At 61.0% G+C, this 115,343-nt stretch carries 102 protein-coding genes and 4 tRNA genes (2 of these 106 running past the window's edge); 57 read left to right on the forward strand and 49 right to left on the reverse strand.

All coding sequences use genetic code 11. The annotated features are described in order from the left end of the window. Positions 1 to 831, forward strand: partial view of an IlvD/Edd family dehydratase gene (locus V8J81_RS05640; RefSeq protein ID WP_368474772.1) — the final stretch only. Its footprint begins 939 nt before the window's first position; only the last 831 of its 1,770 coding nucleotides appear in the window; the start codon falls outside the window, past its left edge; its stop codon occupies positions 829 to 831. A gap of 42 nt (positions 832 to 873) precedes the next feature. Here V8J81_RS05640 and V8J81_RS05645 read toward each other — a convergent pair whose 3' ends face one another. Then, positions 874 to 1,500, reverse strand: coding sequence for a DUF1638 domain-containing protein (locus V8J81_RS05645; protein ID WP_368474773.1), 627 nt, complete (start codon positions 1,498 to 1,500; stop codon positions 874 to 876). Between the two features lie 133 nt (positions 1,501 to 1,633). Between V8J81_RS05645 and V8J81_RS05650 the strand changes: the two genes are divergently transcribed. After that, a complete protein-coding gene (locus tag V8J81_RS05650) occupies positions 1,634 to 2,140 on the forward strand; it encodes a hypothetical protein (protein ID WP_368474774.1) in 507 nt (168 codons plus the stop codon). Between the two features lie 55 nt (positions 2,141 to 2,195). Here the strand turns inward: V8J81_RS05650 and V8J81_RS05655 are convergent, their stop codons facing one another. From V8J81_RS05655 to V8J81_RS05670, 4 genes are all read right to left on the reverse strand, one after another. Next, positions 2,196 to 2,369: a hypothetical protein gene (locus V8J81_RS05655; protein WP_368474775.1), complete on the reverse strand. Its 174-nt coding sequence runs from the start codon at positions 2,367 to 2,369 to the stop codon at positions 2,196 to 2,198. Between the two features lie 70 nt (positions 2,370 to 2,439). Then, on the reverse strand, positions 2,440 to 3,300 hold the full coding sequence (locus V8J81_RS05660; protein WP_368474776.1) for an EamA family transporter: 861 nt from the start codon (positions 3,298 to 3,300) through the stop codon (positions 2,440 to 2,442). Next, positions 3,300 to 3,776 (reverse strand): GNAT family N-acetyltransferase, encoded by a 477-nt coding sequence (locus V8J81_RS05665; protein ID WP_368474777.1) that lies wholly within the window; start codon positions 3,774 to 3,776, stop codon positions 3,300 to 3,302. The genes V8J81_RS05660 and V8J81_RS05665 overlap by 1 nt, the downstream gene beginning before the upstream one ends. 17 nt (positions 3,777 to 3,793) lie before the next feature. Further along, positions 3,794 to 4,501 (reverse strand): corrinoid protein, encoded by a 708-nt coding sequence (locus tag V8J81_RS05670; RefSeq protein WP_368474778.1) that lies wholly within the window; start codon positions 4,499 to 4,501, stop codon positions 3,794 to 3,796. Between the two features lie 154 nt (positions 4,502 to 4,655). On the opposite strand from V8J81_RS05670, the gene V8J81_RS05675 reads away from it, so the two are divergent. Continuing rightward, positions 4,656 to 5,729: a PA0069 family radical SAM protein gene (locus V8J81_RS05675; protein ID WP_368474779.1), complete on the forward strand. Its 1,074-nt coding sequence runs from the start codon at positions 4,656 to 4,658 to the stop codon at positions 5,727 to 5,729. A 4-nt stretch (positions 5,730 to 5,733) separates the two neighbouring features. Here the strand turns inward: V8J81_RS05675 and V8J81_RS05680 are convergent, their stop codons facing one another. The 3 genes from V8J81_RS05680 to V8J81_RS05690 form a co-directional block, all read right to left on the reverse strand. Then, a complete protein-coding gene (locus V8J81_RS05680) occupies positions 5,734 to 5,973 on the reverse strand; it encodes a methionine synthase (protein ID WP_368474780.1) in 240 nt (79 codons plus the stop codon). Positions 5,974 to 5,989: 16 nt separating this feature from the next. Next, a complete protein-coding gene (gene bmt / locus V8J81_RS05685) occupies positions 5,990 to 7,009 on the reverse strand; it encodes a betaine--homocysteine S-methyltransferase (protein ID WP_368474781.1) in 1,020 nt (339 codons plus the stop codon). Between the two features lie 163 nt (positions 7,010 to 7,172). Next, positions 7,173 to 7,487, reverse strand: coding sequence for a DUF1476 domain-containing protein (locus V8J81_RS05690; RefSeq protein ID WP_368474782.1), 315 nt, complete (start codon positions 7,485 to 7,487; stop codon positions 7,173 to 7,175). A gap of 171 nt (positions 7,488 to 7,658) precedes the next feature. On the opposite strand from V8J81_RS05690, the gene purC reads away from it, so the two are divergent. The 7 genes from purC to V8J81_RS05725 all read left to right on the forward strand — a co-directional run bounded on the left by purC (position 7,659) and on the right by V8J81_RS05725 (position 16,538). Continuing rightward, a complete protein-coding gene (purC, locus tag V8J81_RS05695) occupies positions 7,659 to 8,420 on the forward strand; it encodes a phosphoribosylaminoimidazolesuccinocarboxamide synthase (protein WP_368474783.1) in 762 nt (253 codons plus the stop codon). Between the two features lie 61 nt (positions 8,421 to 8,481). Beyond that, entirely contained in the window at positions 8,482 to 8,715 is a 234-nt protein-coding gene (purS, locus tag V8J81_RS05700) for a phosphoribosylformylglycinamidine synthase subunit PurS (RefSeq protein WP_368474784.1), read from the forward strand. Then, the gene (purQ, locus tag V8J81_RS05705) at positions 8,712 to 9,380 is read left to right on the forward strand and encodes a phosphoribosylformylglycinamidine synthase subunit PurQ (protein WP_368474785.1); all 669 of its coding nucleotides are present in this window, start codon (positions 8,712 to 8,714) and stop codon (positions 9,378 to 9,380) included. Before purS ends, purQ begins: the two co-directional genes overlap by 4 nt. Before the next feature lie 46 nt (positions 9,381 to 9,426). Beyond that, positions 9,427 to 11,199 (forward strand): sensor histidine kinase, encoded by a 1,773-nt coding sequence (locus V8J81_RS05710; protein ID WP_368474786.1) that lies wholly within the window; start codon positions 9,427 to 9,429, stop codon positions 11,197 to 11,199. Positions 11,200 to 11,293: 94 nt separating this feature from the next. Beyond that, a complete protein-coding gene (locus V8J81_RS05715; RefSeq protein ID WP_368474787.1) occupies positions 11,294 to 12,610 on the forward strand; it encodes a sigma-54-dependent transcriptional regulator in 1,317 nt (438 codons plus the stop codon). 150 nt (positions 12,611 to 12,760) lie between these two features. Continuing rightward, complete coding sequence (locus V8J81_RS05720; protein WP_368474788.1) at positions 12,761 to 13,540, forward strand: alpha/beta fold hydrolase; 780 nt, start codon at positions 12,761 to 12,763, stop codon at positions 13,538 to 13,540. Positions 13,541 to 13,982: 442 nt separating this feature from the next. After that, a complete protein-coding gene (locus tag V8J81_RS05725) occupies positions 13,983 to 16,538 on the forward strand; it encodes an Rne/Rng family ribonuclease (RefSeq protein WP_368474789.1) in 2,556 nt (851 codons plus the stop codon). A gap of 65 nt (positions 16,539 to 16,603) precedes the next feature. On the opposite strand, the gene V8J81_RS05730 is transcribed toward V8J81_RS05725, so the two are convergent. Further along, a complete protein-coding gene (locus V8J81_RS05730) occupies positions 16,604 to 17,356 on the reverse strand; it encodes a DsbA family protein (protein WP_368474790.1) in 753 nt (250 codons plus the stop codon). Positions 17,357 to 17,470: 114 nt separating this feature from the next. On the opposite strand from V8J81_RS05730, the gene V8J81_RS05735 reads away from it, so the two are divergent. Then, positions 17,471 to 18,622 carry an aminotransferase class I/II-fold pyridoxal phosphate-dependent enzyme gene (locus tag V8J81_RS05735; RefSeq protein ID WP_368474791.1) on the forward strand — a complete coding sequence of 384 codons (1,152 nt, stop codon included), beginning with the start codon at positions 17,471 to 17,473 and terminating at the stop codon, positions 18,620 to 18,622. A 124-nt stretch (positions 18,623 to 18,746) separates the two neighbouring features. Further along, complete coding sequence (locus tag V8J81_RS05740) at positions 18,747 to 19,883, forward strand: N-acetylmuramoyl-L-alanine amidase (protein WP_368474792.1); 1,137 nt, start codon at positions 18,747 to 18,749, stop codon at positions 19,881 to 19,883. On the opposite strand, the gene V8J81_RS05745 is transcribed toward V8J81_RS05740, so the two are convergent. Continuing rightward, the gene (locus V8J81_RS05745; RefSeq protein WP_368474793.1) at positions 19,870 to 20,478 is read right to left on the reverse strand and encodes a class I SAM-dependent methyltransferase; all 609 of its coding nucleotides are present in this window, start codon (positions 20,476 to 20,478) and stop codon (positions 19,870 to 19,872) included. The two genes, V8J81_RS05740 and V8J81_RS05745, sit on opposite strands and share 14 nt — an antisense overlap. A gap of 97 nt (positions 20,479 to 20,575) precedes the next feature. Between V8J81_RS05745 and V8J81_RS05750 the strand changes: the two genes are divergently transcribed. From V8J81_RS05750 to V8J81_RS05765, 4 genes are all read left to right on the forward strand, one after another. Then, positions 20,576 to 23,146, forward strand: coding sequence for a penicillin-binding protein 1A (locus V8J81_RS05750; RefSeq protein ID WP_368474794.1), 2,571 nt, complete (start codon positions 20,576 to 20,578; stop codon positions 23,144 to 23,146). Between the two features lie 118 nt (positions 23,147 to 23,264). After that, on the forward strand, positions 23,265 to 24,392 hold the full coding sequence (prfB, locus tag V8J81_RS05755) for a peptide chain release factor 2 (protein WP_368474795.1): 1,128 nt from the start codon (positions 23,265 to 23,267) through the stop codon (positions 24,390 to 24,392). Positions 24,393 to 24,470: 78 nt separating this feature from the next. Continuing rightward, positions 24,471 to 25,868, forward strand: coding sequence for an amidase (locus tag V8J81_RS05760; RefSeq protein WP_368474796.1), 1,398 nt, complete (start codon positions 24,471 to 24,473; stop codon positions 25,866 to 25,868). A gap of 34 nt (positions 25,869 to 25,902) precedes the next feature. Next, a complete protein-coding gene (locus V8J81_RS05765) occupies positions 25,903 to 26,706 on the forward strand; it encodes a DUF2189 domain-containing protein (RefSeq protein WP_368474797.1) in 804 nt (267 codons plus the stop codon). Here the strand turns inward: V8J81_RS05765 and V8J81_RS05770 are convergent. The 5 genes from V8J81_RS05770 to bcp all read right to left on the reverse strand — a co-directional run bounded on the left by V8J81_RS05770 (position 26,664) and on the right by bcp (position 31,641). Next, entirely contained in the window at positions 26,664 to 28,085 is a 1,422-nt protein-coding gene (locus V8J81_RS05770) for an MFS transporter (protein ID WP_368474798.1), read from the reverse strand. The two genes, V8J81_RS05765 and V8J81_RS05770, sit on opposite strands and share 43 nt — an antisense overlap. Before the next feature lie 61 nt (positions 28,086 to 28,146). After that, the gene (locus V8J81_RS05775; protein WP_368474799.1) at positions 28,147 to 28,761 is read right to left on the reverse strand and encodes a bactofilin family protein; all 615 of its coding nucleotides are present in this window, start codon (positions 28,759 to 28,761) and stop codon (positions 28,147 to 28,149) included. Then, positions 28,751 to 30,088 (reverse strand): DUF5930 domain-containing protein, encoded by a 1,338-nt coding sequence (locus V8J81_RS05780; RefSeq protein WP_368474800.1) that lies wholly within the window; start codon positions 30,086 to 30,088, stop codon positions 28,751 to 28,753. Before V8J81_RS05780 ends, V8J81_RS05775 begins: the two co-directional genes overlap by 11 nt. A gap of 201 nt (positions 30,089 to 30,289) precedes the next feature. After that, positions 30,290 to 31,105 (reverse strand): ferritin-like domain-containing protein, encoded by an 816-nt coding sequence (locus V8J81_RS05785; RefSeq protein ID WP_368474801.1) that lies wholly within the window; start codon positions 31,103 to 31,105, stop codon positions 30,290 to 30,292. A 74-nt stretch (positions 31,106 to 31,179) separates the two neighbouring features. Then, the gene (bcp, locus tag V8J81_RS05790) at positions 31,180 to 31,641 is read right to left on the reverse strand and encodes a thioredoxin-dependent thiol peroxidase (protein ID WP_368474802.1); all 462 of its coding nucleotides are present in this window, start codon (positions 31,639 to 31,641) and stop codon (positions 31,180 to 31,182) included. Positions 31,642 to 31,753: 112 nt separating this feature from the next. Between bcp and V8J81_RS05795 the strand changes: the two genes are divergently transcribed. The 5 genes from V8J81_RS05795 to lpdA all read left to right on the forward strand — a co-directional run bounded on the left by V8J81_RS05795 (position 31,754) and on the right by lpdA (position 39,599). Beyond that, positions 31,754 to 35,053, forward strand: coding sequence for a YhdP family protein (locus tag V8J81_RS05795; protein ID WP_368474803.1), 3,300 nt, complete (start codon positions 31,754 to 31,756; stop codon positions 35,051 to 35,053). Positions 35,054 to 35,059: 6 nt separating this feature from the next. Then, positions 35,060 to 36,115 (forward strand): tRNA preQ1(34) S-adenosylmethionine ribosyltransferase-isomerase QueA, encoded by a 1,056-nt coding sequence (queA, locus tag V8J81_RS05800; RefSeq protein ID WP_368474804.1) that lies wholly within the window; start codon positions 35,060 to 35,062, stop codon positions 36,113 to 36,115. A gap of 63 nt (positions 36,116 to 36,178) precedes the next feature. Next, positions 36,179 to 37,480 (forward strand): MFS transporter, encoded by a 1,302-nt coding sequence (locus V8J81_RS05805; protein WP_368474805.1) that lies wholly within the window; start codon positions 36,179 to 36,181, stop codon positions 37,478 to 37,480. Further along, entirely contained in the window at positions 37,477 to 38,049 is a 573-nt protein-coding gene (locus V8J81_RS05810) for a DUF924 family protein (protein WP_368474806.1), read from the forward strand. The genes V8J81_RS05805 and V8J81_RS05810 overlap by 4 nt, the downstream gene beginning before the upstream one ends. Before the next feature lie 152 nt (positions 38,050 to 38,201). Further along, positions 38,202 to 39,599, forward strand: coding sequence for a dihydrolipoyl dehydrogenase (gene lpdA, locus V8J81_RS05815; RefSeq protein ID WP_368474807.1), 1,398 nt, complete (start codon positions 38,202 to 38,204; stop codon positions 39,597 to 39,599). 136 nt (positions 39,600 to 39,735) lie between these two features. Here lpdA and V8J81_RS05820 read toward each other — a convergent pair whose 3' ends face one another. Further along, positions 39,736 to 44,127, reverse strand: coding sequence for a VWA domain-containing protein (locus V8J81_RS05820; RefSeq protein WP_368474808.1), 4,392 nt, complete (start codon positions 44,125 to 44,127; stop codon positions 39,736 to 39,738). 154 nt (positions 44,128 to 44,281) lie between these two features. Here V8J81_RS05820 and V8J81_RS05825 point away from each other — a divergent pair, with 154 nt between their 5' ends. The 3 genes from V8J81_RS05825 to V8J81_RS05835 all read left to right on the forward strand — a co-directional run bounded on the left by V8J81_RS05825 (position 44,282) and on the right by V8J81_RS05835 (position 49,143). After that, complete coding sequence (locus V8J81_RS05825; protein ID WP_368474809.1) at positions 44,282 to 45,391, forward strand: MFS transporter; 1,110 nt, start codon at positions 44,282 to 44,284, stop codon at positions 45,389 to 45,391. A 73-nt stretch (positions 45,392 to 45,464) separates the two neighbouring features. Then, on the forward strand, positions 45,465 to 48,335 hold the full coding sequence (gene uvrA, locus V8J81_RS05830; protein ID WP_368474810.1) for an excinuclease ABC subunit UvrA: 2,871 nt from the start codon (positions 45,465 to 45,467) through the stop codon (positions 48,333 to 48,335). 4 nt (positions 48,336 to 48,339) lie between these two features. Beyond that, entirely contained in the window at positions 48,340 to 49,143 is an 804-nt protein-coding gene (locus V8J81_RS05835; RefSeq protein WP_368474811.1) for a hypothetical protein, read from the forward strand. Here V8J81_RS05835 and V8J81_RS05840 read toward each other — a convergent pair. The 7 genes from V8J81_RS05840 to V8J81_RS05870 form a co-directional block, all read right to left on the reverse strand. Then, positions 49,103 to 49,810 (reverse strand): M50 family metallopeptidase, encoded by a 708-nt coding sequence (locus V8J81_RS05840; RefSeq protein WP_368474812.1) that lies wholly within the window; start codon positions 49,808 to 49,810, stop codon positions 49,103 to 49,105. The genes V8J81_RS05835 and V8J81_RS05840 overlap by 41 nt on opposite strands. 18 nt (positions 49,811 to 49,828) lie before the next feature. Continuing rightward, the gene (locus V8J81_RS05845) at positions 49,829 to 50,458 is read right to left on the reverse strand and encodes a tellurite resistance TerB family protein (RefSeq protein WP_368474813.1); all 630 of its coding nucleotides are present in this window, start codon (positions 50,456 to 50,458) and stop codon (positions 49,829 to 49,831) included. A gap of 73 nt (positions 50,459 to 50,531) precedes the next feature. Next, positions 50,532 to 51,698 (reverse strand): cytochrome P450, encoded by a 1,167-nt coding sequence (locus V8J81_RS05850; RefSeq protein ID WP_368474814.1) that lies wholly within the window; start codon positions 51,696 to 51,698, stop codon positions 50,532 to 50,534. Between the two features lie 129 nt (positions 51,699 to 51,827). Further along, positions 51,828 to 54,158, reverse strand: coding sequence for a TRAP transporter permease (locus V8J81_RS05855; protein ID WP_368474815.1), 2,331 nt, complete (start codon positions 54,156 to 54,158; stop codon positions 51,828 to 51,830). A gap of 103 nt (positions 54,159 to 54,261) precedes the next feature. Beyond that, the gene (locus tag V8J81_RS05860; RefSeq protein WP_368474816.1) at positions 54,262 to 55,257 is read right to left on the reverse strand and encodes a TAXI family TRAP transporter solute-binding subunit; all 996 of its coding nucleotides are present in this window, start codon (positions 55,255 to 55,257) and stop codon (positions 54,262 to 54,264) included. Between the two features lie 208 nt (positions 55,258 to 55,465). Beyond that, on the reverse strand, positions 55,466 to 56,806 hold the full coding sequence (locus tag V8J81_RS05865) for a sigma-54-dependent transcriptional regulator (RefSeq protein ID WP_368474817.1): 1,341 nt from the start codon (positions 56,804 to 56,806) through the stop codon (positions 55,466 to 55,468). Continuing rightward, a complete protein-coding gene (locus V8J81_RS05870; protein WP_368474818.1) occupies positions 56,803 to 58,659 on the reverse strand; it encodes a sensor histidine kinase in 1,857 nt (618 codons plus the stop codon). Before V8J81_RS05870 ends, V8J81_RS05865 begins: the two co-directional genes overlap by 4 nt. 157 nt (positions 58,660 to 58,816) lie before the next feature. Here V8J81_RS05870 and V8J81_RS05875 point away from each other — a divergent pair, with 157 nt between their 5' ends. Further along, entirely contained in the window at positions 58,817 to 60,094 is a 1,278-nt protein-coding gene (locus tag V8J81_RS05875; protein ID WP_368474819.1) for a PPC domain-containing protein, read from the forward strand. 55 nt (positions 60,095 to 60,149) lie between these two features. Here V8J81_RS05875 and tpiA read toward each other — a convergent pair whose 3' ends face one another. Beyond that, a complete protein-coding gene (tpiA, locus tag V8J81_RS05880) occupies positions 60,150 to 60,896 on the reverse strand; it encodes a triose-phosphate isomerase (protein WP_368474820.1) in 747 nt (248 codons plus the stop codon). Between the two features lie 77 nt (positions 60,897 to 60,973). Here tpiA and V8J81_RS05885 point away from each other — a divergent pair, with 77 nt between their 5' ends. Then, a complete protein-coding gene (locus tag V8J81_RS05885) occupies positions 60,974 to 61,879 on the forward strand; it encodes an isopenicillin N synthase family dioxygenase (RefSeq protein ID WP_368474821.1) in 906 nt (301 codons plus the stop codon). Positions 61,880 to 61,922: 43 nt separating this feature from the next. On the opposite strand, the gene V8J81_RS05890 is transcribed toward V8J81_RS05885, so the two are convergent. From V8J81_RS05890 to V8J81_RS05920, 7 genes are all read right to left on the reverse strand, one after another. After that, positions 61,923 to 62,924, reverse strand: coding sequence for a hypothetical protein (locus V8J81_RS05890; protein ID WP_368474822.1), 1,002 nt, complete (start codon positions 62,922 to 62,924; stop codon positions 61,923 to 61,925). A gap of 12 nt (positions 62,925 to 62,936) precedes the next feature. Further along, positions 62,937 to 63,263 carry a TfoX/Sxy family protein gene (locus V8J81_RS05895; RefSeq protein WP_368474823.1) on the reverse strand — a complete coding sequence of 109 codons (327 nt, stop codon included), beginning with the start codon at positions 63,261 to 63,263 and terminating at the stop codon, positions 62,937 to 62,939. Then, positions 63,260 to 63,631 (reverse strand): HesB/IscA family protein, encoded by a 372-nt coding sequence (locus V8J81_RS05900; RefSeq protein ID WP_368474824.1) that lies wholly within the window; start codon positions 63,629 to 63,631, stop codon positions 63,260 to 63,262. Before V8J81_RS05900 ends, V8J81_RS05895 begins: the two co-directional genes overlap by 4 nt. A gap of 70 nt (positions 63,632 to 63,701) precedes the next feature. After that, positions 63,702 to 64,379, reverse strand: coding sequence for a DUF3307 domain-containing protein (locus V8J81_RS05905; protein ID WP_368474825.1), 678 nt, complete (start codon positions 64,377 to 64,379; stop codon positions 63,702 to 63,704). A 156-nt stretch (positions 64,380 to 64,535) separates the two neighbouring features. Continuing rightward, a complete protein-coding gene (locus tag V8J81_RS05910; protein ID WP_368474826.1) occupies positions 64,536 to 64,898 on the reverse strand; it encodes an SUF system Fe-S cluster assembly protein in 363 nt (120 codons plus the stop codon). A gap of 69 nt (positions 64,899 to 64,967) precedes the next feature. Beyond that, positions 64,968 to 65,798, reverse strand: coding sequence for a LysR family transcriptional regulator (locus V8J81_RS05915; RefSeq protein ID WP_368474827.1), 831 nt, complete (start codon positions 65,796 to 65,798; stop codon positions 64,968 to 64,970). 273 nt (positions 65,799 to 66,071) lie between these two features. Further along, entirely contained in the window at positions 66,072 to 66,728 is a 657-nt protein-coding gene (locus tag V8J81_RS05920; protein ID WP_368474828.1) for a hypothetical protein, read from the reverse strand. 87 nt (positions 66,729 to 66,815) lie between these two features. Here V8J81_RS05920 and tgt point away from each other — a divergent pair, with 87 nt between their 5' ends. The 5 genes from tgt to lon all read left to right on the forward strand — a co-directional run bounded on the left by tgt (position 66,816) and on the right by lon (position 73,007). Further along, a complete protein-coding gene (tgt, locus tag V8J81_RS05925) occupies positions 66,816 to 67,946 on the forward strand; it encodes a tRNA guanosine(34) transglycosylase Tgt (RefSeq protein ID WP_368474829.1) in 1,131 nt (376 codons plus the stop codon). Positions 67,947 to 68,077: 131 nt separating this feature from the next. Continuing rightward, positions 68,078 to 68,602, forward strand: coding sequence for a hypothetical protein (locus V8J81_RS05930; RefSeq protein WP_368474830.1), 525 nt, complete (start codon positions 68,078 to 68,080; stop codon positions 68,600 to 68,602). A gap of 88 nt (positions 68,603 to 68,690) precedes the next feature. Beyond that, positions 68,691 to 69,590 (forward strand): hypothetical protein, encoded by a 900-nt coding sequence (locus V8J81_RS05935; RefSeq protein ID WP_368474831.1) that lies wholly within the window; start codon positions 68,691 to 68,693, stop codon positions 69,588 to 69,590. A gap of 141 nt (positions 69,591 to 69,731) precedes the next feature. After that, on the forward strand, positions 69,732 to 70,325 hold the full coding sequence (locus V8J81_RS05940) for a hypothetical protein (protein WP_368474832.1): 594 nt from the start codon (positions 69,732 to 69,734) through the stop codon (positions 70,323 to 70,325). 282 nt (positions 70,326 to 70,607) lie between these two features. Then, positions 70,608 to 73,007 (forward strand): endopeptidase La, encoded by a 2,400-nt coding sequence (lon, locus tag V8J81_RS05945; protein WP_368474833.1) that lies wholly within the window; start codon positions 70,608 to 70,610, stop codon positions 73,005 to 73,007. Positions 73,008 to 73,073: 66 nt separating this feature from the next. Here the strand turns inward: lon and V8J81_RS05950 are convergent, their stop codons facing one another. Both V8J81_RS05950 and V8J81_RS05955 read right to left on the reverse strand, forming a co-directional pair. Further along, positions 73,074 to 73,511, reverse strand: a complete 438-nt coding sequence (locus tag V8J81_RS05950; RefSeq protein ID WP_368474834.1) for a tail fiber domain-containing protein — start codon at positions 73,509 to 73,511, stop codon at positions 73,074 to 73,076. A gap of 113 nt (positions 73,512 to 73,624) precedes the next feature. Continuing rightward, positions 73,625 to 73,804 carry a hypothetical protein gene (locus V8J81_RS05955; RefSeq protein ID WP_368474835.1) on the reverse strand — a complete coding sequence of 60 codons (180 nt, stop codon included), beginning with the start codon at positions 73,802 to 73,804 and terminating at the stop codon, positions 73,625 to 73,627. Between the two features lie 317 nt (positions 73,805 to 74,121). Here V8J81_RS05955 and V8J81_RS05960 point away from each other — a divergent pair, with 317 nt between their 5' ends. The 3 genes from V8J81_RS05960 (at position 74,122) to V8J81_RS05970 (ending at position 75,570) form a co-directional block, all read left to right on the forward strand. Beyond that, positions 74,122 to 74,898, forward strand: a complete 777-nt coding sequence (locus V8J81_RS05960; protein WP_368474836.1) for a polysaccharide deacetylase family protein — start codon at positions 74,122 to 74,124, stop codon at positions 74,896 to 74,898. A 57-nt stretch (positions 74,899 to 74,955) separates the two neighbouring features. Next, the gene (locus tag V8J81_RS05965; protein WP_368474837.1) at positions 74,956 to 75,480 is read left to right on the forward strand and encodes an HU family DNA-binding protein; all 525 of its coding nucleotides are present in this window, start codon (positions 74,956 to 74,958) and stop codon (positions 75,478 to 75,480) included. Between the two features lie 15 nt (positions 75,481 to 75,495). Then, positions 75,496 to 75,570: transfer RNA gene (locus tag V8J81_RS05970), tRNA-Val, on the forward strand. A gap of 56 nt (positions 75,571 to 75,626) precedes the next feature. Here the strand turns inward: V8J81_RS05970 and V8J81_RS05975 are convergent. Then, positions 75,627 to 75,830, reverse strand: a complete 204-nt coding sequence (locus tag V8J81_RS05975; protein WP_368474838.1) for a hypothetical protein — start codon at positions 75,828 to 75,830, stop codon at positions 75,627 to 75,629. Between the two features lie 73 nt (positions 75,831 to 75,903). Between V8J81_RS05975 and soxR the strand changes: the two genes are divergently transcribed. The 13 genes from soxR (at position 75,904) to V8J81_RS06040 (ending at position 85,497) form a co-directional block, all read left to right on the forward strand. Continuing rightward, positions 75,904 to 76,398 (forward strand): redox-sensitive transcriptional activator SoxR, encoded by a 495-nt coding sequence (soxR, locus tag V8J81_RS05980; protein WP_368474839.1) that lies wholly within the window; start codon positions 75,904 to 75,906, stop codon positions 76,396 to 76,398. Continuing rightward, positions 76,385 to 76,969, forward strand: coding sequence for a histidine phosphatase family protein (locus V8J81_RS05985; protein ID WP_368474840.1), 585 nt, complete (start codon positions 76,385 to 76,387; stop codon positions 76,967 to 76,969). The genes soxR and V8J81_RS05985 overlap by 14 nt, the downstream gene beginning before the upstream one ends. Positions 76,970 to 77,015: 46 nt before the next feature. Continuing rightward, positions 77,016 to 77,091 (forward strand) — tRNA-Val (locus tag V8J81_RS05990). Positions 77,092 to 77,256: 165 nt separating this feature from the next. Continuing rightward, complete coding sequence (locus V8J81_RS05995) at positions 77,257 to 77,631, forward strand: DUF4870 family protein (protein WP_368474841.1); 375 nt, start codon at positions 77,257 to 77,259, stop codon at positions 77,629 to 77,631. Between the two features lie 92 nt (positions 77,632 to 77,723). Beyond that, entirely contained in the window at positions 77,724 to 78,662 is a 939-nt protein-coding gene (locus V8J81_RS06000; protein WP_368474842.1) for a pirin family protein, read from the forward strand. Between the two features lie 60 nt (positions 78,663 to 78,722). After that, positions 78,723 to 79,550: a hypothetical protein gene (locus tag V8J81_RS06005; protein WP_368474843.1), complete on the forward strand. Its 828-nt coding sequence runs from the start codon at positions 78,723 to 78,725 to the stop codon at positions 79,548 to 79,550. 44 nt (positions 79,551 to 79,594) lie between these two features. After that, a complete protein-coding gene (locus V8J81_RS06010) occupies positions 79,595 to 80,131 on the forward strand; it encodes a GNAT family N-acetyltransferase (RefSeq protein ID WP_368474844.1) in 537 nt (178 codons plus the stop codon). Then, positions 80,128 to 81,096 carry a DMT family transporter gene (locus V8J81_RS06015; protein WP_368474845.1) on the forward strand — a complete coding sequence of 323 codons (969 nt, stop codon included), beginning with the start codon at positions 80,128 to 80,130 and terminating at the stop codon, positions 81,094 to 81,096. The genes V8J81_RS06010 and V8J81_RS06015 overlap by 4 nt, the downstream gene beginning before the upstream one ends. A gap of 120 nt (positions 81,097 to 81,216) precedes the next feature. Further along, positions 81,217 to 81,293 (forward strand) — tRNA-Asp (locus tag V8J81_RS06020). 361 nt (positions 81,294 to 81,654) lie between these two features. Beyond that, positions 81,655 to 83,160, forward strand: a complete 1,506-nt coding sequence (locus V8J81_RS06025) for an RNA-directed DNA polymerase (protein ID WP_368474846.1) — start codon at positions 81,655 to 81,657, stop codon at positions 83,158 to 83,160. 245 nt (positions 83,161 to 83,405) lie between these two features. Then, positions 83,406 to 84,083: a hypothetical protein gene (locus V8J81_RS06030; RefSeq protein ID WP_368474847.1), complete on the forward strand. Its 678-nt coding sequence runs from the start codon at positions 83,406 to 83,408 to the stop codon at positions 84,081 to 84,083. Between the two features lie 41 nt (positions 84,084 to 84,124). Continuing rightward, positions 84,125 to 84,808 (forward strand): hypothetical protein, encoded by a 684-nt coding sequence (locus tag V8J81_RS06035; RefSeq protein ID WP_368474848.1) that lies wholly within the window; start codon positions 84,125 to 84,127, stop codon positions 84,806 to 84,808. Beyond that, positions 84,808 to 85,497 (forward strand): hypothetical protein, encoded by a 690-nt coding sequence (locus tag V8J81_RS06040; protein ID WP_368474849.1) that lies wholly within the window; start codon positions 84,808 to 84,810, stop codon positions 85,495 to 85,497. Before V8J81_RS06035 ends, V8J81_RS06040 begins: the two co-directional genes overlap by 1 nt. A 7-nt stretch (positions 85,498 to 85,504) precedes the next feature. Here V8J81_RS06040 and mnmA read toward each other — a convergent pair whose 3' ends face one another. Next, on the reverse strand, positions 85,505 to 86,647 hold the full coding sequence (gene mnmA, locus V8J81_RS06045) for a tRNA 2-thiouridine(34) synthase MnmA (protein ID WP_368474850.1): 1,143 nt from the start codon (positions 86,645 to 86,647) through the stop codon (positions 85,505 to 85,507). A gap of 133 nt (positions 86,648 to 86,780) precedes the next feature. Between mnmA and sciP the strand changes: the two genes are divergently transcribed. From sciP to V8J81_RS06070, 5 genes are all read left to right on the forward strand, one after another. Continuing rightward, positions 86,781 to 87,056, forward strand: coding sequence for a CtrA inhibitor SciP (gene sciP, locus V8J81_RS06050; RefSeq protein ID WP_368474851.1), 276 nt, complete (start codon positions 86,781 to 86,783; stop codon positions 87,054 to 87,056). Between the two features lie 110 nt (positions 87,057 to 87,166). Beyond that, positions 87,167 to 87,880, forward strand: coding sequence for a response regulator transcription factor CtrA (gene ctrA / locus V8J81_RS06055; protein WP_368474852.1), 714 nt, complete (start codon positions 87,167 to 87,169; stop codon positions 87,878 to 87,880). A gap of 156 nt (positions 87,881 to 88,036) precedes the next feature. Beyond that, positions 88,037 to 90,292, forward strand: a complete 2,256-nt coding sequence (ligA, locus tag V8J81_RS06060) for an NAD-dependent DNA ligase LigA (RefSeq protein WP_368474853.1) — start codon at positions 88,037 to 88,039, stop codon at positions 90,290 to 90,292. Further along, a complete protein-coding gene (gene recG, locus V8J81_RS06065; RefSeq protein WP_368474854.1) occupies positions 90,285 to 92,387 on the forward strand; it encodes an ATP-dependent DNA helicase RecG in 2,103 nt (700 codons plus the stop codon). The genes ligA and recG overlap by 8 nt, the downstream gene beginning before the upstream one ends. A gap of 123 nt (positions 92,388 to 92,510) precedes the next feature. Continuing rightward, the gene (locus V8J81_RS06070; protein WP_368474855.1) at positions 92,511 to 92,633 is read left to right on the forward strand and encodes a hypothetical protein; all 123 of its coding nucleotides are present in this window, start codon (positions 92,511 to 92,513) and stop codon (positions 92,631 to 92,633) included. Between the two features lie 171 nt (positions 92,634 to 92,804). Here V8J81_RS06070 and V8J81_RS06075 read toward each other — a convergent pair whose 3' ends face one another. Beyond that, positions 92,805 to 93,257 (reverse strand): iron-sulfur cluster assembly scaffold protein, encoded by a 453-nt coding sequence (locus tag V8J81_RS06075; RefSeq protein ID WP_368474856.1) that lies wholly within the window; start codon positions 93,255 to 93,257, stop codon positions 92,805 to 92,807. Positions 93,258 to 93,323: 66 nt separating this feature from the next. Between V8J81_RS06075 and hisI the strand changes: the two genes are divergently transcribed. Further along, positions 93,324 to 93,683: a phosphoribosyl-AMP cyclohydrolase gene (hisI, locus tag V8J81_RS06080; RefSeq protein WP_368474857.1), complete on the forward strand. Its 360-nt coding sequence runs from the start codon at positions 93,324 to 93,326 to the stop codon at positions 93,681 to 93,683. Positions 93,684 to 93,759: 76 nt separating this feature from the next. Here the strand turns inward: hisI and gluQRS are convergent, their stop codons facing one another. From gluQRS to gyrA, 6 genes are read right to left on the reverse strand one after another with little or no spacing between them, the layout of a single operon-like run. Beyond that, positions 93,760 to 94,650, reverse strand: coding sequence for a tRNA glutamyl-Q(34) synthetase GluQRS (gluQRS, locus tag V8J81_RS06085; protein WP_368474858.1), 891 nt, complete (start codon positions 94,648 to 94,650; stop codon positions 93,760 to 93,762). Continuing rightward, complete coding sequence (locus tag V8J81_RS06090; protein WP_368474859.1) at positions 94,647 to 95,243, reverse strand: class I SAM-dependent DNA methyltransferase; 597 nt, start codon at positions 95,241 to 95,243, stop codon at positions 94,647 to 94,649. The genes gluQRS and V8J81_RS06090 overlap by 4 nt, the downstream gene beginning before the upstream one ends. Positions 95,244 to 95,282: 39 nt before the next feature. Continuing rightward, positions 95,283 to 96,635, reverse strand: a complete 1,353-nt coding sequence (gene trmFO, locus V8J81_RS06095; RefSeq protein WP_368474860.1) for a methylenetetrahydrofolate--tRNA-(uracil(54)-C(5))-methyltransferase (FADH(2)-oxidizing) TrmFO — start codon at positions 96,633 to 96,635, stop codon at positions 95,283 to 95,285. A gap of 9 nt (positions 96,636 to 96,644) precedes the next feature. Continuing rightward, a complete protein-coding gene (locus V8J81_RS06100) occupies positions 96,645 to 97,022 on the reverse strand; it encodes a DoxX family protein (protein ID WP_368474861.1) in 378 nt (125 codons plus the stop codon). Further along, positions 97,015 to 97,218, reverse strand: coding sequence for a hypothetical protein (locus V8J81_RS06105; RefSeq protein WP_368474862.1), 204 nt, complete (start codon positions 97,216 to 97,218; stop codon positions 97,015 to 97,017). Before V8J81_RS06105 ends, V8J81_RS06100 begins: the two co-directional genes overlap by 8 nt. Beyond that, on the reverse strand, positions 97,215 to 99,989 hold the full coding sequence (gene gyrA, locus V8J81_RS06110; RefSeq protein WP_368474863.1) for a DNA gyrase subunit A: 2,775 nt from the start codon (positions 99,987 to 99,989) through the stop codon (positions 97,215 to 97,217). The genes V8J81_RS06105 and gyrA overlap by 4 nt, the downstream gene beginning before the upstream one ends. A 199-nt stretch (positions 99,990 to 100,188) precedes the next feature. Between gyrA and V8J81_RS06115 the strand changes: the two genes are divergently transcribed. Continuing rightward, a complete protein-coding gene (locus V8J81_RS06115; RefSeq protein WP_368474864.1) occupies positions 100,189 to 100,452 on the forward strand; it encodes an usg protein in 264 nt (87 codons plus the stop codon). Between the two features lie 9 nt (positions 100,453 to 100,461). Here V8J81_RS06115 and ocd read toward each other — a convergent pair whose 3' ends face one another. Together ocd and rocF are read right to left on the reverse strand one after the other, a co-directional pair. Further along, entirely contained in the window at positions 100,462 to 101,514 is a 1,053-nt protein-coding gene (ocd, locus tag V8J81_RS06120; RefSeq protein WP_368474865.1) for an ornithine cyclodeaminase, read from the reverse strand. After that, positions 101,511 to 102,446, reverse strand: coding sequence for an arginase (rocF, locus tag V8J81_RS06125; protein WP_439649875.1), 936 nt, complete (start codon positions 102,444 to 102,446; stop codon positions 101,511 to 101,513). Before rocF ends, ocd begins: the two co-directional genes overlap by 4 nt. Positions 102,447 to 102,557: 111 nt before the next feature. Here rocF and V8J81_RS06130 point away from each other — a divergent pair, with 111 nt between their 5' ends. Next, positions 102,558 to 102,992 (forward strand): Lrp/AsnC family transcriptional regulator, encoded by a 435-nt coding sequence (locus V8J81_RS06130; protein ID WP_368477604.1) that lies wholly within the window; start codon positions 102,558 to 102,560, stop codon positions 102,990 to 102,992. Here the strand turns inward: V8J81_RS06130 and V8J81_RS06135 are convergent. Together V8J81_RS06135 and V8J81_RS06140 are read right to left on the reverse strand one after the other, a co-directional pair. Further along, positions 102,989 to 103,465, reverse strand: coding sequence for a disulfide bond formation protein B (locus tag V8J81_RS06135; protein WP_368474867.1), 477 nt, complete (start codon positions 103,463 to 103,465; stop codon positions 102,989 to 102,991). The genes V8J81_RS06130 and V8J81_RS06135 overlap by 4 nt on opposite strands. Next, positions 103,462 to 104,040: a YqaA family protein gene (locus V8J81_RS06140; RefSeq protein WP_368474868.1), complete on the reverse strand. Its 579-nt coding sequence runs from the start codon at positions 104,038 to 104,040 to the stop codon at positions 103,462 to 103,464. The genes V8J81_RS06135 and V8J81_RS06140 overlap by 4 nt, the downstream gene beginning before the upstream one ends. A gap of 130 nt (positions 104,041 to 104,170) precedes the next feature. Here V8J81_RS06140 and V8J81_RS06145 point away from each other — a divergent pair. Then, positions 104,171 to 104,255, forward strand: a tRNA-Leu gene (locus V8J81_RS06145). Between the two features lie 254 nt (positions 104,256 to 104,509). On the opposite strand, the gene V8J81_RS06150 is transcribed toward V8J81_RS06145, so the two are convergent. Further along, on the reverse strand, positions 104,510 to 104,716 hold the full coding sequence (locus V8J81_RS06150) for a hypothetical protein (protein WP_368474869.1): 207 nt from the start codon (positions 104,714 to 104,716) through the stop codon (positions 104,510 to 104,512). 323 nt (positions 104,717 to 105,039) lie between these two features. On the opposite strand from V8J81_RS06150, the gene V8J81_RS06155 reads away from it, so the two are divergent. Beyond that, positions 105,040 to 112,797: a cadherin-like domain-containing protein gene (locus tag V8J81_RS06155; protein WP_368474870.1), complete on the forward strand. Its 7,758-nt coding sequence runs from the start codon at positions 105,040 to 105,042 to the stop codon at positions 112,795 to 112,797. Positions 112,798 to 112,937: 140 nt separating this feature from the next. Here V8J81_RS06155 and V8J81_RS06160 read toward each other — a convergent pair whose 3' ends face one another. Further along, positions 112,938 to 113,528, reverse strand: a complete 591-nt coding sequence (locus tag V8J81_RS06160) for a nucleotidyltransferase family protein (RefSeq protein ID WP_368474871.1) — start codon at positions 113,526 to 113,528, stop codon at positions 112,938 to 112,940. Further along, positions 113,525 to 115,343, reverse strand: the 3' portion of a protein-coding gene (locus V8J81_RS06165) for a GcvT family protein (RefSeq protein WP_368474872.1). It continues 590 nt past the right edge of the window; only the last 1,819 of its 2,409 coding nucleotides appear in the window; its start codon lies off the right edge, out of view — the gene reads right to left on this strand; it ends in the stop codon at positions 113,525 to 113,527. Before V8J81_RS06165 ends, V8J81_RS06160 begins: the two co-directional genes overlap by 4 nt.

Genomic DNA, 115,343 nt, shown 5'->3' on the forward strand with positions numbered 1-115,343 from the left:
ATGCAGCCCGCCGGCGAATACCTCGGCGAAAGCTTTTTCCGTGCTGGCGGTGTGCCGGCTGTGATGGGCGAATTGATGGCCGAAGGGCTTCTGGACACCACCGTCATGACCGCATCCGGCAAGCCGCTCAAAGATGCGCTCGGTGCAATTCGCTCTCAAGATCAGGATGTTATCCGTCCCGTCGCCAACCCGATGCGCGAAGAGGCGGGCTTCGCTGTCCTCTCTGGCAACCTCTTCGACAGCGCCCTTATGAAGACCTCCGTGATCTCCGAGGATTTCCGCACGCGCTTCCTGAAGGACAACCAGTTCGAAGGCCGCGCCATCGTGTTTGAAGGCCCCGAAGACTACCACGACCGCGTCAATGACCCCGACCTCGCCATTGACGATCGCTCGATCCTCTTCATCCGCGGCGTGGGCTGCGTGGGGTATCCCGGTTCAGCCGAGGTAGTGAACATGCAACCCCCTGATATGCTTATCAAAGAAGGGATCAAGCATCTGCCCACCGTGGGCGACGGGCGCCAATCCGGCACATCGGAATCGCCGTCGATCCTCAACGCTTCACCGGAATCCGTTGTTGGCGGCGGCTTGGCCTATCTGCAGACCGGCGACACGGTCCGCCTTGACCTGAACGAAGGCACGCTGAACGCGATGGTTCCCGAAGAGGAATGGGCGACCCGCAAAGCGGCCTGGACCCCGCCGGAGATCACACACCAGACGCCCTGGCAAGAACTCTACCGCAAACATGTGGGCCAGCTTGCAGATGGCGGCTGCCTTGAACTGGCGACAGCATATCAACGGATCGCGAAGGACCTACCGCGCGACAACCACTAAGGTCTCCGCGCCCCGGCGATTTGCAAAGCAAGGCGCAACACCTCAAAGGCGGGACAGGGCGACCTTAAGATCGCCGTAGCCTGTGAAGCGACGTTCAAACGCCAATCCCAGCGCTTCGGCATGTCCGCGGGCCTTTTCGGTCAAGACCGGGTCGTCCACCTGCGCCTGATAGACGAGCTTTTCATAGTTTCCGAAATACATCTCACGCAATTCCGGGAAGCGGTCCAAACCGAGCGGCTTCGTCACAAACGCATCGAACTGCTTCACCAGAAAGTCGGTCAGGTAGAAGGCGGTCATTTCATCACGGGCCTCAAACGCCGCATTTCCTTCGAAAAAGCTGTAACAATGCGGGCCCTCCAGCATCTCGACGCCCAATTCGGCGCATTTGGCTTGTAACAATCCGCCCGTGCCGCAATCGGCGTAGAGGACATAGACCTGCGCATATGCACCGGAGCGTGCGCGGACTGCAGACTCGACGGCGTCGGGGATCTGGTCGGGCGTGTTATGCAACTTGGCCGGTAAACAGTGCAGATCAAGATGATCCCACCCATTTAACCGTTTCAAAGCAAGGACTTCGTGGGCAAGTGCGCCACAAGCAAGCAGCAGGATTTGACCCTTTATTGGTGCATCCATGCCGAATTCGACCAGCTTTTTATCATCCACGTGCATTGAAACACCTTCTCACGGGCCCGTGCGCTCACAGAGCCGTCAATTGAGCGGAGCCTGTGATGCAGCGATGTTCAAGCCAGAAATCACTCACGGCGACACCGCCACCGACATCATACCAAAAGGGACCGACACAATGGCAACCGCAACTACAAACCCGACATCCGCCGCGCTGCCGCGCATCACCCTCGACACGCTCGTTCTGATCGCTCTGGCCGGAGCGGCAGGGACGATGGCCTTTGATCTCTGGGGCAAAACGATTGCGCCGCTTCTCGGCCTTGGCGGCCTGTCCCCAGTTGGTCTGGCGCGGGGCTTCCTCGGTGCGCTCGGTCTGCCGAATGGGGCGCCGTACGGCAACCTTATGCACCTGTTTCTGGTAGGTGTGATTGCTTACCCGGTCGGCTGGCTCTTCATTGCTCGTCCGCTTTTCAACAAAGCTGTGCCGGGGCTGCATTGGACCATTGCTTCGGCACTTTATGGTGCAGCGCTTTGGGTCTTCGCCATCGGCTTCATCGCATGGTTTGCAGGCAACCCGGCCTTCCTAGGTTTTGCACGGATCACTTGGGTCGCGCTGGCGGGTCATGTCCTTTACGGCGTCGTGGCTGCGGCCACAGTTGTCTATCTGGAAAAGCGCACGGCCTGAGATTTGTCGCGTAACGAGTTGTGGCGGGTCGCTTGGAAGCGGCCCGCCTTTTTTGTCAGAGCTTGCGGACGAAGCTCCACGAGACAAGGCTCAGCATGGCCCCCACGCCAAGCGGTGCGGCCATCGCCCAAAAGCCGTTGCCCCAAGCCAGCGCCAGCCAAAGCAGCAGGCCGGAGCCTGCGAGAGCCACGAAGAAAAGTCCGAAGAGAATGCGGAATTGGATGCTCATATCTGGTCGTCCTCAAGTTGTTGTCGAGGCGCGAGATGGAGTGATTTGAGGGGCCGCCAAGCGCGGCGGATTAACGCGGGCGTTGCAAGCGCGGGGCAAGGATGGCCACGGCTATTCCGATCAGGATGACAAGGCCGAAAATCGCCTCTGGCAGGGTGATGCGTTCGCCCAAAATGATGGCCGCCGTGACGATGCCCACAACCGGGATCCCAAGGGCAAAGGGCGTGACCTGAGCTGCGGGATGGCGAGAAAGAAGGGCCCCCCAGATCGAGTAGCCGATAATGGTTGATGCGATGGCGACGTAAAGGACAGCGCCCCAGCCCGCGGGGTTGAGAGCGGTTAGTGTGGCGAATGGAGTTGCGCCTTCGATCAGGGCGGAGAGGCCGAGCATGGGCAAAGGCGGGATGAGGCTGGCCCAGATGAACAGGGCCAGCATGTTAACACCGGGCAAGCGTCGCAGGATCAGGTTGCCACAGGCCCAGGACAGGGCACCACACATGACCAGCGTGAGGCCCCAAAGCGTGATGTTTCCCCCGCCGTTGAGCGCGAAACCGGCAACGCCCGCACAGGCCAATGCAATGCCTGCCGCCTGAAGCCATGTGATCCGCTCTCCATAAACCAGGGCGGCTAGAAGGATCGTCAGCGGGGCCTGGCTCTGGAGAAGGAGCGAGGCGAGGCCCGCCGACGCATCGGCCCGCATGGCCGAGAACAGGAAGGCGAATTGGCCCATGTTCAAAAGCGCGCCCACGCCGATGATGGCGAGCCACGGGGCAGGGCGTTTGAAGAAGAAGAGCAATGGGACAAGGATTGCAAACCGCAGCCCCACGAAGAGGAGGGGCGGGAGTTCTTCCAGCGCCAGCTTCATCGCCGTGAAGTTCGTGCCCCAGACGAAAATCACGATTATCGCCAGCAGGATGTCGCGCGGGGGCATCATGGGGAGGCAAGGCCCGCCGAAAACATGGCCAGCCGCTGCCCGGTCCGTTCCCAGCCGAGGCTCGTGTAGAACCCTTCGGCCATGTCGGTCGGGTCGGCGACAACCCAGATTTCGGTACAGGCGAGGGTGAGCGCGTGCTCAGAGAGGCGCTGGATAAGGTCCGTTGCAATACCGCGTCTGCGGAACGGCTCGGCCACGCCAAGCTCGTTGATCCACATCTGCGGCGGTTTGTCGGGGTGGTGGTAGTGCATGCCGGTGATCATGCCGACCACCTGACCATCAAAAACCGCGACGGCCATGTGAAGGCGTGGATCCGCCAAATAGCTGTGCAGAAGGTCGGGTTGCGGAGGGGCGTCAAAAACGTCCTCGTGCAAATTTTCAAACAGGGGCGCATCGTTTGGCCCGGTCAGGATAATCTGCATGTCCGCCCCAATGAAAAAGCCCGCGCCGGGACATTCCCGCGCGGACTTCATGTTAGGCTTGGTCTGGCTCAGGCGCCAGCGGCCAGCTGGTTGTGCTTGCGGGCTACGAACTGCTTCGCGGTTTCAACGGCGACTGCGGCGTCCCGGCAATAGGCGTCTGCGCCGATGGCTTTACCGAATTCCTCGTTCAGGGGCGCACCGCCTACCAGGACGATGTAATCGTCGCGGATGCCCTGCTCGACCATCGTATCGATCACGACCTTCATGTAGGGCATGGTCGTGGTCAAAAGTGCGGACATGCCGAGGATGTCTGGGCCTTCAGCCTCAAGCGCCTCCAGATAGGCTTCGACCGCGTTGTTGATGCCGAGGTCCACAACCTCAAAGCCTGCGCCTTCCATCATCATCGACACAAGGTTCTTGCCGATGTCGTGAATGTCGCCTTTGACGGTGCCGATCACCATCTTGCCCACACGGGGCGCTCCCGTTTCGGCCAGCAGGGGCTTCAGGATGGCCATGCCGCCTTTCATGGCGTTGGCGGCCATCAAAACCTCTGGCACGAACAGGATTCCGTCGCGGAAATCATTACCAACGATGGTCATGCCGCCCACCAGCGCTTCGGTGAGAACGCGGTAGGGTTCCCAGCCGCGCTCCAGCAGGATGTTCACGCCTTCTTCGATCTCCTCCTTGAGGCCATCGTAGAGGTCGTCGAACATCTGGGCGACGAGGTCTTCGTCGTTGAGTTCGGACAGGACGATATCGTCTTCTTCGTCAGACATGGGGCTTCTCCATGACAGGTCCGGGACGCACGCGGACCGGGGGCTTTTGAGAATTGGTAATCTTTTCCGGGCGCTGGACATGGCGAATTGCGACATGGGGCGTCTGCGCCGCGACCTGCCTTGCGAATGTTCTATTTTTGTTCCATGTTTGGGCATGGCATTCCCGAACCCATCCAGACCTGCCGGGCGCGCGGCGCTGAGCAATGATGTCGGCCGGTTTGAGCGGCACGTACGGGAGGAGGTGGATGACGGGTGGGATATTGTAGAAGAAGCCAGCCCCCTGCGGACCGAAGTGACGGAGGAGGTGCCGCGGTCGGTGATCACCAAGAACACCTCGCCCGACATTTCGTTCGACCGCTCCATCAACCCGTATCGCGGGTGTGAACATGGCTGCATCTACTGCTTTGCGCGCCCAACCCACGCCTATCTGGGCCTGTCGCCAGGATTGGATTTCGAGACGCAGCTGATCGCGCGGCCCGAAGCCCCGCGTGTGCTGGAGGCCGAGTTGCGGCGCAAAAACTATCGGTGCGATGTGATCGCCATCGGCACGAACACCGATGCCTACCAGCCGATTGAGAAAGAGCGCCGCGTGATGCGGGGGATTCTTGAGGTTTTGCAACGGTTTCGCCACCCGGTCGGGATCGCCACCAAAGGCACCTTGGTTGAGCGGGACGCCGACATTTTGGGCGAGATGGGGCAGGCGGGGCTGGCGCGTGTCGGAATGTCCGTCACGACATTGCAACCCGATCTGGCCCGCAAGATGGAGCCGCGCGTGCCGTCGCCCGCGCGTAGGTTGCAGGCGATTGGGCGGCTCAGCAAGGCAGGTATTCCGGTGAGCGTGATGGTCTCGCCTATCATTCCGGGGCTGACCGATCATGAGATCGAAGGAATTGTCACCGCCGCGCGCGATGCGGGAGCGGTTGCAGCGAGCATGATCCCCCTGCGCCTGCCGCTTGAAGTCTCGCAGCTGTGGCAGGATTGGCTTGCCGAGTATTACCCTGAGCGGGTCGGTCGTGTGATGTCGAAGCTGCGCGATATGCATGGCGGAAAAGACTACGACGCCGAGTTCGGGAAGCGGATGCGGGGAGAAGGGATCTGGGCCGATCTTCTGCAACAACGTTTTTCGCGCGCTGTGCGGGCGGCTGGAATGGCTGAAAAGCTTCCGCCGCTGCGCACCGATCTGTTTGAGGTGCCGCTGGCGAACGGCGATCAATTGGCGCTGTTCTGATAGTTTATCGGTCATTCTTCTTAGACGATTTCGCAAAGAACGCGATGACGAAGAACGCGAGCGTGATGGCGCCCGGGATCAAAACCATGAATTGAAGGTCTTCGGAATTAAGCTCCCATGGTGCCGGTGTCGTGCAGTTGCCCGAAACGCTCCCAAAGGCACATGCCATGGAGGCGATGAACTGATACCATAGGAACCAAGCCACGAGAGACAGGCAGCCAAGAATGATGAAGAGTGATCGCATGAGAGGCGTGCTTAAATCATGCACGGGCGCGGCGGCGACCCCGGCGTTCCCGTACCGGCCCGGCATTGGCTTCCGTGCCATCCACGTCTGATGAAAAGCCACCAAGCGCTGCTGCTATCACCTCAAGGCTCGGGCGGTCGCCGCGTGGTGTCGTCTCCAACGCGCGGCGCATCTGGGTCAGATGTTCAGGGGTCGTGCCGCAGCATCCGCCGATGATCGTGGCGCCCGCATCCCGGGCCAGGCAGGCATAGTGTGCCATCAATTCGGGCGTGCCGTCGTAGTGGATATGACCATCGACGTATTTCGGGATGCCCGCATTGCCTTTGGCGATGATCGGACGCTCCGTCCCGCTTGCGGCAAAGCCAAGGACGGTACGCAGCAGATCGGACGCGCCGACACCACAATTTGCACCGAATGCCACAGGCTTATGGTCCAGCCGCTCAACCATCGTGGCCATCGCGGCGGAGGTCAGGCCCATCATGGTGCGGCCTGCCGTGTCAAAGCTCATCGTGCCGCAGAAAGGCATTCCGGCCAGCTTGGCAGCCTCGGCAGCGGCCTTGTATTCCTCAGGTGCGCTGATCGTCTCGACCCACAGGACATCTGCGCCGCCTGCTTTCAGGCCCTCAGCCTGTTCGTGGAACATCTCAACGGCCAATTCATGGGTGAGCGCGCCCATCGGGGCCATGATCTCTCCGGTCGGCCCAACCGAGCCTGCAACGATGACCGGGCGGCCCACTGTATCAGCAACCTCGCGGCCAATCTCGGCCCCGGCCTTGTTCAACTCAAACACGCGGTTCTGCGCGTCGTGCAGCTTGAGGCGGGCTGCCGTGCCGCCGAAAGTGTTGGTCAGGAAGAGGTCAGAGCCCGCATCAACTGCGCCCTGATAGAGTTTGGCGATGCGATCCGGATGGTCGATGTTCCAAAGCTCAGGCGCGTCGCCGGATTGCAGTCCCATGTTGAACAACGTCGTACCTGTTGCGCCATCGGCAAGCAGCCAATCGCGGGATTGCAAAAGGCGGGAAAGGGGGTCGGACATGAGAAGGCCTTGTTTTACGCGCGTGTGGGGGCGGTGTGCCTGCGGGCCGCATTATGAGCAAGGCGGAAAATCTGCATGATTTTCATGAGGCAGATTCAACAAAGGCGGGCGCCGAACCGGGCCCGCCTCGTAATGAGGTCTGTGTGTTCAGGAAAAGAAGTGCTTAGACTTCGTCCATCAACTGCGCTTTGGCCACCGGCATCAGCGCCTCGTATTTCGCGCGAACGTCCGCCTCGGGCAGCTTGCCGTCCAGATCTCCAAGGACCTTGCGCATCACGTCCTCATGGCCAGCCTCCTCGAAATCGGCTTTCACGACTTCGGCGGCGTAGGCGTTTGCATCATCGCCGGATTTGCCAAGTGCTTCGGCGACCCAAAGGCCCATCAGTTTGTTGCGGCGTGCTTCGGCCTTGAACTGCATCTCGGCGTCATGGGCGAACTTGTTTTCAAAGGCATCTGCGCGGTCGTCAAAGCCGGACATGGACTGTCTCCACTATGGGGTTGTTGCGTTTCGCCCGACCTTATCCCCCCGCGCCAGAGGGCCGCAAGCCGAACCCTGCGCGCGTGCTTGCGACACAAAGCGCGATGACCTATAGCCAGCCCATAATTGCGTGGGCGCAGATAGCTCGCGCCACCTGATGGGACAGCATCCATGGCACGCCGCAAAAAGGTCTACGAGGGTAAGGCCAAGGTCCTTTACGAAGGCCCTGAACCCGGAACTCTGGTGCAGTATTTCAAGGACGACGCGACTGCCTTCAACGCCGAGAAACGCGATGTGATTGACGGCAAGGGCGTGTTGAACAACCGCCTGAGTGAGTTTTTCATGAACGGGCTGACCGCGATCGGGGTGCCGAACCACTTCATCAAACGCATCAACATGCGTGAGCAGTTGATCCGCGCGGTTGAGATTATTCCTCTGGAAGTTGTGGTGCGGAACACTGCTGCAGGCTCAATCTGCCCACGGCTGGGGATCGAGGAAGGCACGCCGATGCCGCGCCCGATCGTCGAGTTTTACTTGAAGAACGATGATCTTGGCGATCCGATTGTCAGCGAAGAGCATATCATCGCGTTCCAGTGGGCCAGCCAGCAGGACATGGACGATATGGTTAGCCTCGCTCTGCGCGTGAATGATTTCATGAGTGGTCTGATGCTGGGTGTCGGGATCAAGCTGGTCGATTTCAAAATCGAGATCGGCCGGATCTGGGACGGCGACTTCATGCGCCTGATCGTGGCCGATGAGATCAGCCCCGATAGCTGTCGTCTTTGGGATATCGAGACGGGCCGCAAGCTCGACAAGGATGTGTTCCGCCGCGATCTGGGTGATCTGGCGGATGCCTATACGGAAGTGGCGCGGCGCCTTGGCGTGATGCCGCAAGGCCCGTCTGGCGTGTCGAAGCCGACGCTTATCAACTGAAACGCCGCGTCCGGGGCGGGCGTGGGATGTGCATATTTTTGGAACAAAGAGGGCAGGGGCGATGAAAGCTGTCGTGACCGTGATGCTGAAACAGGGCGTTCTGGACCCGCAGGGTGAGGCCGTGAAATCGGCCCTTGGCTCCATGGGGTTTGACGGTGTTGGCGGCGTGCGTCAGGGAAAGGTGATCGAACTGGACCTGGCTGATGGCACGACCGAAGCGCAGGTGACAGAGATGTGCGAAAAGCTGCTCGCGAACACCGTCATCGAAAGCTACCGGGTGGAGATGGGCGCGTGAAGGCGGCGGTTCTTCAATTCCCCGGCTCCAATTGCGACCGCGATATGGTCGAAGGCTTCCGAAAGGCGGGGTTCGCGGCCAGCCAGGTCTGGCACAAGGAAACCACGTTGCCGGACGGGATTGACGTGGTCGGCGTGCCGGGCGGTTTTTCCTACGGCGACTACCTGCGCTGTGGTGCCATTGCCGCGCAATCGCCGATCATGCGCGCCGTGGCAGACTTCGCGGCCAAGGGCGGGCACGTTCTGGGGGTCTGCAATGGCTTTCAGGTTCTGTGTGAGACGCGCCTTTTGCCGGGTGTTCTGATGCGCAATGCAGGGCTGAAATTCGTTTGCCGGGCGGAGCCGCTTGCTGTGGCCACAACCGACAGCCCGTTCACGAACGGTTATGGCGCAGATCAGACGGTTTCTGTGCCGATTGCCCACCATGACGGCAATTATCAGATCGATGATGAAGGTCTGGCCGCGTTGAAGGCCGAAGATCGCATTGCCTTCACGTATCAGGATAATCCCAACGGCTCCCGCGCGGACATCGCCGGTGTCCTGAGTGAAAATCGCCGTGTGCTTGGCATGATGCCGCATCCGGAACGTGCCGTGGAAGAAACGCAAGGCGGTACAGACGGCGCGCCGCTCTTCGCCGCGTTAGCGGGTGCGCTGGTCGCAGCATAACCCCATCGGCCTTGAGCGTTAGCGCTGTGCAGCCTACGCTCTGCCAATGAGTGTGACGGAGCGTACCCCCGGGCCTCGGGGCCTTTCTCGCTGGCGGCCGTGGTATTTGCGCGGATTGCTGGTCGTTTTTCTAGTCGCTGCCGTCAGTGTCATTTGGATCTCAAACATCTGGCTGACGGAACGCTTCACGGAAACAACCCGCAACCGAGCCGAGCTTCGATTGGCGATCTATTCCGGATCTGTCCTGTCGGAGATTCAACGCCACCAGGTCGTGCCTTTGCTGCTAAGCCGCGACCCCTCGCTGATCCGGTCGCTGGAGGCGAATGACTACACGAACACGTCGCAATACCTGATCTCCTACGTGGAGGATATCGGCGCGGCCTCGATCCTGTTGCTGGACCGCGAAGGCCGTGTTGTGGCGGCCACGGACCGCGCCCGAATTGCTGAACGCCGCGACGCAGATCCTTTTTTCGTTGAGGCGACGCGCAGCTCAGACACTGTATTTACTTCGAATGAACCGGAAACGGGCCGGTTCGATTTCACATTCTCCCGGTCCATCGAAAACGGCGATGGGTTGTTGGGCGTCATTCTGGTCGAAATCGACCTCGCCCGTCTTGTCGACCGCTGGCGCGGCACCTCGGAGGCCGTGTTCCTCGCCAACAGCACGGGCGAGATCATTTTGTCGACCGAGGCCCGTTGGCGCGGCCGGACCGAGGCAGAGGCAATGTCGCTGCGGACCCCGCCGAACGCCATTCAACGGGCGCTTGAGGCGACGGGGGATTGGGCCTTTGGCGATCCGGGCCCCAATTTCTTCGGCTCGGCCACCATCCGGCTGGAAAGCCGTATCCCGTTCCGCGGTTGGCGGATCGTGAGCTACACCGCCTATACGAGCGTGCGGGAGCGGGTGAATGGCGTCCTCGCGCTGGAGATCATGGGATTCGCACTGCTTCTGGCGGGCGGCTTCTATGTTTTGAGCCGCCGCGCCCGGATGCAAAGTGCTGTTCTGGCACGGGAATCGGCGGAACTGCGCCGCCTCAATGCAAGGCTACAGCGGGAAATTGCCGAGCGTCAGAAGGTCGAACGGACCCTTGAGGAGGCGGAACAGAGCCTTCAGCAGAGCCAGAAGCTTGCGGCCCTGGGTGAGATGTCTGCCGCGGTCTCCCACGAGCTGAACCAACCCCTTGCTGCCATGAAAACCTACCTCGCCGGCGCGCGGCTGTTGTTGCAGCGCAAACGGACGGAAGAGGCGGCCTCCAGCTTCCAGCGGATCGACGACCTGATCGAACGGATGGGCGCGATCACCAGGCAGCTGAAAAGCTATGCCAGAAAGGGCGGAGACGCCCTTGAGCCCGTGGATATGCGTGAGGCGCTGAAGGGCGCGCTGACCATGATGGAGCCGCAATTGCGGACCGATACAGTGGAGATCACCCAAAGCCTTCCGCGTAAGCCAGCGATGGTCATGGCGGACCGGCTGCGGCTGGAGCAGGTCATCATCAACCTCCTGCGCAATGCATTGGATGCGATGAAGGGGACTGAGCGACGGGAGTTGGACCTCATGATCGTGGAGGGAGACGAGGTCATGCTGTCGGTGCGTGACAGCGGAGACGGTATTGACGATCTGGAGGCTTTGTTCGAGCCATTCTACACAACGAAGAAACCCGGAGAGGGGGTTGGCCTCGGCCTCGCCATCTCATCTGGAATTGTAAAGGACCTCGGCGGACGTCTTTCTGCGCGCAACTCAGATCGCGCGGGCGCCGTGTTCGAGGTCAGGCTTCCGGCTTTGGCCGAGGGGCAGGGTGGTCAGACGGCTGCCGAGTGATTGAGAGATGCCTGCGCCCCGGCACGCAAGGGGGCGCAGATTACCATTCCCCATTTTCGCATGGCGAGCGGGGCACTGAAAAAGGATCTGCGACATGAAGATCGCGATTGTAGATGATGAGCAGGATATGCGGCAGTCGATCAGCCAATGGCTGGCGCTGTCGGGATTTGACACGGAAACCTATGCCAGCGCGGAAGACGCGCTAAAGGGGATCGGGGCGGACTTTCCGGGCGTCGTGGTCACGGATGTGAAGATGCCCGGCATGGATGGCATGGCTTTTCTCAAACGCCTGATGGGCGTGGATAGCGGAATTCCGGTGATCCTGATCACCGGCCATGGCGATGTGCCCATGGCGGTGGAGGCGATGCGGATCGGAGCTTACGACTTCCTCGAGAAGCCGTTCAACCCTGACCGAATGACGGATTTGGCCAAACGTGCGGGCCAGCAGCGGCGTCTGACGCTCGACAACCGGGCGCTCCGCAAGGAGTTGAGCGACGGCACCGTCTTGATGCGAAAGTTGATCGGGTCGTCCCCGGTTATGGAACGGTTGCGCGAGGACATCCTCGACCTCGGTCAGGCCGATGGTCATGTGCTGATCACCGGGGAGACTGGGACAGGCAAGACATTGGTGGCCCATGCGTTGCACGCAGTCGGCCCTCGTGCCGGCAAGCAATTTGTCGTGCTGTCTTGTGCGGCCCACGAGGAGGAGGAACTGACGGCGAAGCTCTTTGGCCCTGTTGGGGAAGATCAGGACAAGCCGTTGGTGGAGCAAGCCCGGGGCGGCACGCTAGTGCTGGAAGATATTGAGAGCCTCAGCCAAAGCCTTCAAGCGCGCCTGCTGACGTTCATCAACGATCAGGGCACGCCGGCCGAGACGCGCATTGTAGCCATCTGTAATGCGCCCGAGCCTGACCAGTGCGAAGGGTCGCTGCGCCCGGATCTGTTCTACCGCCTGGCGGCCATGCGGATTGATCTGCCACCGCTGCGCCAGCGCGGCGAGGATATTCTGACGCTGTTCACCCGGTTTGGAGAGCAGTTCAGCGAGGAATACGGGACCGAAGCGCCGCAGGTGACAGCGCAAGAGGCCGCGCAGCTGTTGCAGGCTCCATGGCCAGGCAATGTGCGCCAGCTGATCAACATTGCTGAGCGCGCGATCCTTCAACAACGGCGCGGGTCGGGCACGATTGCCTCGCTTCTGATGTCTGACAACACGCAGATTGCCCCGCAAGCGATTGGCGAGGGCAAGCCGCTCAAGGAGTACGTCGAAGCGTTCGAGCGGATGCTGATCGACAACACGATGCGGCGGCATCGCGGGTCCATCGCCAGTGTGATGGAAGAGCTCTGCCTGCCGCGCCGGACGTTGAACGAGAAGATGGCGAAATACGGGCTGAGCAGGTCGGATTACCTCTGAGCAGCTGTTGAAGCAGGCCATCGGCGCATGTCTGCCGATGGCCTGAACCCGCTTGTACCAGCCGCGAAATACCTCTGCTAACATCTGTTCGCGAACGTCCAAAGCGGGCAAATCCGTGCGCTCTCCGGCTTGTGTCTGGCCCGCTCTACCATGGAGATGGAAGTGGAGATGCTGAGTGTGCACACGCTTGGCGACCCTGACGGTCGCCCGGTCCTTTTTTTGCACCCCGGGAACACGGTGGGAACCGCATGGAAGGATGTCGTGGACCAGCTTCCGGGCATCAACGGCATATGCCCGGATCTTCCGGGCTTTGGCGCCAGTGCCCATCTGCCGTTGAAGGATTTTGAGGACAGCGCCGATCACCTTGCACGCTTTCTGGAGGCCGAGGGACTCGGCCCGCTGCCCGTGATCGGATATTCGCTTGGGGCCTATACAGGCATGATGTTGACCCTTCGCCACCCTCATCTTGTTGAAAAGGCGCTGCTGACGAGCTTCCAAGTCATGCCACTCAAGGGGCGGTGGTATCTGGTCCCGTTTCTGAATGTGATTTCGCCGCTGATGACCACGTTCCGCGCACGGAAATCCGCATTCAAAGGTCTCGGTGTGGAAAATGCGGGATCGTGGTCTGTGACGCCCACGTCGCCATGCGATGCACGAACACTTCGTAGCATCGGTCGACTGGCTTGCGATTTCGACATTCGCGATCAGATCCACTCGATCGCGCGTCCCGTGCTTGTGATGTCCGGAGATCAAGAGATGGAGAGCATACAGGAAAGCGTGCACCTTGTCGCGGAAGCCTCGCCCAACGCCAACGGGGCTTTCGCATCCGGCGGACACGGGTGGCCGGTGGTATCAAGTGCCATCTTCTTGCGAACCTTGAAAGCCTGGCTGGTGGATGCGCCGTTGCCAGACGCGTTGAAGATTGTGTAACCCGTGATGACGACGGAATAGTTTGGCCGATCGCCGTTTCCCCATTGTCATTCCGCCGCACCCTCCCTTAATGTGAAGGAACTGGCCATAAGCCAGCGATCAGTTTCTCTGCACCTTTGTCCCGGTGCCGCGCACATGACGCGACGGGGGAGGGCGGCAGGTCACTTGGTCTGATGCACGCACCCATTTTCTCGCGTCCGTCAGAACCGCACGTAACCGCGCCACATGGCGCATGAATGGATGGCGAAGCACCCATGTTTCAGCCATCGGAGACAGACGCGATGCCCTGCCTAGGTGCACAAACGGATAAGCTATCAGGGCCACAGGCTTTGATCGTCCGGCCCGGGTCCATCGCGCTATCAGTACAACGCCCAATGAAATTCGCAGCGCCACCGGGGTCCGCCCCGCCAACGCGCGTGTTCGGTGGGCGAGCAAGGATATCATGGCAAAAAAGATGCTCATCGATGCCACCCACGCGGAAGAAACCCGCGTCGTGGTGGCAGACGGCAACCGGGTTGAGGAATTCGACTTTGAGTCGCTGAACAAACGGCAACTCGCAGGCAATATTTATCTGGCAAAAGTGACGCGGGTCGAACCCTCGCTTCAGGCTGCTTTTGTGGATTACGGCGGGAACCGGCATGGCTTTCTCGCGTTTTCCGAAATTCACCCCGATTACTACCAAATCCCCGTAGCGGATCGTGAAGCGCTTTTGGCGGAAGAACGCGCCTATGCTGAACAGCAGGCACGCGAAGACGAGGAAGAAGCCCCAAAGCCCAAGCGGCGTCGTCGGCGGCGCAAACCGGCTGAGACAAAGGCCGAAGAGACTGGCGTTGATGCCGTAACCTCTGAGGCGCCATCGGGCATGGACGTCGTAGACCTCGAAGAGGGCGACGCCGATGACAGTGTAGCTGAGGCGGATGATGCCTCGGTTGAGGGCCTTTCCCCGATGGAGCTTGTCGCTGAAACGCCGGTTGAAGAGCCAAACGACGACTCTGATGCACCGGAAGCTGAAGCCGAGCAGGCAGCTGACGAAGACAGCGCTGACGGCGATGATGATGGCGACGACAGCGATGCGGAAACCGTCGCGGATGACGACGACGAAGAGGAAATCCGCCCGGTGCGCAAACCGCGCCCGCGCAAGTACAAGATCCAGGAAGTCGTCAAGGTTCGCCAGATCCTGCTGGTGCAGGTCGTCAAGGAAGAACGTGGCAATAAGGGCGCTGCGCTGACCACCTATCTTTCGCTGGCAGGGCGCTACTGCGTATTGATGCCCAACACTGCGCGCGGTGGCGGGATCAGCCGCAAAATCACCAATGCGTCTGACCGCAAGAAGCTCAAGGAAATCGCCACCGCGCTGGACGTGCCGCAAGGTGCGGGCCTGATCGTGCGGACGGCGGGCGCACAGCGCACGAAAACCGAGATCAAGCGTGACTACGAATACCTGCAACGGCAATGGGAACAGATCCGCGAGCTGACGCTGAAATCCATCGCGCCTGCGCCGATTTATCAGGAAGGCGATCTGATCCACCGCACGATCCGCGACCTCTACAATCGCGATATCGGTGAAGTTCTGGTCGAAGGCGAGGCCGGCTACCGGCACGCCAAGAACTTCATGAAAATGATCATGCCGAGCCACGCGAAGAACGTGAAGCACTACACCGACCCGATGCCGCTGTTCGCGAAGCACAAGGTCGAAGGCTATCTGGCCGACATGTTCAACCCGACGGTCCAGTTGAAGTCAGGCGGATACATCGTGATCGGCGTGACCGAAGCGCTGGTGGCGATCGACGTGAACTCAGGCCGGGCCACGAAAGAAGGCTCGATCGAGGAGACGGCGCTCAAGACAAACCTTGAGGCCGCCGAGGAAGTTGCGCGCCAGTTGCGTCTGCGTGACCTTGCGGGCCTGATCGTGATCGATTTCATCGATATGGACGAGCGCCGCAACAACAATGCCGTTGAAAAACGCATCAAAGACAAGCTGAAGACCGACCGCGCCCGCATTCAGGTGGGGCGGATCTCCAGCTTCGGCTTGATGGAAATGTCGCGCCAGCGTCTGCGCCCCGGCATGTTGGAGGCCACAACGCAGGCCTGCCATCACTGCCACGGCACCGGCCTCGTGCGGTCGGATGACAGCCTTGCGCTGTCAATCCTGCGTCAGCTGGAAGAGGAGGGCACCCGTGGCCGCTCCAAGGAAGTGTTGCTGACCGCACCGGTTGGCATCGTGAACTTCCTGTTCAATTTCAAGCGTGAGACGCTTGATGCGATCGAAGCCCGCTCTGGCATGGCGATCCGGATTGAAGCGGATGCCGCGCTGGTGGTGCCGGATTTCAAGATCGAGAAGTTCAAGACAGCCACCCGGAAGATCACAGCGACTGCGCCCGTGATCTCCATGGATGCTGCGTTGATGGATGATATCGACGAGGACGCGGAAACGCAGGCCGAAGTCGAGACGCCGGAAGACGATGATCAGCCCAAGAAGAAGCGTCGCCGTCGTCGCGGTGGACGTGGCCGTCGTCGCGGGGGCGAAGGCAACGAGGACGTGCAAAACACGGAAGACGGGGCTGAGGGCCAGTCTGAAGAGGCACAAAGCGCGGATGAAGGCGCGCAGTCGGATGCGGCACCTGAAGCTGCTGACGGTGACGAGGATCAACCTAAGAAGCGTCGCCGCTCGCGTCGTGGTGGGCGTGGCCGGAAATCGGTTGAGGCTGAGGCCGAAACAGAGGCGTCGCAAGAGCAGCCTGAAGCTGAGGCTGACGCATCATCGCCCGCAGAAGAAACCGCATCCGAAGAAGTTGCGGCTGAACCCACGCCGGAACCGGAACCGGAGGCCGAGCCTGTTGCTGAAGCTGCAACGCCGGAACCGGAGCCTGAAGCGGCACCCGAGCCTGTTGCCGCACCGGAACCTGCGCCCGAACCGGTTGCTGCAGAGGCGGCCCCGGAACCCGCGCCAGAAGAACCGGCCAAGCCCAAGCGGCGCGGCTGGTGGTCACGCGGCTGATCCGAGACACGAAAAAGGGCGCCACAACGGCGCCCTTTCTTTTGGGTGGCACAGTTAGTGGAGCTCTACTCCGCCGTCTCGCGCAGGATCGCGACAATCTCCTGCATGTTCGGAAGCGGCACATAGCCCTGCACCAGTTGGTCGCCAAACACGAAGGACGGCGTGCCGGTGATGCCCATGCGACTGGCCAGATCGCGGTTGTAGTTGATCGTGGCCTCAACCAGCGGATCATCAATCGCGGCGAAAATGGCCTCACTATCAAGGCCAAGATCCGTCGCAAGGCGCGCCAGCGACAGTTCGGTCACATCCGACCGCATACTGATCAGACCTTCATTCACCAGTTCATAAGCTTGCCCGCCAAGCGCAATGCGAGTGGCGATCGCGAAGCGACTGGCTAGCTCGGACTGCTCGCCCAAGATCGGGAATTCCTTGGTGATGATGCGGATATTGCCGTCTGCCTCGACCAATTCGGTCACCTCCGGATGCGCACGGCGGCAGAAGGAACAGCGATAATCGAGGAATTCGACGATCACGATATCGCCGTCCGGGTTGCCGCCGACATGGTCGAAGGCGGAATTGAACAGGGCGTCTTCGTTTTCGATGACGGCAAGCGCCTGCGCTTCGGCCTCAAGCTCGGCCTGACGTTGTTCCAAGACAGCGAAGGCTTCCATCAGAACCTCAGGGTTCTCAAGGAGATAAGCGCGGACTTCCTCGCGGAAGAGGTCGCGCTCAGCGTCGGTTAAGTCATTCAAATCAGTGGCTGCCGCCTGGCCCGCCAGCAGGGCTGCAAAGGCTGCACCCAACAAATACTTGCTCATCAGAAAACTCCGTCCTTCGGATTTGCCAAGTCCTACCATATCCAAACCTGCCCGCCACCATTGACGACACCTGCCTAGCCTGTTTTCTCCCTGCACAAAGCTGTGAGGTGAAAAATGCGCCATTCTTCGCGAGCCATCGTGGACCCGTTCATTGTGATGGACGTGATGGAAGCCGCCCGCGCGGCGGAGGAGGCCGGACGCCACATCATCCATATGGAAGTGGGCCAGCCCGGCTCCGGCGCGCCCGAGGCCGCGCGCGCAAAGCTGGCAGCCGAGATGGAAGCCGGGCCATTGGGCTATACGGTTGCGCTTGGTCGGCCCGACCTGCGCGAAGGCATCGCGGCGCTTTATCAGGAATGGTACGGCATCGAGCTTGATCCGTCCCGCGTGGTCCTGACGGCCGGGGCGTCGGGGGCGTTCATTCTAGCCTTCACGGCACTTTTCGATGCGGGTGCGAAGGTTGCCTTGGGGGAGCCCTGCTATCCGTCCTACCGCCAGATTCTGTCCTCGCTTTCGCTCGAGCCTGTGGGGCTGCAAACCCACGCCGAGACGCGGTACCAACCGACGCCAGACCATCTGACGGTTAATCTTGACGGGTTGATCGTTGCCAGCCCCGCTAACCCGACCGGAACAATGCTGTTTGAGGCTGAGTTGCGTGCCTTGGCGGACGCGTGCACGTCGCGCGGTATCTCACTGATTTCCGACGAGATTTACCACGGCTTGCAGTATGAAGGGCGCGCCGTATCTGCGTTGGAAGTGACGGACGATGCCTACGTCATCAATTCCTTCTCGAAGTACTTTTCGATGACCGGTTGGCGGCTGGGTTGGATGGTGGTTCCGCTCGACCATGTCCGGATCATCGAACGTTTGGCGCAGAACATGTTCATCTGCCCCTCCCATGCCGCGCAAGTGGCGGCCCTTGGCGCGTTGTCACCGGATGGACGGGCCGAATTGGACCAGCATCGTGAGACTTATGCCAAGAACCGCACGATCCTTTTGAACGGCCTTGCGGAGGCCGGGTTGACGAAAACCGCGCCAGCCGATGGGGCGTTTTACGTCTACGCGGATGTGTCGAACTTCACGGACGATGCGCGGGCATTCGCGGCAGATATTCTCGACAAGGCGGGCGTTGCCGTGACGCCGGGGCTGGACTTTGACAAGGCGCGGGGTGCGGGTACGCTGCGCTTTTCCTATGCGCGCTCGACCGCGGACATCGAAGCAGGTGTGACGCGCCTGATCTCATTCATGGATGCCCAAAAGGGGTAGGAGGGGCGCGCCGGATCAGCTATGCAGGGATCAAGCAAGAGGGAACATCCCCGTGATCCGAGCAGTCCTGATAATCGCCTTAGTCTGGCTTCCGCTTCCTGCGCATTCGCAGGGATTCGGAGCCTTGGCGCGTGCCCTTCCTGAAGACAGCCACCTGACCGGCAATCGCCGTGGGGCCGAGTTGGAATTGGCGCTCAGCCAGGCCGTGCCGTTCCGGGTGTTCACTCTGTCCGATCCGATGCGCGTGGTCCTTGATTTCCGCGAGGTCGATTTCGACGCCCTACCGGAAGGGTTCAACCGCGCCCGAACGGTAGAGAGCATCGCCTATGGCGGGGCGGCGACGCCCGGCTGGTCCCGAATGGTCTTGACGCTCAATGCGCCCATGCTGCCCGAGATCGCAGCGATGGAAACAGACGATGCGACGGGTGAGGCCGTGGTCAGACTTTCGCTACAACCGGTTGAGGAAGAAGCTTTTTCGGCAGCCGCTGGCGCGCCGCCGGGGTTAAGCGGCGTGCTACTGCCGGTTGTGACTGCCGCCGCCGCTCCGGCAGATGATGATACTTTGTTGATTGTCCTGGACCCAGGCCATGGCGGCGTCGATCCGGGTGCCGTGCGAAACGGTTATACCGAGGCCGATCTGATGCTTTCGTTTGCCCGCGAACTGCGCGAGATCATGCGCCGGACCGGCGATATTGAGGTTGTGATGACCCGCGATGCGGACGTTTTCGTTCCGTTGCCGACCCGCGTGACCATCGCGCGAGCCGCGGGCGCGGACCTATTCATCTCACTGCACGCTGACGCGATTGCCGAGGGGCGGGCGCAAGGGGCGACCGTCTATACGCTCGCCGAGGAAGCCACCGATGCCGCCACCGCTGCGCTGGCCGAACAACATGATCGGGCGGACCTGCTCCAAGGAATTGATCTTTCGGGCAGCGATGACGAAGTGGTCAGTGTCCTTTTGGACCTCGCGCGCATCGAAAACGCACCTCGCAGTCGCGCCTTTGCCGACATTCTGGTGCAAGCCATTGATACGACAGGGTTAGACCTTCATGCCCGCCCACGGGGCGAGGGGGCCTTTTCGGTTCTAAAGGCCGCAGATTTCCCAGCCGCATTGTTGGAGGTTGGGTTCCTGAGCGATGGCGGCGATTTGCAAAACATCCTCGACCCCAGCTGGCGCGCGCGAATGCAGGCTGCCATCACAGGCGCCGTTGTCGCTTGGGCTCAGGCAGATGCAGCGGCAGACGCGCTTAGACGCCAGTAAACTCAGCCAACCAAACGGAATGGCCGTTGAGGTCCGGATCGTCCGGGCGGAACCATATTTCGGTAAAACCATGATCCGCCAGCAATGCGCGGTAGGCGTCGGGCGCGAGGCTCATATGGTAAACCTCGGATGATCCGACCCGCCCCCAAACCTCGCCATGACTTGGACCAGAGGTGAAAACCAGTCGCGCCCCGGCAGCGGCATGGGTGGCGAAGATCGGAAACATCGCCTGCTGATCCTTCTCACTCAGATGAAAAAAGCTGTTGAAGGCCAAGATGATATCGTAGGTCTGCCCCAGATCCAGGGTGCGCATATCGGCGCAAATGGCGCGCGCCGCCGGCACCCGGTCGCGAAGTTCTGCGACCATGGCTGCCGCCCCATCGACGCCGGTGACGGAATCGCCCCGTTCCACGAACCATTGCGCAATCGGTTGCCCTGACCCGCAACCAAGGTCCAAAACGTCCAATCTCGGCTCCCGCCCGGCCACGCAGGCCTCAAGAATTGGCTTCTCCCACAAGGATTTGTCACGGCGATTTGCCCAAACGCGGGCTTCGCGTTCGTATGTAGGCAAAATCTGATCAGGTTTGCTTCGCATTTCCCCGTAATAACACGGCAAATTCTCGCCGTCGTGTTTTGACCGCCCTCGCGCGCGCGCGTATACAGGAGCACGACTTGGGGACGACGAGCACAACATGCGATTCATTATCGGTATTTTCGGCGCGATTTTCAGCGCCATCACTTTGGGTTTGGTCTTTGCCGCGCTTGGCGTTGGCGGGCTGATCTTCATGTACTCGCGTGGCTTGCCGGACCATGAAACACTGGCGAACTACACGCCGCCGACCATCAGCCGGATTTATTCGCGCCAAGGCATGATTGTGGACGAATTCGCCTCGGAACGGCGCTTGTTCACACCCGCCGACGAAATCCCCGATCTTGTCGCCTATGCCTTCGTTTCTGCCGAAGACCGCAATTTCTATAACCACGCCGGCTACGACCCGCGCGCCATTGCCGCCGCTTTTGTTGAAGCGATCCGGTCACGTGGTCGGGACGTGCGCGGTGCATCGACGATCACGCAGCAGGTGATGAAGAACTTCCTCTTGGACGGGTCGCGTACGGTTGAGCGGAAGGTGCGAGAGATCATTCTTGCCGCCCGGATCGAGCGGACGCTGTCCAAGGATCGCATCCTTGAGCTTTATCTGAACGAGATTTTCCTCGGTCAGAATTCCTATGGTGTGACGGCTGCCGCGCAGACCTACTTCAACGCAACGTTGGAAGATCTGACACTTGAGCAGGTGGCCTACCTTGCTGCGCTGCCACAGGCGCCGTCGCGCTTTCACCCCGTCAACGACTATGAACGCGCCATCAACCGCCGCAACTACGTGCTGCGTGAGATGTATGAGAATGGCTACATCTCCGAGCAGGAGATGGAGGAGGCGCAGGCCACCGCACTGGAAACGGTGCAGGGCGGTCATATCGAAGCCTTCCGCCTGACCCGACCACCGCGCAATTACTTCACCGACGAAATTCGCCGCCAGCTGAGCGCGGAATACGGCGCTGATGAGTTCTTCTCCGGCGGCTATGCCGTGCGCTCGACCATGGACGAAAGCCTGCAGGAAGTGGCCGAATCCGCACTGCGCCGTGCACTGGAACGCTATGACCGCAACCTTGGCACGTGGCGCGGCGCTTACACGACAATTGACCCGGCGAATCTGGGCGAAGGCGATGAAGCCACTTGGCGCGCCGCCTTGGCTGATGCGGACATCCCGCGTGACATTGATGGTTGGTTCGCCGCGGTGGTGCTTGAGGTCGGCGACAGCTCTGCCCGGATCGGCATTGAGGGCGTTGAAGAAGACGAGGATGGCCATTTCATCCCCGCTGAAGACGTGCAATGGGCGCGTCCGCTGCGCGAAGATGGCTCCCGCGGGAATACAGCGCGCGTGGCTGGTGATTTGCTGAGTGTTGGCGACGTTGTGCATGTTCGCCGAATGACTCGCGATAGCGATGGGTCATTCATGCGCTGGACGCTGCGGCAAATTCCCGAAGTGCAGGGCGGCTTTATGGCAATGGATGTCCATACGGGCCGCGTGCTGGCGATGCAGGGTGGCTTTAGCTATCAGCATTCGTCGTTCAACCGCGCCACCCAAGCCACCCGGCAACCTGGATCGAGCTTCAAGCCCTTTGTATATGCAGCGGCTCTGGACTCCGGCTACAGCCCCAACACCATCGTCATCGACGCCCCGATTGAGGTGCGCACGGGCGAGGGGATCTGGCGGCCGCAAAACGCTTCGAACCAGTTCTACGGCCCATCTCCGTTACGGACGGGTATCGAGCGCTCACGGAACCTGATGACTGTGCGTCTCGCCCAAGAAGTCGGGATGGACACCATCGCACGCTATGCCGAGCGGTTCGGGGTATACGACGAGATGCAGCCATTCCTCGCCAATTCGCTTGGCTCGCAGGAAACCACGCTCTTCCGCATGGTCGCGGCCTACGCGATGTTTGCCAATGGCGGTGAACGTGTGGAGCCGACCCTCGTGGACCGCATCCAAAACCGCTATGGTGAAACGGTCTATCGCCACGACCAACGGCTTTGCCCGGATTGCGAATTGGCCTCGCTTGAGCCCGGCGTGGCCCCGCGGATTGTGTCCACACGAGAACGGGTGATGGACCCGATCACAGCCTATCAGCTGACCTCCATGATGCGTGGCGTTGTCCAGCGCGGTACTGCGTCGAGCACTGTGAACCTTCCCGTGCCGACTGCCGGTAAGACCGGCACAACGAATGAGGCGCGCGATGTCTGGTTCGTGGGCTTCACGTCGAACATCGCGGCTGGCTGTTATATTGGCTACGACCAGCCCGAGCCGCTTGGACGCGGCGCATCGGGCGGCGGCATGTGTGGCCCGGTCTTCCAGCGTTTCATGCTGGAAGCGATCGAGGAATATGGTGGCGGCGACTTCCCCGTGCCAGAGGGCGGCCAGTTCTTCCCCATCGACCGCTATTCCGGCGCGCGGTTGCCCGCAGGCTCATCGGGCGATCATGTTGTCTACGAGCTGTTCCGTGAAGGTGAGGAGCCCTATCAGGGTCTGCTCTCGGTTATCGATGGTGGTTGGGCCATGTCGTCCGACATCCCGATGTTCACGCGGCCCGGCGACAGCGGTGGCGGTGGTGGGCAGGGCGTGCTTGTCGAAACCTCCGACGGTGACACCGCGCGTGTGCCGACGGCAACCGGCTTCGGCACGCTCAGCTCCGGCGGATTGTACTAGGCACTAACATCTCTCGCAGGTCCAAAGCAGGCCATGCCCCCTTCAAGCCGTAACTGGCTTGAGGGCCGCCGGGTGTTCCACTACATCTGCCTCACACGTCCCGAGAAAGCCCTGATCCATGCGCGCCGAAACTCAAGCTAATATCGAAAAGATCCAGAATTCGCTGACCCTTCTGGGCCAGCGCATGGATATCGAGACAGCGCCCCATCGCCTTGAGGAGTTCAACGCGATGGTCGAGGATCCGAACCTTTGGAACGATCAGGAAAAGGCCCAAAAGCTGATGCGCGACCGGCAGGTGCTGGTCGACAAGCTAAAGACCTATGAGGCGATCAAGCAGGGCGTTGAAGACAATGCAGAGTTGATCGAACTGGGCGAGATGGAAGGCGACGAGGAAGTCGTGGCAGAGGCCGAAGCGGCCCTCGCCGCCCTTGTCGATGAAGCCGCCGCGAAAGAGCTTGAGGCGCTTCTGGATGGGGAAGCCGACAGCAACGACACGTTCTTAGAGATCAACTCAGGCGCGGGTGGCACGGAAAGCTGCGATTGGGCCAGCATGTTGGCGCGGATGTATACGCGTTGGGCCGAAAAGCAGGGCTATGAAGTGGACCTGCAAAGCTACAGCCCAGGGGAAGAAGCGGGCATCAAATCCGCCGTCTACAAGATCAGCGGGCATAACGCCTATGGCTGGATGAAGTCGGAATCCGGTGTGCATCGTCTTGTGCGGATCAGCCCCTTTGACAGTGCTGCCAAGCGCCACACCTCTTTCACATCGGTGAAGGTCTATCCGGTCGTCGACGACAATATCGAGATTGAGGTGAACCCCAGCGACATCCGCATCGACACCTACCGGTCGTCCGGTGCGGGGGGGCAGCACGTGAACACCACTGACTCCGCCGTGCGGATCACGCACCATCCCACGGGCATCGTTGTGACCTCTTCCGAAAAATCCCAGCACCAGAACCGCGACATCGCCATGAAGGCGCTGAAATCGCGGCTCTACCAGATGGAGTTGGATAAACGCTCCGCCCTCGTGAACGAGGTGCATGAGGCCGCGGGCGATGCGGGGTGGGGCAATCAGATTCGCTCCTACGTCTTGCAGCCCTATCAGATGGTGAAGGATCTGCGGACGTCGTATGAGACATCGGACACCCAAGGCGTACTCGACGGCAATCTTGATGGCTTGATGGCGTCGGTCCTTGCCCACGGAGTATCCGGCAAAGGCCGGGCTGAGGCGCAGGGCGACGATTAAGCAGCGGGCCCCATCGCCTGTGGCCAACGCCGCGTTTTTGCATTCTCATGGAACAAAGATGGGCGGGGAGGGCCTGACATGGCGGAGCTATGGGAGCTTAGTGCGGGCGAGTTATCGCGCCGGATTGCAAAGCGCGAGCTATCCCCCGTTGATCTGATGCGTGAGACATTGGCGCGGATTGATGCCGTGAATGGCGACGTGAACGCCATAGTCTCGCTGCGCGACCGCGAAGTGTTGATGGGGGAAGCGCGGCTGGCAGAGGCGATGGCCCCGCAAGGCTGGCTGCACGGCATTCCAGTCGCGATCAAGGATTTGGTGGCAACGAAAGGCCTGCGCTCGACCTCAGGCTCGCCCCTTTTTGCAGACCATGTGCCCACGGCTGATGACGGATTAGCGCGGCGCCTGAAGGCAGCTGGAGCCATCGTGATCGGCAAAACGAACGTGCCGCAATTCGGGCTCGGCTCACATTCGGCAAATCCCGTTTTCGGCGTAACCCGCAATCCGTTTGATTTAACCCGCACTGCTGGCGGTTCATCCGGCGGGGCAGGGGCCGTGCTTGCGACGGGTATGCTGAGCATCGCAGACGGCTCGGACATGATGGGAAGCCTGCGCAACCCCGCCGCATGGAACGATGTGTGGGGCTTTCGCCCGAGTGTCGGATTGGTTCCGGGGGAACCGGGGGAAAAGGCGCTGCTGCACCGGCTTTCAACCCACGGCCCAATGGCGCGCAGTGTGTCGGATATGGAGCGCCTGTTGACGACTATGTCGGACGGAGCCTTTCGCGCTGCATCGGATGAATCGGCGAGTGTAAAGGTCGGCTGGTTGGCGGATTGGGGCGGCGCCTATCCGATGGACGCCGGATTGCTGGAGGCAGGAAGCGAAGCGCTGACAGCCGTCTCAGAAAGTCTGGGTTGGGAAATCAACCTCGTCGCACCACCCGTAGACGCCGAGCTTTTGTGGGAAAGCTGGACGACACTGCGATCCTTCGTCGTGGCCATGGAGTTGGGCTGCCATTGGCGGGCGGAGACCGAGCGCGGATTGCTGAACGCGCAAGCAGTATGGGAAATCGAACGCGGGCTGTCCCTGACCGGAGACGCGATTGAACGCGCGCTGGCACAGCGGCAGATTTGGTTGGCGGCGCTGCATGACCTCTTCACGCGGCATGACGCGCTGATCCTTCCTTCCACCCAGATATGGCCATTCCCGGCAAAGTGGGATTGGCCGAAGGAGGTCGCGGGCCGAGCCATGGACACCTACCACCGTTGGATGGAAGTTGTCGTGCCCGCAAGCCTTGCGGGTGTTCCAGCCATAGCCATGCCTGCAGGGTATGATGAGCAGACCGGACTGCCGCATGGACTTCAGATGTTTGGCGCACATGGAGCGGATCCGAAGTTGCTTGCGCTTGGTCGTGCATGGGAGCGCGCGATTGGACCGCGCCAATGCCGCGACCCAAGGCATTTTGCACGCGACGGTTGAACGCGCTACACTTCGCGCGGGAGGGCCGTGCGCCATGTCAGATCTGACAAGCCATCCGGTCGGGGAAGGAGCCCCGGATATCCGCGACATGCAGGTCGCCGATCTCAACAAGGCCCTGCGTGCAGGCGCAAAGGATTTCCGCCGCAAACCAGCCTTCGGCCTATTCTTTGCAGCCGTCTACGTGATCGGCGGATGGTGCATTTACTTGCTGTTGTTTCGGGCGCATCTCGAATGGCTCGCGATCCCGCTGACCTTTGGTTTTCCTCTGATCGGGCCATTCCTTGCCGTGGGTCTATACGATGTGTCACGGCGACTAGAGGCGGGGGATGAGGATTGGAAAGCCAGCGATATTTTCGCGGTGGTCTGGCGCCAAAGGCTCAGGCAATTGCCGACCATGGCATGGGTAGTCATCGTCTACTTCCTGTTCTGGTCGTTCTTTGCACACATGTTGTTCGCGCTGTTCCTCGGCCCTTCGGCGCTGACCAATGTGACAACCTCTTATGCTTATCTCCTGGAACCCGAAGGCCTGACCATGCTGTTGGTCGGCGCAGCGTTCGGGGCGGTCTTCGCCTTTGTTTTGTTCGCGCTGACTGTGGTGTCTCTGCCGCTGTTGCTAGACCGAGAAGTAGACTTCGTAACCGCCATGATCACCTCGGTCGCCGTGATCCGCCAGAACCCGAAGGTCATGCTGGTCTGGGCCTTCATGATCGCCGCACTCACATTCTTGGCAATGCTGCCGGGCTTGCTGGGACTGATGCTGGTGCTGCCGGTTCTCGGCCATGCCTCATGGCACATCTACCGTTTGGCGACGGTCTCCGGCACGGGGATTGCCCAGTAGGCTATGGTGGCGCCCATTGCCGTAAGGGCGGCCACAATCCAACACAGAAGTTGGAAGGCCGCGGTCATCGCGTCGGCATGGCCGGACGTTCCGGAAAAGCCGCCGAAACTGCCTGTGCCACCTGCCGCTGTGTAGGCCTGCGCGGCAACGCTTCCCATGACAGCCACCGCGATCAATCCGCCGACCCGGCTGACCGCGTTGTTGAGGCCGGAGCCGGTGCCGGATCGTTCATCGGGGACCGATCCCATGATGGCGGTGGACAGCGGGCTGACGACCAGAGCCATGCCGAGGCCCATCAAAGCTGTTCCCGGCAGAACAGACAGCCAGAAATCCTGAAAGGGCGCCAAAAGTGCGAGCAGCACGAAGGACAACGCAACCAAAGCACCACCCGTGCCGATCATGCGCCCTGCGCCGTAGCGATCTGCCCATGTTCCCGCGCGGGCAGACAGGAGCGAGATAAAGACCGACAGCGGAGCAAAGGCGGCGGCGGCCAAGGCCTCCGGCGTTTGCCAGCCCGCGATCAGCGTCATGGGCAGGAAGAACAGCACGGTTGTCAACGCGAAGTAGATCAGGAATGTCGCGAGATTTGCGGCGGAGAAGGTGGGGTTCTTGAAAAGGGCGAGCGGCACCATTGGATTTGGGCTGTGCGCTTCCCACCAGAGGAAGGCCGCAAGTAGCCCCGCCCCGAGGCTGAGCAGGGGCCATGAAGCGCCCCCCGTCAGTCCAAACGTCAAAAGCGCCAAGGCGGCTGAAATCAACACCGCACCTGGCACATCCAGCGGATGATCGGGGCGCGACGGATCTGCCGCTACGTGACGCGCGAGAAGCCAGATGGCCAAGACACCAAGGGGCAAGTTGATGGCGAACAACCAGCGCCAGACCTCCGGCCCGCCAAGGCTGAGCGCGACGCCCCCGAGGATCGGGCCCATTGCTGTGGTCAGTGAGGAGGCTGCGGCCCAAAAGCCAATGGCGCGCCCGCGTTCTTCCGGCGGATAGGCACGCGCGATCAGGGCGAGGCTGCCGGGAACCATCACCGCCGCGCCAAGTCCTTTCAAGACGCGGCCAGCAATCATCACCTCAGGCGTGGGGGCGAGGGCGCAAATGATCGACGCAACTATGAAAACCGCAATGCCAATAATGAAAGAGCGGGCGAGGCCGAAACGATCTCCGACTGCACCACCCAACAGTATCAGAGCGGACAGCGGCAGCAGATAGGCGTTGTTGATCCACTGGCCCTGAACGAGGTCTGCGTTCAAACCATCCCGGATGGCCGGCAGGGCGATGGATATGATTGTGCCGTCAATAAAGCCGAGCGCGGAGGCAAGGATTGCGGAGACCAGAACCCAACGCCGCGCCTCTGGCGCGCATAAGGGGGGCAAGGAAAAGCCGGGCGCATGGCCCGGCTTCTCAGAATTCGGTACTGTCGGTTGGTTCGCCAGATCAGCTGTCCGACTTGGACGATGATGGCTGAGGCGCTGGACCTGCCGCCGCCGGACGCGGGATCGAAGGGGCCGCAGGTGCTTCCGGTGCGGAAGAGGCGCTGCCACCGGTTGTGATCGGCGTGCGCGGCGCGGCATTGTTGGCGCCGGTCGACAGCGGGTCTTCCGCGCGCTGTACGGAGCCTTCGAAATGCGCACCAGACTCTATGGCGATCGTCTTGTGGATGATGTCGCCTTCAACACGCGCGGTTGAGGTCAAGCGGACCTTCAAGCCGCGAACGCGACCCACGACACGGCCCGTGACCACGATGTCGTCGGCCACAATCTCACCCTCTATATTGGCGCTTTCGCCAACCGTCAGTAGGTGGGCGCGGATGTCGCCCTGAACGGTGCCTTCCACCTGGATGTCACCCGTTGTGCGCAGGTTGCCCACGATGGTCAGGTCGGACGACAGCATCGATGGCTGAGGTTTCGACTTGCTGCCGGATGCTGCGGATGTGGATTTGTTCATGGTGTCTCCAGAAGTCGTGCCCGCCGCGGGGCTATCACCGTCGGAACCATCGGACGCGCCGCCCTGCTTTGGTCCGGGTTCGTTGATTTTGGATTTAGAAAACATTGCGTCCTGCCCTTATGAACGTCATCGGGTTAACGGGGGTCCCATTGCGATGCACTTCATAGTGCAAATGCACGCCCGTGCTCCGACCGGTGGTTCCCATATCACCGATAAGTTCCCCACGCGAGACCCTTTCCCCTTCGCTCACGCGGATACGATTGAGATGGGCATAGCGTGTCATGAAACCGTTATTGTGCCTGATTTCGACTGTAAGTCCGTAGCCGCTTTGACGGCCAGCGAATTCGACAACGCCTGCGCCACCGGCAACAATTGGCGTACCGCGGGAGCCCGCGAAATCAAGGCCGTTGTGCATCCTGCTGCCGCCATTGATCGGGTCGCGGCGTGGGCCAAAGCCCGACGTCTGGCGGTAGCTGCCGTTGACCGGGTTTCCGAACGGCAGACGCTCGGCTGCGATGCGCCACAGGTTGATCTCGTCGAGTTCCTGCAAAAGCTGGTTGGCGCGATCAGAAAGAGGGTCCGGGCCACTGCCCGAGGTCGAGATGATCGGCGTCAACGGACCACCCTGGCCGGAATAGCCCTGCCGTACGCTTTCGATCAGGTCATCGGTGCTGAGGCCTGCCGCGCTGAACATCTCATCCAGCGGCTCCATCGAGACGGCGACGGCCTCTTCCAACTGGCGGAAGACGCGGTTCTGGCGTTCTTCGGTCAGTGCGGCTTCGAAGTTGAGGCGGTTGATCTCGTCCACAGCTTGCGCCATCAGCGAATGGCCTTCGTCGCGCTCGCCTGCTGTCAGCTCAAGCGCCTCGTTGAGGAAGGCCAGCGTTTGCTGCAATTCCCATTCCCGCTCAGCTGCGGTCTGGACTGTTCCGGTATTTGCCTGAAGCTCATTCTGGAAGGAAGCGGCGGCAACACGTGCTTCGTCACGCTCATCAATCGTGCGGCGTAGTGTGGCTTGGATCACGTCCACGGCGGTCTCAAGCTCTCGGCGACGCTCCTCGGAGTCGAGAAGCCGCGTCTGCATTTCAGAGACCTGATCCATCGCCAAAGCGAACCGATCCTGTGCCGCAGCAGCCGCAGCAGCCCGCGCATCACGCTCAAGCGCCATCGCATTCAAGCGCTCTTGGTACATGGCCTGTTCGCGCTGCGCGAGGTCGCGGGCATTGCCGGCGGAAATGGTGTCGATCAGGAAGATGGAGGTTACGATGACCGTCCAGCCCACGAACACCGCGGACCCAAGGATCATGCTTGCCTGGGTGACGGGACGCAGCCGGATAAAGCGCGTTCCCTCTTCCGATTTCAGGAAAAGCCGTTGTTCTGGCAAATGCCGTTCAAGCGCCGCATTCACGCGACTCATAAGCCGGGATGTCACTGTCCTTACGCCTCGCTTCCCCTTGTGTTTATCCGCGCCACCGTCTTGTCCCCAGTGGCGGTTGCGGCGTGCTTGGGGATAAGCTACGCCGCCTTAAGTGCCAACATAGTAATCTTAAAGTATGGAAAAGGCACCAAAAAAGCGCGCAAATCTGGCGGAAATCCGCCGATCTTGCTGGCGTTCTTCTAGCATATCCCGAAATCAGCCCGCGAGTGGCCAGTAAAAGTCTGGCGGCAAGCCAGCTTCGGCGCGCTTTTCTTCGTTGAACGGCGGTTTCAGGGCACCGTGGAAATAGCGTTGAACCAGATCGTGAAACGCCTCTTTCGGTTCGATGTCATGGCGACCACACAGGAAGTGGAACCATTTTGACCCATAGGCGACGTGGTGTACCTCTTCTGCGTAAATCACGTTCAGGGCGTCCACGGCCTGAACCGCCGCCGGATCATCTTTGGCTTTCTGAAACGTCGCGATCATCGACGGCGTCACATCAAGCCCACGTGCCTCCAACACCATCGGCACGACGGCCAGCCGTCCCATGAGATCTTCGGCAGTATCCTCCGCCGCGCGCCACATACCGGCATGGGCGGGCAAGGCACCATAATGGCTGCCCATCGCCTCCAAGCAGTCGTCCATCAGATTGAAATGTTTGGACTCTTCGTCGGCGGCCTTCACCCAATCATCGAAGAACCCGATTGGCATGGGCGTATCAGAGAACCGCGCGATGATGTCCCAATGCAGATCAACCGCGTTCAACTCGATATGCGCAACCGCATGGAGGATCGCCATGCGTCCTGCGGTCGAGCCTGGCTTGCGGCGCGGTACATCACGGGGGTCGAGCAATTCCGGCGCATCCGGACGCGCGGGCTGATCGGGCGGCGTGGCCGTTCCAATCTCCGGTACCTCACCCGCCGCCCGAGCGGCCTGCCAAGTCGCGGCATAGTCCCGCGACAGGGCTGTCTTTTCGCGGGCGTGCGCGGTTCGCAGAACATCGTCTGCCATCTGAGCCAGAGGTTTCATATGCCCCGTCTCTGCTGTCCCGCGAGCTCGGTCAAGGGGGGTAGGTGAGGCGCTTAGCAGCCTCACCACCTCGTTCACAGCGCTTGCGCGGCTTCTAGTACCGCCTCAGCATGTCCGGGCACTTTCACTTTGCGCCAGACCTGCGCGACCTTGCCCTCACCATCGATAAGGAACGTGGCACGCTCGATCCCCATAGATTTCTTGCCGTACATGTTCTTCTCAACCCACACACCGTATTGCTCGCACACATCGCTTTCGGCGTCGGAGACGAGCGCGACTCCGAGCTCATGTTTGGCAACGAACTTGTCATGCTTCGCCACGGTATCTTTCGAAATGCCAATGACTTGCGTGTTCGCGGCATCAAAGTCGGCCCCGAGGCCAGTGAAGGCAATCGCCTCCTTCGTGCAGCCGGGCGTGTCATCGCGCGGGTAAAAATAGAGCACCACCTTTTTCGGGCGCAGGGATGAGAGGCTGATCGTTCCCCCTCCGTCACGGGGCAGGTCGAATTCTGGGGCGGCGTCACCGATTACGGGCATGGATCTATCCTTTTTTCTGCGCGGCACTGGTGCCGATCGGGTTTGCAAGCTAGGCGGATTGCAGACAGATTAAAGGGCAACGCAACAACGGATGGTAGGGCCGCACACGCGGATGGAGCAGACCGAAGCCACCCAACCTGAAACACCACGGCCTCGGCGGCGGTTCTGGATCCGCGCGCTGGCAATTGTTGTGTTCGTTTTGCTGATCCCGGTCGCGGCACTCTGGCTGCGTTTGACTGTTGCCCCGATGGCCGTGCCGGAAGGCATTCAAAGCCGTATCGAAACCCGCATCAACGATGCGATGACAATCGGCGATGTGAGTGTCGGCAATATGGTGCTGGCCTTGCCGCAGGGCGGGCGTGCACCGGCCTTCGAATTTCGGGAAGTCGCCGTCACCACTCCCGACGGCGAAGTACGAGCCGCATTTCCAGGCCTGCGCGTTCGGGTCGCCCCCGGCCCATTGCTGGCGGGGCAAATGCGCGTTCGCCAAGTTGTCGTCTCAGATGCAGGGCTAAACCTTCGGCGCGGCGCTGATGGACGGTTCGATCTCGATTTTGGCGGGGTCCAAGATGGGCCAGCCCGTGAACCGGAAGGGGGCGACGTAAGCCTGACCGACACGCTGTCACGCTTGGATCAGATGTTTTCCGCGCCCGTATTTTCGCAGCTTCAGGAAGTGCGCGGCGAAGGGATGGCCGTAAGCCTCGCCGATGAGTTGACGGGTCGCGACCTGAGATTGCACGACGCCGTCATGCAGCTGGAACGGCGCAGGGATGGCCTCGCCATATCAGTGGGTGGCCGACTTGCAGGCAGCCGTGACGCAGTGATTGATATCGCGTTGTCGCGGAACGCGCGTGAGGGCGAAACCGAAGTCTCTATGGAGTTCGTGAACCTTGCGGCCCGCGATCTTGCCGCCAGCAGCCCGGCACTGGCATGGCTCGATCTGATGCGGGCGCCAATCGACGGGGAATTATCGGCCATTTTGGCAGATGACGGATCGCTTGGCGCGGTGGATGGCGATTTGCGGGTTGCCGCAGGTGTTTTGAGCCTGCCGGGGCAGGAGGAACCCACGCCTTTTGACGCCATGACGGCTCGTATCGCCTACGACCCCGAGGCACGGCGGGCCATCTTGCAGGAGGTTATGCTCGCGTCCCAGCAACTCTCGTTCAATGGCACGGGGCATGCGGATGTGGCCCCCGACGGGTCGCATTACACCGGGCAATTCTCTCTCAGCAACATCGCGGCTGATCCGGATGGCCTGTTCGATGCGGCGCTCGACATCGACGGAGCAGCCGTTGATTTGCGCCTGTCGCTTGGCGAAACGGTTGTGGCCGAGATTGGGCGCGCAGTCGTCTATGATGGCGATTTGCGCGCGATGGTCGATGGCACCCTGACCGCCGCGCCCGAGGGATTAAGCCTGGCCTTTAATGCGCAGCTTGCCGAGGCTGATCTTGAGACGATCCTTGCCTATTGGCCTCGTCAGGCCATCCCCAACACGCGGTGGTGGGTCACGGAGCGCATGATCGCAGGTCGCGCCGAAGGCGTGGATTTCGCCTTTCGCGGTGCGCCTGACGCGGCCGACAGAATGGAGCTGTCGTTTGATTTCGCAGATGCCGATATTCGCGCCGTCCCCGCCGGCCCACCAATACGAAACGCATCTGGTTTCCTGACTCTACAGGATTCGCGGCTTGTCGTTGGCCTTGATGCCGGTGCCGTATTGGCGGAAGGGCAATCAGGCGGCGCAGGCTTGGCGGGCTCCCACATGGTGATTGAGGATGTCTCGGTTCCCGGCCCGTTGGCCGCGTTTGATCTTTCCATTGCAGGCGATTTGACCGACGTGATGCACGTGCTTGCTGGTCCGCCATTCGCCGTACTGGAAACCAGCGGTTACACCCCCGAAGAGATTGGAACAGGCCAGATCAGCGCAAACGTTCAGCTTGCCACTCATCTTGTGCAGCGTGACGCAGATGCGGGGCTGGACGGGCTGGATATTGACGTTGACGGGATTGTAACGGGCTTTCGTGCCACGGAACTGGTGCCCGACCGGACCCTCGTCGCGGATCGCATGACCATACGAATGAACCCGGAGGAGCTTGCGATCGGCGGGCGGGCAGCCCTCGACGGCGTTCCTGTCAGCGGGCAATGGTCCGTCCGTCTGGCCGAAGAAGCGGATCCCGGCAGTCTGGTGCAGGCGCGGGCAACGTTGAACCGGCAGTCTTTGGCCACGTTTGGCGTAGAGCTGCCAGATTGGTTGATGTCAGGGCAGGGGGCCGCTGACCTGACTGTTTTCCTGCGCGCCAATGGTGCTGCAACGATGCAGGTCCGCTCCGATCTCGACGGCATTGGCCTTGCCATCCCCCCTCTTGCGTGGCGATTGCCCGAGGGGCAGACGGGAACGTTCAGCGCTGATATACGCCTCGGGACCAATCCGGAGGTTCGGCAAATCGGCCTGCAGGGCGCGGGGCTAACCCTGGATGGCGCGATCAGTTTCACCGAGAATGGATATCTCAACCGCTTCTCCGCCGGGCAATTCCAGCTTGGATCGTGGCTGGATGTGCGCGGTGGGCTCGTCGGGCGCGGCGCTCAGGCCCCGGCGATAGAGATTTCCGGCGGCACGCTCGATTTCCGCACCATGCCGTCGCTCGCCAGCACCGGTGGTTCCTCCAGCGGCGACATCGGCCCCCTCGATATCTCGCTCGACCGGATGCAGATCACGGCAGGCATAGCGTTGACCGGCCTGCGTGCAGATCTGAACGGTGCCACGATGAGTGGTGATTTCAGGGGTCGTGTGAACGATGCCGTCGCCGTCAACGGGCAGCTTGTTCCAAGCCCCAACGGGCCATCTGTAAGGATGCAGTCCGACGATGGCGGCGCGGTGCTGCGGGCGGCCAATATCATCACAAACATCCATGGCGGGCCGTTCGACCTGATCCTCGCCGCACGCCCGGAGCAGGGGCAATACGATGGGCAAGTCACCATTGACAGCCCGCGCCTGCGCGACGCGCCTGTCATGGCGGAAATCCTGAACCTGATCTCAGTTGTTGGCTTGCTTGAGCAATTGGGCGGTGAAGGGATCAATATGGGCGAAGTGAACGCCCGCTTCCGCGTCACACCGGACCGGATCACAGTCACTGAAGGCGCCGCCGTCGGCCCTGCCATGGGCATATCTATGGACGGGGTCTACGATGTCGCGTCCGAGCGGTATGAGATGCAAGGCGTGGTCTCGCCCTTCTACATCGTGAACGGCCTGTTCGGTGCGCTCTTTGCCACACGTCGCGAGGGGCTATTTGGCTTCAATTATCGTGTGATTGGTGATGCTGAAGATACCCGCGTTTCGGTCAATCCCCTCTCGATCCTGACCCCCGGCATCTTCCGAGAGATTTTCCGCGCCCCGCCGCCTGACTTCAGCGAGTAGACCTGCATGAAACTGGACGATTTCGATTTCGATCTGCCCGAACGGCTGATCGCCACGCGACCTGCTCAGCCGCGCTCGTCAGCGAAACTGCTGCTGGCCAACGGAGATATGATTGCCGACAAAACGGTCACCGATCTTCCCGATGTGCTGCGCCCTGGCGACCGTCTCATCCTGAACGACACCCGCGTTATCCCCGCACGTCTGACCGGCGAACGCCCCCGCATGACACCCGAAGGTGAAGTGCGCGCCAAGATCGAAGTGACGTTACTTGAGCCGCAAGCTGATGGGAGCTGGTCTGCCTTGGGCAAACCCATGCGCAAGTTGAAGCTTGGTGAGAAAATCATATTTAGCAAAGATCTGGAGGCCGAAGTTCATACAATGGATGAAGGCTTGCACCTCCGCTTCAACCTCACCGGCGATGATTTCGACGCCGCCCTGAACGCCGCCGGCGCCATGCCTTTGCCGCCCTATATCGCGGGCAAGCGCGCCCCGGATGAGCGCGACAAGGATGATTACCAAACCATCTGGGCCAAGCGCGCCGGTGCGGTCGCCGCCCCAACAGCCAGCCTCCATTTCGATGAAGCCTTGATGGAGGCGATCAAATCGCGCGGTATCGATGTGACCTTCGTCACCCTGCATGTCGGGGCCGGAACTTTCCTGCCTGTGAAGGTCGAAGACGTCACCACGCACAAGATGCACGCCGAATGGGGCGAAGTGCGTGAAGAGGCTGCGGCTGAGATGAACGCCACCCGCGCCGCCGGCGGGCGGATCATTCCCGTGGGGACAACCGCCCTGCGCCTGATCGAAAGCGCCGCAAACGATGACGGCACGATGCAAGCGTTCGAAGGCACGACCGAGATTTTCATCTACCCTGGCTATCGCTGGAAGATCACTGACGCGCTGATGACCAACTTCCACCTGCCCAAATCAACTCTGCTCATGCTCGTCTCCGCCCTGATGGGGCAGGACACGATCCGGTCCGTTTACGACCACGCTGTCGCAAACGACTATCGGTTTTTCTCTTACGGCGACGCTTCCTTGCTAATCCCGTCGCGAATCTGACAGACGCGCGGTCTCGGCCCGTGGCAATCGGGGCGCTTCACTTGGCCAGCACGGGAGGCCCAGATGTTCACAGTTATCCGCACGGCCTGGGCGCTTCTGCTTGGCATGTTCCTTCTGCAGATCGGCAATGGCTTGCAGGGCACCCTGATGGGCGTGCGCGGCGCGATTGAGGGGTTCTCGACGTTTGAGCTTTCGCTGATCGGTTCGGCCTATTTCGTGGGCTTCCTCGGCGGCTCTCGGATGGCCCCTAAATTCATCGCGTCGGTCGGGCATGTCCGGGTCTTTGCGGCGCTCGGCTCGTTCATCTCCGCAATCGTCATCACCTATCCCATCGTCACGGAAGCATGGGCGTGGATGTTGCTGCGTGTGGGCTTGGGCTTCTGCCTGTCTGGTGTCTACGTCACGGCAGAAAGCTGGCTGAACAACTCGGCCACCAATGAGACGCGGGGACAATCGCTCTCGGCCTATATGCTAATGCAGATGATGGGCCTCGTGGCGGGGCAGGGCATTCTGGCGGCTGGCGATCCGTCGGGCTGGATCCTGTTCATCATCCCGTCCATCCTCGTCTCCCTCAGCTTTGCGCCCATCCTTCTCTCGGCCGTTCCGACCCCGGCGATTGAGGCAACGCGCCCAATGTCGCTGCGACAGGTCTACGATGCCTCGCCGTTCGCCGTCATCGGCATGTTGTTCATGGGCGGCGTGTTCGCAGGGCAATTTGCGATGGCGCCCGTCTACGCAACCGAAGTGGGCCTTAGCCTCGGGCAATTGTCCGTTTTCATTTCGTCCTTCTTCATTGGCGCCATCGTGCTGCAATATCCTATCGGCTGGATGTCCGACCGTATGGACCGCCGGACTTTGATCATCGGTGCCTCTGCCCTCGGCGCTGCCGTTGCTATGGCTGGCGTCTTCTTGGCCGACAGCTATCTGGCGCTCCTGATTATCGCGGCACTGTCCGGTGGTTTAGCACAGCCACTCTACGCCCTGCTGCTGGCTTACCTGAACGACTACCTCGCTGTCGAAGATATGCCCGCCGCCTCCGGTGGTATGATCTTCGTCAACGGCATTGGGGCCATTGCCGGTCCACCTATCATGGGTCTTCTCATGGGCCAGATCGGGCCGGGCGGGTTTTGGTTATTCCTCGCCGCGGTGTTGGGGGGCGTGGCGGCCTACGGTATCTACCGGATGACCCAGCGCGTTTCGGCCTATGTGGAAGAGGATAATTACGATAGCGTACCATACGCCAACATCATGCCCGGCGCGGCGTCAGCCGTGGCCGTTGAAACGGCGCAAGAGCTCTACATCGAGGCCGCCGAAGAGATGGCCGAAGAGGGCGGAGACGATGCGGAGGAGGAGACCCACCTATGACAAGCGCCAAAGATGTTGTCGCCTTCTGGCACGAGGCGGGGCCTGAAAAATGGTACGCCAAGGATGATGCGTTTGATCAGGCGATCCGTGACCAGTTCGGCGCGGCTTGGAAGGCGGCGCATGACGGCGGCCTGCGCAATTGGGCCGTAGACGCCGAAGGTGCGCTTGGCTTAGTCATCCTGCTTGACCAGTTTCCACGCAACATGTTCCGTGATGATCCGCGCGCCTACGCAACTGACGCAGCAGCGCTTGAGGTCTCCGGTCAGATGATCGCCAATGGATGGGATCGCCAGATTGACGAGCCCATGCGCCAGTTCGTCTACATGCCGTTCATGCATTCTGAGGAAATGGCCCATCAGGAAATCTGCATCGATCTGATGGAAAGCCGGATGGAGGAGGGGAACAACGCCCTCCACGCCCGCGTGCACCGGGAAATCATCGCGCGCTTTGGCCGGTTTCCCTACCGTAATGGTCCGCTGGAGCGTGGCATGACAGCGGAAGAACAGACCTTCATTGATGAGGGTGGCTACGGCGCGATCCTGCGAGAGATTGAGGCATCTGACGCCTAAAGCTCACGTCGATCAGCGGGCGGCAACGGCTTGCAACAAGCCTTGCGCTGGGTGCAACCCGGCCTGCGACCTAGCGTCAATTGTCGCTGCCATCCGGATAGTTTAACGTTGAACAAATGCTTCAAACAGACTCTGCCGGAAGGAACGACCCCATGGCTGCACAGAATTTCGACGTTATCGTAATCGGCGCAGGACCCGGCGGCTACGTTGCCGCGATCCGCGCCAGCCAGCTTGGCCTGAAGACGGCGATTGTGGAACGCGAGCATATGGGCGGTATCTGTCTCAACTGGGGCTGTATCCCGACGAAGGCGATGCTGCGTTCGTCTGAGGTGTTTCATCTGATGCATCGGGCGAAGGAATTCGGCCTGAAGGCGGACGGGATTGGGTACGACCTGAATGCCGTCGTCGACCGTTCGCGCAAGGTCGCCAAGCAGCTTTCGGGCGGCGTGGCGCATCTGATGAAGAAGAACAAAGTCACCACGATCATGGGCGAGGCGACGATCCCGGCCAAGGGCAAGGTCTCGGTCAAGACCGACAAGGGCACCGAAGAGCTTACGGCCAAGAACATCATCCTCGCCACCGGCGCTCGTGCGCGGGAATTGCCGGGACTGGAGGCCGATGGCAAGCGGGTCTGGACCTACAAGGCCGCGCTGACTCCGCCGCATATGCCGAAGAAACTGCTGGTGATTGGCTCCGGCGCCATCGGCATCGAATTCGCCAGCTTCTACAACACGCTTGGCGCCGACACGACCGTGGTCGAGGTCATGGATCGCGTGCTGCCGGTGGAAGATGAGGAGATCTCCGCCTTCGCGAAGAAGTCGTTTGAGAAGCAGGGGATGAAGATCCTGCAGAAGGCAATGGTCAAGCAGCTTGATCGCAGCGCGGACAAGGTCACGGCCCATATCGAGGTGGGCGGCAAGGTCGAGAAGCATGATTTTGATACCGTGATCTCTGCCGTTGGGATCGTTGGCAATGTCGAAAATCTAGGGCTGGAAGCCTTGGGTGTGAAGATCGACCGGACCCATGTTGTGACGGATGAGTTCTGCCGCACGGGAGTAGAGGGTCTTTATGCCATCGGCGATATCGCGGGCGCGCCCTGGTTGGCGCACAAGGCCAGCCACGAGGGTGTGATGGTGGCCGAGTTGATCGCGGGCAAGAACAATGTCCATCCGATCAAGCCGGAAAGCATCGCGGGTTGCACTTATTGCCATCCGCAGGTGGCTTCTGTGGGCCTCAGCGAAGCAAAGGCCAAGGAGAAGGGCTACAAGGTCAAGGTCGGGCGCTTCCCGTTCATCGGCAATGGCAAGGCGATTGCGCTGGGCGAGCCTGAGGGCATGATCAAGACCGTGTTCGACGAGAAAACCGGCGAGCTTCTGGGCGCGCATATGATCGGGGCAGAGGTCACGGAACTAATCCAGGGCTATGTCGTGGGCCAGAAACTGGAGACCACGGAAGAGGATCTGATGGAGACGGTCTTCCCGCATCCGACGCTCAGCGAGATGATGCACGAGAGCGTGCTGGATGCCTATGATCGGGTGATCCATATCTGAGGCGCTTGGGCCAGCTACTCACGCGTGAGCAGAGGTATTACACCTCTGATAAATAACTAAAATCACGTTATAGTATAAGAATGAAAACGGGCGCTGCGGTGAAGCAGCGCCCGTTTTCCGTTTCGTATCCGATCGTCTATTGCAGAGTTATCGGCACCTCGGCGATCACGACGCGATCCTGGTCGATGAAATAGCGGATCACGTAGGAGCCGGGCGCTTCGGGCAGGGTGAGCGAAAGCGGGGTGCCGTCGCTGGTGCGCGCATAGCTTTGCCACTGTCCGCCGCCCGTTGCACCGGCGAGGCCGATCCCGATGAAATCGCGCGGATAGTTCGGGCCGGTCCAACCGACTTCGATCGTTGAGCCTGCCGCCGCTGTGGCAGGTGCGGTCAGCGTCGCCTCGGCGGGCGTGACCTCAAGTGGCACTTCGGCAAGCGCCAAGCGGTCCTGATCCATGAAATAGCGGATCACGTAGCTGCCCGGGTTTGGCGGAACCAGCAAGTTCATCGGGTTGCCATCGCTGGTGCGCGTGTAGTTCTGCCACTGACCGCCGCCTGTCGCGCCCGCTAGTCCGATCCCCACAAAGTCGCGCGGGTAGTTCGGGCCGGTCCAGCCAAGTTCGATTGTAGAGCCTGCTACCGCCGTTGCAGGCGCGGTGATCGTGGCCTCGGCTGGTGTTACCGTGATGGTGGCCGAGGCGAGGCTGACGCGGTCCTGATCAAGGAAGTACTGGATCGCGTACGTTCCTGGAGTCGAGGGAACCAACAGTTGCACCGGATTGCCTTCGTCGGTGCGCACGTAATTGTTCCAACGCGCGCCGCCGGTCGCACCTTCCAGCCCGATGCCGATGAAGTCGCGCGGCTGGTTCGGGCCGGTCCAGGCCACTTCGATGGTGGAGCCTGCCACAGCACTTGTGGGCGCTGTGATCGACGCTTCTGCAGGTGTCACTGTGATCGTGGCCGAGGCCAGCGTGACCCGGTCCTGATCCAGAATGTACTGGATCGAGTAGGTGCCCGGCGCCGATGGAACCAACAGACGCACTGGATTGCCTTCGTCGGTGCGCACGTAATTGTCCCAACGTCCAGCACCAGTTGCGCCTTCAAGCCCAATGCCGATGAAATCGCGGGGCTGGTTCGGCCCAGTCCACGCCACTTCGATGGTGGATCCGACCTCGGCCGTTGCCGGCGCGGTAATGGAGGCTTCGGATTCCTCTACAACCACGGTCATGCGGGCGAGGACCTGACGACCCTGCGCCTGAACATAGCGCAATTCGTAGGTGCCGGGCTCCGTCGGGTAATTCAACCGGACGGGATTTCCGCTGTCGACACCGACGCGCGTTGCAAAGTCATAGCTATGGTTCGCGGTATTTGCCGGGTTAATGAACCCAATCCAGTCATTGTCATAGCCCGGGCCGGTCCAGCCAACCTCAGCCACCGTTCCGACTTCACCCGTCGAAGCCGCTGTGAGGGAGGCTTGGACCTCGGACACAACCACAGTCATGCGCGCCAACACTTGACGACCCTGCGCCTGGATATAGCGCAGTTCGTAGGTTCCCGCCGCTGCCGGATAGTTGAGGCGCACGGGGTTGCCTTCGGAAACCCGAACAAGGGTTTCGAAATCGTAGGAATGGTTGGTCGTGTTCGCCGGGTTGATGAACCCGATCCAGTCGCCGTCATAGTCGGGGCCGGTCCAGCCGACCTCAGCCTGCGCCCCGGCCGTGCCGGTGGGCGAAGAGGTAAGTGAGGCTTGGACTTCGGAGACCACGACTGTCATGGCTGCGAGAGTCTGACGGCCTTGCGCCTGGATATAGCGTAGCTCGTATGTGCCAGGGGTGGCCGGGTAGTTCAGGCGCACAGGGTTGCCCTCGGCGACGCGGACAGACGTCTCGAATTGGTAGCCATGGTTGGCCTCGTTCGATGGGTCGATGAAGCCGATCCAGTCACCGTCATAGGCGGGGCCGGACCAGCCAACCTCGGCCTGCGCCCCGGCGGTGCCGGTTTGCGCCGATGTCAGGGTGGCCTGAACTTCGGAGACCACGACCGTCATGGCCGCCAAGGTCTGGCGGCCTTGCGATTGGACATAGCGCAGCTCGTAGGTTCCCGCCGCTGCCGGATAGTTGAGGCGCACAGGGTTGCCTTCGGACACGCGCACGGACGTCTCGAACTGGTAGCCGTGGTTTGCTTCGTTGGCAGGGTCAATGAAGCCGATCCAATCGCCGTCATAGGCGGGGCCGGTCCAGCCTACTTCGGCTTGCGCGCCGGCGGTGCCGGTTTGCGCCGAGGTGAGCGTTGCCTGAACGGCGGAGACTTCGACCGTCATGGCAGCCAAGGTCTGGCGGCCCTGTGACTGGATATAACGCAATTCGTACGTGCCAGGTGTGGCCGGGTAGTTGAGGCGCACAGGGTTGCCTTCGGAGACGCGCACGGATGTCTCAAACTGGTAGCCATGGTTGGCCTCATTGGCAGGGTCAATGAAGCCGATCCAGTCGCCGTCATAGGCAGGGCCTGTCCAGCCGACCTCGGCCTGCGCGCCGGCGATGCCGGTGGACGCCGCGGTGAGGGTTGCCTGAACATCCGTGACTTCAACGATCTGGCTGGCCAGCGTGGTGCGCCCAAGGGCCATCACATAGCGAAGCTCGTATGTGCCGGGCTCAGGCGGATAGTTGAACGTTGCTGGTGATGACAGGCCCGTGAGACGGGTTGAAGACAGCGCCTGATAGCCATGGTTGGCGGTGTTGTCGACTGGGAAGAAGCCGAGCCAATCGCCTTCGAAATTCGGGCCGGTCCATTGGATCGTGGCCTGGCTACCGGCGACGCCGTCGGTGGTTTCAACCGATGCGGGCTGGGGCAAGACCTCGAACGGGACGCGGGCGAGGACGCGGCGGCCATTTTCGGCATCAATATAGCGCAACTCGTAGAGGCCGGGGCGCGGCGGCACGCGCATCGACAGCGGATTGCCTTCGTTGGTGCGGGCATGGGTTGGGGCCTGAAAGCCGTGATTGCCGGTATTGTCGGGCTCGAAGAAGCCGAGCCAGTCGGAGGCGCCGCCTGGACCGGTCCATGCGACCTCGATCGTCTCGCCCGCGCGGGCTTGTGCGACGGTGGTGAGGGAGGCTTGCGGGATGGGCTCCTCGAAGACGACGACGATTTCGCGGGGCTGATCGACGACCACGAAATCGGTGCTGACCTCTTGTTCCTGCACGGTCCAGTAGGCGGTGACGCGGTAGGCGCCGCGGGTCAGGGAGACGGTGGCCGGGTTGGTCGTGGCGATGGTGGGGGCAGGGTCAAGCGGTGTGACTTCCCAAACCACCGGGTCGGTCACGGGTAGGCCGCTGGCCGAGCCGATGCGGGCGATGAAATTCACGTCCACGGTCAGCGCGGGTAAGGGGACGATGACCTGCTGGGGCGTATTGGGCTCGACCGTGAAGCGGGCCTCATGGGTGGTGCCCTGATTCACGCGTTCCACGGTCAGCAAGTAGTCGCCGGGCAGAAGGGCCACGTTGCCAGCGGGGGCCTGGACGGGGCCCAGCAGGACGGTGCCGGCGGAGTCCTGCAGCGTCCAGTTCAGCGGCGAGGCGGGGACCGACATGTCAGGCTCTACCCGGGCGGTGAAGGTGACGGAGCTCGTCTCGATGATCGGGGGCATGGCGACGATCACGAGGTCGGTCTGGCCTTCGATCACGTCGAACCCTGTCTGGTAGGTCTGCGGGCCTTCGGGTTCGGTGCGGGTGGCTTGCGCGATGTAGCGGCCGGGGAAGAGTTCCACATCGATGGCGGGCGCTTGCACGCCGGAGCTGAGGACATCGCCATCTGCACCCAGAAGCGTCCACGTGACGGGGCGGGTCGGCAGGTTGCCTTGGGGCAAGACCTGCGCCTCGATCCGCATGGGTGTGGGCTGGGCAGCGACAACGACCTGTTCCAACGCGGCGGAAAGTTCAACGGCGTTGTCGGCGGTCAGGAATTGGCCGCCGGTATTGTCGGCGATGCACTGCATTTGTGCGCGGGCCTCCGGTTCCGAGGCGACATCGAAGCCGATGACATGGGCGGTGAAGGCAACACCTGCGGCTTCAAGCTCAGCGGCGATCGCGCAGGGATCCGGATTGCAGTTCTCGATGCCGTCAGAGACGAGGATGACGGTGGCGGCCTCTTCCGTATGACGCAGAGACTGGGCGGCAGCGATGACGGCGTCGGTCATGGGCGTGCGGCCGCGGGGGTTGATGGAGTTCACCGCCTCAAGAATACGTTCCTGGGTGAAGGGGGCGGGTTCCACGATGGTCTCGATATCGCCGCAGGAGCCACGTTCGCGATGGCCATAAACGGTTAGGCCAAGTGAAACGTCATCAGCCATATCCGCCAGCAAATCCGCGATCACGTTGCGCGCAATGACGATCTTGTTCACGCCGTCGATCTGGCCCCACATGGAGCCGGAGCCGTCGAGCACAAGAATGGTGTTGGGGCGATCACTTGCCTGGGCGAAAGCCATCACCGGCAACATCACAATCGTCAGCAGGGCGAGGAAAAAAGCGCGCATCGGGAACATCCGTTTTGGTCAATAGGGGCAGTCGAGTGGGCAGAATCCGCTCGTTTCGTACACGCTAACGTGTTCTCCGCAATCCGCAAAGACCGGTTTTCCCGCCTTTTTTCGCGTCATTGACGCCCGAGTTGAAACAGATCATGCCTGCGCCATGCCCACGGATCGCACCCCATGGCCGCTGATCGCGGCGCTTTACGTGACCGGCCTTTTGGCAGGGGCGCAATTTTCGAAAGTATCGTTGACGCTGGAGGGATTGGCGCAGGTTTATCCGGGCTGGCCGGTGGCCTTTGCAGTTTCCGGCGTGGCGGTGATTGGCATCCTGTTCGGGGTCATGGCGGGCGGTGTGACAGCCAGCATCGGGCCAAGGCGCGCGATCCTCTGGGCGCTTGCAATCTCAGGGCTGGCCGGTGGGCTTGGCGCGCTTTTGCCCCCCTTTCCGGTTCTCATGGCGATGCGGGTCTTTGAAGGGGTTGGCCACCTGATCCTTGTGGTGGCTGTGCCCACGCTGATGGCCGGTTTATCTGCGGACAGGGACCGGGCACTTGTGATGGGCCTTTGGGCGACGTTCTTTGGCGTTGGCTTTGCTTTAACCGCCCTGCTGATCGGCGAGTCGGGTGTGAACCATGTCTATGCCGGCCATGCCGCGTTGGTCTTGGCGATGCTGGCCCTGCTCGCCTGGATGTTGCCCAAAGGTGTGGTGAGTGTGCGCCGCGCGATGCCGCGCCTGTCGGACCACCTGCTGATCTACACAACGCCGCGCCTGTTCGCACCGGGGCTTGGGCATGGGATCTACGCGGGCCTGTTTCTGGCGTTGATTACGTTTCTGCCGGATGCACTTGGCGCACCGTGGCTTGGCCCAGTTTTGCCTTTGGCCGGGATTGTGGGATCGTTTGCAGCGGGGATATTCGCGCGCTGGATCGCGCCGGATACGTTGGTGTGGAGCATGTTTGCCGCCATGGCCGTTATGTTCGCGGCAACGATGATGTCGGGGCCTGCCGCACCTTACGTTTTGATTGCGGCCATGGCCGTCAGCGGCGTGGTCGCGGGTGCAGGCTTTGCGGCGGTTCCATGGTTGAACGAGGCCAATGACGACCGTGCGCTGGCCAACGGGGCTTTGGCGCAACTTGGTAATATAGGCACCTTCAGTGGCACGCCCATTTTCGCGGCCTTGGCGGTGGGGGCCTATTTCCCTGTCGCCATTGCGGTGTGCATCGTGGCAGCTTTTGTCACCGGTCTGGCCTACCGCGCCGCGCGTTCCTGAAACGTTCTTCTTTTTTGGTTGGAGACTCGGGGCCGCTCCCCTATGTGTTAGCGCAAGGTAAATGGGGGCAGTCATGCCAGAGCTGAAGCAGATCGAAGTGCGCGGTGCGCGTGAGCACAATCTAAAGAATATCGATCTGGATATTCCGCGTGACCAGTTGGTGGTTGTCACCGGTCTTTCGGGCTCGGGCAAGTCGTCGCTGGCGTTTGATACAATCTATGCCGAAGGGCAGCGGCGATACGTGGAATCGCTGTCGGCGTACGCCCGCCAATTCCTTGATATGATGGAGAAACCTGACGTCGATCATATCGCGGGGCTGAGCCCGGCGATCTCAATCGAGCAGAAGACGACATCGAAAAACCCGCGGTCCACCGTGGGCACCGTGACCGAGATTTATGACTACCTGCGCCTGTTATATGCCCGCGTCGGCACGCCCTATTCGCCTGCCACCGGCAAGCCCATCGAGGCCCAGCAAGTTCAAGACATGGTCGACCGGGTGATGGCGATGGAGGAGGGCACGCGCGCTTACCTACTTGCCCCCATCGTGCGCGACCGGAAGGGCGAGTACCGGAAAGAGTTTCTTGAGCTGCGCAAGCAGGGCTTTCAGCGTGTGAAGGTGGATGGAGAGTTCCACGATCTGGATAACCCACCGACATTGGACAAGAAATTCCGCCACGACATCGATGTTGTTGTGGATCGGATCGTGGTGCGCGAAGGGACGGAAACGCGTTTGGCCGACAGCTTCCGTACGGCTTTGGATTTGGCCGATGGCATTGCCATTCTGGAGACGGCTCCAAAAGACGGCGATCCGGAGCGGTTCACGTTTAGCGAGAATTTCGCCTGTCCGGAGAGCGGCTTCACGATCCCGGAGATCGAGCCGCGCCTGTTTTCATTCAATGCGCCGTTTGGGGCCTGCCCGGCCTGTGACGGGTTGGGGCATGAGTTGTATTTTGATCCGGGCCTGATGGTGCCGGATGTGACGCTGTCGTTGGAAGACGGGGCGATTGCGCCGTGGCGGAAGGGGAAGTCGCCGTATTTCGTTCAGACAATTGAGGCGATTGCCCGCCATTACGGGTTTGACGCCAAGACGCCGTGGAAAAAACTGCCGGAGAAGATCCAGAACGTTTTCTTGCGCGGTTCGGGCGAGGAAGAGATCAAGTTCCGCTACGACGAGGGCGGGCGCGTGTACCAGGTGGAGCGCACGTTTGAGGGTGTGATCCCGAATATGGAGCGCCGCTATCGCGAGACGGACAGCGCGTGGATCCGTGAGGAATTCGAGCGGTTCCAGAATAACCGGCCCTGTGGGGTTTGTGACGGCTACCGCCTGCGGCAGGAGGCTTTGGCGGTGAAAATCGGCAAGCCTGACGCGTTGCAGCACGTGGGGCAGGTTGTGCAGATGTCGATTGCCGAGGCCTTGGCCTGGTGTGAGACGGTGCCCGACGCGTTGACGGCGCAGAGGAACGAGATTGCACGGGCAATTTTGAAGGAGATCCGGGAGCGTCTCGGGTTCCTGAATAATGTGGGTCTTCAGTATCTTACGTTGAGCCGGAATGCCGGGACACTGTCGGGTGGGGAGAGCCAGCGGATCAGGTTGGCCTCGCAGATCGGTTCGGGTTTGACGGGGGTGCTTTATGTGCTCGACGAGCCTTCGATTGGCTTGCATCAGCGGGATAATGACCGGCTTTTGACGACGCTGAAGAACCTGCGCGATCAGGGGAATACTGTGATCGTGGTGGAGCATGATGAAGAGGCGATCCGCGAGGCGGATTATGTTTTCGACATCGGACCCGGTGCCGGTGTGCATGGCGGCGAGATCGTGGCGCAGGGCACGGTGGAGCAGCTGATTGCCACCAAGGGCTCTGTCACTGGCGACTACCTCGCCGGGCGGCGTGAAATCGCGGTGCCGAGCGAGCGACGCAAGGGCAACAAGAAGAAGGTTTCGGTTGTGAAGGCGACCGGGAACAATCTTCAAAACGTCACGGCAGATTTTCCATTGGGTAAGTTCGTTTGTGTGACGGGCGTGTCCGGCGGCGGCAAGTCGACGCTGACGATTGAGACGCTGTTCAAGACGGCGTCGATGAAGCTGAACGGCGCGCGGCAGACGCCTGCGCCGTGTGAAACGATCAAGGGGTTGGAGCATCTTGATAAGGTGATCGACATTGACCAGCGCCCGATTGGGCGAACGCCGCGGTCGAACCCGGCGACCTATACTGGGGCCTTCACGCCGATCCGCGACTGGTTTGCCGGGCTGCCGGAGGCGAAGGCGCGGGGCTACAAGCCGGGGCGGTTCTCGTTCAATGTGAAAGGTGGGCGGTGTGAGGCCTGTCAGGGCGATGGCGTCATCAAGATCGAGATGCACTTCCTGCCCGATGTCTACGTGCAATGCGAGACCTGCAAAGGCGCGCGGTACAATCGTGAGACATTGGAAATTCGCTTTAAAGGCAAAAGCATAGCGGACGTTCTTGATATGACGGTTGAAGATGCACAGACGTTCTTCAAGGCCGTGCCGTCGATCCGGGAAAAGATGGATGCGCTGGTACGTGTGGGTCTTGGATATATCAAGGTTGGCCAGCAAGCGACAACGCTATCAGGGGGTGAAGCGCAGCGGGTGAAGCTGTCGAAGGAGCTGGCGAAACGGTCAACGGGGCGGACGCTCTATATCCTGGATGAGCCGACCACGGGCCTGCATTTCGAAGATGTGCGCAAGCTGCTGGAGGTGCTGCACGAGCTGGTCGATCAGGGCAATACGGTTGTCGTGATCGAACACAACCTCGATGTGGTGAAGACCGCTGACCATATCATCGACATCGGCCCAGAGGGCGGCGATGGCGGGGGGCGGATCGTGGCGGAGGGTACACCGGAGCAGGTCGCCGAGGTCGCGGAGAGCCATACGGGTCATTACCTTGCACCGATGCTGAAAGCCCGCAAACACGCGGCGGAGTAAGCCGATGCTCGCGGCGCTGGCCGCTCCTTTTCGCCATGGAAGCGGCGCGTGTCGAGCGGCGTTGGTGATGTTCGGACTGCCGTTTGCGGCGACGATCGCGTTGCAATTTGCCACCGGGCTGATTTTGGCGGGGCACTACACGCGCGACTTCTGGGCCGCGGATGGGAGCGGGGACCCCGTGATGTTGCAGCACCTGATGTGGATCGCGGGCCACCCTGAGACGCTGATCGCAATTCTGGTCGTTAACGGGATCATCCTTGGGCCGTGGGGGTTGGCAATCTGGTGGCGTGCTTTAGGCGGGGTTGGCGGATGGCGTGTGCCGTTCGCACAGATCCTACGGGTCGCTGGTTTGCTTCTTTTGGTGCTGGCGCCGTTTCTTCTGGAAGCGTTGTTGCTTGCGCGGTGGCCAATTCTTCCACCGAGCATCGACATTGTGATCTGGGTGCTGGTCCCGATGATCTCGGTCTTGGCCTTCCTAAAGCTTGCGCCGCGCTTTGCCGCTGCTCTGGAGCGTTCCCGCGGTCCCACCCCCGGTTGGGGCCGCGTTGCCGTGACGGCCGCAGCCTTCGCGGTCTTCGCGCTTTGCCTACAAATCCCGGCGGTCTTGGGGTGGATGGGCGTCGAAGCGTTTGCGCAGGTGGTGCTATCATCGGATTGGAACCCACCATTGTGGGTCGCTCATTTCCTTTTCATGGATTGGCAGATGATCCTGAGCCAACTTGCAGTTGTCTACAGCGCCCTTGTTCTGATCGCGTTGGCCTACCGCCTTACGCAGCCCCAGATCGAAACAACCGCCAGTGCAGCGTGATGCTGGGAAAGTAGAGCAGCACGAAGCCGAAGGTGAAGTAGGCCGCGAAGAGCAGCGGTATCCACAGGATCGCCAGCCCCACGCCAACCGCACCGGACACTTTGTTTGCCGTTATGCCGCGCATGAAGCGGTGCAGCCATGAGTTGAGCAAGCGCCCCCCGTCCAGCGGGAGGACGGGGATCAGGTTGAAAAGGGCCAGGAACAGGTTGAGGCGGGCGAACATGAAAAGCGCCTCATACGCCGGGCCGGGGCCGATGAAAGGCGCGATCGGGTAACCGTTTACAATTGTCTCACGGATGATTTCGGTGACGGTCAGGGGTAGGGCTAGCGTTGCCAAGGCCCAAAGCGTCAGGTTCACCAAGGGGCCGGCGATAGCGATGAATTCCTCCTGCTTCGGCGTGACGGAGCCGGTGAATTCACAAAACCCGCCACCTCCGAACAGGACCACGCGGGTGACGGGCACCCCTTGCACCACGCAGGCCGCCGCATGACCAAGTTCATGGAGGAGGATGGCCACGACGATCATGCCGAAGGCCAAAGTCGCTGCACCGATGCCGCGATCAAGGTAGAGCACCCCAAACAGGATCGCGAGGACGATCAAGCTGACGTCAAACTGGATCGGGATCCGCCAGGGGCCGGGCAGTGTGAAAAGTGGTGTGTCGCCCAAGCCCTTGGCCTTTTGCAATTAAATCGGCCGCAGCCCTTCTTCGGCGAAGATGCCATTGGCATAGGGGCGCGGCAAGTCGAGGGCTGGTACCAACGCGTGCAGCTCTGCCACTTCGCTGTCATCGAGGTGGCCGTCAGCCTTGGCCACTGCGATGGCAGAGCGCATCACAAGCTCTTTGCCGGTGTCGTTCAGGCCGGGGGCCACGGCGCGCAGGTAATCGGCGATGGAAGAGGTGTCGGCGCGGGCGGCCTCAAGCTCGGCTGCGATGTCCCCTTCGTCGATGCTCCGTTTGGTGATGTTGGAAAAGGCTTGCGTGATCTGAGTGATCTCTGCGTCGTCGATGTCACCATCGGCTAGTGCCATTTTGAACATCACACGTTTGGCGGCGACGGAAAAAGCGGCCTCAAACTCAGCGCGGGCGCGGTCCGGGTCCATCTGGAGCACGCGTTCGTTGTAGGTGGCCTTGCAGGTGTTGCATTCGACGTATTCGCCGAGCTTGCCCATGGGAAAGATCGGAATGAAGAAAAAGGTGAACCAGCGTTTGACCTCTTGCAGGGTATAGTTGTGGCGCGTGTTGCAATCGGGGCAGTAGAACTCCCCCTCGCCAGCGGCGGATGTGCGGCCCTTGGTGCCCCAGATTAGGATCATGCGGTTTCTCCTGAATAGCGGTGTCCGGTCGTGTGGCCACCGTTGCAGGAGGATGCGGATATGGGAAGGCGGGTTATCCGCAGGTCACGGGCAGGCTTTCGAGGCCATGGAAGTGGTAGATGTCGGCGTAGCGTGAAGGGGATGCGGCCCGGAGGTTCGGGCAGCGCTCGAAGAGGGCGGGCAGGGCGATGCCCAGTTCGAGGCGGGCAAGCGGTGCGCCGACGCAGAAGTGCAGGCCCGCCCCGAAGGCAAGGTTGGCGGGGCCTTGGCGGTCTGGGTTGAATGTGGTCGGGTCCGGGTAGGTGGCGGGATCGTGGTTGGCGGCGGCCAACAGAAGCCCAACCTGATCGCCGCGCAGGAATGTGTGGCCTTGCAGCGTGACCTCTTCGTAAGCGTATCGGGTGAACATGTGTAGCGGCGGGTCAATGCGCAGCATTTCTTCGACGAAGGGGGCAGCGTCGGCGGGCGGGCGGTGGCTGTCCGAGAGGCAGAGTTTGATGGCGTTGCCGAGGGAATGGACCGTCGCCTCGTGCCCTGCGTTCAGAAGCAGGATGCAGGTGGTGATCAGTTCGTCAGTGGAGAGGGTTTCGCCATCCTCTTCCGCGGCGATGAGGGCTGAGATCAGATCATCTGCGGGGTTTGCCCGTTTCTCGGCCACATAGCCGCGCAGGAAAGCGACGAAGTCTTCGGTGGCTTGCACGGCCTTTTCTTCATCGGCGCTGGTGCGACCTGCCTGATACATCATCACCATCGCATTGGACCAGCGCAGTAGGTCGTCGGCCATGGCCTCTGGCACGCCAAGAAGGCGGGCGATGATGATGACGGGGATAGGGCGGCAGAATGTGTCGAGCAGGTCGTGTTCACCGTTGGGAAAACGGTCGATGAGATCGTGGGTGAGTTGGGTGATTTCCGGGGCCAGCGCCTTGATGCGGCGCGAGGTGAAGGCGTGTAGGACAAGGCGGCGCAGGCGGGTGTGGCGGGGTGGCTCAAGCTCCAGCATGGAATGGGCCTCGACATCGTAAAAGGGTTTGAGGTGGTTGGGGATTGGAAGCTGGTCCACCGGTTCGCGGCCAAAACGACGGTCGCGCAGGATGGTATTCGTGAGGGCGTGGGTTGTTGTGCAGATCAGGTCGTATTCAGCCCAGTGGAACAGTGGCCCTGTGGCGCGAGCGCGGTCGTAGAAGGGGTAGGGGTTTTGGACGAAGTCTTGCTCTGTCGGAGGCTGGTGAAGGGTCTGCATGGCGTCTATTGGATGCCTCCGGCGGGGATATTTCTGGCACACGGAAGACGGCGCGTGCCCGGAATGGAAAACGCGCGCTCCGTGGTCGGCGCGCGCGTTAACCTTAATGCGGTGTGAAGCGTCGAAAGGTCAATCCGCGCCGCGCACTGGGATCGGCGCATTGGGTGCGGGATTGAAGATGCGCTGGACCACGAAGATCGCGACCGCGGTTCCGACGCCGATGAGGTCCGTGATGATGCCGCCTTCGATCATCAGCAGGGCCGCGATGATCAGGGCCGCGCGCAGGAACCAGGCCGGGCGGCTGCCCATGAACCATCCCTGGATGCCGGACGATAGCAGGAAGATTCCAAAGATCGCCGTGACGCCAGCACGGACGAGGTTGTACCACGCCGGGGCCTCATGCACCATTTCGCCTGCGACCTCCACGATCGGTCCCTGCATCAGGAGCGCGCCGTTGTAGAAGAACATGAACGGCACGATGAAGGCAGCGATGCCGATCTTGAACGAGGCGACAGAGGTTTCCATCGGGTTCGAGCCTGAGATGCCTGCGGCTGCGTAACTGGCCAGGGCCACGGGGGGCGTGATGGCCGAGACCACCGCGAAGTAGAAGACGAAGAAATGCGCCGTCAGGTGGGGGATGCCGAGCTGCACGAGGCCCGGAGCCACGACAGAGGCTGCGACGGCGTAGGCTGCGGTTGTGGGCATGCCCATGCCAAGCAGGATCGCGATGCACATGGCGAAGAAGAGCGCCAGAAGCTGAGAGACACCGGCAAGGTCCAGCAGCACAGCGGAGAAGCGCGCGCCGACGCCGGTGAGGCTGATGACACCCACGATGATGCCCGCACAGGCGCAGACCGCGATGATCTGGATGGACATGGTGCCAGCAATCTCAAAGGCTTTCACGATGCTTCGCGGGCCCATGCGATAGGGGGTGAGCCAACTCACCACGGCTGCGGCGCCAGTCGCCAGCGTCCCTGCGCGGATCACGGAATACCCCATGAAGAGTGCTGCAATCAGGATGACGATGGGCAGGAACAGGAAGACCCGGCGTGCCATGTCGCGGAATTTCGGGATCTCATCCTCGTTCATGCCTTTCATGCCGAGCTTGGCGGCCTCGAAATCGACCATGAAGTAGATCGAGGTGAAGTAGAGGATGGCGGGAATGATCGCGGCTATCGCGATCTCCTGGTAAGGGATGCCGGTGATCTCGGCCATGATGAAGGCGCCTGCGCCCATGATCGGCGGCATGATCTGCCCACCGGTGGAGGCCGCAGCCTCAACCGCGCCGGCGGTTTGCTTGCGATAGCCAACCTTCTTCATCAGCGGGATCGTGAGCGAGCCCGTGGCAACCACGTTGCCGGCTGAGGTGCCGTTGATCATGCCCATCAGACCGGAGGCAAAGATCGCCACCTTGGCCGGGCCACCACGCGCACGACCTGCGGCGGCGAAGGCGAAATTCACAAAATAATCGCCCACCTTGGAGGCCTGAAGGAAGGCCGCGAAGATGATGAACAGGATGATGTAGGTGGACGAGACTGCCGTTGTCGGCCCGATGATGCCCGCATCCGAATAGACATGGCCGAAGAAGCGCTGCCAGGAATAGGGATTTTGTACCGCTAGAATGCCCGGCAGGAGGTGCGCTGTGAATGTATAAAGCAGGAAAATCCCGGTGATGACGACCAGCGCCATCCCGGTGACCCGGCGGGTCAGTTCCAGGATCATCGCCGAGCCTGCGGTGGCTGCAAAGGCGACCCCGATGGGCACAAAGGACGTGCCGACCGAGTTACGCGCGGCGGTGCCATAGATGACGACGAGATAGAGCGCCACAACAACGGCGCAGAGCGCCAGAACGATATCAGCCGCCGCGATCTGCGAGCGGGCTTGCCGTTCAAACCAGCTCAGCACGATGGCGCCGCCTGTGGCCACCAGAAGCGGCAGGCCAAAGCGATAGACCTCAGCATTGTAAGTATCCGTGCCGGGGAAGGAGCCCCATGTGATCAGCCCGCCCATCTCGGGCAGCGTGCCCGAATTGATTTGCACAATGAAGGTGATGACGGTGTATCCCGCCAACAGCGCGGGCAGTATCAGGATATAGCCTGCCAGAGACAGAAGCCGTGATTTTCGTACCTCGGCCGCTTCATTGCTGAACTTATGGGACGCATAAAGCGCAAAACCCAAAACGAGCGCGCCCGCGATATGGACAATGCGGAAGTTCCACGTCTCCATCGGGAAGCGCGGCAGGAACGAGATGTCGATCCCGGTCCAGCTTGAGATCGACAGACCGTTCAAGGCGGCCATGTGGAAAGCCGCGTAAATGAACGCGAGACCAGCCGTCGCCGTGAACATCCATCCGCTGAACAAGCGACGATTGCCTTCAACAGGCTCTTCATCCACGCCCTCGGCCAGAACGGGGCCATCAATTTGATCGTCGGTGGGCTGCTGCGCGGTCTGGTCGGTCATTTTTGGGGCGTCCATCGAATGAAAGGGCGGTGAGCCGTTCGAAGAGTCTTACGGGAAAAAGGCGGGCCTGACTCTCGCCAGGCCCGCCCCGATGATCTGGGGTTTAGCCGCCGAAGATCTGGTCAGCCGGAATTTCGGCGCCGGCATTTTCAGTGAACCACTGGGCCGCGCCCGGGTGCCACATCATCACACCGTTGTTGGTGTCCCAGTTCTCAGGCAGCGTCGCGGTGGCCGCGCGGTGGATGTTCACCATCCGCTCATTGTCGGCCATGATCACGTCGACTACCGAATAGACGAAGCTGTCAGGCAGTTCGCAATTGGCGATGGCGAAGTTCCACATGGAAACCGCAGGCGAGTCCGCATCAAGCGCCTCATACGTGTCTGCGGGCATGTCGAACGGCGTCACCGGGAAGTTCTCCAGGATCGACGCGCGCTCTTCCTCGGTCATCTCGATGATGGTGATCTCGGTCGAGGCTTCTAGCTGGCTGATCGCCGGGGTTGGGATACCACCTGCAACACCCCAAACGTCGAGCAGGCCGTCCTGAAGCTGGCTGCCCATGTCATTGAAGCCGCCGTTGCGACGTTCAAACGAGGCACCAAGGCTTTCCATCATGCGCGGGAAGTAGGTGTCCGCGGTGGAGCCTGCGGGGCCGAAGCCCATCAGCGCACCTTCGGGAATGTCGGAGACCGACTCGATGCCGGAGGACGCGAGCGCCGTGATGTAGAATGGCGTCTGGTACATCGGGAACATCGCGCAGGCGCCGGTCATTTGCAGGCCGGGGGCGATGGGGTTGTTGCCCGCGATCGAGTCCGAGGCCGGGCCCATTGTGGTCATGCCGAACTGTGCTTCGCCGGTGTGGACAAGCGCCATGTTCTGCATCGGGCCACCGGTGACTTCGGCGCCGCCGGAGATGCCGAGTTCGTCCGCCACAAGGTTGGCCCAACCGGAGCCATAGGCAAAGTAAGTGCCGCCCTGGCTTGCCGTGCCAAGCGTGAAGCTTTCCGGCCAGCCTGTGCGGTCAATGTGGCCGTCTGCAAAGGCGGCGGAGGACACAAGGGCAGTGGAGAGCGCGAGTGCGCCCAGTTTTGTAAACGTCATGGATGTCTCCCTGGTTAACGCGCGCCGGCTCCCCACCGGGCGCTTGGGCGAAGGGATGCGGGGCCGGGTGGGGGCAGACAACAGCCACGTCCTCTTGTTTGCGCTAACGCCGCGCCTGCACATCCGGATTTGGGTGGAATTCGACCCAAAAGGTGCCAATGGATGGGTCGAAAGTGACACATTCGGCCCAATGTGGGGTGTTGAAGGCTTAGCTTGCGCGGGTTGGACGGAAGCTTTGCAGCTCCAGCCCGTGCTTTTGCATCTTCTCGTAGAGCGCTTTGCGGCTGATCCCCAGCGCCTCGTACGTGGCTTTGGCGGAGCCACCATGGGCGCTGAGTGCAGCAGCGATCAGGTCGCGTTCATGGGCGGCCATTCGGTCTGCCAGTTTGCCGGTGGGCGTCGCGTCGCTGGCCGTTCCATCAAGGCCGAGGATGGCGCGTTCGGCTGCATTGCGAAGCTCCCGCACATTGCCGGGCCAGTCGCGTGCGGCCATCTCGGCCAGCGCCTCGGGTGAGATCACTGGAACGGGTCGGTTATGGCGGGCGGAGGCCTGGCTCAGCAGGATCTGGTAAAGGCCCGGAATATCTTCGCGCCGTTCGGCGAGGGTGGGCATCTGCACTGTCACAACGTTGAGGCGATAGAACAGGTCATCGCGGAACGTGCCAGCGGCGACGGCGTCTGACAGAGAGTGCTTCGACGCCGCGATGACGCGCAGATCGAGGGCCACGGCCTCGTTCGAGCCAAGCGGTGTGATGGCGCGGTCTTGCAGGGCGGTCAGCAACTTGCCCTGAACGGGGAGCGGGAGGCTGTCGATCTGATCCAGAAACAGGGTGCCGCCGCGGGCATGTTCGAACTTGCCGTAGCGTTCGCGCGTGGCACCGGGAAAGGCACCGGGGGCATGGCCGAAAAGTTCACTGTCGATCAACGCTTCCGGCAAAGCGGCGCAGTTGATGGCCACAAAGGGGCGCGCGGCGCGGTCCGAGGCGGCGTGGATCGCGCGGGCGGCGACCTCTTTGCCGGTGCCGGTGGCCCCTTCGATCAGGACATCCGTATCGGCGCTTGCAACGGCACGCAGACGGTTGCGCAGAGAGGACATGACGGCGGAGCGTCCGTTCAGGCGGCTGGTGATCGGGTCGTTCGCGCCGGAATCCCCGCGCAGGGCCCGCACCTCCATCGTCAGGGCACGCTTTTCCAAGGCGCGGCGCACGATGTCCACAAGGCGCGCGGGATCGTAGGGCTTTTCAATGAAATCATACGCCCCGGCCTGAAGGGAACTGACGGCAAGTTCCACATCGCCGTGGCCTGTCACCAAAATGACAGGCAGGTCCGGGTCGCGGTCGAGTGCGGCCCGCATCAGCGCGGTGCCATCCATCTGGGGCATACGGATGTCGGTGACGAGGATGCCGGGAAAATCGTCTGAGATATGCTCAAGAGCCTCGCTTGCGGAGGCGCAGAGCAGGGCAGGCAAGTCGGCCAGTGCGAGCGTCTGTCCGGCGGCCGTACGCAGGTCGGGCTCATCATCGACAAACAGGACGGGGCCAAGGGTCATTGCGCCGCCACCTCTGCGGGGGCGGGGGCCGCGGCCTCAAGAACAATGCGGAAGACTGCACCGCCTTGGGGATGGTTTGTGACCGCCAACTGCCCGCCGAAGTCGCGCACGATGTTATAAGAAATCGACAAACCCAGCCCGAGACCCTGACCAGGGTCTTTCGTGGTGAAAAACGGATCAAAGGCCTGCTCAAGCGCGTCCTGCGACAGGCCGGGGCCGAAATCACGGACAGCGATTTCGGAGCTTTCGCCGCCGGTCAGGATGATTTCGATCCTTTGCGGCTCCATTCCCGCCATCGCATCAAGCGCATTGCCAAGCAGGTTGACGACGACTTGTTGCAAGCGAACCGGGCCACCGCGCGCCCAGATCTCGGCGGGTGGACGGTCATAGTGCACATCCACGGCGCGCAAACGGGGCTGCATCAATTCCAGCGCGTCATCGACCACCTGCGTCAGCGCAACGGGGCCGGTCCGGTCCTGCGGACGGCGGGCAAAGTTCCGCAAATGCTTTGAGATCGACGCCATCCGGTCGGCCATGCCTGAGATGCGTTCGATATTCTCGCGGGCCTCGGTCGATCGCCCGCGATCGAGGAAAGTGCCGGCATTCTCAGCATAGGATTTCACGGCGGCCAGCGGTTGGTTGAACTCGTGGCTCAACGCGGCGGACATGGACCCAAGCGCGGCGAGTTTGCCAGCCTGTACCAGTTCTTTCTGTGTTGCGCGCAGGCGTTCTTCCGTTGCGCGCCGTTCCTCAACCTCGGACTTCAGGGCAGCGGTGCGTTCCGTAACGCGCGCTTCCAGTAAGGCGGCGAGCGATTGCTCGGCAGCGAGACGTTCGATGAGGCGGGCGCGGCGCCCGAGAACGGCGGCAAGGATCAAGCCCGCGATCACGATCACCAACCAAAGCAGCAAGACGGTTGTCCACGCTTGTTGGGTCGCGGGGCCTGTGGGCGTCAGGATCGAAACCCGCCACCCTGCGGCTGCGATCAGGGCGGTTTGGCTGACGAACCGTTCATCCCCAACCTCCAGAAGGTCCAGACCGAAGCCAAGATCGGGGTCTAATGGTTCGGTTCCAAGAGAAAGGGGACGCAAACGCTCAACCGGATATTGTCGTGTCAAAGTGATCTGTTCGACGGCGGCATCCGGCAAGGGGGCAATCGTGCGAAAGTGCCAATCGGGCCGGTCGGAGAGGAACACGACGTTGTTTACATCTGTCACGATGATGGTGGACGCACTTTCGGCCCAAGCCTCCTCGAAGCCATCAAGGCTGAGCTTTACGGCAACCACGCCCAGAACCTCGGTATTGTCGATCACAGGTGCCGCGAAGAAGTAGCCGCGTTGCCCCGATGTCGTCCCCAAGGCATGAAAGCGCCCTAACCCGGCGCTGAGGGCATCCGAGAAATAGGGGCGGAAGCTGAACGAACGGCCCAGAAAGGACGTGTCGGAGCGGTAATTGGACGTCGCGATTGTCCGCCCGCTGAGGTCCATCACGTAGATATCTGACACTTCGAGCGAGAGAGCCGCCTGACGAAGCATCTCGTTTGTGAAGGGCACAAGCCCCTCGTTTTCCGGCTCGGCCAACGTTTGGTGCAGGATCTGGCGATCTGCGATCAAGGCAGGCAAAGCCTGCGTTCGCTCCAATGCGCCGCGCAGAACCTGAGTGGCCAGCCGCAAGGTTGCGGTATCCTCAGCCCCGGCTTGCCTGAAATAGAGGCGCTCAATACGGGGCTGCGCCGCCAGAACGCCGATCAGGGCGGCACATACCGCCAACGCCACCAGCCAAATGGCCCGCCGGGGGCGTGCAGCGCGTGTGCGCAAGGGCGATAGCCCGTTGGAAGATCGCGGTTCGGTCACGGGATTCGTTATGGCAGGGCCTTGGCAAGTCGGCAAATCCGGAAAATTCCCCGCTGCATTATTCCAACCAATCCACTGGAATAGGCCCGCCCACCATGCATAAATGAACGAGGAGCCGGCGCGCGACAGGACACGCCGGTCTATTGGAGGAAAATTTATGAAGTTTACTCTTTCTGCCCTTGCAACAACGGCCACGCTGGCCCTGACCGCCGGAATGGCTCAGGCTCAGGAGGTTTCGTGTGGTGGCATCGGCGTGACAGGGCAGTGGATTGGCGGCAGCGCCGAAGCGTCCGATATCTCGACATCCGAGGGCCCATTGCTGCAATCGAACGTGCCAATCGCATTTGATGCCAACGTGATCTCCCTTTTCAGCGTCAGCGAGGCCGGCGATGTCCGGCTTGAGGCGCAGCCGGTTGGCAGTGGCGATAGCGTGATTGAGATTTACGACGAAGCCGGAACGTTGGTCATCACCGATGATGACGGTGGCGGCGGTTGGGCCAGCCGTGCCGAGACAGTGCTTCAGCCCGGCAACTATTGCATGCTGACACGCGGTTTTGCGGGTGGTCAGTTGAGCTCGGATATTCAAATCAGCCGTCTGGAGCATGATGCCATCACATCCGGCCTGACCGGTGGCTTCTTCGGTGGCGGCGGCGGTTCGCTGTTCGTCGGCGTTGATCCCTGCACCAACGAAACCGCGGCCACGCCGCTTGGCACCGGCCCACTCGATGGTGATCTGGCCAATGGCGGCGTCAGCGCGGTTAACACGATCAACGGCGCGCCGTACTACCGCTTCACGCTCAACAGCCCGCAAACCATCTCGGTGCGTGCCGAGAACCCGAATGCGGACCCGTATATCTACGTCTTTGACGGCAACGGCACGCTGATCGGCGAGAATGACGACGCGCAGATCGGTGGCACCTGGTCGCTGAACAGCCGCCTCGATTTCACCCAACCGCTTCAGGCGGGCACCTACTGCATTGGTATGCGGGCGCTGTCTAACCCAGATGTGCCGGTGACGGTGTCCGTCCTGGCGTACAGCCAGGCGGATGCATTGGCCGAGCTTTATGCAACCGGTGAAGCCGCCCCGCCGATGGACGGATCCTTCCCGATCGTTGATCTGGGCGTGTTGCCGGGCCGTTCGGTGCGCGATGCACAGATCTCGGGCACGCAGGCGACATGGTTCTCGATGGACGTGCCTGAGGCTGGTGCGCTTGTCATCAATGCGGTCGAAGTGACCGACAGTGACCCGCTGATCATTCTCTACAACGATCTGGGCCAGGAAATCGCTTACAACGACGATTCCAATGGTACGCTGAATTCCGAGATCGTGGCGCGGGTGAATGCAGGCCGCTACCTGCTGGCCGTGCGTCAGTATTCGGATGGCTATCAAGGCATCATCCGCATTGCGACGGAACGCTACGTTCCCGCCCAGTGATGTAACGTAAAACAGAGGTCGCCCGTGTTTGGCGCGGGCGGCCTTTTCTATGGGATCAGGCGCCAGACAGCGCTGAGACGATCCCGCTGAAATCTGCCGCCTTCAGGGACGCGCCGCCAACCAGCGCGCCGTCCACATTCGACACCGCAAAGATCTCAGCCGCGTTCGACTGCTTCACCGACCCACCGTAGAGGAGGGGGATATTATGCGCGCCTTGTCCAAACCGCTCCGTCAATTCGGCCCGCATGTGGTCATGCACCTCGGCGATCTGTTCCAGCGTCGGCGTGCGGCCCGTGCCGATGGCCCAGACCGGTTCATAAGCGATGACGAGCTTGGCTAGGTCGGTGCCTTCTGGGACAGAGCCCGCAAGCTGCGTGCTGACCACGTTGAGGGTGACACCGGCGTCGCGTTCGGCCTCCGTCTCGCCCACGCAGACGATGGCGATCAGGCCTTCGCCGGTGGCGGCGGCGGTTTGCGCGGCAACGTCTTCATCGGTCTCGCCATGGTCAGCGCGCCGCTCCGAATGGCCGAGGATCACATGGGACGCGCCCGCGTCAGTCAGCATCGCCGCCGAGATATCGCCCGTATGCGCGCCCGATCCGTTGGGATGGCAGGTTTGTCCGCCGATCATAAGCCCGCTGCCCTGCGCCATATCCGCCATGCGCGAGATCAGCGTTGCGGGCGGGCAGAGCAGAACCTCACAGGTCTCGGCCTCGATGGCTGCGGTCAGCGCCGCAACCTCCGCCAGCGCTGCGGTGGTGCCATTCATCTTCCAGTTGCCTGCCGCCAGTTTCCGTGCCATCGCCGCCTCCGAGAATTTTGTGTGGGGGTGAGCGATGGCAAACCCACGCCCCATGGTCAACCCGAGAGGTGCCCGAGATGATCCCTCACATTGATGCAAAAGCCCTTGCCGCGCGCGAGCCGGCGGCACTGGCCTCAACAAAGCATGGCGCGGAAGAGGTTGGGTTTCTGACGCTGCACAACACCGCGCTGTCGACGGCGGATGTGGAGGCGGCGATTGCCGCTTACCGCGCTTTCTTCAAGGGACCGCGTGACGTGAAAGAGGCGGTGAACATGAATGTCACAGGCTCGAACCGGGGCTGGGGCGGGCCGGGGTCCGAACAGGTCGATCCGGCGGCGAACCCGGATTACAAAGAGGTCTTCGATTGTGGGGTGGAGCTTCCCAAGGGCGATCCGTTCGCACGCCTGCCGGTCTACGCGCCGAACCAATGGCCGGACGCACCGGAAGGCTTTCAGGAGGCCATCGAGGGCTATTTCACCCAAGCCCGTGCGATTGCCCTGCGCCTTCTGGCGGGGATTTCGGTGGCCATTGGGAAGGACGAGACCTTCTTTGATGATAAATTCGCTAAGCCCATGGCTCTGCTGCGTGGCAACTACTACCCCGAACGCCCCGCTTGGGCGGGGGAGAAGGATTTCGGCATTGCAGCGCACACTGACTATGGCTGCCTGACCTTGCTGGCCACTGACGGCCAACCGGGGCTGGAGGTGCAATTGCGTGACGGGACGTGGGTGCCGGTGGAGGCGCAACCCGGCACGTTCATCATCAACTTCGGCGAGATGCTTGAGATGTGGACTGCCGGTCAGGTCCGCGCCACGCCGCACAGGGTGATCGGTGGCGCGCAGGAGCGGATTTCGATCCCGCTGTTTTTCAACCCGGTGTTCGATACGGACGTGTCGGCAGAGGGGCAGCCTTCGGTCACAGCCGGTGAGCATTTGTCGAAGCGGTATATGGAGACCTATACCCACCTTCAGGGAACGGAGTAGGGGCGGCCGCTCCTCGAGCCTGTCGGCTCTCCTCGCAAGTGCTTCAGCTTTCCAATGCGGCCGAAAGGACGGTCCCATCCGGGGCCGTTTTGACCGCGAAGATCGTATTGTCCGCCTTCTTGGGCAGGGCATGAAGATCCCACGTGGCACACGGATCTGCGTCCGATGGTCCGGAACCGAAGGGCGCAAGGCTGATGCGGCTGATCCAAAGGCTGTTGAGGAAGGCCTCATCGCCAATCCCGTCGCTCTGCGCCTTGGGAAAGGTCTTGAGGAGCTTTGGATGCAAATGCGCGTTCAGTGGGTCGAGCAGATCGGCAAGCCAATCCGCCTTACACGACAGGGCGGCGGTTCGGACCGCAGGGGCGAGCTCGGTAAGGCGTTCGACAAGCGGCACGAAAGGATCGAGATCGCCAGAGGCAAGCCTGTCGATGGCTGTGTCGGGCAGGTAGAGGTCAATCGCAACACGCTTACCATTCAGCATCTTGCGTTTGAGGGTCAGCAGTGTTTCGGGTTTGAAGCTGCCAAAAACGGAATGATTAAGCGGTGCGGCGACGGCGCGTTGCGCCTCTACTCTCGCCGATGCGATTATTTGATCCAACTGCGTGCGCGACAGGAGCATGTCGGCATTGCCGTCCGCGTCCAGATAGATCGATACCCAAGATTTACCATCGAAGTAGCTTATCTCCAACGGATGCGTGGCCTTGATTTCGGGCCTGCATTTGTTGGGGGCCGCGACGGTCAATTGCCACGTCGCCCGCACAATAGGAATGTCGGGCGGGAACCCTGCCTGCGAAAGATGGTCCAGCGCGATGCGATGATCGGCTTCGAACCTGTCCAGCCACGGGGTCGCCAGAGAAAGAGCTGCAGTCACACCATCCGAAAGCTCCGCACCTGCGGGGCCGTCCATATCGCCGAGATCGTGCACACTTACGCTTACCGGAATACCGTCCAGCACTCGGTCCGGAAGTGAAAGATGGCGGACATGGCCCTTGAGGATAAAAACCTCTCCCGGCCCAAACGGCGTTTCGACAGGTGTAAGGGTCAATCCGCGGTCATCCTAGAGATGCTCTAACGCCCGGCGTGCCCAGGTCGCGGCCTCGTCGGGGTCATCAAGGGCAGCGTCCGGCATCGTCCAATAGGGCATGAACGTGGGCTTGTCGCGGCCCTCGCGCTGGTATTGCCAACGGGTGCAGCCCTCATCCTCAAGCACCTGCTGAAAATCACCAGCACCTTTAAGGTAAAGCTGCCCGTCTGACATCAAAAGCGCGAAGATCGTGCCTTCGTGATACAGGCACAGACCGCCCATCATTTTCCGTGTGGTGATGTCGCCAAGGCCCGAGAACAACTCAACCGCGTGCGCGATCTCCTCGGCCGAAACGCTCACTTTTCAGCGGCCAGTTCGTCGATATCCTTGAACTTGATCGACTCGCCGCAGCCGCAGGCGTCAGACACATTGGGATTGCGGAACTTGAAGCTCGCTTCCAGCAAGCTGACCTCATAGTCGATCTCGGTGCCGAACAGGAACATCTGTGCCATCGGCGCGATCATCACCCGGGCGCCATCCTGTTCCACGACCTCATCGTTCGGGTCGATCTCGGACACATAGTCCATCGTGTATTCCATGCCCGCACAGCCGCCTTTCTTGACGCCAATGCGCAGCCCTTGCGTGCCGCCCTGTGCCATGAGCTTGGCGATCTGGGCGGAGGCCTTGTCGGTGAGCGTTACGGCTTGCTTGCCGGGGATGCCGAACATGGGGGCGATCCTTTTGGAGTGCGTGTCAGTAGCTAATGTAAGGGCAGGGAGCCTGCGCCTCAAGCCCGTGTCAGTGCATCATCGGCATGACAAGCGCCAAAGGGATCGCAACCGCCAGCCCCCAGGCCAAGCTAATGCCCGATCCGAGGATAAGCCTGTTGCGTGATGTGGTATCCCGGCCCGGCATTTTCGCGCCCATGTAAATGGCCTTTGCCGCCAAAACTGCACCGGCGAATACGGGCCAGCCGCCGATCAGCACGACGCACAAGGCCGCGCGTTCAAACCATCCCAGCAGCACGCCCTTGCTGTCGCCCAAACCCTGACGGGCAAGAATGGTCGCCACGGCATATTGCCCGCCGCGCGCGGCAAACAGCACACCACCTGCGATCATGTAGTAAAGCGGCAGGTTCTCGACCTCCGCCAAGGGGCTGGCGGGCCAGATCCCCGGGGCAAGCAATGCGATCCCCGCGACGGACACGACATGCAGAAGCTGGTCGAAGATATAGGCAAACAGTCCCTCGGGCATGGCATAGGTTTTGACGATGTCGATCCACAGATGCGCAACGGCCAATGCCAGAAACCACGGGTTGAACGTTAGCGTTGTCAGGCACATCGTTCCCAGAACAAGGCCGATATGGGCCGCCATGGCGATGGCGCGCCGCTTATTCACGACCATCCAGGTCGTCTGCAGCACGTAGTCCGCCAAGACATGCGCCAGAAAGAGCGCCGCAAATGTGTAGGCTGCCATATGGCTGTCCTGTATCCTCTGCCCGCACCACGCCTCCGTCACGACGCAGTGGCACGAGGTTTAGCCCCACATCCACGATGGCAGGCAGGGGGGCTGACCGCAAGGCGACGCGCGCGTCACAAGGCGTAAGGAAAGCCCGACTTTACAGGGGATGCGTTACATGAAGCCTAATTCGAGGCGGGCTTCATCGCTCATCATGTCCATGCCCCAGGGTGGGTCCCAGGTGATCTCGACATTGACGGTTTTCACACCGTCAAGCGGCTCGACCGCGTCGGCCAGCCAGCCAGGCATCTCTCCGGCCACCGGGCAGCCCGGTGCGGTTAGCGTCATGATGATAGAGACGTCGTTTTCCGGCCCGATATCAATCGTGTAGACAAGGCCGAGGTCATAGATATTCACCGGGATTTCCGGGTCGAACACGGACCGGCAGGCTTCTACCACATTGTCATACAACGGGTGGTCCGTGCTTGAGGGCGCGATCAGTGGTGCGCCTTCCATTTGCGGGGTCTGCTCGGTCATGGTCTGTCCCAATCGAATACCTGAGCGAAGATATAGGGATTGCGCCTTGGGTCGTAAAGGCCGCGCGGGTCATGCGGCCTTGGTGCGACCGTCCGAACTCAGAAACTGCGCCAATGCCGTCAGGGCCTGCCGAATGGCCGGGTCGTGGCGGCCTTCATGGTGGCAGACCAGCCATTCTTCTGAGGTCAAATCCTCAATTGGCGCGCCCAATCGGATAAGCCCTGCCGTGTGATCCCCGATGAAGGTCGGCAGCACCATGCGCCCCACGCCGGCCTGCGCCATCGCCATGCCAAGTTGCGCTTCATTAGCCCGGGTCACGATATCGTCGCCGTGATGCGCTTCGGTCCAGCGGCCCGAAGGCGTGTTGGCCCGATCACCCGCTGCGCCGATCCAACCGGCCACGTCGGGTGTTTTCCCATAAGCTGCGAAATGCACGCTGGCTGTCTTTCGCCCGGCCAGCCACGGCTGGTCGGGCCTTCGGTTGCGAATGCCGATGTCGATCTCACGCCGGGCGATGTCCATGTCCAACTCACATTGCAGGAATTCCGGCACCCAATCGCAGCTTGCATCCCAGAAAGCAGTCAGGTGCCGCGACAGGATCATAGCCGTCCAAGTGCCTGCCGATATTCGCACCCTGCGTTTGCCGCGCGGGCGGTCGCGCCATTCCGTGATGTCAGCCGCCGCGGCCTCCATCCGCTCGGTGCGGCGCAGCAGCTCGCGCCCCTCGCTCGTTAAGGCATAGCCTTGCCGTCCGTGCAGGAAGAGCGGGCGGCCGAGAGAGGCTTCCAGCGCTTTCATCCGGCGGCTGAGCGTTGCGGGACTGCTGCCAAGCCGCTCTGCGGCAGCGGTCAGGCTGCCTTGTCGGGCCACTTCCGAGAACAGGGCGAGGTCATCCCACATGGCGCAACCTTTTCATTTTTGAAAACCGCCTCGCAATGCTGTCCGTCGCACTGTGCGAGGCGCGGGCATTACAAGGCCTTATAAACAAAAGGAGATGGCAAATGCACGAGATCATTCGCAAGATTGAAATCCCATCGGTCGAGAGAACCAGCATGATGGAGGAGCGGGAGTTGTTTGCAAAAATGGCAGATGAAGACCGCAAAAAAGCAAGGGCCGCACGGCGGGCGCGGCTTTTGTCTTTGTTTGGCTGGCGGAGGGGCGGTCAGCCTTCCGCTAGTCGACGCAGAAAAACTGAACGGCCCACCCTTGCGAGGGATATCGCGGTTCGCAGGACAAAGAGGTCACGGTGATCTCAACCCAATCTGGAATGACGGAGGAGCCGAGGCTTTGGACGCCAGCTTGGTCCTCATAAGTCCAGCCAGGATAGGGCCCGTCGCGCGCGCCGTCTGCCCAGGCGTGGACGTTCTCGATGGTTGCCGCAAAGGTCTGCCCGGCCCAACCGTCTTGAAAACGTTGTGGGGCGAAGGCTTGAAGAACATCATCCAGCAGGTCGATGCGCCGCTCGACCAATTCCGGGATCTCGAAAAAGGCGGTGGAATGCCAAGAGAGAAGGACAATCTCGCCCTCCACCTCAAGCGCCACGATATGGGACACGAGTGACGTGTCGGCTTGCTGATAGATATGGATATTGGCGGCGTCAAAGCGGCTCGCCGCTGCGGCCAATACCTCCTGCGCGACGCTCGGATCGATGAAACGCAGGTCCGCTGCCACCGCGCGTCGCCATTCATCGTCCATGACGATGCTGTTCAACTCATAAGGTTCGTTCCGTGTCTCGTGGATGGCCGTCAATTCGGCCACGGTCAGCGCACTCAGCGGCGCTGCAAGGAGGGCTGCAAGCCCGAGGAGGATCGCAAAAAGCTTTTGGGGCATGGGGGTTCCGTTTCTGAAGCGTTGCTGCAGCATTGAGCATCGCCCACCCCTTGGCAATCGCCGCGTGTCGGTGCATGGCTTCGCCTCATGACACAGCGCTTTCATTTCACCCTCAACGCCACATCGGGCAAGGCCCGCACCGGCGCCATCCACACGCCGCGTGGCGAGATCCGGACGCCGGCCTTCATGCCGGTCGGAACGGCCGCTACGGTCAAGGCGATGATGCCCGAAAGCGTGGCGGCGACCGGAGCGGACATTCTGCTTGGCAACACTTACCACCTGATGCTGCGTCCAACGGCGGAGAGGATCGACCGGTTGGGTGGGCTGCATCGCTTCATGAACTGGGACAAACCGATCCTGACCGATAGCGGTGGCTTTCAGGTGATGTCGCTGGCCGAGTTGCGCAAGCTGACCGAGGAGGGGGTGACGTTTCGGTCCCATATCGATGGGTCGAAACACCTGCTGAGCCCCGAGAGGTCGATGGAAATCCAGAAGCTGCTCGGGTCTGACATTGTCATGTGTTTCGACGAATGCCCGGCGCTTCCGGCGGATCGGGCGGCGCTGGAAAGCTCCATGCGGCTGTCTATGCGGTGGGCGCAGCGCTCGCGTGATGCGTTTGGCGACCGGCCCGGCCATGCCCTGTTCGGTATCCAGCAGGGCGGGTTGGAAGAAGACCTGCGCGCGGAGAGTGCTGAGGCTTTGCGAGCGATTGAATTCGATGGCTATGCGGTGGGTGGCCTTGCGGTGGGCGAGGGGCAGGATGCGATGTTTGGCTGCCTCGACTACGCGCCCGATCAGCTGCCCGTAGGCAAGCCGCGCTATCTGATGGGGGTTGGCAAGCCCGATGATATCGTGGGCGCGGTGAAGCGGGGCATCGACATGATGGACTGCGTGCTGCCCTCACGCTCTGGCCGGACGGGGCAGGCTTGGACGCGGCGGGGGCAGGTGAACATCAAGAATGCGCGCCACGCCGATGATCCGCGCCCCTTGGATGAGGATTGCACGTGCCCCGCCTGCCGCAACTATTCCCGCGCCTATCTGCACCACGTGTTCCGGGCGCAGGAAATGATCTCGGGCATGCTGCTGACCTGGCACAACCTGCACTATTATCAGGAGCTGATGGCGGGGATGCGGGCTGCGATTGCGGAGGATCGTTTCGATGCGTTCGAGGCCGAATTCCACGCACGTCGGGCAGAGGGTGATATTGCGCCGATTTGAAGCTGCTCACGCGTGAGCAGATGGGTTAAGTCACTCATACAAAACAAAAAACGTGTTACTGTATAAGATTTAGAGTGCGGCGGTTTACGAGATTTCGTTGCCGCATCGAAAACAAGGCGAGGACACAAACCTTGGCATCACGAACGATCATCCGCGCCCATGGATCGGCCCTGGCGGCTGTCATCGCCGCCATGGTGTTCGGCGGGCTGGCCGTATTCGGCCTTCGTATCGTCGCGGTCGCGGTTTCGCTTGGCGAACTCGCGCTTTGGGTCTGGGTATTGCTTGGCGTATCGCTGCTTCTGCTTTGGGCCGTTTTGCACGCGCTTTGGTCGGCTTTCGGCGTGGCCATGGTCATCAGCCCCGACGGCCTGCGCCGCCCCGGCCCGATCCGGGGCTGGCATGTGGCCGCCGAGGATGGGTTACGCGTCGGGCGATACGACACGGTGCGTAGCAACTTTGGCTCAGGCCCCTCAACCCGGCTCAGGGCCACGAAGACCACGGAAATCTGGGCGCTCAGCCCGACGCGCGGCGCGTTTCTGATGTGGGACGGCCCCCGTGGCGCGGACGAGGTAGCGCGGATTGAAATGGCGATTGGCCTGCATCTTGGCCTTGAGGTCGAAAAGATGACGGGGCAGGGCGCGCCGGGCTTCGACTGACTGTCCCTCCGGCCATTTCCCCGGCTTTTGCCCAACTTTGTCGCTCTTTTGCCCCTTTGCGTGACCATTTTGGCGCAAAGGAGTGGGCATGTTCAGACGTCTATACCGCCAGCGGCGCAGGCTTGCGCTATTCGCCGTGCTCATCGCAGCCGCCTTTACGCTCATGTGGCAATACACGCCGGAGCTCCGCCTTTTCTTCAAACATGAAATGCAGGGGCCCAATTGGATCAGGTTCGCCTCGCTTGGGATCGCAGTCTTCCTAGTGTTCGGCGCAATTGCCGTTTTGGTGATCTCCCTTGCTCCGGGCCTCAGGCGCGGGCTGGAAGTGGGGGCCTTTGCCTACCTGATCATGGAGTGCCTTAGGATTGTGGACCCGGTTTTGCCGCTGGGGCTGTCGGTTGAGGCCCATTACTGGTTCGGATTTTTCCTGACCTACATCGTTGTCGAACTTGCGCTGGCCCATGATGTGGGCCGCAAATGGGGGCTGCGCCTGCCATTGCGTGCCGCGGCAGAGCGGATCGTTCGCGCCGCACCTGATGCGATCTGGGCCGCCTTGATACCAGAAACCGGCGCCGCCGACCGCCATTGGGTAGAGGGTTTGGTTGAGGTCAAGGATCGGCCCGATCTGGGGCCAAACGTCCGCGAGGCGCGGTATCGGCTGGGGCCTTATGGAATGCTGGTGCAACGACAGGATCGTCGCGTCGATGCGCGCCCTTATCACGGTGTTTATGACTTTGAGCCCAACGATGATGGCCCGCGTCGCAGCGGCCAGTCCGGCACGTTCGAATTACACTGCGAAGGGATCGCCCCGGGTAAATGTAAGGTTCGCATAACCCATACCTATGAAGATGTAGGTCTTGGCACGTGGTTGCTTCTGGTGCTGGATGATTTCGTGGCCAGCGAGTTGGACGGTGTTGTCGCCCACCTGACCGAGCGCAGGGATTGGTCCATCGCAGGTTGGCAGGCGCGCAAATTGGCGCGTGTGTAACCGCGGTCAGGTGTTGAGGGCATGGAGGGGAAAGCCTTTTGCCCACTCCCCCTCAAATGAAGGGAAACCGTACTACGGCCTGACATGTCTGTGACCTACATGATGGAATAACTGCATTTCATCAGTTGAAAGGACACCGACATGCCACGCTTTTCCCGCTTCGCTTTTTTGACGACCGCCGCCTTGTTTTCCGCAAGCGCCAGCTTTGCGCAGGAAGAGGTGACACCGTTTGACATCTGCGACATGGACCCGGCCACCTACATTGCCGACATCTCGGAAGGCCTTGTGGGCAATTGGGAGGTCGCCAACCTTGAAGGGCTTGGCGTGATGTCCGGCGGCGGCATGGTGATGCCAGTGCCTATTCCGGCGGAAGGTGCATCCACGGCGGATTTCATACTGAGCGGCGGCGATTTGCAGGTCACGTCCTGGAGTGACCCGGAAGCGCCGCTGCTGGACGTAGCGGTCGTCCCGAGCTCGATTCTGTTTGAGCAGGTGGCGGAGGCTGTGGACGGGGCGTTGACGCAGGAAGAGGTCTCGGTGGTCGTCGGCTGCGATGTCACGGAATACCCGATGCTGCAGACGCAGTTTTCGCTGAGCGAAGACGGTGTTCTGTTGAACTATCGGGCGGTGTTCCGGGTGTTGAACCACACCACCATCACGGGTGCGATCTACGGCACGGTTGTGGGTGAAGAGGGCTCCATCCAAGTGTACCGCCCGGTGACAATGACGCGGTAGACACCATTGCGTGTTTGAATGGACGCGCCGGGGTGCCTCTGCGGTGCCCCGGCTTTCCTGTTTTCCACAGTATTTTGCGTATGTGCGACCAATACCCCCTAGGCGTGGGTTGTGTCGCGCGACCAAGCTGTGCATCGTGACGCAAATGCTGCGTGCTGCATCGGTCGCTTGAAACCACCCTGTGCGCGCCCCACGTTAAGACATCCGAGAGAGGAAGGGGGCTAGGCTGCCGCCAAGCGGGGCCCCGCACCCTTGCCTGAACAAAAGGAAGGCATGAGGCTTATGCCAGAGCAAACCACCCATCCCGTCCTGCCGCTGCGCGACATCGTGGTGTTTCCACATATGGTAGTGCCGCTGTTTGTGGGCCGGGAAAAGTCGGTCCGCGCGCTTGAAGAAGTGATGCAGGACGACAAACAGATCCTGCTGTCGTCACAGCGTGATCCGGCGGATGATGATCCGAGTGCGGACGGCATCTATGACAATGGCGTCCTGGCCAATGTGTTGCAGTTGCTGAAGCTGCCAGATGGCACCGTGAAGGTGCTCGTCGAAGGGCGTCGCCGTGTGCATATCGACGAGTTCACCATGGTCGACCCGTATTTCGAGGCGACGGCCAGTCCGCTGGCGGAATCCACTGGCGATCTGGAGGCGATTGCCGCCCTGACACGCTCGGTCGCGGAAGAGTTCGAGAAATACGCCAAGGTTAAGAAGAATATCCCCGAAGAGGCTTTGACGAGCGTGTCCGAGGCATCGGACCCGGCGAAGCTGGCGGATCTTGTTTCGGGCCATCTGGGTATCGAAGTGGACCAGAAGCAGGAGCTCTTGGAAACGCTTGAAGTCGCCGCCCGGCTTGAGAAGGTCTATGGCCTGATGCAGGGCGAGATGTCCGTGCTACAGGTCGAGAAGAAGATCAAGACGCGCGTGAAGTCTCAGATGGAGCGCACGCAGCGGGAATATTACCTTAACGAACAGATGAAGGCGATCCAGCGCGAGTTGGGCGATGGCGAAGACGGCGCGGGCGAAGTGGCCGAGCTGGAAGAGCGGATCGAGGCCACCAAGCTGTCGAAAGAGGCGCGCGAGAAGGCGGATGCGGAGCTGAAGAAGCTCAAGAACATGTCGCCGATGAGCGCCGAGGCTACGGTGGTGCGCAATTATCTGGACTGGATGCTGTCGATCCCGTGGGGCGTGAAATCGCGCGTGAAGAAGGATCTCGGCCGCGCCGAAGAGATCCTCGACAACGACCATTACGGGCTTGAGAAGGTCAAGGAACGGATCGTTGAGTATCTGGCAGTCCAGAAACGCTCGAAGAAGCTGAAGGGGCCGATCATGTGCCTTGTCGGCCCGCCGGGTGTGGGTAAGACCTCGCTTGGCAAGAGCGTTGCGAAGGCTACGGGGCGCGAGTTCATCCGGATTTCGCTGGGTGGGGTGCGTGACGAGTCCGAGATCCGCGGTCACCGGCGGACCTATATCGGCTCGATGCCCGGCAAGATCATCCAGGCGCTGAAGAAGGCGAAGACGACCAATCCGCTGATCCTGCTCGATGAAATCGACAAGATGGGGCAGGATTTCCGGGGTGACCCGGCGTCGGCCATGTTGGAAGTGCTGGACCCGGAACAGAACTCCACCTTTGTGGATCACTATCTTGAGGTTGAATATGACCTCTCGAACGTGATGTTCCTGACCACCGCGAACTCCTACAACATGCCGGGGCCACTTCTGGACCGGATGGAGATCATTCCGCTGGCCGGCTACACCGAGGATGAAAAGGCGGAGATCGCGCATCGCCATCTGATCCCCAAGCAGGTGAAGAACCATGGTCTGAAAGCCAAGGAATTCACGCTGGAACCGGAAGCGTTGCAGGAAATGATCCGCACCTATACCCGTGAAGCGGGCGTGCGGAACCTGGAGCGTGAGATTGGCAAACTGGCGCGGAAAGCGGTGACGCGGATTGTGCGCGGGAAGGATGAAGAAGTTGTCGTAACTCCCGAAAACCTCGACGATTTCCTTGGCGTGAAGAAGTTCCGTTACGGTCTGGCCGAGGATGCCGACGCCATCGGTGTCGTCACGGGCCTCGCCTATACGTCAGTCGGCGGTGACCTGCTGCATATCGAGGCGTTGAAACTGCCCGGTAAGGGGCGGATGAAGACGACCGGTAAGCTGGGCGACGTGATGAAGGAGTCGATTGATGCGGCCTCTTCCTACGTCCGCTCCATCGCGCCGCAGATCGGGGTTAAGCCGCCGAAGTTCGACCGGATGGACATCCACGTCCACGTGCCCGATGGCGCAACGCCCAAGGACGGGCCGAGTGCGGGTCTGGCAATGGTGACCTCCATTGTTTCGGTCCTGACGGGTATTCCGGTAAAGCGTGACATCGCCATGACCGGCGAAGTCAGCCTGCGCGGCAACGCCATGCCCATCGGCGGGTTGAAGGAGAAACTGCTCGCAGCCCTGCGTGGGGGCATCACAACGGTCCTGATCCCGCAGGAGAACGAGAAGGATCTGGCGGAAATCCCGGACAACGTGAAAGAGGGGCTGAACATCATCCCCGTCAGCCACGTGTCGGAAGTGCTGGAACATGCGCTGACGTCTGTGCCGGAACCCATTGAATGGGATGAAGCAGCGGAAGAGGCAGCTGCGGCCCAAGCGGCGCTGGAGCGTGGTGGCACCGGCGCAACCGCGCACTGAACATAGTTAGGCCCCGCCGGATCGTGTCGGTGGGGCCTTTTTTGTGCCGATGGCAATGAGCGGCGTTTAGTCCACCAACTCCATGGTCAGGCCAAGCGCGTCGTAGTTGACCGCCAGATAGCCCCCCAGCATCGGAGTGACCGCATCAGGGCGGTACTGCATGACCTCTTGCGCCATCACGCCACGAAAGCGCTGATCTGATCCGATGTAGCTCCACTCATAAATGCCAAACCCGGCCTCAGTTGTGCCGATGCGCACGATGTCTTCTTTCAGGCGTTCGTCACTTGCGGCATGGGCGTAGCTCATCATGCCACCGTCATTGGCTGCGGTCAGGACGAGAAGAACCATCAATATAGCCAGGGCCGGAACGATGATATGCTCGGCCGTTTCGGCCGTATTCTGATGGATGACGGTTACGTCCATCTGTGGTTGCGGCGCGGATTGCGCGAACGCTGTGTTGACGGTCAGGCTGGCCGCCAACGTTAAAGCCAAAAAGTTTTTCATAAGTGTCTTCCCCCTTTGAATAAAAAAAGCGCCCCGCAGAACGGGGCGCCCATCAACACGCTTCTAAACCGAAGCGGTGATCTTGATATGGATGGGTGCGCGGCACCCGACCCTTAGCCGTGGTGCAGCATGATCAGCAGCAGAAGCGCGAAGATCGGCACGAAGATGCCGCCGTTCGACGCTGCTGTATCTTCAACCACGACGATTTCCGGCGTGACGGTCACGATGCCACCGGCCTGTGCGGCGGTTGCGAATGCGGCGATGGCCAAAGCGGCGATCAAAACTTTTTTCATAGGATTTCCCCGAGTGTTAAGCAGACGAAAGACGCGGCGTTGCAGCCCCGCGTTGATTTGACATTGGCAAAATGCAGGGGTGTCGATCAATGCAACTCGCTCAAAAAGCGCCGACAAACAGCGTTCAGGCGTCAAAAAGTGGCGCTCTCGCAACGATTTGGGCGTGCTCGCGGCCTGCGGTGGGCCTGAATCGTGGCCATTCGACAACGCCCCACCTCTGATTCGAGCAATCCTCCAACCGATTCGTTGCGCGACAGGCGGTCTTTCGCCCATCGTGCGAGCGGGGGGGCGTAAGCCATCGCGAGGGTCCACGCGACATGTCCAGAGTAAACCGCCGTGCCCTGCTGCATTTGGCAGCATCCACCCTTGCCGTGCCGTTCGTTTCGCGTGCCACGCAAGCGCAATCCATGCCCCAATCCTTTGCCGGACGTGGAGAAATTCGCCGCGGCGTTGATGCGACCGTCACACGTATTCCCACTGCGCAGCCCTACGTTGCGATGACGTTCGACGACGGGCCGCACCCGCGATTGACGCCGCAACTGCTAGATATGCTGAGCGCACGGGGCATCCGGGCCACGTTTTACGTGATCGGGCGCAATGCCGCGCGCTATCCGCAGATTTTGCAGCGCATGGTCAATGAAGGGCACGAGATCGGCAATCACACCTGGTCGCACCCCAATCTGAACGGGCATTCGGACGGGTCGGTTTTGAACCAAGTGGATCGCACCAATCGCGCTGTTTACGAGGCTGTTGGACGGCCACCGGTCACGATGCGCCCACCCTATGGCAACCTTTATGATCGGCAGCGCCTGATGCTGCACCAGACCCGCGCCATGCCAACGGTGCTCTGGTCTGTCGATACGCTGGACTGGCAACGCCCCGGATCGTCGGTGATATCGAGCCGGGTGGTCAATGGATCGCATCCCGGTGGCGTGATCCTCGCCCATGATATCCACACGGCAACGGTGCGCGCGATGCCAGCCGCACTGGATGGTGTGATGGGGCGGGGGTTCCGCTTTGTAACCGTGTCCGAATTGATCGGCTGGCCGCGCTGGGATCGGCGGCGTTTGCGGTTGGTGGATGCGGCCAGTTAACTCTAATTTTGCCGCACACTGGCCCAATGGACGCTGATCGGTTAAGCTGTTGTCGAAATGGAAACAATCGGCGCGGGCTTTTGCGTGACGCCGGTGGAAGGGCAGATCGAGATGGCGACCAAGACAACGAGCAAAGCGAAAAGCACGACGGCCAAGGCGACATCGGCCGGGCGGCGCAAATCGACCACAAGCACCAAGAAATCCTCTACGACGTCTGCGACGGCGGCCAAAGCGGCTGCACCGACATCCCCCGCAGCACCCGCACCGAAGCCCGCGGCCGAGGTTGCCGCATCCACGGCCACTGACGCGCTGCGTCGACCGGATCTGATCCAGGCGGTGGCGGATCGCGTGTCGCTGAAGCGGTCCGAGGCGAAGATGGTCTTCGATGTGGTCCTGGACGAGATTGGCAAAGCGCTCGACGCCAATGAAGAGGTGATCGTGCCGCCGCTTGGCAAGCTGATGGTGAAAAAGCGCCTCGAAAAGCCCAATGGCGAGATGCTGACGCTGAAGCTGAAGCGGGCCGCGGCGGACCCGACGGCGGGCGATGTCGCCCCCCTTGCGAAGCCCGACGAAGAGGGCTAAATGCCGCCCCACGGCGGGTGATTAGCTCAGTGGTAGAGCGCTTCGTTCACATCGAAGATGTCGGGAGTTCAAATCTCTCATCACCCACCAACCTTCCTTTCTTGTGAACGCGGTTGGCTCGGGTGGGCTTGCGTTTGTAGGGCGCCTCACCACAGATCCGTGCGCAAAATCGGGCGTTCGTTGACCGGCAAGCCCAGATCACGGGCCAGATGCGGGTCGGTCAAAACGCGTTCGAGGCACCGCCGTTGCTGCGCTTTTGCGGCGCGCAGCCACCATGAGCGCCAGAGGCGGTTAAGGGTGGGACGGCTGGCGTGTGCGATGGGCGCTTGGGCCGTGATTTGAGTGTTCATTGTCTTTTCCTCTTGGCGAATCGATTTGATTTCATGAGGCTACGGCCTCAAGTTCACTTGAGGTAAAGCGCCAATGTCCTCTCGCATCGCGAAAGATCTCAGCGTCGGCCAGATGGCGGAGCGGGCCGGTGTCGCCGTGTCGACGCTGCATTTCTATGAGGCCGAAGGGCTGATCCAATCCTGGCGAACGGCGGCCAATCATCGCCGCTATGACAGGCGTGAATTGCGGCGGGTGGCGATCATTCGCACGGCTCAGGCCGTGGGAGTGCCGCTCGCAGAAATCAAGGCGATGCTCGACTCGTTGCCTGATGGGCGGATCACGGCAGACGAATGGCGCAAGGCTGCGGATGTCTGGGCCGCCCAATTGGATGAGAAGATTGCCACCCTGCAAAGCCTGCGCAGCCAGATGGGCGCGTGCATCGGTTGTGGGTGCCTGTCGATGGAGCATTGCCCGCTTTATAATGCCGATGATCGCATGGGCGCTCGGGGCGCGGGGCCGCGCCGGTGGGTCGGAAGCGCAGAGGAAGTGGCGGAAATGGATGCAGGGGCAGATGATGGCACGCCCTGATTACCCGCCGATTTACGTGCTGCGCCACGGGCAGACGGAATGGAACCTAGCCGACCGGATGCAGGGGTGGGGCGATTCACCGCTCACCCCGTTGGGGCGCGCGCAGGCAGAGGTGCAGCGGGCCATTCTGGCGGACGTTCTGGATGGCAGCCAAGCGGCGTTCTACAGCCCGTCTGGCCGGGCCAAGACCACGGCGCAGATCGCGTTGGGCGCGCATTTTGAGGCAGCGGTTGAAGATGCGCGCCTGCAGGAGATCAATGTAGGCGACTGGACCGGGCGTACGCCGACCGAGATCGCGGCTGAGGTAGGCGGCATCAACCCGACCGAGGATTGGCATATGTGGAAGTTCGGTGCCCCCGGAGGTGAGACGCTGGATGATATGACCGTGCGGTGTCAGGCGGTACTGGACGCACTCACGCAGCCTACAATCCTAGTCACTCATGGTGTCACATCACGCTTGCTTCGGTGCCTTGCATTGGGCCTGCCACCGGAGGCGCTTGGCACGTTGCCGGGGGGGCAAGGTGTCGTTCATGCCGTGGAAAACGGAAAAGCGTGCATTTTAGGTCAGTAACCGCTTGCCGGAGTGGCAAAGGATTTGTTACAGCCCGCGTCGGTTCGGGTGGTTAGCTCAGTTGGTAGAGCGTCTCGTTTACACCGAGGATGTCGGGGGTTCGAGCCCCTCACCACCCACCACCTTCTCCTCTGAAGAGCGAATAAGGGTGTTTTAGCAGGCAGACGTGTTTGCAAATGAGCCCTCCTTTCCGAACCCGATCATCGATACGACACGCGCATTGTTGACCCGCGCAAGGCGTTGCTGTCACAGTCGGTTCAACGCGCAAAAAGAACGGGTTATCCAGCATGTCAGACCAAGGCCCTCCACCGATCATGTCGCCCAGGCAAGGCGATCCACTGCAGCCTGCGATCATCATTTACATTCTCATGGGTGTTGGCATTTTTGTGCCCTTCACCGCTTTGGCCGGTGTGGTTTACGCCTATGTGGAGCGCGGCAAGGATCCGGTGCTTGATACGCACCTGTCCTTCCTGATCCGGACATTCTGGTGGGGTTTTGTGTGGATCATCGCGGGCTTCATTCTGGCCTTTGTCCTGATTGGCTTTCTGATCTGGATTGCATGGATCGTCTGGCTTGCCGTTCGGATCATCACGGGGATCCAGCTGGCGCAAAAGCAGCAGCCGATTCAGGGCGTAGAAGTGTTCGGCATGAAAGCTGTCTGAGCGAGAGCGCACAGAAACGGTTTGGATTCCGGGAATTGGCGCGATCCTGCAACGGGGCTAACTACGTTGAACACGTAATGAGGAATTGACCCATGAGCTGGAACCCCGCCCTCGACCCCGATTGCCCGACCGGTGACGATGTGGATGCGATCGAGACCGTTATTGTGCCGCGCGCCCGTGACTTGGGCGATTTCGAAGTCCGCCGCGCCTTGCCCGCGCCTAAGCGGCAGATGGTGGGGCCGTTCATCTTCTTCGATCAGATGGGACCGGCGGAGTTCATCACGGGGCAGGGCGTGGATATCCGCCCGCATCCCCATATCGGCTTGTCGACCGTGACGTACCTTTATGAGGGCAAGTTTCACCACCGCGACAGCCTTGGCACCGATCAATGGATCGAACCGGGCGCGGTGAACCTGATGACGGCGGGCCACGGGATCACCCATTCGGAGCGCATCGACGGTGAGATGTTGAAACAGCCCTACCGGCTGGCGGGCATTCAGACGTGGATCGCTTTGCCGAAGGACGCTGAAGACAATGCGCCCGATTTCGTTCATGCGGCCAAGGCAGACTTGCCGTTTCTGGAAGGCGAAGGGAAGGAACTGCGCCTGATCCTCGGCACCGCTTATGGCGAGGCCGCGCCGGTCGCCACCCCGTCCGAGATGTTCTACGCCGACGCCGTATTGCGGCCTGGGGCCAAGCTGCCCATGCCGGACGACCATGAGGATCGTGGGGCCTATGTGGTGCAGGGGGCCGTTACCATTGCGGGTCAGACCTTTGAGAAGGGCCAGATGATGGTGTTCCGGCCCGGGGACCGGGTTTCCATGCAGGCCGGCGATCAGGGCGCGCGCGTAATGATCCTTGGGGGTGAAACGCTGGAAGGGCCGCGTCATATCTGGTGGAACTTCGTGGCCTCCTCGAAAGAGCGCATCGAAGAGGCGAAAGAGGCTTGGCGGCAAGGCGATTGGCAACATGGCCGCTTCCAACTGCCACCGACCGATGATGGCGAGTTCATACCGCTGCCAGACAGGTGACAGCCCCGCGCCGCGCCCTTAGGGTCAGCGTGTTGGCAGAAGCAATGGCCTGAGGGCGCTTTGAAAGCATATCCGTTTTTCGTTTTGGTTTGCGCGCTTGGGTTGGTAGGCTCTGAAGGCATGGCCTTCTCGGCTGAGGCCTGTGCCGAGAATTATATCGCTGATGATTTGCCGGAAGATGCGCGCGCGACGGCTTTGCCGGAGTACTTCGTGGAGCCCGGCCAGCTTGGCAGCCCCTTGATCTGTACGCTGGTGCCGAGTGAGGTTTACGGCCCGATGATTCAGGTCTCAGCCGCCATTGCGGACGACCCGAATACCGCCTTCGTTCAGTACTTTCCGGACAACGTGCAGATCCTGCGCACCGATGGCGAGGGCGCAGGTTTGGTCCTGTCGGCCTGTGGTCCGATCCCGCAAGACCTGCCGCCGGAGCGCAACCCCGGCGGGTTTTGGTGCCGGATCGATGTCTCGGTCGGGCGCGGCGTCGTGTTCGATCTGGAGTATGATGCTGAGGGGGCGCTGGCCTGGCTGAACTTCGAGGTTTCGGCGCTGGACACCGGGATATTGGCCAATTCGACGCTTGCCCCGGTTCTGGGAGAGACCGCGCCGAATGATATTCGAGCAGGCCTGTTTCTGGATGGATCCGACACGACCTTCCTGATGCGACATGCGCAGGCGGCTGATGTGTTCCGAATGGTTGAGCTGCAATCCATCATCGACCTTTACCGTGCGCAGCGCGATACGCCACAGGCCATGACGATTGTGATTGAAACCGGCGAGCCTGAAACTGGCCCTTTTGCCCAGATCGACCTGCCAGCGCGCTTGTTGTCGGAGATCATGGCGGAGTTGGCTTTGTTGGAGGACCTCGTTCGCACCCATCGCGGATTGTAACGCCGTCTCTTGCGCTTGGCCGGTGGGCCATGCACCGTCCGCCTATGTCACCGTCCCTTGTCATGCATATTCGCCCGGCTCTGCCGCAGGACCTGCCCGAGATCGCGCAGTTGCATGAGGCGAACTGGCGTCGGGACTATGCGGGGGTTCTGCCCGAATATGCGTTGGGCGCGCATCTGACCGACTACATGGCGCGCAAGTGGCACAACGGCGCGTTGCGTGACCGGCGGTGCCTTGTGGCCCGCGACGGGGCTGGCACTTTGTTGGGGTTCGCGGCGATGCTGGATTCGGGACCTGACGAGCACGCCTTTCTCGATAACCTCCATGTGGCCCCGGCATTCCGCGCGCATGGGATCGGTCGGGCGTTGATGTCTTCTGTTGCGGTTCTGGCCATTCCCGGCCCGCTTTCGCTGGAGGTGCTATGCGCCAACATGCAGGCCCGCGCGATCTACAAGGCATGGGGCGGCGAGGAGAGCGCGGAGTTTGCCGATGACATTCTTGGCGTCTCAGTGCCTGCCGTGACGGTTACATGGCGCGATACGGTCTGGCTGGCCGACCGGCTGAGCGGGGCAGATGTATGAGCAGCGGGACGCCAACGCGCGCCATCGTGTTGATCCTGATCGGCATGGCCTGCATTTCGGTCAACGATACGCTGATCAAGCTGCTGTCGGGCGGCTATCCGCTGCACCAAATGGTCTTCATCCGCTCGGTCATCGGGCTGTGCTTTACCGCCGTGATCCTTATGGGCGAGGGCGGGCTAGCCTTGCTGAAAACGGACCAGCCGGGGCTACACCTTGTGCGAGCGATCCTGATCGTGATTGCGAACATGACCTTCTTTGCGGCTTTGGCAGTTATGCCGCTGGGTGTTGCGACAGCGCTGTTCTTCGTCGCTCCCCTCTTCATCACTTTGCTCGCGATCCCTGTTCTGGGGGAGCGTGTGGGCATACATCGTTTAACGGCCCTTTTGGTGGGCTTTGCCGGTGTGGGCGTCATGATGCTGCCGTCCAGCGACTGGGGGGACGTGCCGCCGGGCGCGCTGTTTTTGCCGGTGATTGCGGCGGCCTGCTACGCAGGTATGCAGGTGATGACTCGCAAACTGGGCGCGAAGTCGGCGGCGTCGGCCATGGCGATCTACATTCAGGTGGCGTTTATCGGTGTCTCGATCCTGTTCTGGATCAGTGTGGGCGACGGACGGCTCGCGGATCAGGTACAAAATGAGAGCCTTGTTTTCCTTCTCCGCGCATGGATCTGGCCCGCGTCAGACGACATCTGGAAGTTCGCGATCCTTGGCCTGATGTCTGGGATGATCGGCTATTGCCTCAGCCAGGCCTATCGCTTGGGGGATGCGGCGACGGTTGCTTCTTATGAATATGCTGCACTACCCATGGCGATTGTCTTGGGATGGGTGGTCTTCGGTGAACGCCCCGGCTGGGTGATGCTTGCAGGCACCGCCCTGATCGCGGGCGCGGGCCTCTATGTTTTCGCCCGCGAACGGCAGCGCGCGGGTGTTGGGCCAGCAGCGGAACGCCCTATTCGGCGGGGGTAGATGAGCCTGGCAAGACGCGGGCTGCGGAAAAGCCGCAAATCCAAGCGACGGACCGCTTGACGGGGCAGGCGGCTAGCCCTAAACCGCCCCTCACGCCGGGTTGCCCGGTGTAAAGGGTGAGCGGTTGTAGCTCAGTTGGTTAGAGTACCGGCCTGTCACGCCGGGGGTCGCGGGTTCGAGCCCCGTCAACCGCGCCACCACCCTCAAAAAAGCCTGTAATCCCAAGGGGTTACAGGCTTTTTTTTTGTCTCGAGGGGCCATTTGGGGGGCCAATGCTCTTGTCAAACGGCCTAAAATGGCATTCGTGATGCGCCTTAACCGTCACCAACCAACCAGAATCGTCATAAGTTCGAGCCCGCTCAACCGCGCCATACTTTGCCGGATTGATTCTCTAAGGTGCTCTATGAACGGTGAAACGACCCGATTGCGTCGTGGAGGAAACTCTGTCGCGCTGCACGTTTTTCGTTTGCTCAGGCGCTGCTGCGCAGGCGTATCAGCGTGGTCATCAGAGCAACACTTTTTACGGGGACGGTTTGTCTGAAGCTACAAAGGATAAAGATGAAACGAGTTATCGACTTGGATGGTGCAGCAGCCCGGGCTTACCTAGAACGGCCAGAATGCTACTTTCGATCGGACTTTCCACCATACATTAGCTTTGGATCCATTCTTTCTGACGTATCGGCTGCTCTATCGGGCAGGCCCTACACCGATTTTCAGAAAGCAAAACCACACCGACCTGTCGACACGGCTGGCGTAAACTACGAGCTGTTGAGCACCAAAGACGGACGTTTCGCATGGCGACCATTTGAGCTCATCCACCCAGCCATCTACATCACTTTGGTTCAGCTAATCTGTGAGGAATCGAACTGGTCGCTTCTTCAAGAGCGTTTCAATGAGCTACAGACTGGAGTTGTTGAGTGCACGGGCTTCCCTATGGCGTCGTCCACATCGACTAGTCATGATGCGTTGCAGGTTAGAAATTGGTGGTTGCGCTACGAACAACGGTCGCTCGCTCTATCACTTGAATACACGCACCTACTGAAAACTGACGTCTCCAACTGCTACGCTTCATTGTATACGCACAGCATTCCTTGGGCGCTTCACGGGTATGATTTCGCAAAGCAACATCAAACCGACAGGACACTTCTAGGTAATCAAATAGACTTCCATATCAGGAACAGCCGCTACGGACAGACGAACGGGATTACTCAAGGTTCCGTTCTGATGGACGTTATTGCCGAGCTCGTGTTGGCTTATGTGGACCACCTGATAACCAATCAATTGAAGGGTGAAACAGACTTCCATATCCTGAGATACCGTGACGACTACAGCGTCTTCACATGTAGTGACGAGCTGGCCACCAAGATCGTGCGGGTTATCAGCGACTGTCTAAGGAAGGTGGGGATGCAGCTTGGCGGTGCGAAGACATCTGTCAGCACCAACATCGTTGAGGGGGCAATCAAATCTGAGAAACTGGCCGGTATACAGCTTGAGGACATGGATATCACCCAAGCGAAGTCGGTGCAGAAGCAGCTTCTACGTTTGCACTCATTTGCCCGGAAGTATCCCAACACAGGTGCTGTCAAACGGTTGGCTGACCATGCGTTTCAGAAAATTATGACCGTCACGGTAGCGCCTGACGATCTTGTAGTCCAAGTGGCAATAGTCTGTGACATTGCGGTAGTGTCACCGAGCGCGTTCCCAGCGTTGTCCGGAATACTCGCGAAGTTAATTTCGTTCGCGCCAGAGCAAGACCGACAACTTCTCTGGAGCAAAGTCATCCAAAAAATGCAGCGAATACCTCACAACGGGCATCTTGAGGTATGGTTGCAACGGATAACCAAAGCCAACGGCGTTGATCTAAATTTTTCAAGCCTCGAACCGATTTGCCAGATCGTAGACGGTCAAGCAGCAGACCTGTGGGACAATAGCTGGATCGACAATCATGTGTTGGTGAAAGCACTTGATGCTTCCAAGATCGTTGTTGGCGTCCCGGAGGAACTTGATCCTGTCCCCGCTATTGAGGAGATCGCGCTCTTCCGCGAATTCGCTGAGTTCTCCTAGGCGTCGGATTCGCCGTCGGAGGTGTGATTTTACGGACGCGAGAATGGGGGGCCATTTTTCAACTCAAGGGGGGCCATTTCATAATAAACGAAACCGTCATCAATCAGCATAGATCGACGAGAAACGACAGTGATCTTCTTTACTTTATTGATGTTTAGCTGATCAAACAGCATTCATCGGCGTGAGACGTCACTATTTCCATCGCGCGTCAACCGCGCCACTTTCCTCTCAAAGGAGCGACGAAAATGGTCCGATCCCTGTTGGCCTCGTTTCTTGCTTTGGGTCTGGCAAGTTCTGCCCATGCAGAGGATGCACCACCCATTCTGGACCTGCCGTTTGATCTTGCGATGATGGTTGGGGGCAGCGCCGACGCGCTGATGGACCGGCTGACAGAGCATTTCCCGGACCACCGGATCGCGCGCCGCAACCTGATCCCAGCGGTCGAGGATGAAGCGTTTTGGATGATCGATGGCACGCTATTAGTGTCCCAAGACCCGCTCAGCGCCTTTGGGCTGGCCTGTACGCAATACGGGCGTTCAACGCTGGATTTCTTTGCTGAGAACCGTGATCTGAGCTTTGAGGCCGAAACCGTACTGCACGAGGCTGATATTCGTATCGATGACGGCGCGGTCTGGCCCGGTGCGGCGTCTGCAGTACTCAATTGCCGATACGTCCTTGCCGCGCCAACCCACGAGGTGGACATCGCATTGGATGAATCTCTCGTCGACGCCACCCTTGCGGACTGGTTTGAAACGCGCGTTTGGCAAGATGACCCGCTGGGGCTCGGCTCGGATATTCGGCAGGCCGATGCAAGCGGGGCTGTTCCCTTGGATGGGGTCTTGGTCGAGTCGGCGACGGTTTCGCTCAGCGCAACCAACAGCTCAGTGGCGATGCGCAGTTTCGCCCTTGCGGGCGGTGTTTGACCCGTTGTGAGCATGACGGCAGCAGCGTAGCGTTTGCGCCGATGAAACGCGCTCTGGTTGTCCTTGCTCTGGCCGCTTTGCACGGCCTCCCGCTCCACGCGCAGCCCTTGGAGTTCCCTTTGGCCGACGTGCTCAGCCTTGGATCCCATGCCTATGCCCGGTCGGACGATTTCAGGGAGCATCTGGAAGCGGTCTTGCCCGATGCTCGGTTCGAGCCGGAGCCAGACATCACGGCAGAAGAAGATCCGTTTCGATGGGCGCTCGGCGGCACGTTTGGCGGGCAGGGGGCCTCACCCCGGCCCGGTGCGCTGTTCGGCTGCGCGCGATACGGGTTGGCGACCCGCGATCTGTTCGCCGAACACGGCTTCGCGCGGCCCGAGACGTTTGGCTTGATGGGCGCGGTCCTTCCCTTGGCCGATGATGCGGAGGTCTGGCCAGAGGCCGCAGTGGCGCGTCTGCATTGCACCTTCATCTGGGACGACGCTGAGACGGTCGCGATCCTGCTCCAGGCCGAAGCGGTGACCGGTTTGAGTGCGGTCTTCTCTCATGTGGAAAGCGAAAGCGGCGGGCTGTTTTTGCGGCTGTTGGGAGAGGATGGGTTCAGGCTATCCGGGTGGAACGAGGCGGGAGATACTATGGTCTGGGTCGAGTCGGGCGATGTGATCCTGACGAACGGGCACCAACAGGTCTCGTTCCGGGCATATCTGATTGGAGGAGCGGTTTGATGAAGACGTGGACAACAGCGCTGTTTCTATGGGGCGTTGCCTCCGGCCCCGCCGACGCGCAGGTCGATCCGCGCCCGTTGCTGGACCTGATCTTCGAAGCCGGGCAATCCGCCGAAGGCTTTGCCGATGCGGTCCACGCCGTCATGCCCGCCCCCGACGCACATCCCAGGGTCAATTCGGCCTGGCAGGACGTGCTCGACGCCGACCCTATGCATTTCGACGTCTTCACCACCGAGGCGGACCTCGGCCCCGGCATTGCAACCGGCCATCTGCGCTGTCTGCGCGTTGGACTTGCAACGCGGGATGCGCTTTTGTCTGGCGATCTGTCGAGGTTGGAACAGCAGAATGTCCAGCACGAGGCGCTGATCTATCCTGGGGTTCTGGAAAACTGGCCAGAGGATGCCATCGGCAGCGTCTTCTGCGCCAATACGATCATGGGACCGGAGCCGCGCCCTGAATACGATGTCACAATCGCGGTCGGGTGGTTGAGCGCACGGCTCGATGACGTGCGCGGCGTCGACGCGCCGATTGAACGGGAATATCCGATAGATGGCATTCTGACGGATATCGAGGCATCGGGCGCCTATGACGCGAACGGTGTGCGGCTGGTCCATGTCGGGCTGTTTCAGATGGAGGGCGGAACCCGTCAGCTCGACGTGCAGGCGTATATCCTGGCAGGGACCAGTTAGGTGCGCCTTAGCCTTTGTGGATCCAGCCACCACCAAAAATGCGGGTGCCGGTCGGGTCGTAGAACACGCAGGCCTGGCCTGGGCTCACGCCTTCTTCGGCGACCACCAGCTCCACTTCCGCTTCCGTGGCCGAAAGCGGCCGGATCGTCGCCCCGCGGGGCGGGCGGGTGGAGCGGATTTTGACGTCCAATTCCCACACGTTACGGCTGTCGAAAGGTGCGTCGCCGAGCCAGTTGATTTCGCGCACTGGGACCGTGCGGGTGCTGAGCGCCTCTTTCGGACCGACGATCACGCGGCGTGTGTCGGGGTCGAGTTTGACCACGTAAAGCGGATCGGCCAGCCCCCCGATGCCAAGGCCGCGCCGCTGACCAATAGTGTAGTGGATCACGCCGCGATGTTCGGCCAGCACGTTACCATCCATATCCACGATCTCGCCGGGATCGGCCGCACCGGGGCGCAGCTTTTCGATCACCGCGGCATAATCGCCGTTTGGCACGAAACAGATGTCCTGACTGTCGGGTTTGTCGGCCACGCTCAGCCCGTATTTTGCAGCCAGCGCCCGTGTCTCGGCTTTTGACGCCAGATGACCCAGCGGGAAGCGCAGGTAATCGAGCTGTTCTTGCGTGGTGGAGAACAGGAAATAGCTTTGGTCGCGCGCCGCATCGGCGGCCGAATGAAGCTCAGCCTTTTGGTCGCCCATCATCCGCTGGATATAATGCCCCGTTGCCATGCAATCGGCGTCTAGGTCTTTGGCCGTGCCAAGCAGGTCTTTGAATTTCACCCGCTCATTGCAGCGGATGCACGGCACGGGTGTGGCACCGGCCAGATAGCTGTCGGCGAATTCGTCGATCACGGCGTCTTTGAAGACGTTTTCGTAGTCCAGCACGTAATGCGGGAAGCCCATGGTTTCGGCCACACGCGCGGCGTCATGGATGTCACGCCCTGCGCAGCACGCGCCTTTCTTTGCCAGGGCCGCGCCATGGTCATAAAGCTGCAAGGTGACGCCCACGACGTCATAGCCTTCCTCTGCCAACATTGCGGCCACAACGGACGAATCCACACCGCCCGACATCGCGACCACAACGCGCGTGTCTTGCGGGGCTTTTGCGAAGCCAAGGGAATTGACGCCATCGGCGCGGTCGAGTGCCATGGGAATGTGCCTTATCGGAAGCGTGCCGCAGGCATATAGGAAAAAGCCGAGACATCTCAAGGCGTGCTTACTTGATCTTAAGCCTCGTCGGTCACAGTGCCCGTGACCCAAGAACAAGACCTTTGAGGCCGAGATGTACATTCGAAAAATCCAGGGGCCCCATGCGGTGACCCTGCCAGATGGCTCAACCATGACCCGATCAGATCTGCCGTCGGCCAAGACCACAAGGTGGGTGGCCAGCCGGAAAGCGGCGGTCGTTCATGCCGTGGATCACGGCCTGATGACGTCGGAAGAAGCGATTCGCACCTATTCGCTATCGAAAGAGGAATTGGAAAGCTGGCGAATGGCGGTTTCAAAACACGGAGAAAAAGCCTTGAAAACAACGGCTCTCCAGAAGTTTCGCGAATAAAGGACAAAAGAAAAGTGATCTTTTGGAGAAATAGCGCCGAGCCGGTAACGTGTAATTAACCATTTCAACGAAGAGTGGAGTTAACAAACGAGATCAATTGGAGAGAGCTGATGCGGGTTCTGCTAGTCGAAGACGATCCTACCACATCGCGCAGCATCGAAATGATGCTGAAACACGCGAACCTGAATGTCTATTCCACCGACCTCGGGGAAGAGGGGATGGATCTGGCAAAGCTCTACGACTACGACATCATCCTTCTGGATCTGAACCTGCCGGACGTGTCTGGCCACGAGGTTCTGCGCCATCTGCGCACCGCTCGGGTGGAAACGCCCATCCTGATCCTCTCTGGCCTCGATGACCCCGAAAACAAGCTGAAGGGTTTTGGCTTCGGCGCAGACGATTACCTGACCAAACCATTCCACCGCGAAGAGTTGGTGGCCCGCATCCATGCCATCATCCGCCGCTCCAAAGGCCATGCGCAATCGGTGATCGAAACCGGACGCATTTCCGTCAATCTCGATGCAAAGACCGTTGATGTCGAAGGGGCGCCAGTGCACCTGACGGGCAAGGAATACCAAATGCTCGAACTGCTTTCGCTCCGTAAAGGAACGACGCTGACGAAAGAGATGTTTTTGAACCATCTTTATGGCGGCATGGACGAGCCTGAGCTCAAAATCATCGACGTGTTCATCTGCAAGTTGCGCAAGAAGCTGTCTGAGGCAACGGGCGGCGACACGTATATCGAAACGGTGTGGGGCCGCGGATATGTGTTGCGCGATCCCGTGCCACAGACCCAGCAGATGGACATGGCCGCGACCGGCTGAACTGACTTCCCTGCAGTGCTACCGAAAAACGGCCCTGGGCATTTGCCGAGGGTCGTCTTTCGTTGAGTACATCGCGAGCAGCGTCCCGTCACTCTGGACCATCGCCGCCCTGCGACCTACACCGATGGGTGGAGGCATTGATCGGGGGATTTGGCCATGTCGAAACAAACCGATGCAGCAAAGGAGGGGGTGCAGCAATTGGATGCGGCAGCCGCCAAAGTGCGCCTTGCTGAACTGGCCAAGGCTCTAGGTGCCGCGAATGCTGCCTATTATCAAGATGATGCGCCAGACTTAAGCGACGCCGAATATGACGCGCTCAAACGGGAAAACGCAGCGCTGGAGGCCCGCTTTCCCGATCTGAAGCGCCCCGATAGCCCGACTGAACAAGTTGGGGCTGCCCCCTCCGCTGGCTTCTCCAAAATCACTCATTCACAGCGAATGCTGTCCCTGTCGAACGCCTTTGACGCTTCCGATGTGCAGGACTTTGTAGGCGGCATTCGCCGTTACCTCGGGCTTGGCGACAACGCTCCCTTGCCGTTCACCGCAGAGCCAAAGATCGACGGCCTCTCCCTCTCGCTGCGCTATGAGAACGGAACCCTTGTCCACGCCGCCACCCGCGGCGACGGCACGACCGGCGAAAACGTGACCTCCAATGCCCGCACGATCAGCGACATCCCGACGACCCTGAGCGGAGCACCCGAAATCCTCGAAGTTCGGGGCGAAGTCTACATGTCTCACGCCGACTTTGCGGCCCTTAACGCACGGCAGGAGGACGCTGGCGACAAGACCTTTGCAAACCCGCGCAATGCGGCTGCGGGATCGCTGCGGCAACTCGATCCGGCCATCACCAAGTCGCGCCCGCTGAGATTTTTCGCCTATGCGTGGGGCGAGGTGAGCGTGCCGCTAGCCGAGACACAGACAGACGCTCTTGCCCGGCTTGAAGCGCTCGGGTTCCAGATCAACGACCGTACCAAAACCTGCGACAGCGGCGAGGAGATGCTGGCGCATTACGCCAGAATCGAGGAGGAGCGGGCTGACCTCGGCTATGACATCGACGGCGTTGTCTACAAGGTCGACGATCTGTCTTATCAGCGCCGTCTGGGTATGCGCTCAACCACGCCGCGTTGGGCTATTGCGCATAAATTCCCGGCCGAACTGGCCTGGACTTCGCTTGAGGGTATCGACATTCAGGTCGGCCGCACCGGTGCGCTTAGTCCCGTAGCCCGCCTCAAGCCCGTGACGGTCGGAGGCGTCGTCGTTTCAAACGCGACGCTCCACAATGAGGATTATATCGCGGGCCGCGATGCAAATGGCGCGCCTATCCGCAATGGCAAAGACATTCGCATTGGCGACACCGTGCAGATCTACCGGGCAGGCGATGTGATCCCGAAGGTTGCGGACGTCGACCTGTCGAAGCGGCCCGCAACCGCAGAGCCCTACGCATTCCCCACCGCGTGTCCGCAATGCGAAAGCCAAGCGATCCGCGAAGAAGGGGACGCCGTGCGGCGCTGCACGGGTGGTCTCATCTGCCCCGCGCAGGCTGTAGAGAAGCTCAAGCATTTCGTCTCTCGCGCTGCCTTTGATATTGAGGGGCTCGGGGCCAAGCAGGTGGAGGCCTTCCATACGGACGGCTGGATCAAGGAACCTGCCGACATCTTCACCCTGCGTGAGCGGTTTGGGCAGGGCCTTCAACAGCTCAAGAACCGCGAGGGATGGGGCGAAAAATCGGCGGAAAACCTGTTCCAGGCGATTGAAGAAAAGCGCGAGATTGCTCTGGCCCGTCTGATCTTCGCGTTGGGCATTCGTCATGTGGGTGAAGTCGCCGCCGCTGATCTGGCGCGCCACTATACAAGTTGGGACGCGCTGGCCGAAACAGTCGACAAGGCAGCCCCCGCCGCCACGGCCCATCGCGCTGCCGAAGAGGCCATTGTGGCCGAACGTGCCAAAGCCGCCGACGAAGGCCGCCGCGCTAATCTGTCCGCCGCAAGGGATGCGGCCTGGGCCGACACACAACCCGAGGCGAAGGCCGCTTGGGACGATCTGATCGGCATCGACGGCATCGGCGCTACCGTTGCCGTGTCGCTTGTGACCACGTTCCAGCAAGCGACGGAGCGCGCCTCCATCGACCGCCTCGTCGCCATGCTCACCCCGACCGCGCCGGAGACGCGCGCAACCGACAGCCCGGTTGCGGGCATGACCGTCGTCTTCACGGGAAGCCTCGAAAAGATGACCCGCGCCGAAGCCAAGGCGCGCGCCGAAAGCCTTGGGGCCAAGGTGTCGGGCAGTGTCTCCGCCAAGACGGACCTGTTGGTTGCAGGCCCCGGGGCCGGGTCAAAGGCCACGAAGGCGGCGGAACTGGGGATCGAGACCATCGACGAAGATGGCTGGCTGGCGCTGGTGGGCGATGGCTGATCAACCCGCGAAAGGCCGGCCAGAGCTGCTGTTCCCGCTGTTTGCCGGGCTTGAAACGTTGGATGGTGTGGGCCCGAAAACAGCCAAGCATTATGCCGGGATCGGTGTGGAGACGCCCAAGGACCTGATCCTGACCTTGCCCTCCGGTGGCCTTGACCGAACCCGCCGCGCGTCCATTCGCGATGTGCCCTTGCCGGGGCTTGCAACCGTTGAAGTGACTATTGGCAAGCACCACAAACCACGTGGGCGCGGGCCGTACCGGGTGGATGTCGAGGACGCGCAAACCGCCTTTCAGCTCGTGTTCTTCCATGCGCGTGGCGACTATCTTGAACGCCAGCTGCCAGTGGGCAGCAGACGGGTCGTGTCGGGTAAGGTAGAGCTTTACGATGGCATCGCGCAAATGGCGCACCCCGATCACATGCTGCCGCCCGAAGAGGCTGCTGAGATCCCCGCCTTTGAGCCTGTTTATCCGCTCGCCCAAGGCTTGACGCAGCGCGGCGTCTACAAGGCGATGTCCTCCGCACTTGCACGCGTGGAATATCTGGGGGAGTGGATCGACCTCGATCTACGCAAGGAAAAAAAATGGCCCTCCTGGGCGGATGCCATTGCCGAGGTTCATGCGCCCAAAAGTGCGGCCGACCTGAGCCGTGCCACGTCCGCCCGCGAACGTCTCGCCTATGATGAGCTCTTCGCCCATCAACTTACGCTATCCCTGGCGCGCGCGCATCGGCGCAAAAAGCCGGGCATCGTGACGGCAAGCGAGGGGCATCTGCGGTCGAAGGTTCTGGCCAGCTTGCCCTATGCCCCGACGGGTGCGCAGACCCGTGCGATCCTTGAGATCACCGATGATATGGAGCGTCCGCACCGGATGAACCGCCTGCTGCAAGGCGATGTGGGGGCGGGCAAAACCCTTGTGGCCTTCATGGCGCTGCTGACGGCGGTGGAGGCAGGAGGGCAGGGCGTGATGATGGCGCCGACCTCCATCCTTGCGGGGCAGCATTACCTGAACCTCAAACCGCTTTCCGATGAGGCTGGGGTGGTCTGTGCAATCCTGACCGGCGCGGATAAGGGCAGGGAGCGGAAGGCCAAGCTCGAAGCCCTCAAGCGCGGTGACATCCACATTCTTGTGGGCACCCACGCCGTTTTTCAGGACGATGTGGCGTTCGCCGATCTGCGTCTGGCCGTTGTCGATGAACAGCATCGCTTTGGTGTGCGGGAACGAGTGCGGCTCAGCCAGAAGGGGGAGGCGCTGGATGTGCTGGTGATGACCGCCACGCCGATCCCCCGCACGCTTAGTCTTGCGCAATATGGTGATATGGATGTGTCCGTGCTGGATGAAAAGCCGCCCGGGCGGACGCCCGTGAAGACGGCCCTCGTCTCAACCGCACGGATAGACGAAGTGGTCGCCCGCCTGCGCAAAGCGTTTGAGGAGGGGCGGCAGGTCTACTGGGTCTGCCCGTTGGTTGAGGAAAGCGAGGTCTACGACGCGACCGCCGCCGAGGAGCGCTTCAAGATGCTGCGCGCGGCCTTGGGTGATGATGTGGTGGCATTGGTCCATGGTCAAATGCCGCCGGCGGACAAAGATGCCATCATGGCCCGCTTCAAAGCGGGCGAGACACGGGTGCTGGTCGCCACAACGGTGATCGAGGTCGGGGTGGATGTCCCCAATGCCTCCATCATGGTGATCGAACAGGCCGAGATTTTCGGGCTGTCCACCTTGCACCAGTTGCGGGGTCGCGTGGGGCGTGGATCGGCGGAAAGCACCTGCCTTTTGATGTTTCGCGAGCCTTTGGGAGAAACCGCCCGTCGCCGTCTGCAAGTTATGCGGGAGACCGAAGATGGCTTCCGCATTGCCGAGGAGGATCTCGCGATCCGCGGGGCAGGGGATTTGATTGGAACCGCGCAATCGGGTCTCCCTCGTTTCCGCATCGCAGACTTGGAGGAACAGAGCGCATTGCAGGCGCTGGCGCAGAAGGATGCGCGCGCTCTGCTTGCCCTTGATCCCGACCTTGCGGGCGCGCGCGGGCACTCTGCTCGCGTCCTTCTGTGGTTGATGGAACAGGACAAGGCGATCCGCCTACTCGGGGTCGGTTAAGCACCCGAAAGGAGAACAAACCGCGTTTTGTTCTCAAATGTTCTCAAAAAGTTCTTTACAATTTTATCGAGGCATGAGAACAAAGCATCAACAAGACGTTAACCAAGCCCTTCGGAGGTCGCCATGATCCACCAAGCCACTCAGATCCTCGCACGCTCGCGCAACACGCTGATGTATGATCTGGCCGGTGTTGTGGCTTTGGCGGCAATCACGGTCGGAATGCTGTTCCTGCCGGGGGCCATTTAACGCCTTACCTGTTTCTGCCTGCGGTCCATTTCGGGTTTCGGCATAAGCGACTTGTCCCCGCTTTTGCCATTCTGACACCCCTTAGCTCCCTGCCTCGGAGCGCCTCGGATACGCATTCCTCCGCCGCCACCCAGCCCCGGGTGTGCGGCGGTTTTTTTGTGGATGATCGGATTAGGCGCAGGCGGCGCGCTCGGCCTCGGCCATCGCCTCGGTCGTGGCCTCGAGGGCCAAAAGGATTGAGGCATGGCGGTTGCGATACTCACGGGCCGGTTCCAGCACTTCATATCCTTCAAACGGCGTACTCGGCACCGGGCCGCCATCTTTCAGCATCGCACGCAGGCTGTCGCGCGCGCCCTCGATCTCGGCGCGGCTGCGGCCAATCACGTTTTGTCCGAGAATGGCGGCGGAGGCTTGGCCCAAGGCGCAAGCCTTCACATCTTGCCCGAAGCGCGAGATCACGCCGTTATCCATGTCCAGATCAACAGTCACGGTTGAGCCGCACAAAGGCGCGCGCTTCTTGACGCTGGCCTGGGGCGCGTCCAGCCGCCCGCGATGCGGAATATCTGCAGCCAGTGCAAGAATGCGCTGGGAATAGAGCTTGATCAGATCGCTGTCGCTGGCCATGGCTTTGCCTTTCGGAACGTCCTCCCATAGGTAGCGGCGGACAATTGATTTGCAAAGAGGTGCGACATGGCGGCCTTCGATCCGGCAACGCTGCGCTATGATGCCAACGGGTTGATCCCTTGCATCGCGCAACAGGAGGGGACCGGTGAGGTTCTGATGATGGCGTGGATGAATGCCGAGGCTGTGGCGAAAACGCTGGAGACGAAGCGCGTCACGTATTGGAGCCGCTCGCGCCAAGCGTTCTGGATCAAAGGGGAGACCTCTGGTCACACGCAGGCGCTGGTCGATTTGCGCGTGGATTGCGACAGGGACTGCCTGTTGGCCATTGTCGATCAGGTGGGGGCGGCGTGCCACACGAACCGTCGGGTGTGTTTCTACACAGCCATTCAGGATGGCGAGGAAGTGGAATTGATGAAGCCGGAGTGAAGCTTCGTCCGGCGCGCAGGCGCGCGATGGGTGCGCTGCGCCCAAACCTCCGAGGTATCTTCAAAAAAAGAAGGTGTCAAAGGCCTACCATCGCCCGGATATCGGCAGGCGTGGCCCCATCGGCGCGGTATTTCGAAATCGCACGCGCATCGTCGCGCTTGGCAAGGCGCTTGCCCTGATCATCCCGGATCAGGCGGTGATGATGGTAGATCGGCGTTGGAAGGCGCAGGAGCTTTTGCAGGATCACGTGAATTTTCGTGGCTTCGAACAGATCGGCACCGCGCACCACATGCGTCACGCCTTGGGTCGCATCGTCCAGCACAACGGACAGGTGATAGGACGTGCCGAAATCCGGACGGGCCAGCGCGATGTCACCGATGGTGGCGATGGCCTCTTCCACCGTGAAGGCGATGTCACCGCGCAGCCCGGGTCCTGTTTCCTGGAAGCCGAACACAGCCCCTCCGACGCGGGGTTCGGCAAGATGAATAAAGTGCGCGTCCAATAGCAGGCGCAGCGCGGCATTCTCAGGCATGGGCGGCATGGGCGTTCCATGGTTGGGATGCGGCGGTTTGGCGTGGCGGCAGGTGCCGGGATAGATCAGGCCGTCCGGCCCGGCGCGCGGCTCCGCCCCTTCCTGCGGCGCTGACAGGGCAGCCTGAATATCACGGCGGGTGCAGTTGCAAGGGTAAAGGAAACCGCGCTGCCATAGGTCCTCAAGCACGGTGCGGTAGGTCTCCAGCCGATCCGATTGGCTCAGAACCGGCTCCTCCCAACGCAGGCCAAGCCAATGCAGGTCGTCGTAGATCTGCGCCTCCCATTCCGGCTTGGAACGCTGACCGTCGATATCCTCGATCCGAAGCAGGAATGTCCCGCCCTCGGCCATCGCCATGTCATGGGCTAGCATCGCGGAAAACGCATGGCCCAGATGCAGCGGCCCCGTGGGCGAAGGCGCGAAGCGGGTGATCACGATTTGCGCAGGATATAGATGGAGGACTTCATGTCCTTGCCCGGCAGGTGGTCGCCGTAGGCTTCGTGGATCAAGGTCGCTTTTTCTTGGGCCTTGGCGAGCGCGTCCATGTAGCTTTGATCGGCAAGCGTGGCGTCGTTGTAGCTGAAGCCCAGAAGGCCATTTGAGGGGAGGGCGTCTAGCAAAGTGTGCAGCGTGTCAGCGGGGGCGGCCCCTAGGCTGACGACGCCGATGGCGGCGATGATGGCATAGCCCTCGGGCGGCGCATCCCCAGGTTGGCCAGCCCATGTCTTGCGGTACGCGCCTGTGTCTTGGGCCTTTTCCAGCATCTCTGGCGTGATGTCGGTGCCGTCGATGGTGGTGAAGCCCTGCGCCGCCAATGCCATGCCCGAAAGTCCGGTGCCGCAGCCGAAATCCAAAAGTGGTGCGGAGAGATCCGGCGCGGCCGCGGCCAGTGCTTTGGCGAGGCGTGCGGGCGTGGCATAGCCCGCGCCTTGCACGTCGGTGTCGTAGGTCGCTGCCCAATCGCGGTAGATTTCGCGGGTTTCTTCGGGCGAGCGCGGGGTCCAGAGCGGTTTGTCGAATGTGGCCATGGGCGGGACGTTAACCGCGTGATGGCCGGTGCGTCCAGATCACTCGGCGGCCTGCGCCTGAGGGCCAAGCCAATCTTGCCAATCGGACTTGGCGCGGTCGGTGTAGGCCTTGTAGCGATCCTTGCGGCCACGCCGTCCGCCTTTGAGGCCTTCGACCGGTGGGAACAGGCCGAAATTTACGTTCATCGGCTGGAAGGTCTTGGCCTCCGCTCCGCCGGTGATGTGGGTGACAAGCGCGCCCATGGCGGTGGTGTTCGGCACCGGGGCGAGGGCGTGGCCGTGATGTTCAGCGGCGGCCATGCGCCCGGCGAGCAGACCCATGGAGGCGCTCTCAACATAGCCTTCGACGCCGGTGATCTGGCCTGCGAAGCGGATATGCGGTTTAGAGCGCAGGCGCATCTGATCATCCAGCAGCGTGGGCGAGTTGATGAAGGTGTTGCGATGGATGCCGCCAAGGCGCGCGAAAGAGGCCTCTTCAAGCCCCGGAATCATAGCAAAAACAGCTTTTTGCGCGCCGTACTTCATCTTGGTCTGGAAGCCCACGATGTTGTAGAGCGTCCCAAGCGCATTGTCGCGGCGGAGCTGGACGACGGCCCAGGCCTTGGTCTGCGGATCATGCGGATTGGTCAGTCCCACGGGTTTCATCGGGCCGTGGCGGAGCGTTTCGCGGCCGCGCTCGGCCATGACCTCGATAGGTAGGCAGCCGTCGAAATAGGTGGCGGTCTCGCCTTCCTTGAACTCGGTCTTGTCGGCTTCGAGGAGTGCGTCGATGAAGGCCTCGTATTGGTCCTTCGTCATTGGGCAGTTGATATAGGCTTCGCGTTCTTCCTGCGTGTCGCCTTTGTCGTAGCGGGATTGCCGCCAAGCAACGTCCATATTGATCGTGTCGGCGTAAACGATGGGCGCGATGGCGTCGAAGAAGGCGAGACTTTCCTGTCCGGCTTCATCGGCGATGGCTTGGGCCAGCGCGCCGCCGGTCAGCGGGCCGGTGGCGATGATGGTCTGGCCGCTGTCGGGCAGGGCGGTGATCTCATCCGCGACGATTTCGATATTCGGATGGGCGCGGAGTTTGGCAGTGACGGCCTCGGCAAAGGGATCGCGGTCCACGGCCAGCGCGCCACCCGCGGGGAGTTTGTGGTCGTCGGCTGTCGTCATAATGACCGAGCCTGCCGCGCGCATCTCCCAATGCAATAGGCCCACAGCGTTTTGCTCATCGTCGTCGGAGCGGAAGGAGTTGGAGCACACCATCTCCGCCAAATTGCCAGTGCGATGGGCGAAGGTTTCGACCTTAGGGCGCATCTCGATGATGCGGACCTTGAGGCCAGCGTTTGCGGCCTGCCATGCGGCCTCGGACCCGGCCATGCCGCCGCCGATGATGGTGAGATCTGTCATGGGGGGGATTTAGGCGCTCAAACGGCCAAGGGAAAGGGCGAAGCGACCGGGGCCATGGGCGGCGAGCATCAGGTAGCCGCCTGCGATGACCCAGTTCTTGAAGGCGATGGTCATCTGCCAGGGGTCATCCATGAGGATGTGGAAGGTGCTGGTGACGACGCAATACCCGGCGGCAAGGATGGCGAGGGGGCGCGTGGCGAAGCCGAGGGCGATGCCGATGCCGGCGATGGTGGTGAAAATGGCGGCGGGCCAGATGAGCCAGCCGGGCAGGGCGGCGAGCGCAAGGAGGGCTTGCGCCTCGGTCGGAGAGGCCAGCTTTTGCGCCGTGCCCGCCAGCATGAGGGCCGCGAGGAGGAGGCGGCCGAGGAGCGCGAGTAGATCAGCCACGGTTTTCGAGGCTGTTAGCGATGCGTTCCAGAGCCGCGACCTGCCGTTCGTGCAGTTCGATCTGGCGCTGCTGGTTGGCAGCGATCTGTTCGTTCGTCGCCTGCACGTTGCGCCCCCGGCGCAGGCCGAGGGCAAACATGATCGTCACAATGGCAATGAACGCGAGGGCGGCGTAGACAAGAACGTCTTCGTTCATTCTGCGTCGGCCTCACCGTCCGTTTCGCCGCCTTCGATCACCTCGGCATCCTCATCCCCCTGGTCGGCGATATAGGCGACCGAGACGACTTCTTCACCTTTGCCGGTGTTGAACACTTTCACGCCGCCCGCAGACCGCGAGCGGAAGGAGATGCCGTCGATGGGCACGCGGATCGACTGGCCCTTGGAGGTCGCGAGCATGATCTGATCGTCGAGATCGACAGGGAAGCTTGCCACCAGATCGCCGCCGCGCATCGCCTTGTCCATGGCCATCACGCCTTGGCCGCCACGTCCGCGCACGGGGTAGTCGTGGGACGAGGACAGTTTGCCTGCGCCACCTGAGGTAATGGTCAGGATCAGATCTTCCGCGGCCGACATCTCGGCATAGCGTTCCTGAGACAACTGGCCCTCGGCTACTTCCTCCTCTTCTGGATCAACCTCTTCCTCAGGCGCGCCGGCCATTAGGCGGCGTTGCTTGAGGTAGGCGGCGCGTTCCGAGGCTTCCGCATCGAAGTGGCGGATGATGGACATCGAGACGACTTCGTCGCCCTCGGCCAGTTTCACACCGCGCACACCGGTGGAGGCGCGGGAGTTGAAGACGCGCACATCCGTCGCCGGGAAGCGGATCGCGCGGCCTTTCTTGGTGACCAGCATCACGTCGTCGTCGTTCGAGGCGATGCGCGCGTTGATCATGCGCCAGCCTTCGCTTTCGCCTTCGAATTTCATGGCGATCTTGCCGTTTCGCATGACATTAGCGAAATCCGACAGCGCGTTGCGGCGCACGGTGCCACGGTCGGTACAGAACACAACCTGCAATTCGTCCCAATGATCCTCGTCCCGGTCCACGGGCATGATCGCCGCGATGCCGGTGCCGATCTCGATGGGCAGGATGTTCACGATGGCCTTGCCACGGCTGCTGCGTGAGCCCTGCGGCAGGCGCCATGTCTTGAGTTTGTAAACCATGCCGGAGGTGGTGAAGAACAGAAGCGGCGTGTGGGTGTTGGCGACAAACAGGCTTGTCACAACGTCGTCGTCCTTCATCGACCCACCCGACAGCCCCTTGCCGCCCCGCTTCTGGGCGCGGAAATCGGCCAAGGGCGTGCGCTTGATGTAGCCGCCCTGGGTGATCGTCACGACCATATCTTCGCGCTCGATCAGGTCCTCGTCTTCCATGTCGCCGGACCAATCGACGATCTCCGTGCGGCGGTCGACGGCGAATCTCTCGCGCACTTCAGCGAGTTCGCCAGATATGATTTCGAGGATACGTTCACGCGAGGCGAGGATGGCGAGATATTCCTTGATCTTGCCCGCCAGTTCTTCGAGTTCGTCGGTGACCTCTTTCACACCCAGTTGGGTCAGGCGTTGCAGGCGCAGCTCAAGGATCGCGCGGGCCTGTGTCTCAGACAGGTTATAGGTGCCGTCTTCATTGGCCTTGTGGGTCGGGTCATCAATCAGCTTGATGAACGGCAGGATTTCCTCGGCCGGCCAACGGCGCTCCATGAGCTTGGCGCGGGCTTCGGCCGCATCGGCGGAGGCGCGGATGGTGCGCACCACTTCGTCGACGTTCGACACCGCCACGGCCAGACCGCAGAGCACATGGGCCCGGTCGCGAGCTTTGCGCAGCTCAAACGCGGTGCGGCGTGCCACGACTTCTTCACGGAAGTCGAGGAAGGCGGTCAGGAAGCCGCGCAATGTAAGCTGCTCGGGTTTGCCGCCGTTCAGGGCAAGCATGTTGCACCCAAAGCTGGTCTGCATCTGCGTGAAGCGGAAAAGTTGGTTCAGCACCACCTCGGGTGTGGCGTCACGCTTCAACTCGATCACCACGCGCACGCCGATCCGGTCGGATTCGTCCGCCACACCGGAAATGCCGTCGATCTTCTTTTCGCGGACCAGTTCGGCGATGCGTTCGATCATGGACGCCTTGTTCACCTGATAAGGGATCTCGTCGATGACGATGGCGTAGCGGTCCTTGCGGATTTCCTCGGTCCGCGTCTTGGCGCGAATAATGACCGACCCGCGCCCCTCCAGATAGGCTTTCCGCGCGCCGGAGCGGCCGAGGATGATCCCGCCCGTGGGGAAATCCGGGGCAGGGACGTATTCGATGAGCTCTTCTGACGACAGATCCGGATTTTCGATCAGCGCCTGACAGGCGTCGATCACCTCACCCAGATTGTGCGGCGGGATGTTGGTGGCCATGCCCACCGCAATGCCGCCCGCGCCGTTGACCAGCATATTCGGGAAGCGCGAGGGCAAGACGCTCGGTTCCTGCTGCTTGCCATCATAGTTGTCGACGAAATCGACCGTGTCCTTGTCGATATCGGCCAGGATGAAGGCTGCGGGCGCGTCCATGCGCACCTCGGTATAGCGCATGGCCGCCGGGTTATCGCCGTCCATGGAGCCGAAATTGCCCTGTCCGTCGAGTAGCGGCAGCGACATGGAGAAATCTTGCGCCATCCGCACCAGCGCGTCGTAAATCGCGCTATCGCCATGCGGGTGGTATTGGCCCATCACATCGCCCACGGGGCGCGCCGACTTGCGGTAGCTTTTGTCGTGGGTGTTTCCGGTTTCGTGCATCGCGAACAAGATGCGGCGATGCACCGGTTTCAACCCGTCGCGCAGATCGGGGATCGCGCGGGAGATGATTACCGACATCGCGTAGTCGATGAAGCTGGTCTTCATCTCCGCCGAGATGTCGATTGTGGGGCCGGAATATTCGGGCCGTTCAGGCAGGGTTTCGCCGCCGTCTTCGGGGGTGTCGGGAGTATCCGTCAAAGTCTCGCCTGTCCGCTGTGCTTTACGCTATATTTTGTTGCTGACAGCATACTCTGCCGCGACATCGGGTGCAATGGCGGGCGCACATTTTGGCAGCGCGGCATCACGTCTGCTAACAATTTGTTTTCTTTGATTATTAACGAATCCATCGCAGGCTGGAGATCGGAATGGGAGGGCAACGCAAAAGAGGTGCCGCAAAATGACCGAGACCGAGCTGATGTTGAAAGGATACGGGCTGACCACGGCGGAGATGATTTACAGGATGCCGGATTACCAAAACGTGCTGAACACGTTTGTCTGGCAGGACTATGATCTCGCCCCCGATTACCCGCGATTATTCGAGTTCATCGAATTCTGGCAGGACGAGATCGAAGGCCCGCTTCATACCGTGCGTTTCACCCACCGCAAGGTGATTGCGCCGGGTGAATGGCGCAATGTGACGGGTGAGTTTACGCTGCACTAGCGCCGGATTTCAGGGCCGGGCGCGTTGGACCATGCCGAAGAGGTCGCGTGGATCGTCTGGGTCGGCCAGCATGTCGAGCTGGTCGTACATGGCGTGGCGCGCGAGGGCTTCGCGCACATAGCGCAACGCACTGAAATCCTCAGTCGCGAATCCGACGCTGTCGAACAGCGTGATCTGCCGCGCATCTGTCCGGCCCGGGGCCTCCCCCCGGATCACCTGCCATAGCTCCGTCACCGGATGATCCTCTGGCAGTGCCTGTATCTCCCCCTCGATCCGCGTCTGGGGCGGATATTCCACGAAGATGTCGGAGCGCAGCAGGATGTCCCGGTGCAGCTCCGTCTTACCCGGACAATCGCCGCCAATCGCGTTCACATGCACGCCCGCACCCACCATGTTGTCGGTTAGGATGGTCGCGTATTGCTTGTCGGCGGTGCAGGTCGTGATGATTTGCGCGCCCTCCACGGCCTCTTCCGGAGAGGTGCAGGCCACGACCTTGAGACCCGACCCTTCAAGGTTCCGCACCGCCTTCGCCGTAGCGGCTGCGTCAATGTCGTAGAGCCGGACGGTTTCTACGCCGCAGACTGCTTTGAAGGCGAGGCACTGAAACTCCGACTGCGCGCCATTGCCGATCATGGCCATTACCGTCGCGCCTTTCGGGGCCAAGTGTTTAGCGACCATTGCACTGGTTGCCGCGGTGCGCAGGGCGGTCAGCACCGTCATTTCGGACAGCAGCACCGGATAGCCTGTGTCGACATCGGCGAGCAGGCCGAATGCTTGGACCGTTTGCAACCCGTCGCGTGTGTTTTTCGGATGCCCGTTTACGTATTTGAACGCGTAATGCGTGCCGTCCGAGGTCGGCATCAACTCGATCACGCCATCCGGCGAATGGGCGGCGACGCGTGGGGTTTTGTCGAACAACTCCCACCGTTTGAAATCAGCCTCAATGGCGTCGGAGAGTTCCACGAGCATCCGCTCCAGCCCGATCTCGTGGATCAGAGCCATCATGTTGGCGACGGAAACGAAGGGGACGAAGGCGCGCTCGGACGGGGCGGGCAGGGTCATGCGGCAAATCCTCCGGCATAGGGGCGGGTGGGGCGATCGAAGATCTTGCGGCCCATGAGGGAGGCCGTGAGTTCCACCATTAGTGAAGCCGTGCGCCCGCGTTCGTCGAGGAAGGGATTCAACTCCACGAGGTCGAGCGACGTGACGAGCCCGCTTTCATGCAGCATCTCCATCACCAGATGCGCTTCGCGGTAGGTTGCGCCGCCGGGAACGGTGGTGCCGACAGCGGGAGCTATGCTCGGGTCGAGGAAATCCACGTCGAACGAGACATGAAGCGCGCCGCGCGCCTCGGCAACGCGGGCCAGAAACGCGCGTAAGGGGGCTGCGATGCCATGTTCGTCTATAGCGCGCATGTCGTGCAGGTCCACCGGAAGACCCTCCAGCGCCTCTCGTTCCGGTGGATCGACGGAGCGCAGGCCCATCATGCAGACATTTTCCGCCGGGATCGGGGAAGGGACGGCGGGGAAGGCATCAAACCCCGGCTGTCCGGTCACATAGGCCACGGGGCAGCCGTGCAGATTGCCTGAGGTAGTTGTTTGCGGCGTGTTGAAATCCGTGTGGGCATCGAGCCAAAGCAAGAATTGCGGGCGACCCTGCGCCTTGGCATGGGCTGCGACGCCCGCGACGGTTCCCATGGACAGCGCATGATCGCCGCCCAGAAAGATCGGAAACCCTTCGCACATGGCGGCCTCGGCGGCGTGCATCAGCGCTTCGGTCCATCCAATTGTCTCGGGCAGGGCGTTCAGGTGCGGATGGTCGGCAATGTCGTTCGTTAAGGCGGCAACATTGCCTGTGTCATGCACGTTGATCCCAAGCTCACTCAAAGCCCGTGCCAATCCGGCAACCCGAAGTGCATCAGGCCCCATCAGACAGCCCTGCCGTGTCTTGCCACAATCCATCGGCGCGCCCACCAGAATGCAATCCATTGCCATCGTCCCTTCGCTGTTTCGCGTGCATCTTCCGTGCGAAACGGGGGATATTTAAGCAGTCATAGTGCGCAATTCGCGCGCATATCATACAAAACGATGCTATACGCTGCCATTATGGATGATATTGACCGTACTCTTTTGTCTGCCCTGCGCCGCGATGGCCGCGCCTCTTTGTCCAATCTGGCCGCCGCACTGGGCGTGACCCGGGCAACAGTGCGCGCGCGGATCGAAAAGCTGGAACTGCGAGGCGTGATCCGAGGCTATACGGTGCAAACCGCCCAAGACCTTATGGACGCGCCTGTGCGCGGCTTGATGATGCTGGCGATTTCCGGGCCAGGTGCAGAGCGAGTGATGCACAGGCTCACTGGGCATGCCGCTGTGAAGCAGGTGCATTCGACGAATGGCAAGTGGGATCTGATTGCGGAGATCGGGACGGACACTTTGGAAGAGTTTGACCGCGTGCTGTTTGATATCCGGCGTATCGACGGCGTTGAGACGTCTGAGACCAGCTTGCTTTTGAACACCCGCAAAGGCGGCCGACGGGCCTAGGCGGGGCGTCGTGCCGCCATAAGCCAGATCACGGCCAGCCCGAGGCAGATCAGGCCGTTCCAGGACGCCATGCTCAGGCCCAGAAATTCCCACGCAACTTCATTACATAGAACCAGCTGCGGGCCGGACGTGGTGTCGAACAACTGTTCCGGGGTCAATGCCCCAACATCCTGCGCGGCAGACGCGCCACAAACCTGCGGTCCGTCCCACCATTCCCGCTCCACTCCTGTATGCAGTAGCGCCAGACCTGCGCCGACCAAGGCGGTTACGGCACCAAGTAGCGCGATGATCGCATTGGGGATTGCGACGCCTATGACGGACAACACAATTGCGACGCGATGCGGCCAGCGCTGCCAAAGGCACATCGTGCAGGGCAGCAGGCCAACGACATATTGAAAGTAGAGCGCGCCCAGAAACAGGCCAAACGAACCGAGGCCCGCAACGGCGATGAGATGGCGGCGTGTCAGGGTCATAGGAACCTCAGCACATAAAAGCCGCCCACCAACAGCACGCAGAATAGAATGAACATCAGGCCCAGGCGCTTTTCGATGAAGTCGCGGATCGGCTCCCCAAACTTCCACAGCAGGCCCGCGACGATGAAGAAGCGCAAACCACGCGCGACGATGGAAGTGATAATGAAGGTTCCCAAGGGCATCCCGGTCCAGCCCGACATGATGGTAATGACCTTGTAGGGGAAGGGCGTCAGCCCTGCGATCAGCACCGCCCAGAAGCCCACGCCGTTAAAGCGTTCATTGAATTCCTCGATGCGATCCAGCTTGCCAAGCGATTCAAAGATTGGGCGACCAATCTCTTCGAACGCAAAGGCACCGATAGCATAACCCAGAAGGCCGCCGAGCACGGAGGATATAAGGCAGACGCCCGCGATGAGCCATGCCTTTTGAGGCCGTGCGAGGATCATCGGGATCATCAGCACATCGGGTGGGATCGGAAAGACCGAACTTTCGGCAAAGCTGACAATGGCCAGAACCCACAGGGCGTGGCGATGGCCAGCAAAACCCATCACCCAATCGTAAAGGCGGCGTAACATAATCTGCGTGTCCTGCTCGGATTATACATAAAGCTTTGCGCGATGGGTGCCGCATCGTTGCGCGACGGTCAAGGCAGGCCTGTCGCCCGTTGACGCCGCTTGCAGGCAACGGTAAGCGACACACCACTGGGCCCGAGTGGCGGAATTGGTAGACGCAGGGGATTCAAAATCCCCCGCCGCAAGGCTTGTCGGTTCGAGTCCGACCTCGGGTACCAGCCCATCCGTTCAAGCAAGTTGTCGCTGATTATATGGGCGGAGCGCGTCTTCGGTTTGCAATCGGGGTCCGGACACAGTTCATACGATTCGCATTGTTGGACGTTATTCAGGCCAAAACGTCTCGCTGACCTATCTAAAAGGACAGGTTAAGCAATGTGGCGGTTTTCGGGCGAAGAGACAGACTGTTTCCCTAACGTAAGTTAACGTTTGTTTCCAATTCTTTAACAATCCTGCAGATTGGCGATAACCGCTATCATTCGGTTTTTGGTGAAGTTGCAGAAAACAAAGCGATTTCAACCGTAAGCGGCTTGCGCCATCCGCGTCTCCCTTTCAAATTGCGAAACAATGCGGCGCTTTCGCGACCCGCTTCTGAACCATGTTTGACGCCCGTTCGCCGCATTTGTGACGTGTTTGTCGAAATTTTCTCTTCAAATGCCGTCAAGTTTTCCGCTATCTGCATCTCAGCCCAACTGGGGGGCGATGTCTGCAAATAGGCCACGGGGGCGGCCGCACACGATTGATCGCACAGGAATAGTGCGGGAGGGGTGTAGCCGTTGTGTCTTGGGTCAGTTCGACCCAAACGGATACGTAACACGTCTTAGTGCCGAGCTTTCGGTGCCAAGATTGCTGCCTGTTGCGGGTGAATGACCCGCCCCTCTCCTTCCAGTGTTGGATTACGTGAGCGGTCGCCCTTGGTCTGTCTGACCATCGCGATCAGTTGACTGTGATTTTTCCCGTTCCCGCGGGCACGCCGGCATGTGGTCGGCATTAGGAGAGTGCGAGATGACAACGGTTATTGACTTCAACAATCTGTCTGCCGGCGATGTTGTAACCAACCAATTCCAAAGTAACGGTGTCACGATCACCGCCTCGGGCGGATCTGGCGATGCGATGATCTTCGATACGTCCAATCCCACGGGTGGTGACCACGATCTCGCGACCAACAACCTTGGCAACGTTCTGATCATCTCGGAAGATGGCGACAGCAGTGATCCAGACGATAATGCAGGCGGTGGTACCGTCGTATTTGCGTTTGAGACAGCGGCCACCGTGAAGGCACTCACGTTCCTCGACATCGAAGAAACCGCTGAAATCAAGCTTCTCGATGCCGACGGCAATGTCATCGACACGATCCACGCAGGGCCGACCGGCAACAACGGCCAATGCGTGGTGCACATCGACGTCGCAGGTGTCGCGAGCATGGAGGTGACGCTGCACGGCTCCGGTGCAATCGACAACCTCGAATTCGTGGCCTCCGCAGGCCCTGACTATATCGTGGAGGGCACCTCCGGCGACGATCTGATTGATGCCGCCTACGATCAGGACCCCGAAGGCGATATGGTTGATGCAGGTGACAACCAGCTTGGCAATGATGACGATTCCATTCGCGCCGGTGCGGGCGACGATACCGTCTACGCCGGTGAAGGCGACGACACGGTCGAAGGCGGGTCCGGCAATGACTTCATCCTTGGCGACGACACGTCGGGCGATCAGGGCGATGACCTGCTGCTTGGTGAAGATGGGGACGACACGCTGTGCGGGCTCGGCGGTGATGACACGTTGGACGGCGGTGCAGGTGCCGATGTGCTGGAAGGTATGGACGGCGATGACCTGATCCTTGGCGGTTCCGGCAACGACAAAGGCTTTGGCGACGCAGGCAACGACACGCTTTATGGCGATAGCGGCACGCAGGATGACGGCTCCGTCCGCGAAGTATTCCAGTGGGATCTTGGCCCATCCAACGCATCTGACTTCAGCCAGAATACAGGGAATGTGACCGTCTCCTTCTCGGAAGTGAACGGTGGCGCAAGCGACAACATCACGTCTGATACGCAGCTGGTCGATGGCATCGACACCGGCGGCGCAGCGGCTGACGCGACCTCTTCGCTCGACAGCGAAACCAGCGGCCAGGGCAATTCCGACACGTACACGCTTGGCTTCTCGGACCCGGTTGAGAACGTGTCGTTCCGTGTGAACGACATTGATGGCGACGGCGTTGTTACCATCAAGGCGTTTGACGAAAACGGCGATCCGATCGAAGTGCAGCTTGCCGGTGGTGACAAGCTGACCCTGATCGATACCGATGGTGACGGCTTGGCCGACACCGCTGACAGCAATGGCGGCTATGAGCCCGACACGTCCGAGAACTACTCTGTTCTTGTGACCATTCCGGGCCCGGTTTCCGAGATTGAGATTTTCCACACGCAGGATGGCGGCGCCAATTCCGGCATCAACGTCACCGACGTCTACTTCGATGTGCCGGGTGTGAACCCGTCCGAAGGCGCAGGCGACGACACCCTTGTCGGCGGTGCAGGCGATGACCTGATCTACGGCGAAGGCGGCGACGACAGCCTGAAAGGCGGCACCGGCAACGATGAACTGACCGGTGGCGATGGTGCCGACACGATCAAGGGCGGCGATGATGCCGACACGATCTTTGGCGGCAACAATGGCGACGTCGTTGATGGCGGCACAGGCTCCACTGCGCCGGGTGACGCGAACGACATGGACGTGCTCGACCTGACCGGCGAAGGCCCGTTCCGCGTGATCGACGAGACACCCGACGGGGACGGCAATTCGACGTCCGGCACCATCCAGTTCGTCAATGCCGATGGCACCCCCACCGGTGACACGCTGACCTTCACTGAGATCGAGACGATCCTGGGTGAGCGGTTCAACGACGACCCCGATGCGATGGATGATACCGTCGATCTGGATGAAGACACGTCAGCCACGTTCAACCCGCTGGCCAATGACAGCGACCCGAACGGCGATGCGCTGACCATCACCGATATCAGCGACCCGGCAAACGGCACGCTGACCGACAATGGCGACGGCACCTTCACTTACACGCCGGACGAAAACTTCAACGGCACCGACAGCGTCACTTACACCATCGACGATGGCAATGGTGGCACGGATACGGCCACCGTTACGTTCAACGTCGCTCCGGTGAATGACGATCCGGTCGCGGTGGACGACAGTGCCACGACGCCGGAAGATACTGCCGTTGTGATCGACCTGATCGGCAACGACACCGATGTTGATGGCGACACGCTTGAGCTGGACTCCGTTTCAGTTGATCCCGCCCTTGGCACGGTTGTCGACAACGGCGACGGTACGGTCACGTTCACTCCGGCTGAGAACTATAACGGCCCGGTCGTGATTGATTACACCGTATCCGACGGCAATGGCGGCACGGATGATGGCCAAGCCACGGTCAACGTTACGCCGGTCAATGACGCGCCTGATGCGGTCAACGACAACGCGACCACGCCCGAAGACACCCCCGTTACCATCGACGTGCTGGACAATGACACAGATGTGGATGGCGATACGTTGACCATCACCGGCGCGTCGGTTCCGGCGGATCAAGGCACAGTCGAGATTGTGGGCGGTGAACTTCTGTTCACCCCAGCCGAGAACTTCAATGGCCCGGCGACGATCAGCTATTCGATCGAAGACGGCAACGGCGGCACGGACACGGCGGAAGTCGTGGTTGATGTCACGCCCGTCAACGATGATCCGGTCGCAGTGGATGACACGGCATCGACGATGGAAGACGAAAGCGTCATCGTCGATCTGCTGGGCAATGACACTGATGTGGACGGCGACACGCTTGAGTTGGCTTCCGTCTCGGTTGACCCGGCGCTTGGCACCGTGGTCGACAATGGCGACGGCACTGTCACCTTCACCCCGGCACCTGATTACAACGGGCCCGTTGTGATCGACTACACCGTCTCCGACGGCAATGGCGGCACCGATGATGGCCAGGCGGTTGTCTCGGTTGGCGCGGTCAATGACGGCCCGGTTGCCGAAGATGACACTGCGACCACCGATGAAGACACGCCTGTCACCATTGATGTGCTGGGCAATGACAGCGATCCCGATGGTGATGCGCTTGAGATCGTGGGCGCGACCGTGCCCGCCGATCAGGGCACTGTAGAGGTCGTAAACAACGAACTCGTGTTCACCCCGGCCGAAAACTACAACGGCCCGGCCGAGATCACCTACACCGTCACCGACAATAACGGCGGCACCGACACCGCCACCGTCGATGTGACCGTGACTCCGGTCAACGATGATCCGGTTGCTGTCGATGACATCGAAACCACCGATGAAGATGTGGCCGTTGTCGTCGATCTGCTTGGCAATGACACTGACGTTGATGGCGACACGCTGGAACTGGCATCCGTCTCGGTTGATCCGGCGGAAGGTTCTGTTGTCGACAATGGCGACGGAACTGTCACCTTCACGCCCGCACCGAACTTCAATGGCCCGGCGACGATCAGCTACACCGTCTCCGACGGCAATGGCGGTACGGATGAAGGCGAGGCCATCGTTTCGGTCGGCGCAGTCAATGACGGCCCCGTGGCCGAGGATGACACAGCCACCACCGATGAAGATACGCCAGTCACCATCGACGTGCTCGACAATGACAGCGACGCCGATGGCGATGATCTGACGATTATCTCCGCCGTGGTCGATCCTGCCGAAGGCACGGTGGACATCGTCAATGACGAGTTGGTCTTCACACCCGCCGATGATTTCAACGGCGACGCGACGATCACTTATACCATTGCCGACGGCAATGGCGGCACCGATACGGCTGATGTGGTTGTCACGGTGAACCCGGTGGACGACGCGCCGGTGACCGTGGATGACACCGCGACAACCGACGAAGATACGCCGGTCATCATTGACCCGCTGGCCAATGACAGCGATCCCGATGGTCAGCCGCTGGTCTTCGCGGATACCCCAACCAGCCCAGACGGCACGGTCGAGATCAACCCCGATGGCACGATCACCTTCACGCCTGACGAGAACTTCAACGGCGAGACCACGATCGACTACGTGGCTGAAGATCCCGATGGGAACCAAACGCCAGGCCAGATCACAGTCACGGTGAACCCGGTGAATGACGCGCCGGACGCCGTGGATGATGGCGACGTGACGGACTTCGAGACTGCGGTTGAGATCAACCTGTTCGCCAATGACAGCGACGTGGATGGCGATACGCTCACCGTGACAGAAGCCACCGTGCCTGCCGATCAGGGCACGCTTGCGCCCACCGGCACCGAAGGCGTCTACACCTTCACACCTGCCGATGGGTTCGAGGGCACGGCAACCGTCTCCTACACCATCTCCGACGGCAATGGCGGCACGGACTCGGCGGTTCACACCATCGAAGTCGGCGCTGACCCGACCCCCGCCGATGGCGTGGTCGACGGCGAAGAGTTCGGCGAACTCATGGGCCCTGGCTACAACGACGACAACCTGCCCACCGATGGCGGCGGAGACCAGATCGACGGCGACGATGGCGACGATGATGTCATCGAGGGCAATGGCGGCGACGATACGATCAACGCGGGCCAGGGCTCCGACACCGTGTCGGGTGGCACCGGCGACGATAGCATCGACGGCGGCGCAAGCCCCGATGGCGATGATCTGTCCGGTGACGAAGGCGACGACACCATCAACGGTGGCGGCGGTGACGATACCATCGACGGCGGCGTGGGCGACGATGTCCTCGACGGCGGCGCGGATGATGACGACATCACCGGCGGCGACGGCAATGACAGCGTCATTGGCGGTGGTGGTAACGACACGATAGACACCTCCAGCTCAGAAAATCTGCTCGACAGCGGCTGGCCCGGCTATGGCCCGATCCCGGCTGTGGACCCTGATGCGGATCCCGACAACGACAAAGACACCGTCTTTGCGGGTGAGGGCGACGATGTTGTCTCGACCGGCGACGATGCCGACGTCATCGACGCAGGCACCGGCGATGACACCGTCGATGCGGGCATCGACAATGACAGCGTAACCGGCGGGCAGGGCGAAGACCTCTTGATCGGTGGCGAAGGCGCTGACACGCTTCTGGGTGGTCAGGATGACGACACCATCTTCGGTGGTCTGGAAACCCCGGCGCCCGATGGCGTCAATCTAGCTGACGATGGCTTCGGCGCACCGTTTGGCCCGGATCCGTTGACCGACAACAACAATGACAGCATCGACGGCGGTGCCGGCAACGACCTCATCTTCGGTCAGGACGATGACGACACCATCACCGGTGGCACCGGCAACGACACTATCGACGGCGGCGTGGACAACGACTCCATCCTAGGTGGTCAAGGCGACGACGTCATCGAGGGTGGCCATGGCCAGGACTTCATTCAGGGCAACAACAACAATGACAGCATCACGGGTGGCCGTGGATCGGACACGCTGGAAGGCAATGCCGGATCGGATACGATCAACGGCGGCGCCGGCGATAGCATCCTTGGTGGTGCCGACGCGGACAGCATTGTTATCGATCAGGATGAAGTGGACGAAAACGGCGACAATGACACGGACATCGTAGTTGACGGTGGCACCTCAGGCATCGACACCGACACGCTCGACCTGAGCGACTTCGTCTCCTACCGGAACCTGGTTGAAACCGTCGATCCCGATGGCGACTCCACCTCCGGTTCGGTGGAAGTGAAGAACGGCGAAGACGAATGGGTCGAAGTCACCTTCGCGGAAATCGAAGACCTGATCCTACCTCCGAAAGAAGCCGACGGCATCGTCGACGGCGAAGAATTCGGCGAGCTGATGGGCCCGGGCTACGATGACGCTAATGCCCCCACCGATGGTGGCGGCGACCAGATCGACGGCGACGATGGCATCGACGATGTGATCGAAGGCAATGGCGGCGATGACACCATCGACGCAGGCCTCGGCGATGATACCGTGTCCGGTGGTACCGGCGACGACGTGATCGACGGCGGCGCAGATGATGGCGACGACAGCATCGACGGGGACGAAGGCAATGACTCCATCCTTGGCGGTGAAGGCGACGACACCATCGACGGCGGTGACGACGATGACACCGTGCGCGGCAACGAAGGCGACGATGTCGTCTCGGGCGGCGACGGCGATGACAGCGTCACCGGCGGCGCAGGCGACGACACGCTCGACGGCGGCGATGGCGATGACAGCCTGACCGGCGGTTCCGGCGACGATGTGATCGACGGCGGCGAAGGCGATGACACCATCACCGGCTCCACCGGCAATGACAGCATCACTGACCTTGAAGGTGATAATGAGATCAACTCGGACAATCCGGGCTCGTTCGACCCCGACCGCGGTGTGCCGATCCCGACTGCTGGTGGCACCGGGCCGTTCATCATCACACCTCCGGACGCTGATCCAGACGACAATAAGGACACCATCACCACGGGTGACGGCGACGACACCATCAATTCGGGTGACGATGCCGATGTGATCGACGCAGGCGACGGCGACAATGTCATCGACGGTGGCACCGATGACGACACCATCACCACGGGTGACGGCAATGACAGCATCATCGGCGGTGAAGGCTCCGACAATATCGACAGCGGCGACGGCGATGACACCATCGACGGCGGCGTTGGCAGCCCGGCGGCCAACTTCATCGATGAGCCCAATGACGGCTTCACTGGCGATCCGATCCTCGACAACGGCGATGACACGATCAACGCCGGTGCTGGCGACGACGTGGTCCGCGGCGAAGACGACAATGACCTGATCGACGGTGGCGAAGGCGACGATACGCTGGATGGCGGCATCGACGACGACACCATCTTCGGTGGTGACGGCAACGATGTGATCGTGGGCGGCCAAGGGGCAGACAGCCTTGATGGTGGGTTCGGCGACGATGTGTTCAACGTGGGCACGTTTACCGATCCGAATGGCACTGGCGACTATCAGGAAGGCATCGGCGACGAGATTGTCGGCGGCGAAGATCCGGGCGATGGGGATGAGGATACCCTCGACCTCACCGGTTCCGGCTCGCTCAAGGTGGTCTTCGACGACAGCATCGATCCGGGCGGTCAGCCTGGTGAGAGCGGCACCGTGATCTTCTACACGGACGACACGCAGACCGAGGAATCGGGCCGCCTGACGTTCAAGGAGATCGAGAATGTCATCCCGTGCTTCACGCCGGGTGCCATGATCGCCACGCCACGTGGTGAGGTTCCGGTCGAAAGTCTGCGCGAAGGCGACAAGGTGATCACCCGCGACAACGGTATCCAGGAGATCCGTTGGACCGGTAAGCGCACGCTCAACCGTGAAGAGCTGGCCGATCACCTGAACATGAAGCCGATCTTCATCAAGGCCGGGTCGCTGGGGCACAACCTGCCTGAACGTGACATGCTGGTCAGCCCACAGCACCGCGTGCTGATCACGGGTGAGACACCGCAGCTTTACTTCGAAGAAAGCGAAGTTCTGGTTGCGGCCAAGCACCTGGTCGGCCGTCAGGGCATCGGCATCATGGATACGATGCGCACGACCTACATCCACTTCATGTTCGACCGCCACGAAGTGGTTCTGTCGGATGGCGCCTGGACGGAAAGCTTCCAGCCCGGCGACCAAACACTCGGTTCCATGGGCGAGGCCAGCCGCGAAGAGATCTTCGCGCTGTTCCCCGAACTGGCGACCGAAGGTGGATTGACCGACTACGCGGCCGCGCGCCGCTCGCTTAAGGCTCACGAGGCGAAGCTTCTGCAACTCTGAGTGTGCCTAGGGGCCGCGTGTATCTCGCACCACACGCGGTCCCCCGGATTCTGCAGCAAACACCAATGACGGGTGGTCTCTTTCTGGGGGAAGGGGCTGCCCGTTTTCCTTTTGGGTAAAGCGAGCGTTTGTGGACTCGTTCAGGTAGACGGATTCCTTGCCCGCCATGCAGCCCAGTCTTCGGGTGTGTCGAGGTCGGTGAGGGCCCGTTCGTCAGCCAATGGGATCAGGGCCACATCTTTTGCATTGGTCTTCAGGATCGACTTAGCGCCTTGATCCCCTTGCAGTTTCGCAAGGTGCTTAAGGAATTTCGGTGCGAAGATCACTGGCTGGCCCGGTTGCCCGTCCTTGCTGGCCGCTTGCAGGATCGGGCTGAGATTTTGCGCATAAAGGCCTGATAACAGATGCAAATCCGATGCCGTGATGTCTGGCATATCGGCCAGAACGATCATCACAGGGCGGTTCTTGATGCCGTCGACGCCTACCCGGATCGACGCCGCCATCCCGTCTGTCTCCGTTGCTTCCACGATGTCGACTCGCAGGTCTTCGATGGCGTCCCGTCGAGCATCCTGACCCAGTCCCAACACCACGCGCGTCTCGCCGCATTTCACGCAACGCTCTGACATCAAACGCAAAAGCGCCGTGCCGTTCACATGCTCAAGCAGTTTGTCGCGGCCTTTCATCCGGCTGGACGCCCCAGCAGCGAGCAGAAGTATCAGCGGGGCGGTCATCCGCGCATCCGCGTGCCGTCGGCGTCGAACAGTGGCTCGGTGATCAGGCGGGCAGGGCGCATCTGGCCGAGGATTTCGATCTCAACCTCCAATCCCTTAACGGCCTTATTTCGTGGCACAAATCCCAACGCGATACTTTTCTGCGCATGATGTGAGTAGCCGCCGGAGGTGCAGAACCCTTCGACGGCGCCGTCAATCCCGATCGGCTCATAGGCTACGACATCTGCATCGTCGGCATCGACTTCGAAGGCAGCTAGAACGCGGTCCGGCGGGTTGGTGCGTTCGGCTTCCGCCGCCGAGCGTCCGATGAAATCTACGTTCTTTTTCAATGAGATGAAGCGATCTAGCCCCGTCTCGGCAGGCGTATAATCAGGAGAGAATTCCCGCATCCACGACCCGAAGAACTTGTCGAGCCTGAGCGACATCATCGCCCGCATCCCGAACGGCTTCATGCCCATCGGCGCGCCGGCATTCCAAAGCACATCCCAAAGCGCCCGTTGCTCCATCGCGTCCACGTAGATTTCATAACCAAGATCGCCGGTGTAGCTGACGCGCTGCACGATTGCCGTGGAATATCCGATGGTTAACTGGCGCACGTCCATGAAGGCCATGTCACTGACCTCCTCCCGCGAGACCGCTTGCAAGACGTCGCGCGCTTTTGGCCCGGCGATCTGAAACCCTGTACGGCGGTCAGAGACATTTTCAAGCGTCACATCCTCGTCCAGATGCACCTCAAACCAGCGCATGTGATAGTCCTGCGCGCCAAAGGATCCGGTCAGCAGGAAATGCGCCTCGTTCAGGCAAGTGATTGTAAAGTCGCCAATAATCTTGCCGCGCGGCGACAGCATCGGGCTCAGCGACAGCCGCCCCGGCTGCGGAATACGGCCCGCCATGATCCGGTCCAGCCATGCGCGCGCGCCCGGGCCACGCACATTGTACTTACCAAAGTTCTGAACCTCGTTGATCCCCACAGCGCCGCGCACAGCCGCCACTTCGCGCGCTGTTGCGTCGAAGGCATTGGACCGCCGGAAAGACGGGGTCTCATAGCGCGGCTCGTCTCCTTCAGCGAAGTAATTCGGCACCTCGAGCCCGTATTGCTGGCCCCAGACCGCGCCCATTTGGTCGAAGACATCATACATCGGTGTGGTGCGGAAAGGCCGCGCGGCGGGCAGCTCTTCATTCGGGTAAACCACTGAAAACCTTGTCCGATAATTTTCAATGACTTTCGGCAGTGTGTAGCCCGGCGTGATGATCCGCCCGAAACGGGCCACGTCCATGGCCATCACGTCACGTTCGGCCTCACCCTCGATCATCCATTGTGCAAGGCTCAGGCCCACGCCGCCGCCTTGGCTGAACCCGGCCATCACCCCACAGGCGGACCAGTAGTTGCGCAAGCCCGGAACCGGACCGACCAATGGGTTGCCATCGGGGGCAAATGTGAACGGCCCGTGGATCACCGATTTGATGCCAGCGCGCTCCAGAACCGGGAAGCGTTGGAAGGCAAACGCGATCGAGTCGGTGATTTTGTCAAAATCATCTGGGAGCAATTCGTGCCCGAAATCCCACGGCGTGCCATCGACGGCCCAAGGCCTACAGGTCTTCTCATAAAAGCCGATGCAAAGGCCGCGCCCTTCTTGCCTAAGATAGCTTTCTCCAGCCGGGTCCATGACGTGAGGATGCTCAGTGTCGCGTTCGTAAATCTCAGGCGTTTCCTCAGTCACGAGGTACTGATGCTCCATAGGATGAAGTGGCAAATAGCAGCCCGCCATGGCCGCAACTTCCCGCGCCCAAAGGCCTGCGGCGTTAACCACATGT

It is taken from the genome of Gymnodinialimonas sp. 202GB13-11 (assembly GCF_040932485.1).
Classification (GTDB): domain Bacteria; phylum Pseudomonadota; class Alphaproteobacteria; order Rhodobacterales; family Rhodobacteraceae; genus Gymnodinialimonas; species Gymnodinialimonas hymeniacidonis.

Excerpts from the sequence above, each read along its gene's own strand:
- V8J81_RS06000 (WP_368474842.1), top strand. The coding sequence starts at position 77,724 with ATGAGCTGGAACCCCGCCCTCGACCCCGATTGCCCGACCGGTGACGAT.
- V8J81_RS05920 (WP_368474828.1), bottom strand. The coding sequence starts at position 66,728 with ATGCCCCAAAAGCTTTTTGCGATCCTCCTCGGGCTTGCAGCCCTCCTT.
- soxR (WP_368474839.1), top strand. The coding sequence starts at position 75,904 with ATGTCCTCTCGCATCGCGAAAGATCTCAGCGTCGGCCAGATGGCGGAG.
- rocF (WP_439649875.1), bottom strand. The coding sequence starts at position 102,446 with ATGGCAATGGATTGCATTCTGGTGGGCGCGCCGATGGATTGTGGCAAG.
- V8J81_RS06140 (WP_368474868.1), bottom strand. The coding sequence starts at position 104,040 with ATGTTACGCCGCCTTTACGATTGGGTGATGGGTTTTGCTGGCCATCGC.
- V8J81_RS05975 (WP_368474838.1), bottom strand. The coding sequence starts at position 75,830 with ATGAACACTCAAATCACGGCCCAAGCGCCCATCGCACACGCCAGCCGT.
- V8J81_RS05850 (WP_368474814.1), bottom strand. The coding sequence starts at position 51,698 with ATGCAGACCCTTCACCAGCCTCCGACAGAGCAAGACTTCGTCCAAAAC.
- V8J81_RS05860 (WP_368474816.1), bottom strand. The coding sequence starts at position 55,257 with ATGACGTTTACAAAACTGGGCGCACTCGCGCTCTCCACTGCCCTTGTG.
- V8J81_RS05905 (WP_368474825.1), bottom strand. The coding sequence starts at position 64,379 with ATGGCAGCCTACACATTTGCGGCGCTCTTTCTGGCGCATGTCTTGGCG.
- V8J81_RS06040 (WP_368474849.1), top strand. The coding sequence starts at position 84,808 with ATGAAGACGTGGACAACAGCGCTGTTTCTATGGGGCGTTGCCTCCGGC.
- V8J81_RS06035 (WP_368474848.1), top strand. The coding sequence starts at position 84,125 with ATGAAACGCGCTCTGGTTGTCCTTGCTCTGGCCGCTTTGCACGGCCTC.
- V8J81_RS06130 (WP_368477604.1), top strand. The coding sequence starts at position 102,558 with ATGGATGATATTGACCGTACTCTTTTGTCTGCCCTGCGCCGCGATGGC.
- trmFO (WP_368474860.1), bottom strand. The coding sequence starts at position 96,635 with ATGACAGATCTCACCATCATCGGCGGCGGCATGGCCGGGTCCGAGGCC.
- V8J81_RS06135 (WP_368474867.1), bottom strand. The coding sequence starts at position 103,465 with ATGACCCTGACACGCCGCCATCTCATCGCCGTTGCGGGCCTCGGTTCG.
- V8J81_RS05650 (WP_368474774.1), top strand. The coding sequence starts at position 1,634 with ATGGCAACCGCAACTACAAACCCGACATCCGCCGCGCTGCCGCGCATC.
- purS (WP_368474784.1), top strand. The coding sequence starts at position 8,482 with ATGAAAGCTGTCGTGACCGTGATGCTGAAACAGGGCGTTCTGGACCCG.
- V8J81_RS05810 (WP_368474806.1), top strand. The coding sequence starts at position 37,477 with ATGACAAGCGCCAAAGATGTTGTCGCCTTCTGGCACGAGGCGGGGCCT.
- prfB (WP_368474795.1), top strand. The coding sequence starts at position 23,265 with ATGCGCGCCGAAACTCAAGCTAATATCGAAAAGATCCAGAATTCGCTG.
- V8J81_RS05670 (WP_368474778.1), bottom strand. The coding sequence starts at position 4,501 with ATGTCTGACGAAGAAGACGATATCGTCCTGTCCGAACTCAACGACGAA.
- bcp (WP_368474802.1), bottom strand. The coding sequence starts at position 31,641 with ATGCCCGTAATCGGTGACGCCGCCCCAGAATTCGACCTGCCCCGTGAC.
- V8J81_RS05825 (WP_368474809.1), top strand. The coding sequence starts at position 44,282 with ATGCCCACGGATCGCACCCCATGGCCGCTGATCGCGGCGCTTTACGTG.
- V8J81_RS05820 (WP_368474808.1), bottom strand. The coding sequence starts at position 44,127 with ATGCGCGCTTTTTTCCTCGCCCTGCTGACGATTGTGATGTTGCCGGTG.
- V8J81_RS06150 (WP_368474869.1), bottom strand. The coding sequence starts at position 104,716 with ATGCAGATAGCGGAAAACTTGACGGCATTTGAAGAGAAAATTTCGACA.
- V8J81_RS06115 (WP_368474864.1), top strand. The coding sequence starts at position 100,189 with ATGACCGAGACCGAGCTGATGTTGAAAGGATACGGGCTGACCACGGCG.
- V8J81_RS06025 (WP_368474846.1), top strand. The coding sequence starts at position 81,655 with ATGAAACGAGTTATCGACTTGGATGGTGCAGCAGCCCGGGCTTACCTA.
- V8J81_RS05750 (WP_368474794.1), top strand. The coding sequence starts at position 20,576 with ATGCGATTCATTATCGGTATTTTCGGCGCGATTTTCAGCGCCATCACT.
- V8J81_RS05680 (WP_368474780.1), bottom strand. The coding sequence starts at position 5,973 with ATGCGATCACTCTTCATCATTCTTGGCTGCCTGTCTCTCGTGGCTTGG.
- V8J81_RS05760 (WP_368474796.1), top strand. The coding sequence starts at position 24,471 with ATGGCGGAGCTATGGGAGCTTAGTGCGGGCGAGTTATCGCGCCGGATT.
- V8J81_RS06075 (WP_368474856.1), bottom strand. The coding sequence starts at position 93,257 with ATGGCCAGCGACAGCGATCTGATCAAGCTCTATTCCCAGCGCATTCTT.
- V8J81_RS05955 (WP_368474835.1), bottom strand. The coding sequence starts at position 73,804 with ATGAAAAAAGTTTTGATCGCCGCTTTGGCCATCGCCGCATTCGCAACC.
- purC (WP_368474783.1), top strand. The coding sequence starts at position 7,659 with ATGGCACGCCGCAAAAAGGTCTACGAGGGTAAGGCCAAGGTCCTTTAC.
- V8J81_RS05655 (WP_368474775.1), bottom strand. The coding sequence starts at position 2,369 with ATGAGCATCCAATTCCGCATTCTCTTCGGACTTTTCTTCGTGGCTCTC.
- V8J81_RS05745 (WP_368474793.1), bottom strand. The coding sequence starts at position 20,478 with ATGCGAAGCAAACCTGATCAGATTTTGCCTACATACGAACGCGAAGCC.
- V8J81_RS05845 (WP_368474813.1), bottom strand. The coding sequence starts at position 50,458 with ATGATCCTAATCTGGGGCACCAAGGGCCGCACATCCGCCGCTGGCGAG.
- V8J81_RS05985 (WP_368474840.1), top strand. The coding sequence starts at position 76,385 with ATGGCACGCCCTGATTACCCGCCGATTTACGTGCTGCGCCACGGGCAG.
- V8J81_RS05785 (WP_368474801.1), bottom strand. The coding sequence starts at position 31,105 with ATGAAACCTCTGGCTCAGATGGCAGACGATGTTCTGCGAACCGCGCAC.
- ocd (WP_368474865.1), bottom strand. The coding sequence starts at position 101,514 with ATGACCCTGCCCGCCCCGTCCGAGCGCGCCTTCGTCCCCTTCGTTTCC.
- V8J81_RS05885 (WP_368474821.1), top strand. The coding sequence starts at position 60,974 with ATGATCCCTCACATTGATGCAAAAGCCCTTGCCGCGCGCGAGCCGGCG.
- ligA (WP_368474853.1), top strand. The coding sequence starts at position 88,037 with ATGTCGAAACAAACCGATGCAGCAAAGGAGGGGGTGCAGCAATTGGAT.
- ctrA (WP_368474852.1), top strand. The coding sequence starts at position 87,167 with ATGCGGGTTCTGCTAGTCGAAGACGATCCTACCACATCGCGCAGCATC.
- tgt (WP_368474829.1), top strand. The coding sequence starts at position 66,816 with ATGACACAGCGCTTTCATTTCACCCTCAACGCCACATCGGGCAAGGCC.
- V8J81_RS06090 (WP_368474859.1), bottom strand. The coding sequence starts at position 95,243 with ATGGCCACATTCGACAAACCGCTCTGGACCCCGCGCTCGCCCGAAGAA.
- mnmA (WP_368474850.1), bottom strand. The coding sequence starts at position 86,647 with ATGGCACTCGACCGCGCCGATGGCGTCAATTCCCTTGGCTTCGCAAAA.
- V8J81_RS05775 (WP_368474799.1), bottom strand. The coding sequence starts at position 28,761 with ATGTTTTCTAAATCCAAAATCAACGAACCCGGACCAAAGCAGGGCGGC.
- V8J81_RS05915 (WP_368474827.1), bottom strand. The coding sequence starts at position 65,798 with ATGTGGGATGACCTCGCCCTGTTCTCGGAAGTGGCCCGACAAGGCAGC.
- recG (WP_368474854.1), top strand. The coding sequence starts at position 90,285 with ATGGCTGATCAACCCGCGAAAGGCCGGCCAGAGCTGCTGTTCCCGCTG.
- V8J81_RS06015 (WP_368474845.1), top strand. The coding sequence starts at position 80,128 with ATGAGCAGCGGGACGCCAACGCGCGCCATCGTGTTGATCCTGATCGGC.
- V8J81_RS05660 (WP_368474776.1), bottom strand. The coding sequence starts at position 3,300 with ATGCCCCCGCGCGACATCCTGCTGGCGATAATCGTGATTTTCGTCTGG.
- V8J81_RS06155 (WP_368474870.1), top strand. The coding sequence starts at position 105,040 with ATGACAACGGTTATTGACTTCAACAATCTGTCTGCCGGCGATGTTGTA.
- V8J81_RS05735 (WP_368474791.1), top strand. The coding sequence starts at position 17,471 with ATGCGCCATTCTTCGCGAGCCATCGTGGACCCGTTCATTGTGATGGAC.
- V8J81_RS05900 (WP_368474824.1), bottom strand. The coding sequence starts at position 63,631 with ATGTTCGGCATCCCCGGCAAGCAAGCCGTAACGCTCACCGACAAGGCC.
- V8J81_RS05940 (WP_368474832.1), top strand. The coding sequence starts at position 69,732 with ATGCCACGCTTTTCCCGCTTCGCTTTTTTGACGACCGCCGCCTTGTTT.
- V8J81_RS05935 (WP_368474831.1), top strand. The coding sequence starts at position 68,691 with ATGTTCAGACGTCTATACCGCCAGCGGCGCAGGCTTGCGCTATTCGCC.
- queA (WP_368474804.1), top strand. The coding sequence starts at position 35,060 with ATGAAACTGGACGATTTCGATTTCGATCTGCCCGAACGGCTGATCGCC.
- V8J81_RS06070 (WP_368474855.1), top strand. The coding sequence starts at position 92,511 with ATGATCCACCAAGCCACTCAGATCCTCGCACGCTCGCGCAACACGCTG.
- bmt (WP_368474781.1), bottom strand. The coding sequence starts at position 7,009 with ATGTCCGACCCCCTTTCCCGCCTTTTGCAATCCCGCGATTGGCTGCTT.
- V8J81_RS05795 (WP_368474803.1), top strand. The coding sequence starts at position 31,754 with ATGGAGCAGACCGAAGCCACCCAACCTGAAACACCACGGCCTCGGCGG.
- V8J81_RS05855 (WP_368474815.1), bottom strand. The coding sequence starts at position 54,158 with ATGACCGACCAGACCGCGCAGCAGCCCACCGACGATCAAATTGATGGC.
- V8J81_RS05720 (WP_368474788.1), top strand. The coding sequence starts at position 12,761 with ATGGAGATGGAAGTGGAGATGCTGAGTGTGCACACGCTTGGCGACCCT.
- V8J81_RS05725 (WP_368474789.1), top strand. The coding sequence starts at position 13,983 with ATGGCAAAAAAGATGCTCATCGATGCCACCCACGCGGAAGAAACCCGC.
- V8J81_RS05690 (WP_368474782.1), bottom strand. The coding sequence starts at position 7,487 with ATGTCCGGCTTTGACGACCGCGCAGATGCCTTTGAAAACAAGTTCGCC.
- V8J81_RS05875 (WP_368474819.1), top strand. The coding sequence starts at position 58,817 with ATGAAGTTTACTCTTTCTGCCCTTGCAACAACGGCCACGCTGGCCCTG.
- V8J81_RS05675 (WP_368474779.1), top strand. The coding sequence starts at position 4,656 with ATGGCATTCCCGAACCCATCCAGACCTGCCGGGCGCGCGGCGCTGAGC.
- V8J81_RS05645 (WP_368474773.1), bottom strand. The coding sequence starts at position 1,500 with ATGCACGTGGATGATAAAAAGCTGGTCGAATTCGGCATGGATGCACCA.
- hisI (WP_368474857.1), top strand. The coding sequence starts at position 93,324 with ATGGCGGCCTTCGATCCGGCAACGCTGCGCTATGATGCCAACGGGTTG.
- sciP (WP_368474851.1), top strand. The coding sequence starts at position 86,781 with ATGTACATTCGAAAAATCCAGGGGCCCCATGCGGTGACCCTGCCAGAT.
- V8J81_RS05710 (WP_368474786.1), top strand. The coding sequence starts at position 9,427 with ATGAGTGTGACGGAGCGTACCCCCGGGCCTCGGGGCCTTTCTCGCTGG.
- V8J81_RS05995 (WP_368474841.1), top strand. The coding sequence starts at position 77,257 with ATGTCAGACCAAGGCCCTCCACCGATCATGTCGCCCAGGCAAGGCGAT.
- tpiA (WP_368474820.1), bottom strand. The coding sequence starts at position 60,896 with ATGGCACGGAAACTGGCGGCAGGCAACTGGAAGATGAATGGCACCACC.
- V8J81_RS05950 (WP_368474834.1), bottom strand. The coding sequence starts at position 73,511 with ATGAAAAACTTTTTGGCTTTAACGTTGGCGGCCAGCCTGACCGTCAAC.
- V8J81_RS05715 (WP_368474787.1), top strand. The coding sequence starts at position 11,294 with ATGAAGATCGCGATTGTAGATGATGAGCAGGATATGCGGCAGTCGATC.
- V8J81_RS06010 (WP_368474844.1), top strand. The coding sequence starts at position 79,595 with ATGTCACCGTCCCTTGTCATGCATATTCGCCCGGCTCTGCCGCAGGAC.
- lon (WP_368474833.1), top strand. The coding sequence starts at position 70,608 with ATGCCAGAGCAAACCACCCATCCCGTCCTGCCGCTGCGCGACATCGTG.
- V8J81_RS05865 (WP_368474817.1), bottom strand. The coding sequence starts at position 56,806 with ATGACCCTTGGCCCCGTCCTGTTTGTCGATGATGAGCCCGACCTGCGT.
- V8J81_RS06030 (WP_368474847.1), top strand. The coding sequence starts at position 83,406 with ATGGTCCGATCCCTGTTGGCCTCGTTTCTTGCTTTGGGTCTGGCAAGT.
- lpdA (WP_368474807.1), top strand. The coding sequence starts at position 38,202 with ATGGCTGCACAGAATTTCGACGTTATCGTAATCGGCGCAGGACCCGGC.
- uvrA (WP_368474810.1), top strand. The coding sequence starts at position 45,465 with ATGCCAGAGCTGAAGCAGATCGAAGTGCGCGGTGCGCGTGAGCACAAT.
- V8J81_RS05965 (WP_368474837.1), top strand. The coding sequence starts at position 74,956 with ATGGAAACAATCGGCGCGGGCTTTTGCGTGACGCCGGTGGAAGGGCAG.
- V8J81_RS05730 (WP_368474790.1), bottom strand. The coding sequence starts at position 17,356 with ATGAGCAAGTATTTGTTGGGTGCAGCCTTTGCAGCCCTGCTGGCGGGC.
- V8J81_RS05765 (WP_368474797.1), top strand. The coding sequence starts at position 25,903 with ATGTCAGATCTGACAAGCCATCCGGTCGGGGAAGGAGCCCCGGATATC.
- V8J81_RS06160 (WP_368474871.1), bottom strand. The coding sequence starts at position 113,528 with ATGACCGCCCCGCTGATACTTCTGCTCGCTGCTGGGGCGTCCAGCCGG.
- V8J81_RS05835 (WP_368474811.1), top strand. The coding sequence starts at position 48,340 with ATGCTCGCGGCGCTGGCCGCTCCTTTTCGCCATGGAAGCGGCGCGTGT.
- V8J81_RS05910 (WP_368474826.1), bottom strand. The coding sequence starts at position 64,898 with ATGACCGAGCAGACCCCGCAAATGGAAGGCGCACCACTGATCGCGCCC.
- V8J81_RS06105 (WP_368474862.1), bottom strand. The coding sequence starts at position 97,218 with ATGAACGAAGACGTTCTTGTCTACGCCGCCCTCGCGTTCATTGCCATT.
- V8J81_RS05665 (WP_368474777.1), bottom strand. The coding sequence starts at position 3,776 with ATGAAGTCCGCGCGGGAATGTCCCGGCGCGGGCTTTTTCATTGGGGCG.
- V8J81_RS05960 (WP_368474836.1), top strand. The coding sequence starts at position 74,122 with ATGTCCAGAGTAAACCGCCGTGCCCTGCTGCATTTGGCAGCATCCACC.
- V8J81_RS05805 (WP_368474805.1), top strand. The coding sequence starts at position 36,179 with ATGTTCACAGTTATCCGCACGGCCTGGGCGCTTCTGCTTGGCATGTTC.